Source organism: Bacillus sp. XF8, from assembly GCF_017498755.1.
GTDB lineage: Bacteria > Bacillota > Bacilli > Bacillales > Bacillaceae_G > Bacillus_A > Bacillus_A bingmayongensis.
The window spans coordinates 1-97052 of sequence record NZ_JAGDQK010000001.1 but is presented as its reverse complement, the minus strand read 5'-3'; the positions used below and the strand labels follow the sequence as shown (position 1 = coordinate 97052).

General features: G+C 35.1%; 85 protein-coding genes, 3 pseudogenes and 1 other annotated feature. Of the genes and pseudogenes, 39 read left to right on the top strand and 49 right to left on the bottom strand.

The annotated features are described in order from the left end of the window. Nucleotides 1-250: hypothetical protein (locus J4P91_RS00435; RefSeq protein ID WP_207992531.1), on the bottom strand; the 250-nt coding region annotated here is incomplete at its 3' end. 518 nt (nt 251-768) lie between these two features. Between J4P91_RS00435 and J4P91_RS00430 the strand changes: the two genes are divergently transcribed. Next, nucleotides 769-1410, top strand: a complete 642-nt coding sequence (locus J4P91_RS00430; protein WP_207992530.1) for a hypothetical protein — start codon at nt 769-771, stop codon at nt 1408-1410. A 129-nt stretch (nt 1411-1539) separates the two neighbouring features. On the opposite strand, the gene J4P91_RS00425 is transcribed toward J4P91_RS00430, so the two are convergent. Further along, complete coding sequence (locus J4P91_RS00425; protein ID WP_207992529.1) at nt 1540-2622, bottom strand: CgeB family protein; 1083 nt, start codon at nt 2620-2622, stop codon at nt 1540-1542. A 1407-nt stretch (nt 2623-4029) separates the two neighbouring features. Here J4P91_RS00425 and J4P91_RS00420 point away from each other — a divergent pair. The 3 genes from J4P91_RS00420 to J4P91_RS00410 all read left to right on the top strand — a co-directional run bounded on the left by J4P91_RS00420 (nt 4030) and on the right by J4P91_RS00410 (nt 7039). Further along, a complete protein-coding gene (locus J4P91_RS00420; RefSeq protein ID WP_207992528.1) occupies nt 4030-4803 on the top strand; it encodes an FkbM family methyltransferase in 774 nt (257 codons plus the stop codon). Between the two features lie 341 nt (nt 4804-5144). After that, complete coding sequence (gene gmd, locus J4P91_RS00415; RefSeq protein WP_207992527.1) at nt 5145-6110, top strand: GDP-mannose 4,6-dehydratase; 966 nt, start codon at nt 5145-5147, stop codon at nt 6108-6110. After that, a complete protein-coding gene (locus J4P91_RS00410; RefSeq protein WP_207992526.1) occupies nt 6107-7039 on the top strand; it encodes a GDP-mannose 4,6-dehydratase in 933 nt (310 codons plus the stop codon). The genes gmd and J4P91_RS00410 overlap by 4 nt, the downstream gene beginning before the upstream one ends. A 144-nt stretch (nt 7040-7183) precedes the next feature. Here the strand turns inward: J4P91_RS00410 and J4P91_RS00405 are convergent, their stop codons facing one another. From J4P91_RS00405 to J4P91_RS00390, 4 genes are all read right to left on the bottom strand, one after another. After that, a complete protein-coding gene (locus J4P91_RS00405) occupies nt 7184-8011 on the bottom strand; it encodes a class I SAM-dependent methyltransferase (protein WP_207992525.1) in 828 nt (275 codons plus the stop codon). A 233-nt stretch (nt 8012-8244) separates the two neighbouring features. After that, nucleotides 8245-9330, bottom strand: a complete 1086-nt coding sequence (locus J4P91_RS00400; protein WP_207992524.1) for a glycosyltransferase family 4 protein — start codon at nt 9328-9330, stop codon at nt 8245-8247. Between the two features lie 240 nt (nt 9331-9570). Next, nucleotides 9571-11919 carry a glycosyltransferase gene (locus tag J4P91_RS00395; RefSeq protein ID WP_207992523.1) on the bottom strand — a complete coding sequence of 783 codons (2349 nt, stop codon included), beginning with the start codon at nt 11917-11919 and terminating at the stop codon, nt 9571-9573. Between the two features lie 179 nt (nt 11920-12098). Beyond that, complete coding sequence (locus J4P91_RS00390; protein ID WP_243763655.1) at nt 12099-13721, bottom strand: glycosyltransferase family 4 protein; 1623 nt, start codon at nt 13719-13721, stop codon at nt 12099-12101. Nucleotides 13722-14157: 436 nt separating this feature from the next. Between J4P91_RS00390 and J4P91_RS00385 the strand changes: the two genes are divergently transcribed. Next, nucleotides 14158-14757 carry a class I SAM-dependent methyltransferase gene (locus J4P91_RS00385; RefSeq protein WP_207992522.1) on the top strand — a complete coding sequence of 200 codons (600 nt, stop codon included), beginning with the start codon at nt 14158-14160 and terminating at the stop codon, nt 14755-14757. Nucleotides 14758-14988: 231 nt separating this feature from the next. On the opposite strand, the pseudogene J4P91_RS00380 reads toward J4P91_RS00385, so the two are convergent. After that, nucleotides 14989-15246 (bottom strand): annotated as a pseudogene (locus J4P91_RS00380) (zinc ribbon domain-containing protein); the annotation flags it as partial. Between the two features lie 689 nt (nt 15247-15935). Between J4P91_RS00380 and J4P91_RS00375 the strand changes: the two are divergent. Further along, a complete protein-coding gene (locus tag J4P91_RS00375) occupies nt 15936-17306 on the top strand; it encodes a sugar phosphate nucleotidyltransferase (RefSeq protein ID WP_207992521.1) in 1371 nt (456 codons plus the stop codon). A 32-nt stretch (nt 17307-17338) separates the two neighbouring features. Here the strand turns inward: J4P91_RS00375 and J4P91_RS00370 are convergent, their stop codons facing one another. From J4P91_RS00370 to J4P91_RS00350, 5 genes and pseudogenes are all read right to left on the bottom strand, one after another. After that, nucleotides 17339-18151: an FkbM family methyltransferase gene (locus tag J4P91_RS00370; protein ID WP_207992520.1), complete on the bottom strand. Its 813-nt coding sequence runs from the start codon at nt 18149-18151 to the stop codon at nt 17339-17341. A 289-nt stretch (nt 18152-18440) separates the two neighbouring features. After that, a complete protein-coding gene (gene rfbD / locus J4P91_RS00365; RefSeq protein ID WP_207992519.1) occupies nt 18441-19304 on the bottom strand; it encodes a dTDP-4-dehydrorhamnose reductase in 864 nt (287 codons plus the stop codon). Between the two features lie 15 nt (nt 19305-19319). After that, the gene (gene rfbB / locus J4P91_RS00360) at nt 19320-20297 is read right to left on the bottom strand and encodes a dTDP-glucose 4,6-dehydratase (protein ID WP_207992518.1); all 978 of its coding nucleotides are present in this window, start codon (nt 20295-20297) and stop codon (nt 19320-19322) included. After that, a complete protein-coding gene (gene rfbC / locus J4P91_RS00355) occupies nt 20294-20860 on the bottom strand; it encodes a dTDP-4-dehydrorhamnose 3,5-epimerase (protein ID WP_207992517.1) in 567 nt (188 codons plus the stop codon). The genes rfbB and rfbC overlap by 4 nt, the downstream gene beginning before the upstream one ends. A gap of 155 nt (nt 20861-21015) precedes the next feature. After that, nucleotides 21016-21120: pseudogene (locus J4P91_RS00350) on the bottom strand (sugar phosphate nucleotidyltransferase); the annotation flags it as partial. A gap of 459 nt (nt 21121-21579) precedes the next feature. Between J4P91_RS00350 and J4P91_RS00345 the strand changes: the two are divergent. Together J4P91_RS00345 and J4P91_RS00340 are read left to right on the top strand one after the other, a co-directional pair. Beyond that, the gene (locus J4P91_RS00345) at nt 21580-21819 is read left to right on the top strand and encodes a CGEA protein (protein WP_207992516.1); all 240 of its coding nucleotides are present in this window, start codon (nt 21580-21582) and stop codon (nt 21817-21819) included. Nucleotides 21820-21847: 28 nt separating this feature from the next. Then, on the top strand, nt 21848-22813 hold the full coding sequence (locus J4P91_RS00340; protein ID WP_207992515.1) for a CgeB family protein: 966 nt from the start codon (nt 21848-21850) through the stop codon (nt 22811-22813). Between the two features lie 456 nt (nt 22814-23269). On the opposite strand, the gene J4P91_RS00335 is transcribed toward J4P91_RS00340, so the two are convergent. The 3 genes from J4P91_RS00335 to J4P91_RS00325 form a co-directional block, all read right to left on the bottom strand. Continuing rightward, entirely contained in the window at nt 23270-24010 is a 741-nt protein-coding gene (locus J4P91_RS00335) for a sugar phosphate nucleotidyltransferase (protein WP_207992514.1), read from the bottom strand. 465 nt (nt 24011-24475) lie between these two features. Next, the gene (locus J4P91_RS00330) at nt 24476-25711 is read right to left on the bottom strand and encodes a surface carbohydrate biosynthesis protein (RefSeq protein WP_243763654.1); all 1236 of its coding nucleotides are present in this window, start codon (nt 25709-25711) and stop codon (nt 24476-24478) included. A gap of 149 nt (nt 25712-25860) precedes the next feature. Further along, complete coding sequence (locus J4P91_RS00325; RefSeq protein WP_307802517.1) at nt 25861-28560, bottom strand: glycosyltransferase; 2700 nt, start codon at nt 28558-28560, stop codon at nt 25861-25863. 614 nt (nt 28561-29174) lie between these two features. Between J4P91_RS00325 and pseB the strand changes: the two genes are divergently transcribed. The 6 genes from pseB to pseI are packed head-to-tail and all read left to right on the top strand — an operon-like array spanning nt 29175 to nt 34899. Beyond that, nucleotides 29175-30140 (top strand): UDP-N-acetylglucosamine 4,6-dehydratase (inverting), encoded by a 966-nt coding sequence (gene pseB / locus J4P91_RS00320; protein WP_207992536.1) that lies wholly within the window; start codon nt 29175-29177, stop codon nt 30138-30140. 55 nt (nt 30141-30195) lie between these two features. Continuing rightward, nucleotides 30196-31389: a UDP-4-amino-4,6-dideoxy-N-acetyl-beta-L-altrosamine transaminase gene (gene pseC, locus J4P91_RS00315; protein ID WP_243763653.1), complete on the top strand. Its 1194-nt coding sequence runs from the start codon at nt 30196-30198 to the stop codon at nt 31387-31389. A 20-nt stretch (nt 31390-31409) separates the two neighbouring features. Next, entirely contained in the window at nt 31410-32147 is a 738-nt protein-coding gene (locus J4P91_RS00310) for a cytidylyltransferase domain-containing protein (protein WP_207992511.1), read from the top strand. Nucleotides 32148-32152: 5 nt separating this feature from the next. Continuing rightward, on the top strand, nt 32153-33238 hold the full coding sequence (gene pseG / locus J4P91_RS00305; protein ID WP_207992510.1) for a UDP-2,4-diacetamido-2,4,6-trideoxy-beta-L-altropyranose hydrolase: 1086 nt from the start codon (nt 32153-32155) through the stop codon (nt 33236-33238). Between the two features lie 17 nt (nt 33239-33255). Then, entirely contained in the window at nt 33256-33834 is a 579-nt protein-coding gene (locus J4P91_RS00300) for a formyl transferase (RefSeq protein WP_207992509.1), read from the top strand. A 15-nt stretch (nt 33835-33849) separates the two neighbouring features. Further along, on the top strand, nt 33850-34899 hold the full coding sequence (gene pseI, locus J4P91_RS00295) for a pseudaminic acid synthase (protein WP_207992508.1): 1050 nt from the start codon (nt 33850-33852) through the stop codon (nt 34897-34899). A gap of 337 nt (nt 34900-35236) precedes the next feature. On the opposite strand, the gene J4P91_RS00290 is transcribed toward pseI, so the two are convergent. Beyond that, nucleotides 35237-36376: a glycosyltransferase gene (locus J4P91_RS00290; protein ID WP_243763652.1), complete on the bottom strand. Its 1140-nt coding sequence runs from the start codon at nt 36374-36376 to the stop codon at nt 35237-35239. Between the two features lie 319 nt (nt 36377-36695). On the opposite strand from J4P91_RS00290, the gene J4P91_RS00285 reads away from it, so the two are divergent. After that, nucleotides 36696-36926, top strand: a complete 231-nt coding sequence (locus J4P91_RS00285; protein WP_207992507.1) for a CGEA protein — start codon at nt 36696-36698, stop codon at nt 36924-36926. Nucleotides 36927-37465: 539 nt separating this feature from the next. Here J4P91_RS00285 and fabI read toward each other — a convergent pair. After that, nucleotides 37466-38242, bottom strand: coding sequence for an enoyl-ACP reductase FabI (gene fabI, locus J4P91_RS00280; RefSeq protein ID WP_001050746.1), 777 nt, complete (start codon nt 38240-38242; stop codon nt 37466-37468). A gap of 713 nt (nt 38243-38955) precedes the next feature. On the opposite strand from fabI, the gene J4P91_RS00275 reads away from it, so the two are divergent. The 3 genes and pseudogenes from J4P91_RS00275 to J4P91_RS00265 form a co-directional block, all read left to right on the top strand. Continuing rightward, the gene (locus J4P91_RS00275) at nt 38956-40116 is read left to right on the top strand and encodes an FtsW/RodA/SpoVE family cell cycle protein (RefSeq protein WP_017152820.1); all 1161 of its coding nucleotides are present in this window, start codon (nt 38956-38958) and stop codon (nt 40114-40116) included. A 78-nt stretch (nt 40117-40194) separates the two neighbouring features. Then, nucleotides 40195-40935 carry a bis(5'-nucleosyl)-tetraphosphatase PrpE gene (gene prpE / locus J4P91_RS00270; protein ID WP_207992506.1) on the top strand — a complete coding sequence of 247 codons (741 nt, stop codon included), beginning with the start codon at nt 40195-40197 and terminating at the stop codon, nt 40933-40935. Between the two features lie 74 nt (nt 40936-41009). Next, nucleotides 41010-41216 (top strand): annotated as a pseudogene (locus J4P91_RS00265) (transposase); the annotation flags it as partial. Nucleotides 41217-41352: 136 nt separating this feature from the next. Here the strand turns inward: J4P91_RS00265 and J4P91_RS00260 are convergent. The 5 genes from J4P91_RS00260 to J4P91_RS00240 form a co-directional block, all read right to left on the bottom strand. Further along, nucleotides 41353-44136, bottom strand: coding sequence for a dynamin family protein (locus J4P91_RS00260; RefSeq protein WP_207992505.1), 2784 nt, complete (start codon nt 44134-44136; stop codon nt 41353-41355). Between the two features lie 347 nt (nt 44137-44483). Further along, nucleotides 44484-45377, bottom strand: coding sequence for an RluA family pseudouridine synthase (locus tag J4P91_RS00255; RefSeq protein ID WP_207992504.1), 894 nt, complete (start codon nt 45375-45377; stop codon nt 44484-44486). A gap of 9 nt (nt 45378-45386) precedes the next feature. Beyond that, nucleotides 45387-46184: an NAD kinase gene (locus J4P91_RS00250; RefSeq protein WP_017152825.1), complete on the bottom strand. Its 798-nt coding sequence runs from the start codon at nt 46182-46184 to the stop codon at nt 45387-45389. A gap of 18 nt (nt 46185-46202) precedes the next feature. Beyond that, nucleotides 46203-46841 (bottom strand): GTP diphosphokinase, encoded by a 639-nt coding sequence (gene yjbM, locus J4P91_RS00245; RefSeq protein WP_207992503.1) that lies wholly within the window; start codon nt 46839-46841, stop codon nt 46203-46205. A 30-nt stretch (nt 46842-46871) separates the two neighbouring features. Next, nucleotides 46872-47243 (bottom strand): UPF0738 family protein, encoded by a 372-nt coding sequence (locus J4P91_RS00240; protein WP_207992502.1) that lies wholly within the window; start codon nt 47241-47243, stop codon nt 46872-46874. A gap of 144 nt (nt 47244-47387) precedes the next feature. Here J4P91_RS00240 and J4P91_RS00235 point away from each other — a divergent pair, with 144 nt between their 5' ends. The 4 genes from J4P91_RS00235 (at nt 47388) to J4P91_RS00220 (ending at nt 49987) form a co-directional block, all read left to right on the top strand. After that, entirely contained in the window at nt 47388-47966 is a 579-nt protein-coding gene (locus J4P91_RS00235; RefSeq protein ID WP_207992501.1) for a CYTH domain-containing protein, read from the top strand. Nucleotides 47967-48292: 326 nt separating this feature from the next. After that, nucleotides 48293-48691 carry a globin domain-containing protein gene (locus tag J4P91_RS00230; protein WP_017152829.1) on the top strand — a complete coding sequence of 133 codons (399 nt, stop codon included), beginning with the start codon at nt 48293-48295 and terminating at the stop codon, nt 48689-48691. Beyond that, entirely contained in the window at nt 48691-49584 is an 894-nt protein-coding gene (locus tag J4P91_RS00225; RefSeq protein WP_207992500.1) for a ClpXP adapter SpxH family protein, read from the top strand. Before J4P91_RS00230 ends, J4P91_RS00225 begins: the two co-directional genes overlap by 1 nt. Before the next feature lie 229 nt (nt 49585-49813). Continuing rightward, a complete protein-coding gene (locus tag J4P91_RS00220; RefSeq protein WP_207992499.1) occupies nt 49814-49987 on the top strand; it encodes a hypothetical protein in 174 nt (57 codons plus the stop codon). A gap of 45 nt (nt 49988-50032) precedes the next feature. Here the strand turns inward: J4P91_RS00220 and pepF are convergent, their stop codons facing one another. The 4 genes from pepF to mecA all read right to left on the bottom strand — a co-directional run bounded on the left by pepF (nt 50033) and on the right by mecA (nt 55552). Continuing rightward, nucleotides 50033-51859, bottom strand: a complete 1827-nt coding sequence (gene pepF / locus J4P91_RS00215; RefSeq protein WP_207992498.1) for an oligoendopeptidase F — start codon at nt 51857-51859, stop codon at nt 50033-50035. A gap of 48 nt (nt 51860-51907) precedes the next feature. Beyond that, nucleotides 51908-53149, bottom strand: coding sequence for a competence protein CoiA (locus J4P91_RS00210; protein ID WP_207992497.1), 1242 nt, complete (start codon nt 53147-53149; stop codon nt 51908-51910). A gap of 97 nt (nt 53150-53246) precedes the next feature. Then, nucleotides 53247-54791, bottom strand: a complete 1545-nt coding sequence (cls, locus tag J4P91_RS00205; RefSeq protein ID WP_207992496.1) for a cardiolipin synthase — start codon at nt 54789-54791, stop codon at nt 53247-53249. A gap of 83 nt (nt 54792-54874) precedes the next feature. Beyond that, nucleotides 54875-55552 (bottom strand): adaptor protein MecA, encoded by a 678-nt coding sequence (mecA, locus tag J4P91_RS00200; RefSeq protein WP_017152836.1) that lies wholly within the window; start codon nt 55550-55552, stop codon nt 54875-54877. 447 nt (nt 55553-55999) lie between these two features. On the opposite strand from mecA, the gene J4P91_RS00195 reads away from it, so the two are divergent. Then, nucleotides 56000-56674, top strand: coding sequence for a TerC family protein (locus J4P91_RS00195; protein WP_207992495.1), 675 nt, complete (start codon nt 56000-56002; stop codon nt 56672-56674). Between the two features lie 76 nt (nt 56675-56750). On the opposite strand, the gene spx is transcribed toward J4P91_RS00195, so the two are convergent. Continuing rightward, the gene (gene spx, locus J4P91_RS00190) at nt 56751-57146 is read right to left on the bottom strand and encodes a transcriptional regulator Spx (protein WP_000258267.1); all 396 of its coding nucleotides are present in this window, start codon (nt 57144-57146) and stop codon (nt 56751-56753) included. A 630-nt stretch (nt 57147-57776) separates the two neighbouring features. Here spx and J4P91_RS00185 point away from each other — a divergent pair. Next, on the top strand, nt 57777-57980 hold the full coding sequence (locus tag J4P91_RS00185; protein WP_000225326.1) for a hypothetical protein: 204 nt from the start codon (nt 57777-57779) through the stop codon (nt 57978-57980). Between the two features lie 33 nt (nt 57981-58013). On the opposite strand, the gene J4P91_RS00180 is transcribed toward J4P91_RS00185, so the two are convergent. Beyond that, entirely contained in the window at nt 58014-59660 is a 1647-nt protein-coding gene (locus J4P91_RS00180; RefSeq protein ID WP_207992494.1) for a peptide ABC transporter substrate-binding protein, read from the bottom strand. 873 nt (nt 59661-60533) lie between these two features. Between J4P91_RS00180 and J4P91_RS00175 the strand changes: the two genes are divergently transcribed. Further along, entirely contained in the window at nt 60534-61925 is a 1392-nt protein-coding gene (locus J4P91_RS00175) for an MATE family efflux transporter (protein WP_207992493.1), read from the top strand. Nucleotides 61926-62171: 246 nt separating this feature from the next. Here J4P91_RS00175 and J4P91_RS00170 read toward each other — a convergent pair whose 3' ends face one another. The 5 genes from J4P91_RS00170 to J4P91_RS00150 form a co-directional block, all read right to left on the bottom strand. Beyond that, complete coding sequence (locus J4P91_RS00170; RefSeq protein WP_017152841.1) at nt 62172-63107, bottom strand: ABC transporter ATP-binding protein; 936 nt, start codon at nt 63105-63107, stop codon at nt 62172-62174. Further along, the gene (locus J4P91_RS00165) at nt 63100-64143 is read right to left on the bottom strand and encodes an ABC transporter ATP-binding protein (RefSeq protein ID WP_017152842.1); all 1044 of its coding nucleotides are present in this window, start codon (nt 64141-64143) and stop codon (nt 63100-63102) included. Before J4P91_RS00165 ends, J4P91_RS00170 begins: the two co-directional genes overlap by 8 nt. 20 nt (nt 64144-64163) lie before the next feature. Further along, nucleotides 64164-65180 (bottom strand): oligopeptide ABC transporter permease, encoded by a 1017-nt coding sequence (opp3C, locus tag J4P91_RS00160; protein ID WP_017152843.1) that lies wholly within the window; start codon nt 65178-65180, stop codon nt 64164-64166. Further along, nucleotides 65177-66106, bottom strand: coding sequence for an oligopeptide ABC transporter permease (gene opp3b / locus J4P91_RS00155; protein WP_207992492.1), 930 nt, complete (start codon nt 66104-66106; stop codon nt 65177-65179). Before opp3b ends, opp3C begins: the two co-directional genes overlap by 4 nt. 196 nt (nt 66107-66302) lie before the next feature. Then, on the bottom strand, nt 66303-67946 hold the full coding sequence (locus J4P91_RS00150; RefSeq protein ID WP_207992533.1) for a peptide ABC transporter substrate-binding protein: 1644 nt from the start codon (nt 67944-67946) through the stop codon (nt 66303-66305). Between the two features lie 329 nt (nt 67947-68275). Here J4P91_RS00150 and J4P91_RS00145 point away from each other — a divergent pair, with 329 nt between their 5' ends. The 3 genes from J4P91_RS00145 (at nt 68276) to J4P91_RS00135 (ending at nt 70629) form a co-directional block, all read left to right on the top strand. Next, a complete protein-coding gene (locus J4P91_RS00145) occupies nt 68276-68656 on the top strand; it encodes a DUF3899 domain-containing protein (RefSeq protein ID WP_207992491.1) in 381 nt (126 codons plus the stop codon). A gap of 118 nt (nt 68657-68774) precedes the next feature. Beyond that, nucleotides 68775-68992: a binding site (T-box leader), on the top strand. Nucleotides 68993-69350: 358 nt separating this feature from the next. Beyond that, a complete protein-coding gene (trpS, locus tag J4P91_RS00140) occupies nt 69351-70340 on the top strand; it encodes a tryptophan--tRNA ligase (protein WP_207992490.1) in 990 nt (329 codons plus the stop codon). A 76-nt stretch (nt 70341-70416) separates the two neighbouring features. Next, nucleotides 70417-70629: a hypothetical protein gene (locus J4P91_RS00135; protein ID WP_207992489.1), complete on the top strand. Its 213-nt coding sequence runs from the start codon at nt 70417-70419 to the stop codon at nt 70627-70629. A gap of 139 nt (nt 70630-70768) precedes the next feature. Here J4P91_RS00135 and J4P91_RS00130 read toward each other — a convergent pair whose 3' ends face one another. Beyond that, nucleotides 70769-71515 carry a YjbA family protein gene (locus J4P91_RS00130; protein ID WP_207992488.1) on the bottom strand — a complete coding sequence of 249 codons (747 nt, stop codon included), beginning with the start codon at nt 71513-71515 and terminating at the stop codon, nt 70769-70771. A gap of 359 nt (nt 71516-71874) precedes the next feature. Then, nucleotides 71875-72663, bottom strand: a complete 789-nt coding sequence (locus J4P91_RS00125; RefSeq protein ID WP_207992487.1) for a DUF2268 domain-containing putative Zn-dependent protease — start codon at nt 72661-72663, stop codon at nt 71875-71877. A gap of 142 nt (nt 72664-72805) precedes the next feature. Between J4P91_RS00125 and J4P91_RS29550 the strand changes: the two genes are divergently transcribed. Then, entirely contained in the window at nt 72806-72997 is a 192-nt protein-coding gene (locus tag J4P91_RS29550; protein WP_307802519.1) for a hypothetical protein, read from the top strand. Between the two features lie 196 nt (nt 72998-73193). Here J4P91_RS29550 and fabF read toward each other — a convergent pair whose 3' ends face one another. The 5 genes from fabF to J4P91_RS00100 all read right to left on the bottom strand — a co-directional run bounded on the left by fabF (nt 73194) and on the right by J4P91_RS00100 (nt 77559). Continuing rightward, nucleotides 73194-74432, bottom strand: coding sequence for a beta-ketoacyl-ACP synthase II (gene fabF / locus J4P91_RS00120; protein ID WP_207992486.1), 1239 nt, complete (start codon nt 74430-74432; stop codon nt 73194-73196). Nucleotides 74433-74461: 29 nt separating this feature from the next. Next, nucleotides 74462-75394, bottom strand: coding sequence for a beta-ketoacyl-ACP synthase III (gene fabH, locus J4P91_RS00115; protein WP_207992485.1), 933 nt, complete (start codon nt 75392-75394; stop codon nt 74462-74464). 118 nt (nt 75395-75512) lie between these two features. Next, nucleotides 75513-75686 carry a ComZ family protein gene (locus J4P91_RS00110; RefSeq protein WP_207992484.1) on the bottom strand — a complete coding sequence of 58 codons (174 nt, stop codon included), beginning with the start codon at nt 75684-75686 and terminating at the stop codon, nt 75513-75515. 220 nt (nt 75687-75906) lie between these two features. Beyond that, nucleotides 75907-76767, bottom strand: a complete 861-nt coding sequence (locus tag J4P91_RS00105) for an NAD-dependent epimerase/dehydratase family protein (protein ID WP_207992483.1) — start codon at nt 76765-76767, stop codon at nt 75907-75909. A 57-nt stretch (nt 76768-76824) separates the two neighbouring features. Next, complete coding sequence (locus J4P91_RS00100) at nt 76825-77559, bottom strand: esterase/lipase family protein (protein WP_207992482.1); 735 nt, start codon at nt 77557-77559, stop codon at nt 76825-76827. A 156-nt stretch (nt 77560-77715) separates the two neighbouring features. On the opposite strand from J4P91_RS00100, the gene J4P91_RS00095 reads away from it, so the two are divergent. Further along, nucleotides 77716-77898, top strand: a complete 183-nt coding sequence (locus tag J4P91_RS00095; protein ID WP_017152857.1) for a YjzD family protein — start codon at nt 77716-77718, stop codon at nt 77896-77898. A gap of 36 nt (nt 77899-77934) precedes the next feature. On the opposite strand, the gene clpB is transcribed toward J4P91_RS00095, so the two are convergent. Both clpB and J4P91_RS00085 read right to left on the bottom strand, forming a co-directional pair. Then, on the bottom strand, nt 77935-80535 hold the full coding sequence (clpB, locus tag J4P91_RS00090) for an ATP-dependent chaperone ClpB (RefSeq protein WP_207992481.1): 2601 nt from the start codon (nt 80533-80535) through the stop codon (nt 77935-77937). A 193-nt stretch (nt 80536-80728) separates the two neighbouring features. Next, complete coding sequence (locus J4P91_RS00085) at nt 80729-80908, bottom strand: YjzC family protein (RefSeq protein WP_017152859.1); 180 nt, start codon at nt 80906-80908, stop codon at nt 80729-80731. A gap of 493 nt (nt 80909-81401) precedes the next feature. On the opposite strand from J4P91_RS00085, the gene J4P91_RS00080 reads away from it, so the two are divergent. The 3 genes from J4P91_RS00080 to J4P91_RS00070 all read left to right on the top strand — a co-directional run bounded on the left by J4P91_RS00080 (nt 81402) and on the right by J4P91_RS00070 (nt 82650). Next, nucleotides 81402-82211 carry a Cof-type HAD-IIB family hydrolase gene (locus tag J4P91_RS00080; protein WP_207992480.1) on the top strand — a complete coding sequence of 270 codons (810 nt, stop codon included), beginning with the start codon at nt 81402-81404 and terminating at the stop codon, nt 82209-82211. Nucleotides 82212-82311: 100 nt separating this feature from the next. Then, nucleotides 82312-82452, top strand: a complete 141-nt coding sequence (locus J4P91_RS00075; protein WP_003195901.1) for a hypothetical protein — start codon at nt 82312-82314, stop codon at nt 82450-82452. Continuing rightward, a complete protein-coding gene (locus J4P91_RS00070; protein ID WP_207992479.1) occupies nt 82453-82650 on the top strand; it encodes a DUF3813 domain-containing protein in 198 nt (65 codons plus the stop codon). It begins immediately after the preceding gene. A gap of 25 nt (nt 82651-82675) precedes the next feature. Here the strand turns inward: J4P91_RS00070 and J4P91_RS00065 are convergent, their stop codons facing one another. Next, on the bottom strand, nt 82676-83533 hold the full coding sequence (locus J4P91_RS00065) for a YitT family protein (RefSeq protein ID WP_017152862.1): 858 nt from the start codon (nt 83531-83533) through the stop codon (nt 82676-82678). A gap of 108 nt (nt 83534-83641) precedes the next feature. Here J4P91_RS00065 and J4P91_RS00060 point away from each other — a divergent pair, with 108 nt between their 5' ends. Together J4P91_RS00060 and prsA are read left to right on the top strand one after the other, a co-directional pair. Next, the gene (locus J4P91_RS00060; protein ID WP_207992478.1) at nt 83642-83773 is read left to right on the top strand and encodes a DUF3941 domain-containing protein; all 132 of its coding nucleotides are present in this window, start codon (nt 83642-83644) and stop codon (nt 83771-83773) included. A gap of 275 nt (nt 83774-84048) precedes the next feature. Further along, the gene (gene prsA / locus J4P91_RS00055) at nt 84049-84909 is read left to right on the top strand and encodes a peptidylprolyl isomerase PrsA (RefSeq protein WP_207992477.1); all 861 of its coding nucleotides are present in this window, start codon (nt 84049-84051) and stop codon (nt 84907-84909) included. A gap of 40 nt (nt 84910-84949) precedes the next feature. Here the strand turns inward: prsA and J4P91_RS00050 are convergent, their stop codons facing one another. Then, entirely contained in the window at nt 84950-85816 is an 867-nt protein-coding gene (locus J4P91_RS00050; protein WP_207992476.1) for a CvfB family protein, read from the bottom strand. Between the two features lie 142 nt (nt 85817-85958). Here J4P91_RS00050 and J4P91_RS00045 point away from each other — a divergent pair, with 142 nt between their 5' ends. Continuing rightward, nucleotides 85959-86450, top strand: coding sequence for a YajQ family cyclic di-GMP-binding protein (locus J4P91_RS00045; RefSeq protein WP_017152866.1), 492 nt, complete (start codon nt 85959-85961; stop codon nt 86448-86450). Between the two features lie 295 nt (nt 86451-86745). Here J4P91_RS00045 and J4P91_RS00040 read toward each other — a convergent pair whose 3' ends face one another. Then, nucleotides 86746-88020, bottom strand: coding sequence for an alpha-amylase family glycosyl hydrolase (locus J4P91_RS00040; protein WP_207992532.1), 1275 nt, complete (start codon nt 88018-88020; stop codon nt 86746-86748). Between the two features lie 247 nt (nt 88021-88267). Here J4P91_RS00040 and J4P91_RS00035 point away from each other — a divergent pair, with 247 nt between their 5' ends. Continuing rightward, nucleotides 88268-89530 carry an ammonium transporter gene (locus tag J4P91_RS00035; RefSeq protein WP_207992475.1) on the top strand — a complete coding sequence of 421 codons (1263 nt, stop codon included), beginning with the start codon at nt 88268-88270 and terminating at the stop codon, nt 89528-89530. A gap of 257 nt (nt 89531-89787) precedes the next feature. On the opposite strand, the gene katB is transcribed toward J4P91_RS00035, so the two are convergent. Beyond that, nucleotides 89788-91254 (bottom strand): catalase KatB, encoded by a 1467-nt coding sequence (gene katB, locus J4P91_RS00030; RefSeq protein ID WP_207992474.1) that lies wholly within the window; start codon nt 91252-91254, stop codon nt 89788-89790. 56 nt (nt 91255-91310) lie between these two features. Further along, nucleotides 91311-92270, bottom strand: coding sequence for a ferrochelatase (gene hemH / locus J4P91_RS00025; RefSeq protein ID WP_207992473.1), 960 nt, complete (start codon nt 92268-92270; stop codon nt 91311-91313). Between the two features lie 670 nt (nt 92271-92940). Between hemH and J4P91_RS00020 the strand changes: the two genes are divergently transcribed. After that, on the top strand, nt 92941-93738 hold the full coding sequence (locus tag J4P91_RS00020; RefSeq protein WP_207992472.1) for a LysM peptidoglycan-binding domain-containing protein: 798 nt from the start codon (nt 92941-92943) through the stop codon (nt 93736-93738). Between the two features lie 207 nt (nt 93739-93945). Here the strand turns inward: J4P91_RS00020 and asnB are convergent, their stop codons facing one another. Continuing rightward, nucleotides 93946-95799: an asparagine synthase (glutamine-hydrolyzing) gene (gene asnB / locus J4P91_RS00015; protein WP_207992471.1), complete on the bottom strand. Its 1854-nt coding sequence runs from the start codon at nt 95797-95799 to the stop codon at nt 93946-93948. Nucleotides 95800-95949: 150 nt separating this feature from the next. Between asnB and J4P91_RS00010 the strand changes: the two genes are divergently transcribed. Then, entirely contained in the window at nt 95950-96504 is a 555-nt protein-coding gene (locus J4P91_RS00010) for a DUF2777 domain-containing protein (RefSeq protein ID WP_207992470.1), read from the top strand. Nucleotides 96505-96553: 49 nt separating this feature from the next. Here J4P91_RS00010 and J4P91_RS00005 read toward each other — a convergent pair whose 3' ends face one another. Continuing rightward, complete coding sequence (locus J4P91_RS00005) at nt 96554-96877, bottom strand: MoaF-related domain-containing protein (RefSeq protein WP_207992469.1); 324 nt, start codon at nt 96875-96877, stop codon at nt 96554-96556. Between the last annotated feature and the right edge of the window lie 175 nt (nt 96878-97052).

The following is a 97052-nucleotide window of genomic DNA, read 5'->3' as shown; positions in this document are numbered from 1 at the left end:
CTGCTATTACATCCGCTTCCTTTACTTCTTCAATGACTTCAGCTTCTGCTATTACATCCGCTTCTTTCTTAGTGTTTATTGCCTCTTCCTTGGTATCTGTTTCTGTTTCCTTTTCCGATACAGATTCCACTTTTGTTTCTGGCTTTATAACAAATGTCTTTTGCATACTCAAATTAGCAGCGTCAACTGTAGGTTGAGCAATATATATTATCGATCGCTTATCTTCTCTTTTGCTCTGTTTCCGCTTCAAATCCTTTCCCTCCTGTTCTTACAAACTCCTACTGTTAGATGTATATTCACAGGATGTGGAAATTTGCTTTCTTTTTTGTATGCAGGCATGATACGTGATTTTATACACCTTACCCTCTCATACAATAGGAATTGTTTATCAGCTTATTTCCTCACTTATCATGATTCCAGCGTTATAAACCTTAAGGTATAGCATTGGGCTACACCACTATCATTGAAACAACTACTTTTTAAAGTTTCTATCCTTATCATTCTTTTGTTGTGCCATTACCATTACCCCTATAAAAAACATTTTCACTTTACTTCTCTTCCCATAAAACAAAGAGATAGGAGGATTCCCATCTCTTTGTTGATAGATATACATGACATTTGCCATTCATAATTTAAAGTTCGCATCTCTAATTAAACTAAATTTTCGTATTAAACATCTCTAATATTAAAAATAGTGCTTTGTCCATGGCAAAATGACTCCTACTTGCATTAAATATAATGTACTCTATAAGAAAAGAAGGTGAATATATGTTTAATCATTGTGGATCAAATCATCATGATTTCCGGTGTCCAGACGCTGTTCCATGCCCTACTCCTGGACCTATCTCTGTTCCTTTTCCTGGCCCTGCTGGTGATCAGAGTGCTTTTGCTGTTCAGGATGGCACAGTACCTCAAGTAATTACACTAGCTGCACTACCAGCAATAGGAATTAACAGAGTCGCAATCGCTTTTGACCGATTCTTACCTCCTCTTCCAAATGCAATTTCTGTAGTACCAGCAACTCCTGTCCCACCAGGAACAACTGGATCACTCGTACTACCGCCAGGTGCTTTCACTGGTGTTGGAGTAACTACAACAGGTATATTCGATATCACTGCAGGACTTTCATTGATTGGCCTTGATGTAGCTATACTTGGCGCTCTTACTGCTCAAGTTGTCAGATTCCCAGGAGGAGTTGGCACTGATACTCCACAAATTATTGCTACAATTCCTCTATCCTCGACAGCAAGTATTGCAGCACTCATTGCGCTTCCATTACTAAGAGGAACCATTCGTGTCCCTGATGTACCGTTAAATGCTGGTGATGTAGTTCAAATTCAGCTTGTCCAAACTGCGGCTCTTGGTGCTACAGTAGTAGCTGTAACTTATGCTTTCTTAGAAATTGAATAGCATTTACTTCCTCATAAAAATAGCAATGTATAGAGAATCTTCTATACATTGCTTTCTCTTTTACTCCAAAATATAATATTTAAAATTTACATAAATGTCCTCATCTCTCTATATCAATCCTATATACTATCATTCCCCATTCAGTTCTTTTTCAGGAAAAACTATGCCAAGTAATTCTAAGATTCTATGTGAGAAAGTGTGTTCATTTTGAACTCTGTTGAGAGCTCTTGATGCTATCATTGTTCTTTCTTGTTCATTGTTTAAATAATATTCTATCTTTTCTATAAGTCCCTGAGGTGTACGATATGTTTCAATATCATAACCAGGTTGATAAAATTCACTTAAATCCGGACGAATATCAGTTAGTTGAAAAGCCCCGCAAGCAGATATTTCAAATGTTCTAGGATTAAGAGATAAAGCTTCTATCTTTTCGCTATTTTTATTAATAGTTGGGTCATCGTGTGAACGATGTAAGTTGAGCACAATTTTTGCCCCATTGTAGTAGCTTGCGGTTTCTTCAGGAGATAGCCAATGATTTGCATTGATTCTTTGCTGCAGTAAATGATAATTCTTCAAACTTTTCCAACCAACACCAGAGATTAGTGTCTTTTTAGTTGCCAAATAACCAGCAATTTCATCAAACATTTTCACCCGATTTGAAAATGCAACTCCAATAAACAAAATATCTGTTTTATATTTTTCATCAACATCTTTCGGATGAAATACGTTAGGATCTGCAGCGAGTGGCAAATGATACACATTCTGGCATCCTATTGATTTATAAAAAGATATACAATTTATTTCTTGTGTAAAAACATAATCATAATAAGGAGCGATTTTTTTGCTTTGGTCTATAACATAAGGATCATCTGTCATCCATACAGCTGTTTTTACCCCGTTCCTTTTCAGCATTTCCACTTGATGACAAAGCAATTTGAACCCGCTAAAAACAAGCACAAAATCTGGTTTTATTTTTTGGGAAATTCGTAACAAATCTTGCTGTGGTGATACTACATGCATTTCTCGAACTGTTTTTTTTAGACTATCAATAATTCCCTGTTCTAACGGCCAATATGGTACATCATATTCAGAGGATACGAATATGATGAGGAGATCTTTAAAATTATCCTTCACATAAAAGGCATTCGAAATATGTTGAGGAGCATTTGTAACATTGTCATGAGAATTTTGATATTCATGGTCTTCCTTCATAATATTTTAATACACTCCTTCCTTAGGTTATGGTTATAATCATTACCAAAACAAGCGTTTTTCATATTAAACTAAGGGAGAATGTTTCATTCATTTAATAGTTTAATTACATTTTCAAATCGTATATCTTCCTGTTCTTTACACTATAATTATTTTAAATACATACAGACTTACTAACTATAAAACCGCCATTACATTCAAAGCTCTTTATACTATACATATTAATTAATCATTCTCCTTAAACCCGCTAATCCATGTCAATGTATTCAATAGGATGTTATTGTGAAACAAAATTAAGTATCTTTTATATAGCTCAAAGTTAATATGAATTCAGCTCAGCTATTCTTTAATACCTTAAAAAGAATCAACCCTTTAATTTACATTCTTAACCTTTCCTAACAATAAAGTTACAAGAAAATTTAATTTTTAATCTCCACTTTCATCTTCTTGCACAGTAATTGCTATTAAACTTTTAGTTATTCCTCATCTCACATTCCTTTACTTTTACGTATCTTTTTAAATTATGCAGTACATTTCTTTTAGTTTACAAAAAGGGGGGCAATAATTTCTTTATCTACGAATACAGAGATAAATCATATACACTCCGTACATCAGCAATGGAAAACATCTGATTTATAACTTTTATTAGTAATTTCACTTGAAAATTAACTACAAAGAATATACTGATGCTAATTTAGGTGCGTGTTACCACCTACCTCCTTATCCCATCCACTCATCACCAACTCGGAACTGGAATAAACATAAATCGTTCTTACAAAAATAAATTCCCAAAAACCGCTGTCTTTTCAATTAACTAATACTATAAATCACTTTACTTAACGTACAGGATACACATAGATTCAGTGTTTAATTCAGAATAAGATAGTATGTTTAGGAAACAATCTTCATTCTCTTGAATACGCTATAAATGTAATATTCTGTGCCCTTGCGTAGTTATTTACAGTCAATCTGGTTAAAGAAAAGTAAATTTTATAGAAAACACTTAACTCACTAAATCTAATACATCAACCTAAAATTTATTATTTCAATTTCCCCTACTGACAATCAGAAAGAATTAAACCATGCACTCATATAGTCTAATCAAGCAACTGCTATTATTTTTAGATTACTAGCATCCATTCTAAGATTATTAGAACGAACTTTAAGTTTCTTTACTTACTCATTGAATAACTATCTACAAAAATTACAGCCTACTAATAAATCTTATCGAAACTCTCTTCATGATAAAGTGAATCGATAAGGTATTTAAAAACATGCATTTAATTTAGTCTTGAACATCTACACAATTGTAAAATGAATTGATTATTTTACAGATTATTATATTTTTATCAAACTATATTTTAAGTCAATGAAATCACTTTAAATATTGGATAGGAGCTGATTCATTTGGAAAAAGCTATTTTAAATTTGCCTTTTGATCAAAAATCATTTGTATTTTACGGAAATGAACACGATAAGAGCATATTCCAGGCTGTAAAAGAACATGGATACTACGAAGTTCATATAATGAATCATCTAAAAAATATTATTAAGCCCAATAGCATTTGTCTAGATATTGGTGCAAATATTGGATTAACCTCTCTTGCATTAAGCTATTTAGCAAAAGATGGGCTAATTTACTCCTTTGAACCATCCGACATTAACTTTTCTTATTTGATGCAGACGATAAAAGAAAATCAGATTAAAAACATTTTGCCAATTAATTTAGGAGTATACGATAAAAATACAAATATCGAGTTTTTTAACAACAGCGATGGTGGAGGTTGGTCATTTGTATTTGAAGAACCAGGAATCGCTGTCACGCCAAATCAAGTTATCACTTGTGTTAGATTAGATGATTGGATCCCAGCTGCTGGAATTACAAATGTCGATTTTATAAAAATAGATATTGAAGGTTCTGAAACTAAGGCGTTACAAGGTGCTTTAAATACAATCCATAAATGGAAACCAGATTTAATAATAGAATTTAATCCACTATCTATTTCTTCGATTGGAGGCTTTGATCCATCGGAATTGTATGAGCTGCTAAAGTCAATATATCCTAAAATTTATCATATCAATCACTTTACTACAGCAGTAGTACAAGTAACTGACTATTCTCATCTCCGAGAATTAATAAAACCAACTATTTGGGGTGATTTATATTGCACGTTTAACTAAATACCTTAAAAAACAAAATCCACTTCACAGAAAATTTAAACATTATTGCATTTGTTAAATAAGATATCCGTATGTAATATAAAAAGCTTGTAAACGTGACATTCAGCGAAATACAAGCTTTTTATATTTTTCTTTTAGAAAGTTATAATGTTCTCATACATTATAAGCTAAATATCCCTCAACATACTTATCTTATTTATATTCTTTCGTCACATAGTATTTAATAGTTATTCCCATTTATACACAATATTGAGATGCATGAATACATTATTTTCACTGTCATTTTTTAGTTATTCCGCATACTATAAACAACGAAAAGAAAGCACCTTGGAGTTGATAACATGAAAAAAGCATTAATTACCGGTATTACAGGGCAAGATGGCTCTTATCTCGCCGAGTTATTAATAAATAAAGGTTATCAAGTGTACGGTTTGAAAAGAAGAACAGCAACACCAAACTACAGCAATATTTCAAATATTTTAGATAAAATTGAGCTTATCCCTGGAGACTTATCAGATTTATCTTCATTAATTCATGCAGTAAAAATTGCAGAGCCAGATGAAGTATATAACTTAGCCGCTCAATCGTTTGTAGGAGATTCTTGGACACAATCTATTTATACGAGCAATGTAACAGCAATAGGTGTCATAAACATGCTAGAAGCAGTACGCTTAATAAAACCAGATGCCCGCTTTTATCAAGCTTCAAGCAGTGAAATGTTTGGAAAAGTGGTTGAAACTCCTCAAACGGAGCAAACCCCCTTTTATCCGAGAAGTCCATACGGCGTTGCAAAAGTATATGGTCATTGGATTACCGTAAATTACCGTGAAAGCTATAATATGTTTACTTGTTCAGGAATTTTATTTAATCATGAATCACCAAGACGAGGATTAGAATTTGTAACACGTAAAATAACAGATGGAGTGGCTAAAATAAAGCTAGGCTTACAGAATGAACTACGTTTAGGAAATTTAGATGCGAAGCGTGATTGGGGATTTGCTGGTGATTATGTAGAAGCAATGTGGCTTATGTTACAAAACGAACGTCCTGATGATTATATTGTAGCTACGGGGGAAACACATACCGTACAAGAATTTGTTGAAATAGCATTCCAACATGCAGGGCTAAATTGGAAAGAATATGTCGTTCAAGATGAAAAATTTATGCGTCCGGCTGAGGTTGATCTATTACTGGGTTCTCCAAATAAAGTAAAGGAACAATTAAATTGGAAACCAAAGGTATCCTTTAAACAATTAGTAACAATGATGGTAGATCATGATTTAGAAATAAATCGTGTGATAAGATGAAAGCTTTAATAACAGGGGTTACAGGATTTGTTGGTCACCATCTGCAAAGTACTCTAATAGCTGAAGGAGCTGAAGTATTTGGAACCTCAAGGCAATCACATTTATATAAAAATATTTATCAATTAGATTTACAAAGGCAAGATGAAGTTGTGAGTTTATTGAAAAGAATTTCACCAACTCATATATTTCATTTAGCAGGGATGAGTAATGTAAAAGACTCGTGGGCAAACGTCTCCAAAACAATTGAAGCTAATACAATTGGAACTATTAATCTATTGGAAGCAGTTAAAGAAGTAAATAAAAATATACGAGTAATCACTATTGGTTCTTCAGAAGAGTATGGGAAAGTCATTACTAATAACTATAGTAAAATATCTGAAACTACATTATTAAACCCATTAAGCCCTTATGGAACAAGTAAAGCAGCTATTGGCATGTTGATAAAACAGTATTATAAAGGATTTGGTTTAAATGTTATTCATGTTCGACCCTTTAATCATATTGGTCCTGGTCAAAAACTAGGGTTTGTTACATCTGATTTCGCTCATCAGATTGCCTTAATAAATAACGGTAATACAAACTGTAATAAAATAAAAGTTGGTAATTTGGAATCTTTTCGAGATTTCACAGATGTACGAGATATTGTTCGTGCATATTATATGATTGCTTTAAAAGGATGTGCGGGAGAAATTTATAATGTTTGTTCCGGAACAAGTACATCAATTCAAGAAATATTAAACATTTTACTATCTTTTTCAAATAAAAAGATAGATATAGAAACTAATCCTGATAAAATGAGACCTTCTGATATTCCATATTTTATTGGTGATTATACAAAAATAAAAAATCTAACCGAATGGGAACCTAAAATCTCTATACACCAATCCCTTCAAGATATTTATCAATATTGGTTATCAACATTAATATAATAGGAATTAGAGATTATATTAATGTTCCCCTATTTTACACCTGCCTATAAACAAACATAATCCATACACTTTGTAAAGTGTGTATACCGGAATCCATCTAAAAAACATCCCGTTCCTTATCATGCTGAGGTTCGGGATGTTTTTTTATTTACCTTTTTGAATAATCAATCCAATCGAAGTAGATACATATTGTGCCAATTGTAACCGTAAGTGAGGGTTTTGCTTATACGGTGGAACATCCACATATGATTCAATACTTCCTGTTCCTACGCTATAGTCAATATCAACTAAGTGCCCCTCGGCTCTTAAAGAATCTACCATTTGCTCTATGTCCTTCTTTCGAAAAATGACGGTTATACCAGATTCGATTGTGTCATTATTTGAACTAAGATTGTACTCTGTTGTATGAATGGCCACTCCCCCAGGCTTGAGACATTTCATCTGATTGAGGATAAATTGAAAACCAAGTTCAATTGAACCACAATGTTCAAAGCTACAGGAAGACCATGTAAAATCATATAAGCCAGTTAAATGATCGGGGATACAATTCATATCTACAGTTTCAAAATCCGCTAGATGCATGAGTGTGTTAGGATCGCACAACTCATACTGACAAAGATCGATAATCTGCTGAGAATGTTGATTCGTATCAACCCATCCTTGAACAACAGCTTGGCTATAGTCCAAATCTGTTGCTGTAATATAACATCCATGAGAGGCAAATAAAGAGGCAAGTGGTTCTTTTCCTACTCCAAAGCCTAAACCTTTTTTAAAGGGAATAAGCATATTTCTTTCAAGCAGCGCCTGATATATATAGCACCACTCCCATAATTTCCGATGATAAATCGTATTATTGAAAGGTAATGGCATTTGTTCCATATAAAGAAAGAAAGGCTCCCTTAGTTTTGTTAAAGCTTTAGTAAACCATGACTCGTTATAATCAGACTCACTTACTATTTTAGACTTTAACATATCTCACTTCTCCTTGAAGTTTTATCTTATTCTATTAATTCTAGATGCCTAAATCTAAAGCGCACCTTATTTAACAAATAAGAACAACTTGCACAGCATAATTATATTTTTGACCCATCTCTTAAACTTTGTTTTATGCTTATTGTTTCTTAGTAATGATCTATTGATTCTATACTTTTAACCAAACATGGAAAAAAACTTTATGGATTATTGGAAAAGAACGTAGTAACCTTTTATTTTCGATTCACCTTTTCATACCCTTCTAATGCATGTTGCGCAACATGCGTCCATTGAAATTCAGCTGACTGTAGAAGGCCTTTATCTCTAAGTGAAATACGTAATTCTGAATTCTCTATTAGATCAATTAGACCTTTACTGATTTCATCGATATTGTAAGGATCAACTAGGTAGGCAGCATCCCCAGAAACTTCACTAAGCGAGGACGTTTTAGAAGTAAGAACTGGTGTGCCACAGGCCATTGCCTCTATCACAGGAAAACCAAGTCCCTCATAGAAAGAAGGAAATGCTACTATTTCAGCTCCATTATATAATTTGACTAAATCTTCATCTGAGACATAGCCAGTAAAAATGACATCATCGAAAACAGAGGCTGTCATTCCAGAATTTAAAAGTTGCTGTTTATCCGAATACACGATTACAAGTTGAATTGAATTGTTTAATGCCACCTTAGCTCTGGCAAATCCTTCAACTAAGCCATTAAGATTTTTACGGAAATCTGCACCTCCAATATTCATAATATACGGCTTAGAAATTCCATATTTTGTAGCGAAATAGGATCGATTTACTGTAGGGTCGATTTTAAATTGTTTATCAATTCCTCCCATAATAACTTTAATCTTATTGGGATCAATCTCTAAAAGACGTACAGCATCTGTCTTAGTCGTTTCAGAAATCGCATACAGAAGATCACAAGAATTGATAAAATTTGTTACTTGATTATAGATTGCTTGCATCCCAGGGTCAGAAAGGTAGTAATTAGGATACAACATTGGAATTAAGTCATATATTGTCGCTACCACTTTTATTGTCCCAAACCACTCTCTATGTAGAATACGATGATTTTCAAGAGGATAGTATGGACTGAGGATATGGAAGACGTCTATTTTATTAGCAACAATAAACCGCTGAAGTTCATCTTTTAAATAGGCGTCTTCTTTCGTATAGTCTGGATAAAAATAAAAGAAATTATGACTATCATTTAACATAACAATGTGCTGAATTATATTTTTTGAATAACGTCCAATTCCTCGCTTCATAATTTCCTCTTTGGCAAAAGACATATCAAATGCAATATTCAATTTCAACACCCCCGGTAAAAATGTTATGATAGCCTGCATGCTAAATTTTCATTTACTTCACTCAAAGTTAATCAATTTATTGAATTAAACTAATTGTATGAGAAAATAGCTTACTTCATTCTACCTACATATTAAAACTGAGTGTATAAGCTGTCTTGGCCATTCGAACCTTTTATTAATTTGGATATACTGAGATTATTATTCTATAAAATAAAAACTGGAAAGAGTAAATACTTTAACTTAACCATTATTAACTTTCGATAATGTAATTGTTTTCACTTTCACTCTAGTAACTTGAGGAAGGAAAGTATTATTTATCAGCCGTATCTCAACGTTATATTCAGGATTATTTAGATGTAAGTTATCTGTTAATACTATAGAATTGTTAACTTTATATTCTAATAGTTTTGTAGTTCCTAAATTAGAAGTTATCTCAATTACACAATCACAAGGATGATCTACCTCTAATTCTAAATTAAATACGTAAGAACCCTCTGCAAGGTGAACATAGGGACCATAAAATACTGCCCCAATGCCTTGAACAGGTATCCACCCCTCCAAATCATAATTTGTAGGAATATAAAATGGTTTAGGAGAGTTTAAATATAGGGAATGAATAACATAAGGAGAATGAAATTTTAGTACTGTATTATCAAAAAATATTTCCTTATCACTCTTCTTATTTATTTCTAAAACAGCAATTCCATTTGAACCAGGAAATGGAGATGAAAAAATAGTATTAATCAGCTCCTCTTTTGAGCAATGTGACCATATTTGTCGCGGATTAGTCCAGGTCGTCTCCATATCAACTTTTTTATAATATCTAATAGTAAGTTCATCTTCAGGCATTTTATATTTCTTAGTCAATAATTGCATATAAAGATCATCAAATTGTATTAACCACCCTAAATCCATCAACTTTCCAAAGGGAACTGTTATTAATGCATGCCCATCCTTTTTTAAGAGGTTATAAATCTTGATAATTGCTTTCAGAGGCCCCTCTTTATCTCGACTTATATCTTCTTCTCCATAAGAACCTGTTGGGTCTTTTAATTGTCCAATATGCTCAACAGTTGATACACTTATAATTGCATCATATTTTTCAGTAGGATTATATTCCATTAAATCCACATTTAAAACCCCTGAAGAAACTTCGAATTTATCAACAATATCTCTTGTGATAGGTTCTTGCAAATAAGATTGTAATACGTTTCCAACTTCAAGTACGCGGCTAAATTTATGCTTTATTAGAAAATCAATACCTATTGGCACCTCGATGCACCTTTCTGATATATTATTAATCGGCACTTGATTATACAGAAGTTCCTTTTCACCATACATAAAAGTATCTGAGTATGGAAGATTAGTAAATAGTCCCATAAATCCTCCTCCTTTACTCACTTTGTTTTTAAGGCCAAAAGAGAATATGATATCACGGTATCCCACAGCAAGTGTTTCTACAGTCGCAGAATGACGTGAAGCACTTTGCCCCATTTGAATTCTCAGACTTTTGTTATTCACTAAATGAATTAACGCTTCCTTTAAATCTTGAATTTCATGCTCGTCAGTTCTAACTTTTAAACATGCCTCATCAGGAAGTTCATTAAAAAATCCTATCTTACTTACAATACTTGGTTTCCCTGCAGCCATTGCTCTAATAATTGTAGAAGAAGTCTCACCGACAGATGGATTCCTAAGATTTACAATAATATCACTTAATGTGATTAACTTTGAAAAATCTTCTTCGCTTACTTCACCCATGAACCTAATCCGTTGTGAAAGACCTAATTGTATAATCAAATTATTTATTTCGGTAGTATATGCTGTATCAAATTGAGGTCCAATAATTAACACCATTGTATTCTCGCTAAATGAAGACATTGCTTGTTTATATGCAAGAATGAATTCATATATTCTTTTAGTGGGTGCTACAAAACCCGGAATAGAAATTACTACACCATTTGGTATAAAAAATTTATTTCTTATTGTATTCACATTATCATTAGGGGTTTTATCTAAAGGCATCGCCATGGGAAGCCAAAATACAGATGCTTCAGGGAAATCAGCTAATAATTTATTCTTCGAAAATTGACTATGAACAATTAACCCCTTTGAATTGTCTATTATTCGCTTTAATAACGGTTTGCCGTAAATATCTGGACTTTTTCTCCCGGCAAGAACTTCAATTGCTTCTCGTTCCCCTATCTCTCCGTAATTATATTTCATCTCTTGAATGTAAATGGAATTATCTTCATTCATACCAAGTAAATAATATACAAGATGTTGATTAATATCATGAAGTACTGTTAAACCAGGATATAGGTGTATAAAGGGAAGCATGTAACTATGAAAAAGACTACAACCAAATTGGTAAACAATTTCATCATAAAGTTCATACTGAAATTGAGGGTATGGGATAATATTACAGAAGTGTTGCAACAAAGGATTTTCAGGTAAATAATTACTTCCGATAATGATATCAATATCAAAAAAATCTTTTAAGTGTATCAAAAGCTCTTCACTATAATCTGAAACACCAGATTTTAATGGCCTTAACGGTGTAAAAAAAGCAATTTTTAGTTTGCTCATAATTTTTCCACTTTTCCTCCCGCCAAGAATTATTTCCTTTTTTAGAAATTATTCTATATTCATTACCTCTATTTCCATCAAAACAACATTTTAAAATATCTTAAAACAACACTTTCTCTTTACACTTACTTATGAGAATTTAACTTACTTTTGTTTAAGATCGCTACAAAAAACCCGTATTAAATTAAGTTTAACTTTTCAAGCCGTTCATAAATCATTTTACCTACTACTTGCGCTGAAAAATTTTTATGAATGACTGCTTTCCCTTTTTCTGCAATATTGCTATACCATAATGAATTAGAAACAAGTTTCCGCATATAATACACTGCATGATCAATATCAGGTTCTGCCCAGATTTGATCATGTTTATAAGGACCATAGTCTGCTCCGACTTTAACAAGCTTATAATCAACCACACAAGAATTCTCGCTATTCATAAAATCCGTATTTCCAGACCAATTCGTACCAATTACCGGCTTCCCTAAGTACATTGCCTCTGCTAATACGAGTCCAAAACCTTCTGATCGATGTAGAGATACTATACAATCAACAGCTTGAATCAACGCATTTATCTCTTCTCGGCTCAATGTTTGATTAATAAGATAAATGTTACTATTATCTTGAATTATATTCTGCAGCTGTCTTAATTCTTCTACATTATTTTGTGAACCATTCACTTTCAATACCAATCCCACAGAAGCATCGTCTTTAGAGAACGCCTCTTGAAATGCTTTAATAGCTGAAATTGGATTCTTTCGTTGCGATACACTTCTAGTATCATACATAGCAAGAAACAAAAATCGATCTATTGGTAATCCAAAGTACCCTCGATCTATATCTTTAGGGCATTCGACCTGAATACAATGCGGAATACGAATAACAGAAAGGTTGGTTTTCTTGGATACTGCCTCTAATACAAAAGACGAAGGCACCCAAACTTCATCTAAAATTCTGAAACTACTAATCCATTCTGCTGGAAGTTCTGGTAACTCCCAATGCCAATAGCCAATATTATAACGCCCATAAAAAAAACGATGCCCAAACTTCCTATAAGCTGTCGGAAGCACATCTGGATTCATATGAAAAATATTCACATTATGGATAGGAACCTTTATTTCCTTATCTATCCAAGATAAATCCATTGATGGATATGGAAGTCGGTAATTAATAATACCAAATGGAATATTTGTACTTTGAATAGACCTTGCTGCTAAGCGACAAGATTCTCCTAATCCAGCTTCAAGCCGAGCAAATCCTACTAAATTAATACCTTTTTTTAAATATGGTAATACTCGTGTATTAACTTGCTTTAGTGAATAATCTTCTGATTTTACAATATTAAATCTTGAAAAAAAATCTTCTTCCTCATAATATTCATTAGCAAAGTTATATTGCGCCCATTTCAATAATCCCGTTTGATTCTTTTGCAATGGATCTGGGAAAGATTGTTGTAAATCAGACCTACTTTTATAGATTTCATAAAGTAAATTTGGGATATATGTATTATGACGAACTGGAGCTAACGCCCATTGAAAAAAAGAATCCCATTTTGAAAATAAAGAAGTGTCTTTTATCATTTTAAAATGTTTAGGCAGATCATCACCAATTAAATATTCCTGCGCTAAATAAGTTTGTGCCCATTTCAATAATTCTATTTGATTTGTTCCAAACGGATCCGGAAAAGCTTTTTGTAAATCCGCTCTACTTTTGTAAATTTCATATAGCAAATTAGGAATATGAGTATTTTCATGAACGGGAGAAAGGCACCATTGAAGCGTTTTGTAAGCTATTGAGTCCCCCATATTGCTCCCTCCTATAATAAAACAACAAAAAATATCGTAAAAATGATTTAACAGATCGCCTTATGTAATATATGCTAATAGACTTATCCACATGATACTACAGTAATAAAATACACACAGAGCTTTAAATTATGCAGCTTCCTTAAAGCCCACATATTTGAAACTAGTGAAAAACTTAGACGTTGGAATCATTTTTAAATTTTCATGCATTTTATATTTCACTTGTCCCACTTTTTCATATATTAATATTAAATGGTATACAAAAATTATATCTACTCTCATTTTTCTTCTCTCTAAACTTGAAATAAAAATTTTTAATGATTATATGATCCAATATGTAGAAAGATATATCATAATGCAAGAAACGTACTATATACAGAAAACAATAATGTCAAGTTCCACTTAGTTACTTTTTCACAACAAGGAGGTATATTATATGAGTATAATAAATAGAGAAGTTTTTTTTAAGATTTTTGGAAGCGGCACATTCAATGGCCAACCACCTCTTTTTACAGGGGCTGATGTTGAACCATTAATAGCATTTTCACGAACCTTCCGACCTAAAACAGTAATTGAAATCGGTATTCAGCGTGGAGAAACAGCAAAATGTATCTTAAATAATAGCCCTTGGATTGAAAAATATATAGGTATCGACTTAGCACCTGGCTCTCAAACTTCATTATCCGTCCAGCAACACGAAGTACCTCAAATTGTTGGAGAATATGTTAAAGACGACCCTCGAGTAGAGCTAATTATAAAACCTAATGGTTCAAGAGATATAAAACCATCCGATCTTCCTACAGCAGACTTAATATTCATTGACGGTGATCATTCTTTAGAAGGGGTTATGTTAGACACTCTTTTAGCACGCCAAGTCATACGAAAAGGTGGAATTATATGTTGGCATGACTATGGTAATCCACCTGTAATCGATGTAACAATCGCAATTAATAGTTTGAACATAAGCGAAGGCGATCATATTTGTCTAATTGAGCATGGTATGTTGTGTTTTCAGTTTTCTAGAGTAGGCAGATAATGTCTTCTTACTATATTAAATTCTGTTTACATTAAGGAACAGTCATCCTTTTTGATTCACCAGAAAATATGTAGATTTGAGACTCCCACGACTAAAGTCGCAAGCCCTAACCCTTACGGATTAACGGGTGGAATTCTTGAATGACTAAACGTTCGCAATCCATTTCTGTTTTGAACAGCCTTCAAGATGAGGGCATCTCATTGCCCCTCCTAAGCCAGACCGTATAGGTGCTTAGGCTGACTGACTATTACCATCAATCACAGTTGCGTAGTGAACATTCATCGCCCCAACGATATCACGATGTTTCTTAAACCCACACTTTCATTTGTATTTTCTATCTTGTGCCTTGTTTTTTGGGCAACATTTTGGACATGCTTGACTCGTATAAGCAGGGTTCACATATTCAACTTTGATACCAACTAGCTTTGCTTTATATTCGATAAACTGTGCCAAGCGATAGAATGACCATGTGTGTAGATTTTTTTCGTTATTATATATAAAAAATTCTATAACTCCTCGTTTAAAATTGAATTTTTCTTATGAATTCAATACCTCGCCTTTTAGTATTTCATGTATGTAACATATTGATTCAAATCCCACGATAATACTTCATATGCTGTGACTAAACTCAAGTGCACACATTCGTTAATAAAGATACATTATACGACATGTCCTACAAAAATAGGCTGCTGCCCATAACAATTTTCTCCGCTAGTGCATTAAATAATTGTAGTAACTATATGTAAAAGGTGCTCTTTCTACATTAAGGAATACGAGAGTGTACTCAAAATCTTTCCAAACATAAATCGTTCAACCTATTGCAGAAATTCGAGGCTCTTTAGCTTAAGTAGTAGGAACTCATATACTTTAGTAAATGCACTTGTTGGCAAAATTACAAGAAAAATCAAACGATAATAAGATTGATCTTTAATACTTATTAACTATTATCATTTAAAAAAGCCTCGAGAGCAGAAAACAAAGAAACTAGCAATCCCCCAACAAGCTGAATATTTCTAATAAAGGAGCTATTTGTACAGCTTTAGTTAGCTTATATAGGCTAAAAATATACATTATAAACCAAGTATTAAATACAATACTACATTCTTGACGTATACAAGTAAAACAGAGAGAGGGAGCTCCCTAATATGAGCGTAAGATTACGAGAAAGGCGGTAAAGTATGAAACTTATTTTATTATCTGGCGGCTCAGGAAAACGACTTTGGCCGTTATCAAATGATTCCAGGTCAAAGCAATTTCTGAAAGTTCTTCGGGATGAAGATGGAAATCCAGAATCTATGCTACAACGTATATGGCGGCAAATCCGTTCAGTTGGTTTAGACAATTCCACCTACATTGCAACGAACAAATCTCAAACAGATATCATTCAAAGTCAACTAAGCGACGATATTCACCTAATTATTGAACCAGATCGTCGGGACACATTTCCTGCTATTTCTTTAGCATCTGTTTATCTTCACTCCGTTCTTAATGTTAGTTTAGATGAAACAGTTTGTGTAATGCCTGTTGATGCTTATGTAGAAGACTCTTTCTTTAAAACATTGCTGAATTTCGAAAATGTTTTAAAGAATTCAGAAGCCTCACTTGCCCTAATAGGGGTACAGCCTTCATATCCATCTGAGCAATACGGCTATATTGTTCTTAATAATCCCAAGCCCTCTTTCCCATCCTTATACCTGAAAGTTAATCATTTCATCGAAAAGCCTAATCAGGATACTGCCAGCAATCTCATAAATGAACATGCTCTTTGGAATTGCGGTGTCTTCGCTTTTAAACTAGAATTTTTAATTCAACACTTATCCGATATAAAAATACCTCTACAATATGAACAACTTACTAAGCAGTATTCCACCCTTCCTCAGAAAAGCTTTGACTATGAAATTGTAGAAAAATGCTCTCATATTGTCGCAATACCATATAAAGGGGCGTGGCGTGATTTAGGAACTTGGGATACCTTGTCAGAAATTATAGAAACACCAATTGTCGGAAAAGGTATGATTAGTGAAAATTCTTGTAATACACATCTTATAAATGAACTGAATCTCCCTGTAATTGTGGCAGGTCTTTCTGACAGCATTGTAGTAACGAGCCCTGACGGTATTTTAGTAGCTGATAAATCACAGAGCGGACATATTAAAGAATTTATTGACTGTTACGTTCAAAGACCCATGTATGAAGAGCGACGTTGGGGGTGGTACCGCGTCCTAGACTATAGTAAATTATCCGATGGGAATGAAGTACTTACAAAAAGACTTAAGATACTTGCCGATAAAAATTTGAGTTATCAAATGCATTGTAAGCGGCAAGAGGTTTGGAGCATTATTTCAGGTGAAGGCGTAATCATTATTGATGGGGTATTTAAAACTGTAAAACCTGGAGATGTAATTCAAATATCGGTAGGGACTAAACATGCACTGAAAGCTACTTCTGATTTAGAATTTATAGAAGTTCAAATGGGAAGTGAGCTTATCGAAGAAGATATTGTGCGCATTTATATGACTTGGGAAGAAATTGAAGAAAATTTAAGATAAATTTTGTAATATAATTCCGTGGTATATTCAATCTATTTTTTCCCCCTTAGTATAACCTCATAAAATTTACCTGTTGTAGAAAGAGTGTCAAAATGTTCTAATATTTCATCTTTATTTAAAGCAACAGCCATATCTGGATGATTTGGTATTACAACTCCAAAATATGAAAAATGATCAAGTACATCTCTTATTTGTTCTTTTGAAGTTCCATTTCGAAGTAAATGATAGGGGGAATATTCCATAACAACTGTTGAATGTTCCTTCACAAGTGGTAAACACGATTCAAGAATTTCAAGATCACTTCCTTGAGTATCAATTTTTACTATATCAAAGTAACTTGGTGATTGCTCGTCCAAACATTGCTTTAAAAATTCCATAATATTTACCGAATGAACACGATTTGGCAAAGTGCTAAATTGTCCTATATCCGGCTCTTCATTTAATGGTTGTGAAGTACGATGATCCCCGTAATTCATATTATTTTTATAGAAGGCTATAAATTTTTTTTCTTTACCCAAAGCATAATTAAAAGTATAGATATTTTTTATATCATTTAGCGCAATATTCATATTTAAAAGTGAGTAATTTATCGGATCAGGTTCAAAACAATATATTGTTACTGTAGGTGAAAGCTTTGCTAAGGGAATAGAAATTACACCAATATTTGCACCTGCATCCAGAATGTGATTTCCTGGCTTAATAATAGAGCTTAGATAGTTTAATACGTGAGCCTCAAAAACCATTCCTGCCCTTAAAACATCACTAATCACTTTATCTTCTTGATGGGTGAGAAATTGAAATGAAATACCATTAAACATTACATTTGCCATTACAAAAGGATTCAATATAACTCCATCTCCTTATTAATTTTTAATATACTTATAATATGATTATAAAAATTAATATGTGCTGAATAAAAAGAAAACTCGTGATCCATAAGCTACCCGATTCTTATTATTAAGATACTACGTTGTTTCCGTTTCACCTCTTATCCTATGCTAAGCTATCATAATATTATTATGATAGCTTTTTATCATAGTACGTACAAGAAGTATAATAATATTCACAAATCAATATTCGTAATACAAAACTAACTCCTTTCTCACTTAACAGTTATCCCTCTTATACTATGCATTATTTTTCTCTAGAGTTTTTCTTCTCTTCAAGATATTCCCTCAATCCTTCTTGCCAAGGTTTCATTAAATCGAATCCATTTAATCGTAGCGCACAAGGATTCAAAACCGAATAAGCAGGACGTAAAGCCCCTGCCCCAAACCCCTTCGTAGAAATAGGTGTCGTATTGACATTTATATTACATAAAGCAAATATCTCTTTCGCAAATTCATACCATGTACAAGCCCCAGTATTAGATACATGATATGTTCCATATAGTTCTGTTTCCATCAATTCCTTCACACATTGCACTAAATCCTTTACATGGGTTGGAGATCCTGTTTGATCATTCACCACTTTAATCCCCAGCTGAGATTTTGCAAGCTTCAACATCGTTTCAACGAAATTGTTTCCATACTTGCCATACAACCAAGAGGTACGAACAATAAAATAATGTGAATGAAAACTCTTAACAAAATTCTCTCCTGCATATTTGGAGGCTCCATATACATTTATCGGGTTAGGAGTATCGAACTCGTCATATCCAGTTTCTTTTGTTCCATCGAATACATAATCCGTGCTAATATAAACAAGCTTAGTCGAAATCTTCTCGGCTACAACAGCGACATTTCTTGTTCCAAGAGCATTTACAAGAAACGCTTTATCTCTTTCAGTTTCAGCTAAATCTACCTTTTTGTATGCAGCGCAATGAATAATAATGTTAGGGTTTATTTTTCTTAAAATAAGATCGACTCTTGAAAAATCCGTTATGTCCATATCCTCTCGGCTTAAAGCACAAACCCGATAACCTAAATCATGTAAATCCTCGGCAAACTGTCTACCTAATTGTCCATTCGCCCCGGTAATCGCTATTACTTTCTTCATAACCCTCTCCCTCTACTAAGATGTACCGTATTTTAGAGGCTTCCACCAGGTTTCATTATGGATATACCATTGAATGGTTTCCTGAAGGCCCTTGTCAAACGTATATACCGGCTTCCATCCAAGCTCTTTTTCTATCTTGTCAGCATTAATAGCGTAGCGCCAATCATGTCCTAGACGATCCTTTACAAATGTAATTTGCTCTTTAGATTTACCTAGCTGTCCAGTAATGCTCTCTACGATCTCAATATTACGCTTCTCATTATTTCCACCGATATTATATATTTCTCCTTTTCTTCCTTTATGCAATACTAAATCAATAGCAGTACAATGATCATATACGTGAAGCCAATCTCGAACATTTCTGCCTGTTCCGTATACAGGTAAGGGTTTGTTCTCCAAAGCGTTTGTAATCATAAGAGGAATCAATTTTTCTGGATATTGATAAGGACCATAATTATTTGAACAGCGCGTAATATTTACATGTAAACCATATGTTTTACAGTAAGCCAATGCGATCAAATCAGCACTAGCTTTACTAGAAGAATAAGGACTGTTAGGATTCAAAGGCGTATCCTCAACAAAATATCCAGTTTCCTCTAACGAACCATACACTTCATCAGTAGAAATCTGAATAAATTTTCCAATCTGATTTTCCTTTGCAACTTCTAATAACGTTGTTGTTCCTAATATATTTGTAGAATAAAAAATTTGTGGTTTTTCAATACTGCGGTCAACATGAGATTCTGCGGCAAAGTTAACAATACTGTTAATTTCGTATTGATTTATTACGTAACGAAGCAATTCTTTATTTTGAATATCTCCTTGAATAAACCGGTAATTCTTTCTATCTTTTATCTCTTCTACATTCAATAAATTCCCAGAATAAGTCAACAAATCATAATTAATAATATTATCGTTCGGGTACTTCTTAACTAAAAATCTTATGAAATTACTACCAATAAAACCTGCTCCGCCTGTTACTAAAATGTTCATGTGCTTTTCTCCCTAAAATGAAAATTATGATTACCATCTTGTAAAGATGGTAATGACTGATCTTTCTCGGATAAAATCGGGTATTGAACCGGCCAATCAATTTGCAGCTCTTCATCATTCCAACGTATTCCACTATCATATTGAACATCGTAATGTTCATCGACCTTATACATGACAATTGTGTTCGGAACTAACGTACAAAATCCATGTGCATATCCTTTTGGCACAAGTAGCTGCCGATGATTATATTCACTTAATATAAATCCTTGCCATTTCTTGTATGTGGGAGATTCTTTTCGTAAGTCTACGATAACATCAAATATAACTCCTTGTATCACTTGTACAAGTTTCGTTTGAGCTTTAGGATTTGTTTGAAAATGCAAGCCCCTTATTGTACCTGCTTCCACCGATTTTGATATATTGTCCTGAATAAATTGATACGATACTTGTAATTGTTCAAAGACTTTTTTGTTATAGCTTTCTTTAAAGAACCCTCTATGATCCTTATATACGTCTGGCTCTACAATATTTACCTTATCGAATAAAGTTTCAATTACTTTCATTTCCGTCAGCACCTCCATTCTTCAGGACTCTCATCAAATTCCTTCCTGAATCGGATGTCTTTTGCAAGTACATTGCTACAACAAAGAGGATCATGAACCTCTCCTCCACTCCATCACCCCCATTAATATATAGGTCAATATTCCTCGTTATTTTAATATGTTATTTCTAATTCACCGCCAGAAAGTAAATGATTACTTGTTACCTTTGTAATGGGATATAGACGTGATCCTGTACCATCAGTAAGAATAGCCCCTCTCATCTAATCCCTCCTCTTCTTGTAAAATGCAACTTTAATCAGTGGATTACTACCCATGAATAGCAGCATAAACATATCTCTTTATTCATTTTACTTTTTAAACATGATATATATGCCGCTTATAACCATACGGTACTAGCTAAATCTTGTACAATTTATATGATTATAGCGTAGAAAATTAATTTCTTTTGTTCATTTCATTGCTGATTCTAAAACGACATAAAACATCCAATACTAAGTTCTAGCTTAGCTTGGCACGCACATAAAAAAGCAGCCAGCTGTTTCTAGGCGATTTCTTGATTTTTAAATATATGGAATTTATTATCCCAAAATAGATATTTAAATTATTATAAAAGGGTGTATTTACTAAGATATCCTTCGCACAAAAATCTATCTATTTGCATATAGTATAAGTGTTATCAAATATCAACTTAATTAATGAAAAGGAAGGAGCATTTGTCTATGGTTCTATCAATATGCAAAAGTAGCATCTGTCGCCAGTTCTCCAACATACCACTTGGAACTATAATAACAGTCGTAGGTAAATCCGGTTTTGTCTATGGACCAGCCAAACTTATAGACTTTAATAACTGGACTGGCATAATCACATTAGAAGAAGAAGATTTACCATCTCCAAGTGTGACGAATATTATAAAAATTAGTTGTAATAATGTTGAAAGCATCATAACAACAGAAGAATAAAAATAATTGCTACAATTGGTGATATATAATGAAGTTACTGTATATTTCTTCTGGTTATCACGGTATTTACGATTATTTAGATCACAGTATGAAAGCTGGGCTAAACGATAATGGTTATGAATGGATCTCCTTTCATCCATTAGAACCTATAGAAAAGCTGCAATCTATTGTTGCCACGTTTCAACCACAGGTGGTTCTAACTATATTAGGAGACTATCTTTCTGTACAAGCTATTCAATATTTTAAAGAAAACGGTATCAAGCTAGCATGTTGGATGACTGAGGACCCTTATTATTTTGATAAGACTTATCAAATTATTAATAGATTTGATTATATCTTTACCATCGATACAGGATCTTTAAAACACTATCAATTAGTTCATCCAAATGCCTATCATTTACCATTAGGAACAGATTCTACAATTTTTAGACCCCTACTAGTGGAACACGCATACAAAAGCGATTTACTCCTTGTAGGATATCCATATCCCACAAGGATAAATCTCATCCATTTTCTATTAAAAAATACAAATTATCACATCCGCCTAGTTGGGAAAGGATGGCGTAATAGACTACAACAACTCTGGAGAAACAACCCCAGAGTTATGATTAAAGATACATGGATGAATCCAGAATTGGTTTCTTATTTTTACAACGGGGCCAGCATTGTATTAAACCCTCATCGAAGCCACAATTTCTTGCATAATCAAAACACATCTGGAATTATTAGCGAAAGTATTAATAACCGAACGTTTGATATTGCGGCATGTGGAGCTTTTCAACTAATAGAGGAAAAACCTAATCTGCGTTCTTTCTTTACTGAAGAAGAAATGGTATCTTACCGGGATTATGAAGATTGTCTATGTAAAGTGGTTACCTATATGAATAATAAAGAAAAGAGACAGGTTATTGCTCAAAAGGCTCAAAAACGAGTGATAGAACAGCACACATTTCGTCAAAGAATTAAAGAAATGATGAATATTATTCAATCATAAAAATCATATTCTTTCGCAAACATAATTTATCGAAAAAATAAAATCTTAATATTCATTCATTATGCTCCAAACAACTTATGTTTGAACTCAATCTTATTTGAAGCAAACTTTACTTTTCAAATTTGAACAAGAAAAATCATCGGTTATAATATCGATGATTTTTCTTGTTATAAAGTATTTCCTCACCCCGTCTTTCCAGGGATATATATATGAAAAATTTTTCAAAAACAAAAAGATGTTCCACAACCAAACTCACCCGTAGAAATCGAAAAAAAGGTGAATGTTATGTTGTTTCACTGAAAAATTTCTTTTGCAACTCCATATCTTGTTCGTTTCCACCAAGTCTATCTTTGTATAAACAACACAATGGATAACAATATCAGGATCCATTTCCTATGAAATAGATATCACTTCCGCGATAGTTTCAATATGCATTTCTTTTTTATATCCAACCTCTTAAAGTGTGCTGTCAAACCCATTCCCAAAATATAAATCTTTTGCCAGCGTATTTGCTCTATAAAGGGAGTCATGGGTTCCAGCATCAGTCCACCAGCCCTTTAATACGTCATAAGTTAAAGTACCTCTTTTAATATATTCATTGTTCAAGTCCGTTATTTCCAACTCGCCGCGGCTAGACGGACTTAGCTTTTTGACCATCTCAAATACATCTGCATCATACATATAAATTCCTGTTACTGCATAAGGACTTTTTGGATTCTTTGGCTTTTCCTCTATTTTTACAATATGATCGTCCTTTATTTCAGGAACTCCAAATCTTTTCGGATCATCAACTTCCTTCAAAAGAATTCTCGCCCCTTCTTTTTGCCTCTGAAACCCTTTTACATAATGAAGTAATGTATCAGAAAATATATTATCACCTAAAATTACAATCATTCTATCATTACCAACGAATGTCTCACATAGCCCTAAAGCCTGCGCAATCCCTCCTGCTTCTTCTTGTACTCTATAAGTGAATGAAACACCAAAATCAGTCCCACTTCCTAAAAAATTCACTACATTTCCCATATGTTCTTTTCCTGTTACGATAATAATATCTGTAATCCCGCATTCTTTTAACTTATAAACCGAGTGATAAATCATTGGATAACGTCCGACAGGCAGCAAATGTTTATTGGTCACTCTAGTGATAGGATATAATCTCGATCCTGTACCTCCAGCTAAAATAATCCCTTTCATAAGATTGCTCCTTTCTTCTATAAAAATCTAAAATGTAGCTTGATGTTTTAGTAAGAGCAGAAAAATATCCATATTCCCAAAGCTACTAAAGATATCCTTCTGTATCCATCCGTAAATCCCACAATGTACCAATGAAATTTCTTTGCAGTATTAATACAATTCTTTAGGGCTCATTTTTCTTCATCTTTTAATAAATGCTTTTCTTGCTACGCACGTGACACCTAATGAATAAAATCTTTTTATCCTTTTCTTGGATACCTCTATCTACTGAGATGCCTTTGAAGAGAACACAGTGAAGTAACAATAGTTTCAAAACAAAAATGCTGTATAAGTTGATTTATTATAAAAAACATACACGCTCTATAAACTTTGATTTTTCATTCTATAAAACAATAAAAACCCTTGCTAAAAAGGGTTTTTTATCTAACTAAGGAAGTTACGTTAAGCCTCACAGAAAGCAAGGGCTCAACTTTTATTAGATGTTATTTCAAATAAATCAGGAGCTAATGTTCGAACACTCACTTCATTTTCATTCATTTCTATTAAATCCAACTTTTTAAAGAAACTCTTTATTTCTTCTTCTGAGGTCAACGTATGATTCCCTTTTATTGTAGAGAGCGCTCTTACAGACGATTCCTCGATGGAACTTTCACCCGTTACACTGATTTTATCTAATAAACTGATAATATTCTTATAAGCATAGTTTTCTTCATCCATGGCCCCATAATAATTTTTTGATAGAATTTTTTTCCCTTCACCTACTTCCCCTTTAGATAAACAGAAGTCGATTAAGTTAAATACTTCACTACTATTTACTGATTTATGGGTAACTGCATTAGGTAAATATTTTCTCTCTTTTTCATAATCAACCGGCATATAAGCAATGACTGGTTTATCAAGTAACAAAGCTTCAATGCCTGTCGTACAACGATTGTGTATAATTACTTTTGAGGCTAAGATCCACATAACCACATTACCATCATGGGCAACAAACACATTTTTATAATCCGACAATTCTTTTCGATAACTCTCCACATTTTCATGAATATGAGGACGAACAACAATATTAAGATTCGGATATTTCCCACTTAATTCTTTAATTAATTGGATAAAATGCTCATATACCTTCTTTATATAACGTTCATTAGGATTAAATCCTCTTAGAAAGTGATTATATTGAGTAAATCTTGTATTCACTAAAATAAAATCTCCAAACCTCTGTTCAATCATTTTAACTTCATCACTATATAACCCCCGGAACTTTTTCTTGAGTAGATCGAACCGCGGATGACCAGTTAAATGAAATTTCTGCTTAAATTCAGGAAAAGTATTTGTAACTATTTCTTTATGAGCATCTCCCCAGCAATATACATGCTCGAGTATTTTAACATACTTATCATCTTTTCCAAGACGGCTATAATTATTGCTATTAAGGAATAATCCTTCTTCTTCATCTAATTCGACGATAGAATAGCCTAGTTTGTATGCGTGATCCATATATTCTTTCCTTGCATCACCATAAGGAGTTCCCTTTGAACAAATAATCCCCTTAGGTAATAACTCCAAATGAGCGAGAATAGGCGTATGTGTTCCCAGAATAATTCGATAATTTTCTTTGATAGCATAATAGGTTAAGAGTAATTTTGCGTCTAATTCCCTTGTTTTTGATTCGATTGGTAAGTAGAGAAACTTTTGTGACATAAACATCACCCCTTCTTATTTTTTCAATCGAAAATAACCTTGTCTTCAGTATCATTTATTATATTCTTTCTTATAAAAGACAGTAATGGAATTTATTACATGAAAAATCCTATTTTAACTACAAATCTATTAGATATGTGAACCTTATCCTAAAATTGATTCTCTTCCCGCAAATCTTTTAATTTCTTTGCTTTCTCGTGAATTTCTTCTCTATTTCTTAATAAGGATTTTAATAAATTTAATATTTCATTACTAGTCATATTATCAAGAATCCATCCACACTGATGTTTCTTTACTCGTTGAGCAGGGGCACCTAGATTAAATGTAATAATGGGGTATCCCGATAACATTGCTTCACTTGTTGTATAGGAATATGTTTCAGGACAAATAGAGGGATTAATAACCAATGCTATTTCATTTTTAGCTAACATATCTGATAAATTATCCACTTGATACCTTCCTGTAACTTCAAATTTACCTTCAGCACTTTTGTGTGGATTAAAATGAATATTTGTTATCCCAATCACCTTTATGTTTATTGGTAAATTTTCTTTAACAATTAAATCCTTTAGCTCATATATAATACTTGATCCTTTTGGATAATCAATAGCTCCTACAAAAGCAATATTTAAAGCCTCTTTATTTAAAAACTCCTCCTTAAAAGAGTGCGTTATTTTTGAATCAATAACATGTTCTCTTACTTCTATCTCAATATCTTTATAGTATTTTAGAATAATGTCTTTCGTATTATGACTAGGCGTAATTACCTTTTTTGCGCCCATTAAAAGAGAATGAAATGTTTTTCTCCATTCTTCAATATGAATAGCTTGGTTTGAAAATATTTTCGCAATACATCCCTGACAGGTTTCTACGTTTGTTTCAGCATTACAATATTTCTTTTGATGATTTATTAAATTATAGCTTGGGCAAACACAATAAAAATCATGAATATAAAAATAATAATCCACAAGTGAGTGTTTTATTAAACGAAACATTTTTTCAATGGGATACTTAAATAAATGATTAATAAAAATCAAATCAATGTTTAAAGCACTTAATAATTTTTTAAAATTCGTTTCATTTAGTTTGCTTATGTTAAGATTATATTCTATTGGTTCAGGATGATTATGATCCGTTAAAATTACATAATCAGTCCCAGGTGTTAACGTGTATATCCTCTCGTCATCTTCTAATGTTTTTATATAGTTAGTTTGATAGATTGAGGCACCGCCACCTAAGCCATGGTCAATAAACAATCTACCCTTTTTATAAGAATATTTATCGGCGACCATTACACTTTTCATGAATTCTCTTATATTTTTTATTGGATCCAACCTTATGAATTCTTGTATGATTTTATTATAATTTGGGTATCGATTAAGTAATTTTTTTAAATTACTTGACATTAGCTTTTGTTTGCTGCCATCTATTTGATTAAAACTTACACCATGTTTATGATAAACAAACACATTTGGAATCAGTATATTTTGATATCCTTTATGCTGTGCTCTCATACACCAATCGTTTTCCTCGCCATACCCTTTACCAAAAACCTCATCATCAAAGATTCCGATATCGTGAATAACATTTCTATTTAATGCCATACAGAAGCCTACACCTGTTGGGATTACTATCCCTTTGTTAATAACATATTTTGAAAAATATGAATCGACTTCATTTGTATTCATATCGTATGGTAATTCATTATCTTGAAGAAAATTTGGATAAGAACAAATCGTAGCACTATTTGAGAAAGGGGTAACGGATGAAATTTTATCATTTACTAAAATAGGGTTGATTAAGCGTCGAAAACAATGAGGGGGAATTTCTGTATCGCTATTTAATAAAATGGGATGATTTGTTGTTAAAAGTAAGCCTTTATTAATACTTTTTACATATCCCAGGTTTTTATCATTGTGTATAATCACTAATTTTTTTAAGCTTTGAGGTGATTTTTTAGATTTCAAGTTCTCCAAAAAATCACCTATCCGTTCATCTGTACTCGCATCATTAATCAAAAATAAATTAAAACGAATGTCTACGTTATTGTATATACTTTCTATACATCTCTTTGTAAATTCGTAGCCATTATATATTGGTATAATCACATCCACTTCAGTATCTTCAAGCAAGTCATTATTATATTCAACATAATTTAATTCATTCAATGTTTCTAAACTAAATTGATTAAGAATAGAATCATTTAAAAAAGATGGTTCATCAGCTTCTTCGTTTGTATTCGAAATAGATTGGATATCCGTTGGCTTTTCATAGTTCAAATTTAAAATCAATCCTTGTTCGTCACCATTTAAATATTTATCTGTATGGAATTTAATCTCTTTTTCGCTTTTTGAATAATCCCAAATCCTCAAATGATTTACTTGTCCTTCAAAGTATCCGTATACTTCACATCCTCCAATATTTCCTGATGCAAAGATATTATTCTTAGTACTTTTTAATCCTTTTTTCACAAAATTTCCATTCACATATAAGTTTGGCGTTTTATTTTCATAAACAATAGCTATATGAGTCCAATCGTCTATTTTTATCTCATATGTGAGTAGAGTAAGTACATCATTGTAGCTATGTTCATATACCGTTATACCATTCGTTCCAAGTGATACTCCAGCGCTCGATTCATCTTTTTGTTCAATTTCAGGATTCCCTGAACCAATAATAAACCCTTGACCGAAAATCCCATGCTTTCCTTCATCCGATTCCCATTTTAAGTTAAGTTCCTTTTGAGGTTTTATCCAAAACTCATAGGTGAAATTATTTTTAACATTTCTAAACAAATCCTTTGTCATTATCATTTCTTGCCCTTTGAAATTTAAAAATCCTTCAAACACATTGTTCACCCTCGCTTATATAATTCATTCTATAATTCAAAAACAAAAATATTTAACTATTAAAATCAAAAGATATATATACTTTTTATTATTATTTGAGTTTTATAGTCGACTAATTATACACGATCGATGTTTTTATTCATTACTAATTATTGATATAAACTATGCGATCGAACAATAGAAATCGGACTTAGGCTTTACTTTTATCATGCTATGTTTTGTTTGGCTTTTTGTATAGTTACATAGTCTAGCTTGAAAAAAGATGGTGCATTATCTCTATATTAAATACATAATCTCTCTCTGAGCTTGACCCGCTTATGAACATGTAACACTTTTTGATTAGAAAACCTGAAGATACTTCTTATATCTAAAAACGAATATTTTGATTTCTAACCTTTCAATAATATAAAAGAAACTATTTAACAAATTTATCATTTCCTGAACCAAGAAATAAAAACGGTCAAACACAGTTAAAAGTAAATTTCAATCTAGGCTTATTCACTATTTCGGGAAAATTATAAAGAAATGTAGCGATGATACCCAAACGTTTTCCCGAAATATTCATAGTAATAGATAGAGAAAATGGATTTAATAAAAAAAAGGCTGTGAATAAAATGGATTTAACAGGAAAAACAATTTTAGTTACAGGTGGAACAGGCTCTTTCGGTAAGAGATTTATAAAAAAAGCTCTGGAACTTGGTGTAAGCAAGATCATTGTCTTTAGTCGTGATGAGTTGAAACAATATGAAATGGCTCAAGAGTATACCGATTCGCGTATTCGTTTTTTTATTGGGGATGTACGTGATAAAGCTCGTTTATACCGAGCATTTGCTGGGGTCGATATTGTAGTTCATGCAGCTGCTCTGAAGCATGTAGGTGCATGTGAGTACAATCCATTTGAAGCCATTAAAACAAATATCTATGGTGCTCAGAATATAATTGAAGCTGCTATAGATTGTGGCGTGCAACGCGTCATTGCTTTAAGTACAGATAAAGCTGCCTCTCCAATTAACTTATACGGTGCAACAAAATTAGCATCAGATAAACTTTTTGTTGCAGCAAATGCTTATGTAGGGAGCAAGAATACAAGATTTTCAGTAGTACGTTACGGAAATGTAGTAGGCAGCAGAGGCAGTGTAGTACCATTTTTTAAAAGCATAAAAAAAACTGGGAAAATCCCTATAACAGATGAACGCATGACCCGATTTTGGATAACACTTGATCAGGGAGTGCAATTTGTTCTTAATAACCTTCAACGAATGAAGGGCGGAGAAATTTTCATTCCTAAAATCCCTAGCATGAAAGTAACAGACTTGGCAAAAGTAATTGCACCTGAATGTAAAATTGAGTTTATAGGCATCCGTCCAGGAGAGAAACTTCATGAGGCTATGATCACTGAAGATGATGCCCGTCATACTTTGGAGTTTGAAGATTATTATATCATTCACCCTGAATTCAATTGGTGGGATAAAGCAAATACAAGTGAAGGCAAGCCACTTCCAGAAGGTTTTAGTTATACAAGCGATAAAAATGAACATTGGTTAACAAAGGACGAGTTAAAAAGATTAATTAATGAATAAGATAACAGAATAACTAAAATGAATTAAAACAATATATAAGGGAGTATTAATGATCATGAAACATCTTTTAGCGCTTCATGGAGGAAAACCTGTACGGGATCATTATTTGCCATACGGCAAGCAATCCATTGATGAAGATGATATCCAAGCAGTAATAAACATTTTAAATAGTGATTTTATTACAACCGGTCCAACAATAAAACAATTTGAAGACCAAGTGGCAGCATATGTAGGCGCAAAATATGCCGTAGCATTTTCAAGTGGAACAGCCGCCTTGCATGGGGCTTGCTTTGCAGCGGGGATCTCCACTGATGATGAAGTCATCACGACATCGATGACGTTCGCTGCCAGTTCTAACTGTGTCCTTTATCAAGGTGGAGTACCAGTATTTACAGATATTAAATCCGATACTTACAATATTGATCCTGCGCTAATAAAAGATAAGATTACAGATAAGACAAAGGCAATTATACCTGTACATTTCACAGGACAACCAGTTGAACTTGAAGAAATTTCAAAAATTGCCCGAGAATATAACCTAACAGTAATCGAAGATGCAGCTCATGCATTAGGAGCTACTTACAAAAAGAAAAAAATTGGTTCAATTAGCGATATGACCATGTTCAGCTTCCACCCCGTCAAACATATTACAACAGGCGAGGGTGGAATCATTACAACAAATAATGAAGACTACTATCAAAAACTTCTTCAGTTTCGAACACATGGAATCACCCGTCATCCTAATAACCTAACTGAGAATCATGGTCCTTGGTACTATGAAATGCAATTTCTTGGCTATAACTATCGGATGACAGATATCCAAGCCGCTCTTGGATTATCACAACTGCAAAAATTAGATTCTTTTATCGCTAAAAGAAAACAATATGTAGCAATGTATGATGCGGAACTAAAAGATTTACCTGAGGTTATTCTTCCAAAACAATTAGACCATGTTGATTCAAGTTGGCATTTGTATATCATTCAGTTAAATTTATCAATGCTGAAAGTTGACCGAAAAGAAATCTTTCAAGCATTACAACAAGAAAATATCGGTGTCAATGTTCACTACATTCCGGTTCATTTACAACCCTACTATCAAAAATTAGGTTATCAAAAAGGAATTTGCCCCCATGCCGAAAAATTATATGAAAGTATCATTACTCTACCATTATTTTCAGAAATGAGTGAACAAGACGCTAATGATGTCATTCATGCAGTTAAAAAAGTAATAAATTTTTATAAAAAATAAATGAATAAAAAGGTGATGAAATGAAAGTTGCCGCTATTATTCAAGCTCGAATGGGCTCAACTAGACTTCCGGGGAAAATTATGAAGAAAGTGCTTAATAAAACTCTATTAGAATATCAAATTGAACGAGTAAAAAAAGCAAAAACAATTGACCAAATTATTGTAGCAACTACTACAAAGCTCAATGATAATCCAATCATTGAGCTTTGTGAGCAACTTTCTGTTCCTTATTATCGTGGATCAGAAGATGATGTATTATCACGTTATTATGAAGCTGCAACGCAATTTTCTGTGGATGTTGTAGTTCGATTAACTTCAGATTGTCCCATTATCGATCCCGATATTATTGATAAGATAGTTAGTTGCTATTTAAAACATCAAAATAAATATGATTATGTATCTAATACACTAACCCGTACTTATCCGAGAGGACTAGATACAGAGGTTATGCCCTATCGAATTTTAAAACGAACATATGAAGAAGCCACTGAGCCATCATATCGTGAGCATGTGACTGCTTATATATATAACAACCCTGGGAAATTTAAACTGTTAAATGTCCAACATGACTTAGATGAAAGTAAACATCGCTGGACTGTTGACACGAAAGAAGACTTTATTCTTATTAAAAACATTATTACAAGATTATATCCAGTTAATAACCAATTTTCTTTCAGCGATATTTTAAATTTATTAAAACAAGAACCAGATTTGTTTTATATGAATAGTCATATAGAACAAAAGAAGATGGGTATATAAATCAAATGAACATATTCATTCGTGTAGATGCTTCTATAGAAATTGGAACAGGTCATGTTATGCGATGTTTAACTTTAGCAGAGGAATTAAAAAATCTGGGACATCAGGTAGCTTTTATATCTAGGAAATTAAATGGCCACATGTGTAACTTTATAAAATCTAAAGGATACACAGTATATATGTTACCCAAAATGAAGCTAGTGAACAATAATTGTAATACCGCTCATGCTCACTGGCTTCAAACTAGCTGGGAAATAGACGCACAACAAACAATAAATATTATACGTCAGAACGTTTCCCCTGTTGATTGGCTTATTGTAGACCATTACGCTTTAGATAAGAAGTGGGAAGAAAAATTGAAGGAATTCACCCAATATATAATGGTTATAGATGATTTAGCAGATAGATTACATACGTGTGATGTACTGCTCGATCAAAATTATTATACAAATATAGATCAAAGGTATACAAAATTACTTCCTAAAAATTGTATAAGATTATTAGGTCCCAAATATGCACTGCTAAGGACAGAATTTTTAAAGGTACGGAAAAATATAAGAAAAAGAACTGGTAATCTTAAAAGAGTACTCATATTTTTTGGTGGAAGTGATCCCACTAATGAAACATCCAAAGTAATCAAAGCTCTAGAAGAAATAGACTGTAAGCAGCTTCTTATTGATGTAATTATCGGACGATCAAATCCTCAAAAAGATTTCATCCAAAATTTATGCAAAAAACAGCCAAATATGGCCTTCCATTATAATATTAATTATATGTCTAGATTAATGAATAACGCAGATCTAGCAATATGTGCTGGAGGTTCAACGACTTGGGAAAGATATTGTTTAGGGTTACCTGCACTATTAATCTCAGTGGCATATAATCAAATTGAAATATGTAAAGCAGTAGGAAATTTAGGTATTGATTTTTATATTGGAAAATCAGAAGAAATTTACGAGCGAGATATTTGTAATGCGATTGAGATTGTTAAGAGCGGAAACTTTGATTTAGAGAAATCCTCTAGAAAAGCATTAAAAATTGTGGACGGTTTTGGGAAAACACGTGTAGTATCAGCGATTTTACAAAATTAAATGTTAAGGAAGATATTATGAATATTCTATTATTAGGATCTAAGTGTAATAATGTATACAGTTTTCTTAAATCATCTGGAAATTGTGTTGTTTTGTATGAGAATAAACTAGACATTCAGTCACCTATTCTTATTAATATTGACTTTATTATCAGCTATGGCTACAGATATATGATTCCTCCTTCCATTATTGAGAAATTTAATAACAAAATTATAAATTTGCATATATCTTATCTTCCTTGGAATAAGGGTGCTGATCCAAATTTATGGAGTTTCCTTGAAGATACACTTAAAGGGGTTACAATTCATTATATAAATAACGGCTTAGATACGGGAGATATTATCGCTCAATTGGAAGTTCCCTACAAGGAAAATGATACATTAAAAACTTCTTATGATAGACTATGCCAAGAAATAGAACGCCTTTTTATTGAGAATTGGGAGTTAATTCGTTCTGGAAAAGTTATAAGAAAACCACAACCTCCTGGCGGCAGTTATCATAGATTAAAAGATAAAAAAAAATATTTGCCTTTACTTACTGATGGGTGGAATACATCAGTAAAAAATATAATAGGTAAAGCAAAATCGAATGGTTAGAAAGGAGAAGATCGAATGAAAGAAGTTGAAATTAATGGAAGGAAAATAGGACGTAATCAACAACCATTTATCATTGCTGAAATGTCTGGAAACCATAATCAGTCATTAGAACGCGCATTACAAATAGTCGAAGCCGCTGCAAAAGCTGGCGCACATGCTCTAAAAATTCAAACTTATACAGCCGATACGATGACACTCGATATAGATAACAAAGATTTTAAAATAGAAGATGCAAACAGCTTATGGAAAGGAAACACACTTTATAAACTATACCAGCAGGCTTACACACCTTGGGAATGGCATAAACCGCTTTTTAATAGATGTAAAGAACTAGGTATAACCCCATTTAGCACCCCATTCGATGAAACAGCGGTGGATTTTCTAGAATCCCTAAATGTTCCTTGTTATAAAATTGCTTCTTTTGAAAATACTGATATTCCTCTAATCTGCAAAGCTGCCTCTACTGGAAAACCGCTTATTATATCCACAGGTATGGCTACAATTTCAGAATTAGATGAAACTGTCAAAGCCGCCAGAGCAGCCGGCTGTAAAGACCTTATTTTGTTGAAATGTACAAGTACTTATCCTGCTTCTCCGGAAAACACCAATATTTATACAATCCCCCATATGAGGGAATTATTCCAATGTGAAGTAGGTTTATCAGATCATACATTAGGAGTAGGAACTGCAGTCGCAAGTGTTGCACTGGGAGCGACTGTAATTGAAAAACATTTCACTTTATCTAGAGCTGATGGAGGAGTAGACTCCGCTTTTTCAATGGAAGCAGATGAATTAAACTCTCTTGTTATTGAAACAGAAAGAGCATGGAAGTCACTAGGGAAGATTCATTATGGACCGACTGATATGGAAAAAAGCTCATTAAAGTTTCGACGTTCTCTATATGTGGCACAAGATATGAAAGCTGGCGATCTTTTAACAACCGAAAATATTAAAGCCATTCGACCTGGGTATGGTTTGGCACCCAAATACCTTCCCATTTTGCTAGGAAAAAAAGTGAAAAAAGATGTTGTTAAGGGGACACCTGTAAATTGGGATTTGATTTAACGAAAAACTCCTTAAATAGAAAAGCAAGCTTCCTGTCTCTGTAAATTAAATTTCCCACATGAATTTCCCCATTTTTTCACCTATGAAACATCTCCTATTAGGGGCTATTGTCGCGTTCCGTCAAATAGCCCCCTCTTCACTTACTATGATTTAAAAAAAGCCTCTAAAAATTCTTTATCAACAGCTGTTCTATTGGTCGTTAAGGGTCAATAATTCATCCCATTATAGAACGATTTAATGTGCCTCTTTTATATACATAATTATCATTTTTGAATTTGAATTACAAAACACGATAATATCTTAATACATCTTTTCCTCCTTTTCATTGATGAAAAGATTAGAAAATCCCTTTATTTTGACAAGCTACCGATAGATTACTCGCTTTCTCCAATATTTCACTGCGATTTACGAAGAGCTTTTGTAATACTTGTAAGACACTCCTACTACTAATTTCTTTTAAAATCCATCCCCCTCTATATTTTCTTATTTGCTCCGCTGGTGCTCCCATATCAAATGCAATGACCGGATACCCTGAAAACATAGCCTCATTGGTTGTATAAGAAAATGTCTCTGGACATATAGAAGAAGTTATAACGATAGCTATTTTATGTGTTGCCAAAAGATTAGAAATTTCCCTGTTATCATATGGTCCTGTTACAACAAAATGTCCGCTTGGGCTGACAAATCTTCTTTTATGCCTGTCTGTTAACCCAATTACTTTTATACAAAAAGGTAGCTTCCCCCTTTCAATTTCCATTTTAAGTTTATATAAAATTTGCGATCCTTTATTTTTGTGTATATTTCCTACGAAGGCGACATTAAGCTTTTTTTCACTTGCAAATTCAGGGGTATATGTATAGTAGATATTAGGAGATAAAGGATGTTCCTGTACATCTATATCAATGTCAGGGAAATGTTTTTTTACAATTTCTTTTGTACTGTTACTTGGAGCGATTACCTTCTGAGCATTTGATAAAAAAGATTCAAATGTTTTTCTCCAAGTTTGAATATCTGTCTCCCTTCTCCCACTCAAACACGCCTTACATATATTCACATCTGTTTCATTATTGCAGTAAGGACCATTCCTTTTAACCAAATTAACGAGAGGACATATACAAAAAAAATCATGTATAAAATAAATATAATCAATTCCAGAATGTTGAATGAATTTTATAAAATCAAATATAGGAAATTTAATGAGATGATTTATATAAATTAATTCAATATCCATTGACTTGAGTAGTAATCGGAAGCTATTTTTATCATAATTATGAAACTCTAATTCATCGTACAGAGGGACTTCCTGATTTATATCTTCTATACGAAAAATTCCAGTTCGAAACGTCATCTTATAAATTCTATACTTATGTTTATTTTGCTGAATATACGTATTTTGGTAGTATTCTACGCCCCCGCCTATAGGATTCATCACAAATAAAATACCTTTCTTTTTTGGAGTGCCGACTTTTTCCAACAACACTCCTCCCTCCTTCAGTTAAACTTTTTAATTTACCATCTCAACTCGTCTTCTTCAATAATTTATAAATATATATTTTCATAAACAAAAATATTACACCATTTATTTTCACATGAAATAATAAGGCGAAATTGTGTCCTCGTCATCAAGTAGCCACTACCATAAGACGAATGGTTACTAAAGTCCACTTCCTTTAATCACCAAAAAATGGATGCATGTTTACTTTACCCAAACATTTTATATTCCTCTACATATATTAAATATATCTTTATTTAGAAAATATGTATTCAAATAACAAATTTAAGGTTAGGTGAAAAATATGGCAAATTGCAAAGGTATAGCTTGTTTTTTATTTGATATTTGGCCACCAGGAACTATTGTTACAATTACAACTCGATCTGGACAAATTATTGGGCCTGCTTCTCTTGTTGCGTTTTATTCTGATCTTTGCCTAGTTATATTAGAAGAAGAAAGTTCAATAACACCACCATCTACTAATTTTATATTCATAAGTTGTGAGGATATAGAGAGTGTCACTGTCTCCGCTTAACTTCATAAACTGTACAAATTACTTTGTAATTTCAGTGGGAAGAAATAATTACAAAACGTTCTAAAAATAAGTCCAATCTAAAAAAACATTTTTTCTAACTCTAGCAGGTTTGATTTTTACAATTAAATGATTGTTACACCAGGCATAGCATGCTTTTAGACAACAACTGGTATGTATAAGTTTTTTCCTAATAAAGCTGAAATTTCCTTCTTTTTTCTAACAAATGACACTTGTAAAAAAGAACCTTTATGTATTGTTGGGTATTTCCTTGTACCATTTATAACTTTGCATTCCATTAGTTCTTGCAATTTTCCCTCAATGCTAGCTCGAAGCATAATAGAAAAAATAAGAACTGTAATTCATCTTTAATTAAACGATTCAAAAAAACGCTATTCTTTTTGCAAAAAGAATAGCGTTTTCTCTTTATATTATATGGAAACGAACTCCTCTTAGCTTAAGGAACATGTTTGGTGCTTTTGTGCCTGAAAAACATCACACCTAATTTTAACACCCGCCCTACAGCTTAATAAAACTCTCCACTACCCTAAAATATGATACCCAGAATCCACATGAATGTTCTCACCAGTAACACCACTTGCTAGATCACTGAATAAGAATAACGCTGTGTTACCAACTTCTTCTTGTGTTACGTTACGACGAAGTGGTGCACGTTCTTCGATTTGTTTTAGGATGCTGTTGAAGTCGCCAACACCTTTTGCTGATAGCGTACGGATTGGTCCTGCTGATACAGAGTTTACGCGAATGTTGTGTTGTCCTAAGTCGTTTGCTAAGTATCTTACGCTTGCGTCTAGTGATGCTTTTGCAACACCCATTACGTTGTAGTTCGACACAACGCGCTCTCCACCAAGGTATGTTAATGTAACGATACTTCCGCCTTCTGTCATTAATGGCTTCGCCGCTCTTGCTACAGCTGTTAATGAGAATGAGCTAATGTTTTGTGCTAGTAAGAATCCATCGCGAGATGTATCAACGAATTCACCTTTTAAGTCATCACGGTTTGCGAATGCGATGCAGTGTGCTAATCCGTGAACAACTCCAACTTCTTCTTTAATGGATTGGAAGCAACGAGCGATATCTTCATCGTTTGTTACATCACATGGTAATACAAGTGATTGTTGCCCTTCTAATGATTCAGCTAAATCACGTACGTTTTTTTCTAAACGTTCACCTGCATAAGTGAAGATTAAGTTTGCTCCTGCCTCATGTAATGAACGAGCAATTCCCCAAGCGATGCTTCGTTGGTTTGCAACGCCCATGACAATAATGTTTTTTCCTTTTAAGTTGAGAAGATTCATTTATTTATCCCCCTAAATTTATTAAATAACATCAGTTATTAGTACCTGGTAATATATTTATATCATATCACAAATTTCAAAGAAGGCAAAATAAAATTATTATTATGGCTGGTTCTTTATTTCTCTCTTGCTCTTCCCTTTTCCTGCTATTTATGAAAGCCCAATATTTATTTCCTATATTATTAAAGGTACTTGCTGGATAAATAGGGGCTATGAAGAATAAAGGAGAACCGCTCTCGTTTTCTCCCTTTGTTTTCACTTGGTATGGGGCTAAAAAAGGAGCTGACCGCTTTTATGGATGGATGGATCCTCTCTCACATCTAAAAAGAATGGTTTTTTATTAGTTTTTTAATTTGTATTTATGTAAAGTCATACTTCCATCACCAATCATACTTTTCCGGGATAACTCCCTTTTTGGGTTCCACATCTAAATTACTGCTATGAAAAATTCAAAGTGACCTACTCTCACTTCCTCCCTTTGTTTTAACATAGTACGAGGCTAAAATAGGCCCTGACCGCTTCTGCGCATAGCCGTAATCCTCTCTCCCATCCAAAAAGAATGGTTTTTATCGGTTTTTCAGTTTATATTTATATAATCTAACATCCCACATCTAAATTCAAAACAACATATTTGCAAACAGCCCAAAATCCGCTAATATGGTAATAGCGTCTTTTTTTCATTTCATAAAGAGTAATAGAAAGGACTACGTACGGTGAAAGATAAGAATTCCCAATATCGAATAGATTACATATTAATCCTGATTGTACTCGCAATTGCAACTGTTAGTTGTTTTGCCATTGCAAGTGCGCAGCCATCTTTACCACCAGCTCTGCAAAAAGTAAACTTTGTAGCAAAACAAATTCAATGGTATGTCATTGGGACCGTCGCAATTGTTGCGATTATGGTTATTGATTTTGACCGATATAAGCAAATCGCTTGGTATTTGTACGGATTTGCGATGATTTTACTCATTGGACTTGAATTAAAAATCCCTGGAGCTGTAACAATTAAAGGGGCTACTGCTTGGTATAGTGTGCCAGGCCTTGGTAACTTCCAGCCTTCCGAGATTATGAAATTATTTTTAATCATTGTTATTGGTCGCATTATCGTCAATCATAATGAAAAATATCCGTTTCGCTCTCCACGCGAGGATTTAATTTTACTCGGTAAAATATTCGCTGCGAGTTTACCACCGCTGCTTTTAATTGCGAAAGAACCTGATTTAGGAAATACAATGGTTATTTCAGCAATGATTGCAGCAATGATTTTAGTTTCAGGTGTACGCTGGCGCTTTATTTTCGGTTTAGCTACGATTGTTATCGCGGCTGCTTCCACCTTAACTTACATTTACTTTGAGCATACAGCATTCTTTAAGGAACATATTTTAAAAGAATATCAATTAGATCGTTTCTATGGCTGGCTAGCGCCTTATGAATACGAAACGCAAGGATATCAGTTAAGGCAAGCTGTTTTAGCAACCGGCTCAGGTGAACTACACGGAAAAGGCTGGGAGAATGGCCAAGTATACTTCCCAGAACCGCATACCGATTTTATTTTTACAAACATTGCCGAGCAATTCGGATTTTTAGGAGCAAGTGTTGTCATTTCACTTTTCTTCCTTCTTATTTATCGAATGATTCATATTGCTTTAGAAAGTAATGATCCATTCGGTAGCTATTTATGTGCAGGAACGATTGGAATGTTTACATTCCAAGTATTCCAAAATATCGGGATGACGATTGGATTACTTCCGATTACAGGGATTACACTTCCACTCATGAGTTATGGTGGTAGTTCCTTGCTGACATATATGATCGCAATTGGCTTTATACTGAATGTACGATCGCGAACGAAAACATTTATGTTTGACTAAACCATATCCGCTTGGGTATGGTTTTTTCTATATCCACTTTTGGTATACTAAGAAAAAACTCGAGATGGGGGTTATAGAATGAAATACGACATTATCGGGGATATTCACGGCTGTTTAGAAGAGTTTCAAACGTTAACAGAGCAGCTCGGCTATCATTGGGAAAGTGGACTTCCAATTCATCCAGAGGGACGACAGCTCGCTTTCGTCGGTGACATTACAGATCGCGGTCCAGCCTCCCTTCGAATGATTGAAATTGTGTGGGAGCTTGTTATGAACAAAAAAGAAGCTTATTATGCTCCCGGCAATCATTGTAATAAGTTGTATCGTTTTTTCATCGGACGTAATGTAACAATCGCGCATGGATTAGAAACAACCGTCGCTGAATATGAAGCATTGCAAACTCGTGAACAGAAAATAATACAGAAAAAATTTATTGATCTTTACGAACAGTCACCGCTCTATCACGTACTTGATAATAAAAAGCTCATCGTTTGTCACGCTGGTATTCGTCAAGATTATATCGGAAGGAGTGATAAGAAAGTCCAAACTTTCGTATTATATGGTGATATTACAGGTGAAAAGCATCCTGACGGCTCTCCTGTTCGCCGTGATTGGGCGAAGCATTATGAAGGAAAGGCTTGGATTGTATACGGGCACACCCCTGTGGCAGAACCTCGTTTTGTCAATCATACGGTAAATATTGATACAGGAGCTGTGTTTGGCGGGAAACTAACAGGACTGCGCTATCCAGAGATGGAAACTGTTTCAGTTCCTTCTTCAATGCCGTTTGTGCCTGAGAAATTTCGTGCAATTACATAAGAAATAAGCTGCCCTCATATGAACTGCACCCCAATTGTTCGACACAGTCTAACAATTGGAGGTGCAGTTTTTTTATAGCTACATTTTCTTCAAAAGAAAAAACACAAGCAGTGAGACGATATTTAGAGGGAGCTGAAGGTGGGAAAACAATTGCTAAATCGATAGGTGTTGCTTCCTGTGTATTCTCCGAGTGGATTAGGCGATATAAGTCTTATGGTGAAAAAGCTTTTGAAAAACGCTATACATCCTACCCAACAGATTATAAACTAGATGTACTTCATTAAAGAAAAAATTGATAAAGTCTTGCCGTGGTCAACGGGTTTACCGTCTAGATGCAGAGTACCGAAAAAGAAGTGAAGTAAACAAAAAATAACTCCAAAATCAACTTTTATTGTAGATTTTGGAGTTACTTTACGTTTACTCTATGTTTGTTTCTAAAGTTAAATCTGTATAGGAATTATCCTCACCTATATTTAAGATTACTTCACATTGACGTAATCTCAATTCAAATAGCGTTATAGAATCATGATAAACTTCAGGATTTGATTTCATTTTATGCAGTGTATCTTGTTTTTCTTGTATTTCTAAATGAGTGTTTTCTACAGCTTGTTTCAACGCGCCAAATGGATTTCTAAAGAATATATTAATATCCCGCTCTAGTGCGTTTTCAAATAGCTCAAATTGCAAGAAAAATTTGTTCATAATAGAAGCCGTTACATCGGTATAATCTTCATTTTCTAAATACTGTTTGTATTTGTTATATAGCATAGCTTTATTTTTAGGAAGAACTCCAAATAATTTACCGGCACTTTTCAGTAAAAATTGTGCTGGTGTAAATCGGCGTAAGATATTTACTTCTTCCATTTGTATTCTTGTTGTCATTCTATCAGTATCTCTGCGCCAGTCATCCAGCACTTTAAAGTCACATTCTAACTGTATTCGATTTTCTCCACATAAAGAATTAAGTCCTTCACTGATTTCTTCTAAGTACGATTGACTTTGAAGGAACTCGTTATTAGAAGTTGCAATCCAATTTTGCATAGAGCGAGCAAGATTAGGTAACACAGTTTGTTCTAGATATTTTTGAACTCTTTCGTTCATCGCTGTATTTAGTTCAATATCAATGTGCCCAAAATCGCTTTCTTCACTAATTAAATCAGAAGAACTCTGCAATAGTTTCGGAATATGTTCTGTAAGATCATTAGTAATTTCGTTTTTCATTGTACGATATGATTCTGTAATTAAATGAATTTTTTCCTTCTCAAAAGCAGTAAGGTTATTAATACAACCATTTAGTTTAACTAACATATCTTCATTCCAATTAATAGAATCCACTAGGTTGTTTTCCATCTTAACGCGTTTATCCAAAAGATATGTAATTGTTTTTCGAATGAAAAACAATAGCTTTTCAGTACGTTCTGCGTCGATATTTTTATGATTAAAGTTAAAATGAATAAACTCAGTTAAATCGTTTAGTTGTTGACTATTTGTATATAACGAAGAGTAAGGGAAAATTCTTGCATGCGGGAAATATGCGTTTATTCTCGCTTGTGTATCATGTATAACTCTTTTTGCTTCTGCTTCACTGTAAATGTTATCGACTTTATTTAATAAGAAATGAATTTGTAGATTTGGTGTATGTTCTTGAATACTTAATAGAATGTCACGTTCTTTGTCAGTAAAAGGTGAATCCGCATTCAATACAAATAATAATTCGTCTACAGAATTTAAATATTCGAATGTCTCATCTCTAGTGTCGTTGTTCCTATTAAAGCTAGGTGTAACAACGAATGTAAGTTTATTTTTACTTAAAAATCTGCATGGTAATTTAAATTCAAAGCATGCTCTATCTCTATATGTTTGGCGTTGCAAGGACATCATGTTATGGAAATCAGAGAAATTCTCAGTTGTTGTAATTGCTGAATCTGTTATAGCCTTAATTTCTGTATGAGCGTCATTTTTAAAGACAACTACATTTGAGATTGAGTTTTCTAATATATTTTCTCCTAGTATAGAGTTAATAAATGAAGCTTTTCCGTTTCCTGAAGTTCCAGTTACTAAAAGGCGATTTGTTCTTAAATCTGCAAGCTCGCCAAATAACCATTTAAATCGCTGACCAATTTCTAAATCATGTTGTTGTGCCCACTGTGTAATAGATTCAAAAAGATGTAAACTATACTCTAAGCCATTCACATGATTAACAGAATATGACAGTAGGTTTTCCGCATGTTTTATATTTGCTGAATCTATTTTGGAAGGGAAAATCTCATCCCATGCCAATACTGCTGCAGATGGAATTACAGAATGAGACGGATTTGCTACCTTTAACCAATTTGTTAAAAAATTTGGAATGATATCGTGTAATTGTCTTAGCATATATTGACCTTGAATTAATTCAAAGTACGTTTCTTCGTAAAGAGAAGAAATTTTGTCCCATATATCGGACGAATGTATTTCGATATGTAAGAAAAATTCATTTATTGTTTTAAGCCATAATAAGTAATTTTGTTCATTTTTATAGCTATGCCAAAGTGATGAAACAATTTGCGTAAATTGTACTTGATCTACATTATTTAATGTAACTAATACTTTATAAAAATAGTCTGGTGCAATATTTTTAGTAAATCCTTTATCGATATATTCTTTTAGAACCTCAAACCATAGAAAAGATTCTGTTCGAATTAACTCATTCACAGCAAGCTCTACTGCACTGTCAAAATCTTGCTGTTCTTCATAAAAGGAACGTGCAATTGTTGTGACGTTTGGATAATCGGGATTTAAAGAAACCGCTTCTTTAATAGCAGCGAAAGCTGAATCAAGATTATTTTGCTCGATGTAAAGAGACAGTAATTGCAGTACAATTTCGATCATAAGTATTTTGTTATCAGTAGTAATCGAGGTATAAACATTTTCAGCAACTGATAATTGGTTAAGTTCGAAGTAAGCATCCGCAATATTTTTTTGTGCCCATGGTGCTAATTCATTACTGACTTTCTCCCATTTAAAAATAGCTGTTTCAAAATCTTGATGGTGATAATAAAATTCACCTTGTGCAAAACGAATATAAGATCCATCGGAAATCTCATTTTTTTGTTCGTTTAAATATGCTTCTCCAAGTACTTGAAGAGGTGGATGTGTTTCATTCTCCATTAGGAATGTTTCATAATATATCTTTTTTATTAATTGTTTTTCTAATATCATTTTTTCCCCCACTATATCTTGAAAAAGTACATTTTTCTCCATGTGTCAACACTTTTTTTGTATTTATACTTTTTTATTTTAACAAAGAATTTCTTTTGGAAAATTTCACTTTTCTTTCATTTTTTAAGTAAGATTGAATTTTAATGAGAAAAGTTTCAGTTTTTTTTCAATTTCCTTTCAGTTATGAAACAACATTATATGTTCCTAATAACTTAATGCGAACATAAAAGAATTAGGGCAAAACTAAAGGGCATGGGCCCGGTACAATACCGGGCCCATGCCCAAGAAACTGTCTAATGAAATAACCTGTCTAACTTTTTTGGGTCACTTCACATACTGAAGGCAGCTTATTTCAATATTTCTTTCATATCTTCTGGCACATCCGCATGAAAGGTCATCTGTTTTTCTAAAATAGGATGATAAAACGTTAAACTCGTACTATGAAGCGCTTGCCTTCTCATCTGCGACGTACTACCTCCATACAAGTCATCTCCTAACAGCGGATGTCCTAAATATGCCATATGTACACGAATTTGATGCGTTCTTCCTGTTTCTAATTGCAGTAAAACTCGCGTCTTATCAGGAAATCTCTCGATCACTTGAAAATGCGTAACTGCTTTTTGACCGTCTTCACATACAATTCGTTCAATAATGCTACCGTCTTTTCTTCCAATCGGCGCATCAATCGTTCCGGACTCTTCTATCAATTCTCCATGAACAATTGCTTCATATGTTCGTTTCACTTGCTTTTCTTGATGCTGTTTTGATAAAAGGTGGTGAATGAAACGGTTTTTCGCAATAAGCATAAGCCCCGACGTATCACGGTCCAGTCTCGTTACAATATGCACTGTACTCGCAAGATTCTGTCTATCATAATGATAAAGAAGCGCATTCGCAACACTTCCGGCCGGATGTTCCCTTGATGGAATAGTTGACATGTGTGGTTCTTTATTGATTACCAGTACAGATTCGTCCTCATACAGGACAGTTAGCGGAATATTTTCAGCCAGCATTCCTTCACTTCTCTCCTCAACCGGAAAGAATACTTGTAATTCTTCCCCAGCCTGTAATACGTGCCGTACCGTCGCAAGCTTACCGTTAACTTCAATTGCTCCGCCATGAAACTTTATATCTGTCAAAGCAGCTTTAGAAATCCCTTTCGTTTTTAGAAACTCCCGAATGAGCATTCCCTTCTCTGCTTCTGTCATACACCATTTTAATGTAAATCTTCTCAAATGCATAAACCCTTTCTATTCATCCGCAACAAACGAATCTCGAACACGTTTCCAAAATGGGAACGGACGAAAACGAACGAATCTCACCTTCTCGTTTGCGACGCGGTATTGAATTGACTTTACATCTTGATGAACCATCGTTAAATGATCGATCGTAATTTGTAAATTCATTCGTTTCGCCGGCTTTAAAACACATGTATGATGCTTTGGTAAAACGAGCGGTGAACCGACTGTACGGAATACGCGGTTATTAATCGAAGCCATTTCCGCAATTTGAATCGCTTCAATAGAAGGGTGAATAATCGCTCCGCCTAGTGCCTTATTATAAGCTGTACTTCCAGAAGGAGTAGAAATACATAGACCATCTCCGCGAAATGTTTCAAAATATTCTCCGCGAATTTCTACCTCCGTTACTAATGTACCTTCTGCACTTTTTACTGTTGCTTCATTCATCGCTAAATACTGTGATTCTTTGCTACCATTCACATAACGAATAATAACTTCTAAAAGTGGGTATTCCACTACTTGAAACGGCGTTTTAGCAATCGCAATAACCAGTTTTTCTACCTCATTTGGTAACCAATCTGCATAAAAACCTAAATGCCCCGTATGTACACCAACAAAAGCTGTCTCATCTAATCGATTATAGTAACGATGAAACGCGTATAAGAGCGTCCCATCTCCCCCAACAGAAATTACAATATCGGGTTCCGTTTCATCCATTATAAATCCAAAGTCCTGCAAGTAATCTGTCATTGTACTTGCAAGTGCGTCTGATGATTGATCTCCCTTTGACATAATTGCAAATTTCATCGCCCAACACCCTTTAGTTTATGATTCGGATTCTTTCGCTTCTTGTTTGCGCGAAAAAACCTTTTGTGCTTCTTGAATTTCAAGACGAATCGAAGACATTTCTTCATCTAATAAAAATGCTGCTTCTGCCGCACGCTGAAGGCGCACTTTAATATCCTCTGGAAAACGCCCACTATATTTGTAATTTAAAGAATGCTCAATTGTTGCCCAAAAATTCATTGCTAACGTTCGAATTTGAATTTCAACTAATACTTTTTTCTCTCCACAAATCGTTTGAACAGGATAACTAATTACAACGTGGTACGAACGATAACCACTTTCTTTCTTTTGCGTCACATAATCTCGTTCTTCCACAATTTCAAAGTCATTCCGTTTTCGAAGATATTCGACAACAGGCTTAATCTCATCCACAAATTGACACATCATCCGAAGACCAGCGATATCTTGCATTTCTTCTCCGAGCCGATTAAGCGGTACATTTCGCTTTTCCGCCTTATCAATAATACTCGCAACCGACTTTACTCGTCCTGTTACAAATTCAATCGGAGAGTGTTCAGTTAACATTGTAAACTGAGCACGCATTCCTTTTAATTTCACTTTTAGCTCTGCCACCGCTTGGTGGTACGGCGCTAAAAATTCTTCCCAATTACGATTCACTTCAACCACCACCAAAATCAATCCATTTGCTTATAGAAATACCTTTTCTACAGCCGTTACAAGTTCTTCTCCGTAATTTGCATTACCTTCAATATTTTCAATTAAATATTCCACTTCTTCTTTCAATTGTTCTAACTCAATTTCAGTATTATTTACGCGAACGAACATTGCTTTATCATTCTTCATTGCACTGTGCATTGCTTCCCAGCATGTATGCGGAATACTTACATAAATAAAAGCTGATTCGTTTTCTAAAATATATAAAAAGGATAAATGATCTGAGTCTACAAGTACGTGATTACGTGCTGTTAACTCCTCCACTTGTATTTCAGTATTTTCCGCACAAAAAATAAGAGCATTTTCTCTTTCTTCTACGCTCTTAACTTGGATTTTATTTTGCATGCTCTAACTCCTCCATATCGACTTCCTGTCTTACTTAACACTATTATTGTATCATAACATAGACGCAAACAAATAAAACATTGAACCAAATTTGTGAAAAAGCGATAATGTCTACAGAATTACTTTTAAGAAGGAGCCTATACAATGACACAAGAAATTGAAATTGAATTTAAAAATATGGTTACACAAGAAGAATTCCAAACATTATGTAATGCGTTTTCCATTCAATCATTTACAAAACAGGTGAATCATTATTTTGAAACGCCTCATTTTTCTTTAAAAGCAGCAGGCTCTGCTCTTCGTATTCGTCATAAAGACGGAGCTTATACATTAACTTTAAAACAACCGGCTGAAATTGGGTTACTAGAAACGCATCAACCTTTAACAGAAGAAGAAGCACAGCTAATGATGGAAACAAATCAGCTCATTACAGGTCCCGTAGCAGATCAACTACATACGCTGCAAATCCCTGTTTCTACTTTAGCTTATATGGGAAGCTTAACAACAGAGCGAGCAGAAACTACATTTGAAGGCGGCACACTTGTATTTGATCATAGTTTCTATTACAATCACGATGATTATGAACTTGAATATGAAGTGCAAGATGAAATAGCAGGCAAAGCTGCTTTCCTCAATTTATTGAACAAATATCATATACCTGTTCGCCATACAAAAAATAAAGTACAACGTTTTTTTCTTGCAAAACAAAACAAAGCACGCTAAAGTGAAACTTCCATCAGTAGGTGCTTTTCCTACTGATGGTTAGCCCTCACCAATCGAGATCTTACGGTCAGTCCTTCCTTACTTCTTTGTTTTTTCTTCTTTGAAGAGGAAGGTTACTGACCGTTAGTAGCGGGGTAAGGTGAAACTTCCATTAGTAGAAGTTTTTTCTCACTGGTGGTTAGCCCTCATCAATCGGGCACTTATACTTAGCTTTATCTTAAGGTAAAAAATGAGCAAAAGATTGCACGAGAGCTGTTTAGTTGCTCTTCGTGACAATCCATTGCTACAATAGATATACATTTGATGGAAAAAGGAGTTTATACAGGATGAACAAGCAACCGATGACACCATTTGAAGCAATTGGCGGTGAACAAGTCATTGCAACATTAGTCGATACGTTTTATTCCTATGTCAGTAAACACCCTGACTTATCTCCCATCTTCCCAGACGATTTGACAGAAACAGCCAGGAAACAGAAGCAATTTCTAACACAGTATTTAGGTGGACCAAACTTGTATACAGAGGAACATGGTCACCCTATGCTAAGAGCACGCCATCTCCCTTTTGAGATTACACCAAAGCGAGCAAAAGCCTGGTTAGCATGTATGGAGCAAGCAATGGAAGATACGGGAGTACACGGGCAAATTAGGGAATTTGTTTTTGAACGTTTAAGATTAACTGCGCAGCATATGGTCAACACTCCAAACGAAACAGGTGAAGCGTAATGGATAAACAGGAAGCAAAGCATATGCGCATTCCTTCTCTTTCCAAGTGCGAACATAAATCTGTAGAAGCCTATTTGTTTATTGATCCGCTTTGCACGGATTGCTGGGAAATCGAACCAGTTATGATTAAATTATGGCTCGAATATGGAAAATATTTTTCGATTCGACACATATTAACCGGCAAAGTGGATGGAGCAATCGCCTCCCCACACAAATGGAATAAACCTGCTAATATTCGATTTGTGTGGGAAAAAACAACAAGTTTGCACGGCTTTTCATGCGATGGAAAAGTGCATATGCAAGATGCCTCATCTACACCGTATTTAGTTTCTATTGCAATTAAAGCAGCTGAGTTACAAGGCCGAAAAGCAGGTTCGAAATTTTTGCGGAAACTCCAAGAATACATTTTTCTTGAAAATGTATCAAAACCAGATTTGGAATTACTACTTGCATGCGCAAAGCAAAGTGGCATTGATGTAGAAGAGTTTAAAAAAGATTTGCATTCGATTAGTGCAAAAAAAGCATTCCAATGCGATTTAAAGTTCACAAATGAAATGCACATTACCGAAATTCCTTCCCTTGTATTCTTTCATGCAAATTCAGATGAAGAAGGCATTAAGATTGCAGGAATTTATTCGTATGAAGTGTACGTACAACTCTTAAAAGAAATTGTAAAATGTGACATTGAGCCAGCACCTTTACCACCGCTCGAGCTCCTACTAGAAACAGTCCAGTTTATGTCATCAAGAGAAATTGCATTTATCTATGACTGCTCGGGGCAAGAAATAGAACGAGAGCTCAAAAAATTGTTATTAAAAAGAAAAGTACGAATGGTTGAAGTGAAATGTGAGCGCTATTGGAAATGGATTGCAAAGGAAAAAGACCTGGTGTAAACACCAGGTCTTTTTCTTTACGGCTTATAAAAATATTAAAGGGGATGGGAGAAATTTTCACGTTCAAACAAAGGGGTATATGTTTGTATGTGAATTCGTTCACGTCTATTATATTACAAGATTCGACGTCAGATGACAACCCTTTTTGTCGAATTTCACATTTTCGTCACATTCTAAACGTTTTCATTAATGAATAAGCTATAAAAAGAAGCTTTTTAGGAGGGATTTTATGAAAAAAGCACATATCTTCTTTCTATTTTTTGGTATCTGCGTTTCTTTTTTCCTATACATTCTTTCACTATTACAAGCATTTCCAAAGATTATTGCTTTGCCGCTTTTATTCGCAATCATTGTAATTAGCCTCTCGTATTTCAATCATAGAAAGCGGTTTAAAGGTTTTTAAAACAAAAAAGGCGAGAGTTTTCACTCTCGCCTTTCCTCTTCCCTATTATTTACCTTCAAATAATAGTTCCTCTAATTCGTTTAACTTTTCTTCAAATACTTGTAGTGCCTCTTTAACAGGCTCTGGTGATGCCATATCTACTCCTGCTTTTTTCAGTACTTCAATTGGATAATCAGAGCTTCCAGCTTTTAAGAATTCGTTAATATAACGCTCTACAGCTGGTTTTCCTTCTTCTAAAATTTGTTTTGATAAGGCTGTTGCCGCACTAAATCCTGTTGCATATTGATATACATAATAGTTGTAATAGAAGTGCGGAATACGAGACCACTCTAAACCAATCTCTTTATCGATGACTAAAGCATCGCCAAAGTATTTTTTATTTAAATCATAGTAAATTTCTGTTAACATATCCGGCGTAACTGCATGACCTTCTTGTACTTTTTTATGAATGATATGCTCAAATTCCGCAAACATCGTTTGACGGAATACAGTTCCGCGGAATCCTTCTAAATAATGATTTAATAAATATAAACGTTCTTTCTTATCTTCTGTCGTTTTTAATAAGTAATCATTTAAAATTGCTTCGTTACAAGTTGAGGCAACTTCCGCAACGAATATGGAATAGTCACCATATACATGCGGTTGTGTTTTTCTTGTATAGTAGCTATGCACAGAATGACCGAACTCATGTGCAAGTGTAAATAAATTGTTTACATTATCATGCCAGTTCATTAAAATATACGGATTTGTTCCATACGCACCAGATGAATATGCACCGCTCCGTTTTCCTTTGTTTTCATACACGTCTACCCAGCGGTTTTCATATGCTTCTTTCAAAATTCCAACGTATTCATCACCAAGGACATGTAATGATTTTAATAAAATTTCTTGTGCTTCTTCATATTTCACATTCATTTTCACTTCTGGCACAAGCGGTGTATATAAGTCGTACATATGCAGCTCATCAAGTCCTAATGCACGTTTACGAATATCAATATAACGGTGTAATAAATGTAAGTTATCATTTACTGTCTCAACAAGTTGATCATATACTGTTTCAGGAATGTTATTATTACTTAACGCAGCTTGGCGTGCAGAATCATATTTACGAACACGCGCGTTGAAATTATTACGTTTCACCGCACCACTAAGTGTGCTTGCAAATGTATTTTTATATTTTCCATACGTTTCGAAAACAGCATGGAACGCATCATGACGAACACGACGATCATCGCTTTCTAGAAACTGAATATAACGACCGTGTGTTACTTCTACTTCTTCACCATTCTCATCTTTAATAGATGGGAATTTTAAGTCCGCATTATTAAGCATACCAAATGTACTACTTGATGCACTCATTACTTCAGACGCCTCTGCTAATAATGCTTCTTCAGCTTCTGATAGTACGTGTGGACGCTGGCGTGTAATTTCTTCTAACGCATGTTCATATACGCTTAATTCTTTATTTTCTTGTAAGAATGATTGTAACTTTTCTTCTGAAATTGTTAAAATTTCAGGAACGATATAAGCCATGCTACTGGACGCTTGAGAATATAAGTTTGTTGCCCGATCATTCAGCGCTTGATAAACAGAATTTGTTGTATCTTGATCATAACGCATATGAGCATATGTATATAATTTTCCTAATCGCATTGAGACTTCATCTTCATATTGTAAAGCTTCTAATAATGAATCAGCAGAATTACCAAGTTTCCCTTTAAATTCAGCTAACTTTGGTAGTAACTCTTTCACTGCTTGAAATTCTTTTTCCCATTCTTCATCCGTTTGGAAAATGTCTTCCAATCTCCATGTGTTAATTTCTTCAATCTCACTGCGGTCTGGCAATGTTTTTGCTGTTTTTGGATCAGACATAAAATAAACCCTCCTTATTAATCTCTACATAGTACAATTCGATTATTCTTATGTAATTCCTTCAGGATACCCTTTTATTATATCCGCTTTTCCTTTTCCCATGTTGTACTTTGTTTCAAACAAAGATAGTGCATGTGACAAACAAATCGCATCGTATTCTTTTATTTCTCCTTCTGTTTTTAGCATCGTAAACTGCCTCATTTTCCGGTACTTATACATACCCACTTTTTCAATCATCCCTACTTTACATAAAAACGTTACATATTCTACGATTGCTAATTTCCATACATTTTGCGAAAAATACGGTAACGTACGCCTCTGAATACTACGCCTTTTATTTACATAGTAAAAAACAGCATGTAATGAAAAATAATCGCCAATTTGAAATTTGCCAATGAAGTCTATACAAAGAAAAGCCTGCCATACAAATGGATGTGTTTGAAATGCAAATGCATTTGGAAGAGGAACACCAATTTCAGATGGAAAACAAGAAGGAGAAAGATGATATTGATATAAGAGGTGTAAAAGTGATTTATGACTATAATTCCATAGCGTGAGGACATTCGTTCGAAAGTGGTTCTTTTTATTTTGCCATTCTCGCTCCAACCGTTCCTTCGTAAAAGATACTGGTAAAAAGAGTTTTTCAAGGGTAGTCGTACGCATTTTGAAATGAATAGTATGTGAAAAATAAACATTCGAAGAAAATGGGGTAAGAAGCTCACATTTCATAAATGATTTTTCATTTGGACAAAAAAAGAGAAGTGAAGGCTGAGGATAAGATTGTATGCAGAGAAAGTGAAAAGAGGATAATGAGATCCAATAAGCAGAGTGCCTTTTCATTTGATTTCCACCTAATATCCAGATGATTTGTATCCCTATTTTCCAATATGAACGAGTTCGTTTTAATAACTGTTCAGTGGATAAAGAGGCACATTGATATTCAATTGCCATCTGTCTCCCGTTCATTTCAATAAAGAGGTCGGGCCTTTGCCGAATCGCCGGGAGGTAATGTTCCACTTCTACATGGAATCCTTGCGACCTGAACCATCTATACAGTTGTTCCTTTCCATGCATATGGTAAGCTGATTCATGTTCGGATGAAACAGGGCACTGATTTGTTTTTCTATGGGCAAAGTGCCATCTCTTTTGCTTTCCTAACTTGAGCTGCACCTCTTGCCTACAGATTGGACAAAAAAATCGTTCTTTCTTTCGCATTGCAAGCAGCTTCTTTTCATCTCGGCTTTCAAGAAGGTGAATTTTCTCACCGTTTTCTTTCCTTGCGACAAACATAATACCACATCCTTTCTATACTGCTTTGTATTCTACAATTTACTACAAATTCCTTTCTCAACAAAAAGAGGACGTCCTTGTAAGAACATCCCCTTCCTCATAATAAAGGTGATAATAAACGATATGCCGATTCCACAATCCGCTTATGAAGACGACGCTTATGAAAGCGTTCCACATGAATTTCACTTGATACCTCTAAATCCTCTTTAAAATCCTTAACAAGCTTTCGAATACTATTTGTATCATATAAAAAGGCATTTACCTCAAAATTCAAATGAAAGCTTCTCATATCCATATTCGCTGTCCCAATCGATGCTAAATCAGAATCAACAATTACAATCTTACTGTGCAAGAAACCTTTTTCATATTCGTATACTTTTACCCCTGCATCTAATAACTCCGGGAAATAAGACCTTGATGCATAAAAGACAGTTCGTTTATCCGGTTTACTTGGCATCAATAATCGGACATCAATGCCAGCAAGAGCTGCCACTTTTAACGCCGATAAAATATCATCGTCCGGAATAAAATAAGGTGTGGCAATCCAAATGGACTTCCTTGCTGAAGCAATCATTGCAAAATAAAGATGCTTAATTGTCTCCCATTTATTATCCGGTCCGCCGGCAACAAGTTGTACACCGCCCCAATGATCTCCATCTACCGCTTTTGCCTGTAAATATTCAGGTGCTAGTACAGCTTCACCCGTCATATAAAACCAATCTTGCAAAAATATGAGCTGCAGACTTTGAACCGCCTCACCGCGTAAATATAAGTGAGTATCTCGCCAAAATCCAAAATATTTATTTTTCCCTAAATATTCATCACCAATATTTAGTCCGCCTACAAAGCCTTCATTTCCATCGATGACAACAATTTTTCGGTGATTTCGATAGTTAATTTTATCGTTCAAAATCGGAAAACGTACTGGAAAGAAAGGAATCATCTCTACACCAGCATCATTTAGTTCATCAATATATGCGTTTGACAATTTAAAACTTCCAACAGCATCATATAAAAAACGGACGGTAACGCCTTCCTGCGCCTTCTGAATTAAAATCTCTTTAATTTTTGTGCCAAGCTTATCATCACGTACAATATAATATTCCATATGAATATGATGCTTCGCTTTTTGCAATCCTTCTAAAATCGCTTGAAACGTTTCATCACCATTCGTTAACACCTTTGTTTCTGTCTGAAATGAAATATTTAAAGCACCAAGCCGATCTGCTAGACGAAATAGAAGTTCTTGATGTTTATGATTCTGTAAAATGCGTTCTTGATAATCTTCATGTCCTTTGTACTGTAAGAAAGCTTGTTCATCCAAAAGAGCCTTCTTTTGAAACATTCGTTTTCTGCGAAAGTTTTGTCCAAACAATAAATACGCAAAAAAACCAAATACAGGAAAAATACCGAGCACAATTAACCATGTCAACGTTTTAGATGGATGCCTGTTTTCCAAGAAAATAACACAGCCGATTAAAAATGCAGAAACAGTAAATAGAATACTTATAATTCCTAAAAACGAAATATTTTTTATGCCTATAACATCCGAATAAAATGCTACATCAATAAACATTCGTAACGAAACAAACACTGCGAATAAACCTAGAAAAAAGAAAAGTAACTTTAACGTGTTTTTCATTTCTTCCCCCCTTACTTACAAAATATTTTTATTATTAGCATACCCAGCATATAAAAAGCCGATTTCATAATATTGAAATCGGCCTACGTCTTAGAAGGAAAATGACTGCGAATTGTCTCAAGTGCATGTTCTTTAACAACTTGTTTGCCGTACTCACTCACACGGTGAACCGTTAAAGTAGATTCTTCCCCATATTCTAAAATAATACTTAAAATACGATCAATTTCTTCTTCATCGTGTAGCACTTCATCGAATTCAACATATACATAATAGCGGTCTTCAAACGAATATAATTCATCTTTTATATCTTCAAATATAAGACGATGACTTAACGAAATGACGTCTTCAAAATCATCAAATTTAATTAAAAAGCCAAATGTTCCATCTTCGTTAAAGTTTGTTCCCGCCTCTATCTCTTCCTCTAACTCTTGTTGAAATAGCGATTCAATCCGCTCATCTAGAGGAATATCAATGATTTTATCTAGACCTATTGGTAATTCTAATTTTTGTCCATCTTTTGAAAGCTGTGCTTTCGTTACAAGTACTTCAATGCCTTTATCAAGCGCCTGTACTTGAATCCATAGCGGTCCGTCAATAAAGAAATCATCATGATCACGAGCTTCATCCATCATTTCCCAAAATAATTGTTCGCTTCGTTCACGATTATACCAAATTTCTTCGCGATTAAACCCTCTATCTTCTATATCAACGTACGTAATAAAAAATTTCATCGTATGATCGTTAATTCTTTCAATGTCCAAAATCCAACTCTCCCTTCCTATTTGGAATTGTTATGAAGGGATTCCCCACTCATATGACAAATCAATAGATCCTTGTACTTTCATTTTATGATAAGATTCTCCAGAATGGAAATAAAATCGTTTTATTTTATAAAAACAGTCATTCACCTAGATGATTCTACACTATTGAACTACCCCACCTACCTCTAGGCGAGCTTGAGGTGGGGGATTCTACTGTTTCTGCCCTAACAAAAACACTTCCTCTCGATAAACCATAATTCCTTACCCTTATTTATTCCATTATGTACACTTACTATATGAACTTCATCCTTCCTCATTCATAAAAAATTGGACATACAATTACACCTATCGCCGTACACTGGTAATAAAGCCGGTCAAGCTTTTTCGTTGCATACATATATCTACACCTGTACTGCTTATTAAAACAGAATAAATGGAGGCAGAATAATGGAGTTAGATTTTTTGACATCTATACTAATGATTATCGGTATCGATGTTGTATTAGGCGGTGACAACGCAATTGTAATCGCACTTGCAAGCCGAAACTTACCCGAGTCTAAACGGAATAAAGCTATTTTTATTGGTACTGGCCTAGCAATTGTACTACGAATCCTTCTCACAGTACTCGCCGTCTACTTACTCGATATTCCTTTCTTGCAGCTTATTGGCGGCATCTTACTCACACTTATTGCCGTAAATTTACTTACCGATAATAGCAATGACCTTTCTTCTATACAAGGGAAAACGACATTATTTCAAGCAATTCGTACAATTGTATTTGCCGATCTCGTTATGGGTTTTGACAATGTCCTTGCGATTGCTGGCGCAGCTCATGGAAATTTCACACTCGTAATTATCGGATTATTAATTTCCATTCCCATTATCATTTGGGGAAGCAAGCTCATCTTACTATTTATGGAGCGGTTTCCTTTTCTCATTTATTGCGGAGGAGCAGTTCTTGCTTACACAGCTGGAAGAATGATCACCCATGAAACAAGGCTTGCACACTTTTTCCAGCATAACCCTACCTTTACAACAAGTATACCCTTCCTCTTTATTTTCACAGTATTAACTATCGGATTTATTGTTCAACATATAAAATTACGGAATATAAACAATTGATATATGTAAAACAAATGAAATTATGCGAAAACCTCCTACTGTAAGGTAGAAGGTTTTCGCATACAAAATTTTATAATTAATTTACAAGACGCTGTGCCTCACGTAACTGAAATGTTCTTACTGTGCGTGGTAAGAAACGACGAATTTCATCTTCGTTATAACCTACTTGAAGACGTTTTTCATCAATCATAATAGGACGGCGTAAAATGCCTGGGTAGTCACGAATCATCTTATATAAATCTTGAAGTGGTAAAGATTCTAAGTTAACGTTTAACTCTTGGAAAACTTTCGAACGAGTTGAAATAATCTCATCCGTTCCGCTTTCTGTCATGCGTAAAATTTCTTTAATTTCCTCAATCGTTAATGGATCTGAGAAAATATTACGTTCTGTATAAGGAATATGATTTTCCTCTAGCCATAATTTCGCCTTTCTACAAGACGTACAACTTGGAGAACTATATAGTGTTACCATACAAGACTCACTCTCCTTAAAGAGTACAAATTCTGTACTAATTACAGTTTAAATTTCTATTTCCCAGCAATTCTTCACTATGACTTGTCTTACAGCCAAATAAAAAATTGTCTTACATGTAAACAACAACTTATGAGCAAGTAACTCTTATTAAACAACAATTACTTTAAATAAGTAACTTCTATAATCATTATACAATAGATTCAGAAAGAAATATACAGTAAATTTCCTTACTAATGGGAAAAAAACTCATCTTTAACTACACTTAAAACAAGTAAAACTATCATGAATGTTTCATAACACAAGTCCTTCTATTCCATTAATATATAGACCTTTAGCGCCACTTCTTAATATGCTTATAGAAGATTTTCCCTTTCATATAATCCAATCAATCACGTGCTAAAGATAACGTTTTCTTACTCTTTTTTGAATAAAACAGTGGTGAAATGTAAGACATATGAATAGTCTGAGCATCTCATACAACCAGAACGTTTGTTCTTTTTGATTCTATCAAATCTTCTAGCTACTGTCTAGCTTGTTTTAAGTAAAATGATTATTTTCTAACTTTTCTTTCTTTTTTACTTTTTTTCTCATACAATAAAGATACAGACAGGCAAAGGGGGATTCCATATGGTTGCTTTTTTTATTGATTTTGCAATTGTCGCTGCCCTCGTCATTGGAATCACAGCATTGATTGGCGTCATTACAAATGGCATTGGTGAAAAGTTATTTGGTGGGAAAGAAAAAATGAAATTCGTTGATAAAAGTGCAGAAGTACAATCCGGTTGGAAACAAGTTGGTGGCAAAGGGATTTATAAAAAACGTACGTATTAAAAAGAAGCAGGAATTCTCCTGCTTCTTTTTTTATTATTTTCCTACAGAAGCCCATTTGAAGCTTAATTCTCCGCCATAATTGTGCTTATAAATATTTTTAACTGTTTCTCTTTCTAAATAAGCCATGCTACGTTGATATACAGGAGCAATTGCCGCATCATCCATAAGCATTTTTTCTGCTTCGAGTAAACTATTCCAGCGAGCCTTTACATCACTGCCATCCGTTTTTGCCTTCATAATAATTTCATCATACTTCGGATTAGAATATTTCATTTTATTTTGTGCACCATCTGTGATGAAAAGATCAAGATAAGTAACTGGATCTGGGAAGTCTGGGCTCCATCCAGCAAACGTCATTTCGTAATCTCCATTTTCTTCTAATTTAAGCTTTTGTGCAAATGGCTGTTGCTTAATTTTTAACGTAAACCCTGGTAAATTCTTTTCTAACTCCCCTTTTAAATATTCTCCTGTTTTCTTAGATAAATCTACATCTTCATTTAATAACTCAATTTCAATCTTATCTTTACCTAATTCTTTTTTGCCTGCTTTCCAATATTTCTGCGCTTCTGTTACTTTTGCTTTAACTAAATCTCCATTTTCAGCCCGAAAATCTTTTTTATTTGGTCCTGTAATAAATTTACTTGGAATCAATCCTGTTGCTTCAGTAGAACCATTATTTAAAATCGTCTCCACAAACGGTTTACGCTCAAAGGCAAGAGAAATTGCTTTACGTATATTCTTATTTGCTAAAGCTTCGTTTTTCTGATTGAAACGAAGGAAGAATACAGTAGCTTCATTTTCAGTCTTAAAATCTGAATTCCCTTTATATTTATCAACAAACTCAGATCTCAAATTAACACGGTCTATCGCTTTTGTATCATATAAATTAATTGCTGTTGCCAAGTCTTTTACAATATTAAAATTCACTTCTTCTAGTTTAACTTCTTTATTATCCCAATATGATGGATTTTTCTTCATTTGGAAACTTCTTTCATGCTTCCATTCACTTAATACAAATGGTCCGTTATACAGCGTTGTGTTTGCCTCTAGACCAAACTTATCCCCTTGCTCTTTTGCATACTTTTCATTTACAGGATAAAATAGTGGATAAATCATTAAATTTTCAAAATAAGGAACTGGATGCTCTAATTCTACTTCTAATGTATAATCATCAACGGCTTTTACACCTAATTGATCTGGTGTCATTTCTTTCTTATTAATTTTTTGTGCATTTTTAACATCAAACATAATATATGCTGATACTGCTGCTTTATCTGGATTAATCGCTTGTTGCCAAGCGTATACAAAGTCCTTCGCTGTCACAGGATCTCCATTTGACCACTTTGCATCTTCACGTAATTTAAATGTATACTTTTTCCCATCTGCTGATTTTTCACTTGATTTTGCTACACCTGGAACGAGTTTGTCCCCTTTACCAAGGCGGTATAATCCTTCCATTGTATTATTCATTACTTTTGAGGAAACAGCATCAGCTGATAGCGCTGGATCCATTGTTGGAATTTCCTGTGTTTCCGTTAAATTTATCACTTGCTTCCCGTTACTCTTGCCACTTTCCCCTTTTGCGTTCGCTTGCGGCTCATCCTTTTGATAACTACATGCTCCTAAAATCATGCTCACTGCTAATGTCGATGCTACGAAAACTGGTGTTTTTTTCTTCATTCTGCTACCCCTCCTAAAAATGTTAGCCCTTTCATTTTCGAACAGAAAGGAATATATGTATATTCTAATAATTAATATTATACACATAAATATATTCTTTGTATATTTATTTTTCTATCTTATTAAAATTTTCTGTCAACATTTTATGTTGCTTATTTATCTATCCAAATACCAATTGTAACTATTTTTATAATTATATAAATTATCAGAATATAATTAACTTTATATCTGATAATATCTTTTGTATAATTATCCTCCTTTGCTATACATCATTCTTTCGATAGAATCTGCAGAATTCCTATCATTTTTTTGCATGAATCCCATATAAAGTGAAACTTTAATCAGTGGAGGTTTTCTCCATCCCCCACTGATTATTAGCCCTCACCAATCGGACTTTTATGGGCAGTTTATCTCTCACCTAACTTCTTTAGAAAAGCGGAAGCGGCTCGCTCAAAATCGCAGGACGTTGGAGCACCCGACAGAGAAGCGCTTTTTGCCTCGTCCGAGGGAGCGAAACGACCGGAGATTCTAGCCGCTAGAGCTGGACAATACTTTCGCCGAATTTTGAAGCGGGAGTCTTACTGCCCACAAATAGCGGGATAAATCGCTGCCCCGAAGAACAAAAGGTGACCTGCTCTCGTTTTCTCTCTTTGTTTTAACTTTGCATGGGGCAGAAAAAGGATCTGACCGCTTCTATGCATGGCCGGATGCTCTCTCCCACCTTAAAAGAAAGGTTATATTTCGTTTTTTTCAATTTGTACTTACGTATGAAAATATATATTTGTTAACCAAGTTCCAAAATGAATGCAAGTGTTACTAAAGTGTGTTAAGATACATTTTGTTTAAAAAGGATATCGTAAAGTGGGGGATGATATGACAGAGATTACGTCCAAAAAAGGGCAGGGAGAAAAATTAAATTTATTCTTCTTAACGTGGCCCATCTTTTTAGAAGTTTTTCTTTTTATGTTAATGGGAATTGCTGATACTTTTATGTTAAGTGCACTATCAGATGATGCGGTGTCAGGTGTTGGAGCTGCGAATCAATATCTCCACATTGCAATATTAGTACTAGAGGTAATCGGAAATGGTGCTGCAATTGTTGTATCCCAGTACCTCGGTTCTAAACGATATATGGAAGCATCCAAAATATCAGCACTGGCAGTCACTTTAAACTTAGGAGTCGGGCTCGTTATAAGCGCCGGTTTTCTTTTATTCTCAAAACATATGATGACTGCCATGAATTTACAAGGTGATGTATTAGCTTACGCACAAAATTATTTATCGATTGTTGGAGGAGCGATCTTTCTTCAAGCGATTATCAATTCACTCGCTGCAATTATTCGTGTACACGGATTTACGAAACAAGCAATGTTTATTTCATTAGGAATGAATCTTTTTCATATTGCTGGAAACTATGTACTTATTTTCGGGAAATTCGGTTTTCCAGAAATGGGCGTTCAAGGTGCGGCCATTTCATCAGCTTTCAGCCGTTTTATCGCATTGATTGTCTTCTTCTGGTTACTGTACCGCGTCATGGAATATCGCGTGAAACTGAACTACTACATTACTTTATCAAAAGAATATATCGGCAAAATCTTAAAAATTGGTATTCCATCGGCTTTTGAGCAAGTTATGTATCAAGCATGTCAAATTGTCTTTTTATATTACGCGACCTACTTAGGAGCAGAATCATTAGCTGCAAGACAATACGCAACAAATATTTCAATGTTCACTTACCTATTCGCTATTGCCATTGGAATGGGAACAGCAATCATTGTTGGGCGTTTAGTCGGTGGGAATGAGAAAGACGAAGCATATGTACGTGTGTGGAAAAGCGTAAAGTGGGCCATTGGTGTTACGTTATGTATGGTCATTCTCGTCATAACATTTCGCATTCAATTAATGGAATTATTTACAGATAATCCTCATGTCATCGCTCTAGGAGCAACCGTACTTTTATTAAGCATTATGTTAGAAACCGGTCGTACGATGAATATTGTCATCATTAATTCACTACGCGCAGCAGGTGATGCAAAATATCCGGTTTTAATTGGAGCATTCTCAATGGTATTAATGAGTTTACCACTCGGATACTTTTTTGTGTTTTATTTAGACATGGGGCTGCCCGGCATTTGGTTGGCCATCGCGATTGATGAATGGACGCGTGCCATCATTATGTTCTTCCGCTGGAGAAGTAGAGCTTGGGAAAATTATGCGCTTGTTAAGCCAGAATCTACAGAGGAGCCGGCGTCTATTCAAGCCTAATGTGAATCATATATGCTACTTTTGTAACACTATAATAATATATATCTATTTTGTTTTTTCAATATACAAGTTGCTGCTATGAAAGATTCTCTCCTTTTGTTTTCACTCGGCATGGGGCGAAAAAAGCTCTGACCGCTTCTATGCATGGACGGATTCACTCTTCCACCTAAAAGAAAAGGTTTTCTATCAGTTTTTCAATTTGTATATAATAGAAAAGAAGCGGCCATAAAGGCCGCTTCTTTTCTATTATTGATAGATTTCTTTATATTTCTTGTATTCTGCTTCAGAACAAAGAACAAAATGTCCCGGACGAATTTCTCGCATAGTAGGTGTTTCATTTCCATATTGATGCTGAGATGGATCATATACAATACGCTTACGATTGCGTTCATAATCTGGATCCGGAAGTGGAATTGCTGATAATAGTGATTTTGTATACGGATGAATTGGATTCTCGTATAACTCATCACTACTTGTTAATTCAACAATTTGCCCACGGTACATAACACCAATACGATCGCTAATGTATTTTACCATCGATAAATCATGGGCAATGAATAGATATGTTAAACCTTTTTCTCTTTGCAGTTGTTTCAATAAGTTAACAACCTGCGCTTGAATGGATACGTCAAGTGCTGAAATTGGTTCATCGGCAATAATAAATTCTGGTTCTACCGCAAGTGCACGGGCAATTCCGATACGTTGACGTTGTCCACCAGAGAACTCATGCGGGAAACGGTTAGCATGCTCTTTATTTAACCCAACTGTGTTTAATAATTCATGCACACGATCCATACGCTCTTTTTTACTTTTTGCTAAACCGTGAATATCAATACCTTCTGCAATAATATCTCCAACTGTCATACGAGGATTTAATGACGCGTATGGATCTTGGAAAATCATTTGCATTTTACGGTTAAATTTCTTTAATTCTGCACGTGATTTTTTACCATGTACGTTTTCACCATCGAACAACACTTCCCCAGCAGTCGCATCGTATAACCTGATAATCGTTCTTCCAGTTGTTGATTTTCCGCAACCAGATTCTCCTACAAGCCCAAATGTCTCACCGCGGTAAATATCAAATGAAATATCGTTGACCGCTTTTACAACACCACCACTCACGTTAAAGTGTTGCTTCACATTTTTTACTTCAATTAATTTTTCACGTTGATTAGTCATGTTGTTCACCTGCCTTCATTTGAAGAATTCGTTTTTGAACGACTTCTGGCGGTTGTACTTCTGGCGCTTGCTCGTGAAGTAACCATGTTGCCGCATAATGTGTATCACTGACTTTAAATAATGGTGGTTCCATTTCAAAGTCAATTTTTAGCGCCTGTGGGTTCCGTGGTGCGAACGCATCCCCTTTTGGCGGTTTTAATAAATCTGGAGGCGTTCCAGGAATTGCATATAACTCTTCTTCTGAACCATCTAAACTTGGCATAGATGCGATTAATCCCCATGTATATGGATGTTTTGGATTGTAGAAAATTTCATCAACCGTACCAATCTCAACAACTTTACCAGCATACATAACAGCAACTCTGTCGGCAACGTTTGCCACTACACCTAAATCATGCGTAATGAAAATGATTGCCGCTTCTGTTTTTTGCTGAATGTCCTTCATAAGCTCTAAAATTTGTGCTTGAATTGTAACATCAAGTGCTGTTGTCGGCTCATCGGCAATCAATAACTTCGGATTACAAGCTAGCGCCATCGCAATAACAACACGTTGTCTCATACCACCAGAGAATTGGTGCGGGTATTGTTTTAACCGTGCTTCTGGATTTGGAATTCCAACAAGGTCAAGAAGCTCTAAAGCAACTTTACGAGCATCCGCTTTGCTCATTCCTTGGTGTTTAATAAGACCTTCCATAATTTGATTACCGATTGTCATCGTTGGGTTTAATGATGTCATCGGATCTTGGAAAATCATTGCAATCTCTTTCCCGCGTACTTGCTGCATTTCTTTTTCCGTTAATTTTGTTAAATCACGACCATCAAATACAATTTCTCCATTTTTAATACGTCCTGGAGGATTAGGGATTAATCCCATTAGCGCTTTTGAAGTAACCGATTTCCCAGAACCAGATTCTCCTACAATCGCTAATGTTTCTCCCTTTTTCAAATCAAATGTAACGCCGCGAACAGCTTGTACTTCACCAGCATGTGTATCAAAGGAGACTTGTAAATCTTTTACCTCTAACAATGTTTTCATTTTCACTTCTCCTTCCTTGTTTACTTACGCATTTTTGGATCTAACGCATCGCGTAATCCATCTGCCATTAAGTTAAATGCTAGAATTAACATACTGATGACAACCGCAGGGATGAACATCATATGTGGATATGTTTGAATTGATTTGTATCCATCATTTACAAGAGAACCAAGAGACGCTAATGGCGGCTGAATACCAAGTCCGATAAAGCTTAAGAACGCTTCGCCGAACACCGCTGAAGGGATTGTGAACATTGTCATAACGATAATTGGTCCCATTACGTTCGGAATTAAATGCTTCACAATTAATTGCGTGTTCGTTGCACCTAATGTACGAGATGCTAATACATATTCTTGGTTTTTCAATTTTAATACTTGTCCACGTACAATCCGTGACATTCCAATCCAACCTGTAATTGCCATCGCAAGTGTAATTGACCAAATACCTGAACCCATAATAATTACCATCAAAATAACGATAATTAAATACGGAATACCATTAATAATTTCCATAATACGCTGCATGATGTTATCCACTCGTCCGCCATAGAACGCTGAAATACCCCCGTATGCAACCCCAATTACTAGGTCAATTGCCGCTGCTAAAAGAGCGATATATAATGATACACGCGTTCCTTCCCATGTTCTTGTCCAAAGGTCACGACCAAGATCATCTGTACCAAACCAGAAGTACTCTTTAATATCACGTTTTTCATATTGATCAACGCCGTATTGATCCGTACCATCAAATGGTAGCCAATGAATGTTTTCTAATACTGGAATTTTCGGCGGCATTTTTGCACGTCCTAAATCTTGATCTTTATAAGAATATTTACTTACCATCGGTCCAAAGATTGCTAAAAGCGTAATAAGGATAAGTAATACAAGACCAAACATTGCTCCTTTATGTTGAAACAAACGTCTTCTTACATCTTGCCAAAACGTTAAGCTCGGACGGGCAATGACTTCATTATCAACATTGCTTCGATTGGCTGGTTGAAATAAATCTGGAGATAATTTTTGTACGTCTTTCATCATTTTTTCCCTCCCGCTAAACGAATACGAGGATCAATAATTCCGTATAAAATATCAACAATGAAAATTACTAAAATAAAGATTGCACTATAGAAAATTGTTGTTCCCATAATAACTGTATAATCATTCAATTGAATCGATTTAACGAATTGCTCCCCAAGTCCAGGTACAGCATAAATTTGCTCAATAACAAGCGTTCCTGTAATTAAGGCTGCGACCATTGGTCCTAAAATTGTAACAACTGGAATCAACGCGTTACGAAGTGCGTGTTTTACAATGATGACACCTTGACTAATCCCTTTTGCTTTTGCTGTTAAAATGTAATCAGCTTGCATAACTTCGATTAACTCTGCACGAGCAAAACGAGCAATCGTTGCGATAACTGCCATCGATAATGCGACGGTAGGCATGACTGTAAATTCAGGGCCTTTCCAGAATGCTACTGGGAACCATCCAAGTTTTACACCTACAAAATATTGTAATAATGCTGCGAATACAAATGATGGTACCGACATCCCGAGTACAGAAATAACGGTTGCTCCGTAATCCACCCATGTATTATTACGAAGTGCTGCGATAATCCCTAAGATTAAACCTATAAATGTTCCTAAAAGAATCGCTTGTAAACCAAGCTGCGCTGATGGTCCAATACGATCAATAATCATGTCTGATACTGGACGGTTATCGTACTGGAATGATACTCCTAAATCACCTTTTGCTAAGTTTCCTAAATAGCGTGCATACTGAACTGGTACTGGATCATTCAAACCATATTTTTCTAAAATGATTTCTTTTTGTGCCGGAGATAATTTCTCCTGGTTTTTAAGTGGAGAACCCGGCAGTAATTTCATTAAAAAGAATGTCAGCGTAGTAATTAAAAATAATGTCAAAGCCATGTACACGAAACGCTTTAATGCATAACGTCCCATCGTCAAGCACCTCCCCATTTTTCTCAAAAGCAATAAGATAGTTTGAAATATTCTTACTTTTATTTTTTTTAAAATAAGAGCACATGCCCATCATAAGCATATACCCTTGTAAACGATGGAATAAAGTGAAACTTTAATCAGCGGTGGTTTTCTTCATCCCCCTCTGATTATTAGCCCGCAAATAGCGGGATAATAATTAGTTTTGCTCAACAGATGCCCATTTAAAGGAGAATCTACCACCATAATTATGTTTGACAATATCTTTTACGGCACCTTTTTGCAAATACGATGTTCCTTTTTGGAAAATTGGTGCAATCACCGTATCTTCTTTAATTAATATTTTTTCAACTTGTAAAAGATTGTCCCAACGAGCTTGTAAATCTTTCGTATCTGTTTTTGCTTTTAAAATTAATTCATCATATTTTGGATTTGAATATCCTGTTTTATTTTGTGTACCATTGGTAACAAACATATCTAAGTATGAAACTGGATCTGGATAGTCTGGATTCCAAATACCAAAGGAAATATCATATTGTTGTGTATCCTCTAATTTATTTTTTTGAGCGAATGGTTGATGCTTAATCTTGATTGTCACTCCTGGTAAATTCTTTTCGATATCGCCTTTTAAGAATTCACCAATTTTCTTAGAATCTTCGTTATCGAAATTCAATAACTCTAATTCAACCTTATCTGTACCAAGCTCTTTTTTGGCTGTTTCCCACAATTTTTTTGCTTCTTTTGCGTTTGTTTCAACAAGCTTTCCACTTTCAGCACGGAAGTCTTTCTTATTAGGTCCTTCAGCAAAATCCTTTCCAACAAATCCATAGGCCGGTATAGCTCCATTATTTAAGATAACTTTAGCAATATTTTCACGATCAAAGGACATCGAAATGGCCTTACGTAAATTTTTATTTGCTAAAAATTTATTTCCTTGATTGAAACGTAGATATGCGACTCCAGCTTCTTTCGTTGCTTTAAATTCTGAACTTGATTTGTACTTGTCTACAAATTCAGATGTTAAACCAACACGGTCAATTGCATTTGTATCATATAAGTTTATAGATGTTGCTGTGTCCTTAACGATATTAAAGTTGACCTCTTCCAGTTTAACTGTTTTGTTACCCCAATATGATGGATTTTTCTTAAATTGGAAGCTGCTTTCATGTTTCCATTCACTCAGTACAAATGGTCCATTATAAAGTGTTGTATTTGCCTCTAAACCAAATTTATTCCCTTGTGATTGTATGTACTTTTCATTTAATGGATAGAAAACAGGATAAACTGTTAAATCAACAAAGTAAGGAACAGGATTGTCTAATTCTACTTCTAATGTATAATCATCAATTGCTTTTACACCTAATTCCGTAGCTGGTAATTCTTTTTTATGAATTTTTTCTGCATTTTTAATATCAAACATGATATAAGAATATGTAGCACCTGTATCTGGATTCACTGCACGTTTCCAAGAATAAACAAAATCATGTGCTGTTACAGGATCTCCATTTGACCATTTCGCATCTTTTCGTAATTTAAAGATATATTTCTTGCCATCTTCAAGTTTCTCATAAGATTCCGCTACGCCTGGTGTTGCCTTTTGGTCTTTTCCAACACGGTATAATCCTTCCATTGTGTTGTTTAATACCATTGAAGACGAGGAATCAGATGTCATAGATGCATCCATTGTCGGAATTTCAGACACTTCCGTCAAATTAATAATTTGTTTTCCATTACTACTGCTGTTCTCTTTTTCTTTTCCTTTTGCTTTGGTATCCTCTTTTTGATATCCACAAGCCCCAAGTAACATACTTGCAGTCAATGTCGATGCAAGTAATAGCGACATTTTTTCTTCATGTTGTACAGCCTCCCCTAATGCACTTCCTGTACCCTCACTTGTCAAAAAGCAGAATTGCAAGAATAATCTCCAAGTTTCTACAATTTTCATTATACATATAATACGACGATTGTGAATATAGTTTTTTGTTTTTTTGTTAAAATTTTTAATAAAATATTTATTTTTTATATTTTCTGTAAAGGGATACCTTAACATTGCTCCTATCATATTGAAATAAAATGCAGAATTGCGTATAATTTTCAAATAATTATTTCTAGTACTCATTATAACTTTTATAGTATAATAATTCTAGTAATATTTTGAAGGAGGGGAAGATTTTGAATAAACTTTATTTCCGCACTTGCATATTAATATTATTGGCATTAATCGCTTCTAGTATTGGCGCATTCCTATTTCCAGCGCAATATTTGCTGAATTTTGTCAATATTATGTTTTATATTGCGTTATTTTTTATTATTTTAGGTGGTTTTTTATTTCTATTTCAATGTGGATTTTTCAATATAACGATGTACGCTTTCCAAAAAGTATTTGGAACAAATAAAAAAGTAGAATCTTTAATTGAAGAGGAAGAATCCGAAATAGATAAAAAAGAAAGAATATATAAAACGTATTCTTTCGCATGGACATACCCCTTCTGCATTACAGGTGTTCTTTTAGGCCTCATCTCTACAGTCATTAGCTTTACTATTTTGCTGTAGTTTGCAAACGATTTTCCATATGATATAATAATTTGCAAAACATTTTATTATAAAAAGCGCAAATGGCTCTCTTAACTGTTAAAAGTTAAGAATTAGAGCTAGGTTATAATAAATTCATATGTATGCGATGAGAAAGAAGAGTACATATTGCAGCAATTTCAGAGAGCTTGTGGTCGGTGTGAACAAGTAATTGTACAGTATGGAATGGGCTTTTGAGCACCAAACCGAACCGAAAGAAGTAGGCTTTGGCGTTACATCCAGGCGTTATAATGGATAAAAGAGATTTCACTATTTGTGAAATAATTAGGGTGGTACCGCGGTCCATTCGTCCCTATATACATTTGGGATGAATGGGCTTTTTTGTATATATCAAAAAGCGGAAGCGGCTCGCTTAGAATGCGAGGGGGATGGAGCTCCTGACGTAGAGGCGCCTTTTGCCTCGCAGGAGGGCGCGAAGCCACCGAGCATTCTTGCCGCTGGAGCTGGATTACTCAAAAGGCGGAGGCGACTGCTTAGCCCTGGGTGGCTAAGGTTCTTTCACACAGAAGGTGCTTTTTATCTTCTCGTGTGGAAGGTTCTTAGACACGAAGGGCTAGGAGCCGGAGCTGGATTACAACAAAAAGCGGAAGCGGCTCGTATTAACCTACTTCCCCACTCTTCAACAATACATACAAATTTCAAGGAGGAGTTATTTATGTCAGTTATTTTTTCTGGTATTCAACCAAGCGGAACAATTACGCTTGGAAACTATTTAGGAGCAATGAAACAATTTACAGAATTACAAAACGAACATGATTGTTATTTCTGCATTGTAAACCAACATGCAATTACAGTCCCTCAAGATTCTGTACAGCTTCGTAAAAACATCCGTAGCCTCGCTGCACTATATGTCGCTTGTGGCATTGACCCTGAAAAATCAACTTTATTTGTGCAATCAGAAGTGCCAGCGCACGCTCAACTAGGATGGATTATGCAATCTATCGCATATGTCGGAGAATTAGAACGTATGACGCAATATAAAGATAAATCATCTGGCAAAGAATCTGTTCCAGCTGGATTACTTACGTATCCACCATTAATGGCAGCTGACATCTTACTTTACAATACTGAGATTGTGCCAGTTGGCGACGATCAAAAACAACATATGGAATTAACTCGTGATTTAGCAGAGCGTTTCAATAAACGTTTCCGTGAAATTTTCACAATTCCAGAGATTCGCATTCCAAAAGTAGGCGCACGTGTTATGTCATTAACAGAACCTACGAAAAAAATGAGTAAATCTGATCCAAATCCAAAATCAATGATTAGTATGCTTGACGATCCAAAAACAATTGAAAAGAAAATTAAAAGTGCCGTAACTGATTCCGATGGCATTGTAAAATACGACAAAGAAAACAAACCTGGTATTTCCAACTTATTAACAATCTACTCTTCATTCTCAGGCAAAACAATTGAAGAACTAGAAGCTCACTATGAAGGAAAAGGATACGGCGACTTTAAAGGCGACTTAGCTCAAGTAGTCGTAGAAGCAATTCGTCCAATTCAAGAAAAATATAATGAACTCATTAACTCTCCTGAATTAGATGAAATCCTTGACAAAGGTGCTGAAAAAGCAAACCGCGTTGCATTCAAACAACTACGAAAAGTAGAAAACGCAATGGGATTAAGCAGAAAGCGTAGGTAATAACAAAAAGCGGAGGCGACTGCTTAGCCCTGGGTGGCTAAGGTTCTTTCCCACAGAAGGTTCTTTTTACTTTCTTGTGGGGAAGGTTCTTAGACGCGAAGGGCTAGGAGCCGGAGCTGGATTACTACAAAAAGCGGAAGCGGCTCGTTTAGAATGTGAGGGGGATGGAGCTCCTGACGTAGAGGCGCTTTTTGCCTCGCAGGAAGGCGCGAAGCCACCGAGCATTCTTGCCGTTGAAGCTAGATTATATCAAAAAGCGGAAGCGGCTCGTTCAGCTCTGACTGGCTAAGGTTCTTTTGCATAGAAGGCGTTTTTTGCCTTCTTATGCAGAAGGTTCTTAGACACGAAGAGCTTGCCGCTGGAGCTGGATTATATCAAAAAGCTAAAAATAAACTAAATAAAAAAATCCGCCAAATTTGGCGGATTTTTTAATTTACCTTTTGTTCATTTTCCATTTCCCATAGCTTTTCAAAGAATGGTTGCCCTTTTACAAGGCGTTCACATAGCTGTTCATGCTTCTCTGACCAGCCATATTTCGCTTCCTCATAGAGGCGCTCCCATACATCTTCAAATTTCATATGTTGAACAGTCCCATATGCAGATGGATCCCATTCTGTATACCAATAGCGGATTTCAGCTGGATTTTTCGTTGTATGTAGTTGATCTAACGCCATAAAAAGCAATTGTTTTAATTGTCGTTCTTTACGAGTTAAGCCATTCATAATATATGGCGATGGCGATAAAATATGATGTTCTTTTTGTGATTCTTCGATTTGAAACTCATACTTTTCTGCTTTAACATTTTCCACCATCTCATATACCATCTGTTCTTGACGAGGAATAAGCCTACTTTTTCGAATCGGTATATTGTACCCAATTGAATCTACTGCAATAATTCCTTTTCCATCTGTAACAACAAAACAATACTCTTGTTGCAAACGCTCGTGATTTTTACGAATATATGCCTTATGATGTACGTCTTCCAATAGTTTTTGCGGAAGTTCCAATAATTCGTTCTCGATGTAATGATATAATGTGGAATCTACTTTTAATAATGGCACTTGATCTAATAATTCGATCGTATCATCCTTCCGCCATTCGTAAAAATGACAAACGTTATACCCATTTTCTTCACCTTCAAACCAATTTACCCATACATCATGTAGATATAACATTTTCTACCCCTCACTTCACTACTGTTTGTACATCTCATTATGTTCATTTTTTGTAGATTTTATTCCATTAAAGGAAATATATTCTACACATATATCCATTTTGATTTTCCGACATATAAGTCGCGGCTATGAAAACAATAACAGACTTCCACTCATTTCCTCCTTCTGTCTTCACACGGCACGGCGAAAAAAGCACTGACCGCTCCTACGCTCGGACGGACGCTCTCTTCCACCTGAAAATTAGGTTTTCTCTCGTTATATATTATTTCTTCACTACTTCTTACTTTCATTTTCATCATGCAAAAAAACTTGGCAGCGCCAAGTTTTTTCTATTCATCACCTATTTCTAATTAAGGATCTTAAGCAGTAAACGCATTCGCTTTATTTAATATACGTATGGCATCCATAGATAATAAAGAAAGCGTATTGTCTTTTTCAAACTCCACACAATCTTTTACAATATGAAATCCGACGCCATATCCAAGCATCTTTGGGTACATTTGCATTCCATTTAGTAAACAATCATGCTCCCTTGTTCCTCTCTTAATATCCTTTTTCTTTTTTACAACCTTCTCCCAATAATGAACCGCTTCCTTTTTTGTATAGTATGATGTCCACGGTGCATAATTCACTTCTGAGTGTCTTTCGTACACCGCTTGCTCTGCTAATCCCTCCATAATAATCGTATCAAGTAATGTATAGTCCTTTTCTTTCTTTTCAATTTGGTGTAACCGACATATGTGATGATATTCATGCGTAAGTAATGCTTTTAATTCTTTCGCTGTATTTCGTCCGCATACAAACAAAAAAATCACATGACGCATTGTTAAGCCAGCTTTCCCGTTATATTCCGCTTGTACAGTACGATTATATGGATCTGATAATAAAATAAAGACAGGAACATCCGGGCCTTGTAACCAATCCTTAAGTTCTTCATACTCCTTGGCAAGCTCTTTCCAAATCTGCCTTTCCTCTAACTGTCCAATTTCTTTTTCTCCATCTAATACCGGACGGTACATACCTTTAGAAATTAAAAAACGGTACAATCTTTCTTTTGGCAATGGAATGTATTTTGTAAACTTCTCGCAAAGTTTTTCTGGACGTCCATAGTAAAGATGTAACCAATCTGCCGTTTGAATAATCCCCATCTTCACTCCCCCCTTCCTTCTATATGTATGCAACAAAAAGAACGAAAGCGAAGTGATAATGTGGAAATTTATGTTAAATGAAATGGTTTTTATGATATGCTTGGAGTGTATCCTACAATTTTATGTAAGGGGTTGATTTTATATTAATATATTAGAAAACATAAATGAAATTTCTCAATTATTACTAGTGTTATCTACATTTTGTTTTTACTTGTATTTAAGGAAAATGAAACTAAAAAGAAAACTTTCCGGTTTTGAATTTTCAATGTACATCGTAACGCAACTTGCATACATACTTTGGGGGATTAGCTTCATTTCTAAAATATGGGACTAAAATAAAGTCATGCTGTTTTACACTTTTTTCAAAAGCAGATCCCCCACTCATTCCCTCCTTCTGTCTTCATACGGCATGGGGCTCAAAAAGGCTCTGACCGCTCGCACGGACGGACGCTCTCTCCCCCCCAAAAAAAAGAAAGGGTGTTTTAAGAAATAGCCCCTTTGCTACTTCTCAAAACACCCTCTTACTACAATTATTTATATGCTTTAAATACTAATACTGCGTTATGACCACCGAATCCTAATGAGTTACTTAAAACAGTGCGTACTTCTTGATGTCTCGCTTTGTTTGGTACGTAATCTAAATCACATTCTGGATCTGGTGTTTCATAGTTGATTGTTGGCGGAATCACTCCATCTGTAATAGATTTAACAGAGAAAATCGCCTCAACAGCACCAGCTGCGCCTAATAAGTGTCCAGTCATTGATTTTGTAGAGCTAATCGCCACTTTATATGCATGTTCACCAAATGTTTCTTTAATCGCCATTGTTTCGTATTTCTCATTTGCATCTGTACTTGTACCATGTGCATTAATATAATCAATATCCTCAGGCTGAAGACCTGCATCTGCTAATGCTTGACGCATCGCACGAACGCCGCCTTCACCGCCAGGAGCAGGCATTGTAATATGGAACGCATCACCTGTTGCACCATATCCAACAATTTCAGCATAAATACGCGCACCACGTGCTAATGCATGTTCTAACTCTTCAAGTATAAGAATACCTGCGCCCTCTCCCATTACAAATCCACTACGATTTTTATCGAATGGACGACAAGCAGTTGCTGGATCTTCATTAAATGTTAACGCCTTAGCTGAACTGAATCCTGCAAAAGCCATATGTGTTAACGGTGCTTCTGCTCCGCCTGTAATCATCGCATCTGCGTCACCACGCTGAATGACTTTAAAAGCATCACCGATTGAGTTTGCTCCTGATGCACAAGCTGTTACAGAGCAAGTATTAATTCCTCTTGCACCTGTTGCAATCGACACTTGGCCAGCAGCCATATCAGGAATCATCATTGGTACGAAAAACGGACTAACGCGGCGCGGTCCTTTTTCTGTAAAGATTTTAAATTGTTCCTCGTATGTTTCCATACCACCAATACCAGATCCTACCCATACACCAATGCGCGGACCATTTTCTTCTGTAATTTCTAATTTCGCATCTTCAACGGCCATTTTCGCTGCTGCTACAGCATATTGCGTAAAACGGTCCATACGACGCGCTTCTTTTTTCTCAATATATTTCTCGACTTCAAAGTCGTTAATTTCTGCTGCTACTTTTGCAGGAAATAATTCTGGATCTATGCGTGTAATACGTCCGATTCCAGATACACCATTTTTAATGTTATTCCAAGCTGTTTCAACATCCGTTCCAATCGGCGTGACAGCTCCTAATCCTGTAATTACGACACGCTTCTTTCCCATACAAAATACACTCCTTTTTCTCTCAGTCCTTATTTACCCCAACGAAGAGCAACTGCTCCCCAGGTTAATCCGCCGCCAAAACCAATTAATATGATTACATCACCATCTTGGATACGTCCATTTTGTAATTCCTCTACCATAGCAATCGGAATCGAAGAAGCTGACGTATTTCCAAACTTCTCTATTGTTGTACTCATTTTTTCTTGCGGTAAACCTAATCTTTCTCTCGCCGATTCCATAATACGAATATTTGCTTGATGAGGAACTAAAAAATCCACATCTTCTTTCGTAAGACCTGCTTTTTCTACAACACGAAGACAAGAATCACCAAGTTGACGAACAGCGAATTTAAAGACTTCTCTTCCATTCATCATAACATATTCATCTTGATAAAGGTGTTTAGCACCACTTCCATCCGCTCCTAATTCAAATGAAAGAATGCCTTTTCCTTCTGAAACGGCTCCCATTACAATAGCACCTGCTCCATCTCCAAATAGCACTGCTGTATTGCGATCGTTCCAATCTACAATTTTAGATAATTTATCACTACCAACTACTAGTATGTTTTTATAAGTTCCAGTTTGAATAAATTGCTGCGCTGTAATCATTCCGTACATAAACCCAGCACATGCCGCACTTAAATCCATCGCCGCTGCATGCTTCGCACCAATTTGTTCTTGAATAACGCAAGCAACCGCTGGAAAAGAACGATCTGGCGTTACCGTCGCAACTAAAATAAGATCAATTTGTTCTCCGCTAATCCCTGCATCTTCAAGTGCTTTCTTAGCAGCTTCTACTGCCATATATGAAGTATTTATTGTATCATCGGCAATGCGTCTCTCTGCAATTCCCGTTCTTGTACGAATCCATTCATCGGATGTATCCATGATTTTCTCTAAGTCGTGATTTGTGACTACTTTTTCTGGCACATATCTCCCGATTCCTAAAATGCCTACGTTCACACCGCAGCCCTCCGTTTTATATCAATTATTATGACTTGGTACTAATTCTAAAACATAAATGTTTATTTGTCTAGAATATATTTCTAAGTAAAAAAATAAAGCCGACATATTGTCGACCTTATCTTTCCGCTTTTCCAAGCTCATATGCTTCATTCATTACTTTTATTAATAACTCTAGTACTGGTTGCGCTTTTTCCATATCAAGCGCAATCCCATTATCATCCAAAATAGCCTTTGCTTCCGGCAGATGTTTCATAGCGATTTGTAAAAACTGCATATTTTTTTCGTTCATATTTCTTCATCCTTTCCATCAAAGGAGCACTAATCTCCTTACTTCTACACTATATAAATTCCTTTTGATTTTTCAACATATAAGTCGGTGCTACAAAACAAAAGGTGACTTGCACTCGTGTTCTCTCTTTGTTTTTAACTTGGTATGGGGTATGGCTTCTATGCATCTCTCCCACCTAAAAAAAGTTTTATATCGGTTTTTCAATTTATATTTGTATAGTTTAACATATGTTGTGTTCTTCGTATAACTCTTTATATCGTTTTAAATGTCTCAGTTGTTTATTTAAACCATATTCTAACGGTGTATTTTTCACAATACAGATACTCTTTATCTCTTCTCTTTTCACTTCTTTAACAGTTTTTTCTACTTTATCCTCGGCATTTAAAAGGGTAATTCCTTTTTCCCATAGATTTTTTTTACCACTGACCATATTATATACACCTAAATTTTCTATTGTTTTGCCTTTTTCCCATAAATATTCACACACATCCTCTACATAAAGAAGGTCCGCTCCATTTTCATTTTGAACAAGCGGACATTCCTTCTCCATAATTTCAGAAAGAATAAGCCTGTGATATGTCATAAAGGAAGGCTGCCACGGTCCGTATAAAGTTGGAACACGAAGTATACTATAATGAATATTCGCCTTCTCCACTTCTTCCTCTACTTTCATAAATAATCGTTTATTTTCAGATTGATCTTGCACATTCGCTACTTCAATAGAAGAAAGTACATTTAGCTTTACTTGTTTTCTTTCGCACATATGAATAACACGCTTCAAATATTGTAAAATGATTCGTTCATTCCGAAATCCGCTTTGCCTGTTCGGTTCACATAAACAAAAGTAAACCACATCAAAATTATCAATTTCAATCGTCTTCCATCCGTCTTCATCTCTTATAGACGAATAAGTAAACAAATCATTCCGTCCAATTAAAAATAACTTTTCTTCACTTACTTTTGACATACTTTCCAGATCAGCAAAATCAAGGCCATATACTTCTACTTCTTCTGCAAGCATTTTATTTACAAGATGATAACCTACAAATGAAAGTGCCCCTATAATAAATACGCGCTTCATGTCACCAACCCTTTCTTTCTCTAAACAAACAGCTCCTCATCTATGTATATTGGAGCTTCATAAATCTTCTTCATATTTTTTAAAGAAACGACATGTATGTTGAACCATTTTATATTTCACATGCTGTAAATGAAACGATAGTGATGTCTCACAATTCTCATTTATTCGCTTTTTTTCATATTCACGTAACAATTGCTTACGCGCTTTTTGTTCTTGTGTAGATACAAATATTTTCACAGGCACACAAGAAGGTAAATAAGAAAATGACTTCTTAGCAATTTTCGCTTCTAGCTGCGCTTCCTTCACATCATACGCAAGCACTAACTCTCTCACTAACCTTTTATAGAAAAATTTATGCTCTTTTTCAAATTCCACATGCGCAGGCAAATCTAGGCACGGAGCCAGCATCACTACAGATCGAACACATTCTGGGTACTGATTCATCATTTCAAGAGCCACAAGCGCGCCCATTCCATCTGCAATGATATGAATTTTCTCATTTAATGTTTCTTTTCTCATAACAACATGATATAAGCGCTTTGCTAAACGAACCGCTTGATCATTCCCCCAGTGTCTCCCATATAAATTAGATGAAAAAACCGTATACCCACTCTCTATCAGCCCATTTAGAAAGTGAGCGCGCCCCGCATGCTGCGTCCACAAACTTGTACTATTCTCAATAAAATAATTGTAATCACCAAGAAGCATGACACCAAATCCATTGGGCTTCTCTGGTAAATAAATAACACATGGTTCTTGTTCTAAGTAAAAAAAACGTTCCGTAACACTCATCATTCTCCCGCCTTATTTTCTAAACATAAAACTACTCCTTTATAATGTATGAGCAGAATACAAATTTGCGTTGAAAAATCTACAAATATTTTTTCTATATTCTTTTTTCAATTGTGTTACAATAAGGACAGATTGAACGAATAGGGGTGTGAAAAGATGCGTGTAATTTGGGCATTTATTTGGTCGTTTATGCTTGTGCATATGATGAGCTATGTAATTAGCTCTATGACTGGCGGTACATACGATTTCCAACAAGCGTCTATTTTCTCAGTTGTTCTTGCTGTACTTGTAATGGCAATTGCAGCAGCAATTCCAAACGAACCAGTAGAACAACACTAATAAAAAAAGAGTTCGGATGTAATCCGAACTCTTTTTTTACTCTACATGAACAACTAGTTCATTATTTTGTACATCAACAACTACGTGACTATTATCAGTAATTGTCCCTGCAATTAATTCCCTTGCTAATTTCGTTTCAATTTGACGCTGCACATATCTTTTTAATGGACGCGCTCCATACATCGGATCAAACCCAGATTCCACAACAAATTCTTTTGCTGCTTCTGTTAATTCCACTGATATATGACGATCTACTAGACGTCCTTGCAATTCTTTTACAATTTTATCAACAATTCCTTTAATTTCATTTGTTGTAAGTGGTTTAAATAAAATAATTTCATCCACACGGTTTAAAAATTCTGGGCGGAAATGTCCTCTAAGCTGCCCCATAACAAGATCTCTTGATTCTTCTTTAATTGTACCATCTTCTTGTAAACCTTCTAATAAATACCCTGAACCAATATTTGATGTCATAATAATAACTGTATTTTTGAAATCTACTGTCCGTCCTTGTGAATCTGTAATACGTCCATCATCTAACATTTGTAATAAAATGTTAAATACTTCTGGATGTGCTTTTTCAATTTCATCTAATAAAATAACGGAATACGGTTTACGGCGTACCGCCTCTGTTAATTGTCCACCTTCCTCATAACCTACATATCCAGGAGGAGCTCCAATTAAACGAGACACAGCATGTTTCTCCATATACTCAGACATATCAATACGAATGATTTGTTCTTCACTATCGAATAAAGATTGCGCTAAGGTTTTTGCAAGCTCTGTTTTCCCGACACCTGTAGGTCCTAAGAAAATGAACGAACCGATTGGGCGATTTGGATCTTTAATACCCGCGCGTGCCCGAAGAACGGCATCTGCCACAAGACTAACTGCCTCATCTTGCCCAATCACACGCTCTGATAAAATTTGCTCTAGGCGTAGTAATTTTTCACGCTCTCCTTCAACAAGTTTCGCAACTGGAATTCCTGTCCAGCGTGAAACAATATTGGCAATCTCTTCTTCACTGACTTCCTCACGCAATAGACGATTTTCCTGTCCATTATGCGTTCCCGCTTCTTCAGCTTCTCTTAACTCTTTTTCCATTGCTGGAATTTTACCGTGACGAAGCTCAGCTGCTTTATTTAAATCATAATTTCCTTCTGCTTCTTCTAATTCACGACGCAGACGTTCCAGATGTTCACGTAAATCACGAACTTTATGAATTTCTTCTTTTTCTTTTTGCCACTGCGCTCGCATTCCATTTGCAACTTCTTTTAAATCAGATAATTCACGTTGCAATGTTTTTAGTCGTTCTTGACTACCACGATCCGTTTCTTTTCCTAAAGCAGCTTCTTCAATTTCCAGCTGCATAATACGGCGCGTTACTTCATCTAATTCCGTTGGCATAGAATCGATTTCTGTTCGAATTGTTGCGCACGCTTCATCGACAAGGTCAATTGCTTTATCTGGCAAGAAACGATCAGATATATATCGATCAGACAATACAGACGCCGCTACAATCGCACGGTCATGAATATTTACACCATGATAAATTTCAAAGCGCTCTTTTAAACCACGTAAAATAGAAATCGTATCTTCTACAGTCGGTTCTTCTGCTAACACTTGTTGGAAACGACGTTCTAGCGCTGGATCTTTCTCAATATATTTTCGATACTCATCTAAGGTAGTTGCTCCAATACAGTGAAGTTCCCCACGCGCAAGCATTGGTTTTAACATATTCCCAGCATCCATTGCTCCTTCTGTTTTACCAGCACCCACAATAGTATGAAGTTCATCAATAAATAATAAAATACGCCCTTCACTTTTTTTAATTTCATTTAAAACAGCTTGCAAACGTTCCTCAAATTCACCACGGAACTTTGCACCTGCGACAAGCGCACTCATATCTAATGCAAAGATTGTTCGATCTTTTAATCCTTCTGGCACATCTTTTCGCACGATTCGTTGTGCTAATCCTTCAACAATTGCAGTTTTCCCAACGCCTGGTTCTCCAATTAAAACAGGATTATTTTTTGTTTTACGAGAAAGAATGCGAATAACTCGGCGAATCTCGCTATCCCGCCCAATGACCGGATCAATTTTCCCTTGTCTTACTTCCGCCACTAAATCACGACCATATTTTTCTAACGCTTCATATGTTACTTCTGGATTTTGACTAGTCACTCTCTGATTCCCCCGAACTTCCATTAAAGACTGTAATAATGTATCCTTTGTAATACGAAAGTTTGTAAATATATAATTTACATCACCTTTTTCCTCACAAAATGCGAGCAATACATGTTCCACTGAAATATATTCATCTTGCAGTTTTTTTGCCTCCGCCTCGGCCTTTACAAGTAGTTGCCCTAAAGCATTTGTCACATACACTTTGCCAGCTTCTACACCACTTCCTGTAACAGACGGCTTTTTTTGAAGCAATCTTTCTACTTCTTTCGTTAATTGTTCTATATTGACATTCATTTTTTGAAAAATACGTACTGCTAATCCATCTTGTTGCTGCAGCAATGCAAGTAATAGATGAACAGTATCTACTTCTTGATGATGATGAGATACCGCTAAAGATTGAGCACTCATAATCGCTTCTTGTGTTTTCGTCGTCATTTGATTTAAGTCCATCTTTACAGTCCCTCCAAAAGTTTGACTTTCTTTGACCTTTAATTTGATTATACGTCAATTGTCTTTTTTATACAATGAATTTGATTATGAATTTCAAATTAGCTTCCAAAAAATTATGTATATCATACATCAGATTCTCCTCTTATCCCCTGCTCTCCAATCACAAAAGCCGCAATATAAATTGCGGCTTCTCTTACGGTTTTCTTTTATATGTCCACTGACGATTATGATTCGTATTTTCAGGAAACCTTTCACCGGCAGTTAGTTTCACCATTTGTGGATCTTTAACCATACTCCCTGTTTCACCAATTTCTACATATATTCCATCATTCGGTGCTTTCTGTCCAGAACGAAACCTGTGATTTTGTCCCATCTTCATTCTCCTTCCATGACATCTTTACACCGTTAGTATGTCCATTTTTGAAAAAGCCTTTCTGTTATGTTTAGGAAACAAGTCATATTTTTTATTGCCGTTCACATGTATGAATTTACATGATAAAGCAGGAGAAAAAGTAGCTTTTGTTGAAAAAAAAGAAACCGACCTATTCTAGGCCAGTTCCAAAGGAGAGTCAAACATATACGAGAAGATTACGTTTTCATTATACGTCTTGCTGCGCGCGCAATGTAACCCTTTTCACAAATTGTACAAAATGAAAGAAACATTATTTGAACTTTCGAAAAAATCATTGACTTTTCTGATTTTTAGTAGGAAATAGTGGACACTAACACGTTTCTCGACGTAAGATGAATATATAATGAAACTTCCATTCATGGTTGTTTCTCTATACACTTTCCAACCTCTTATTTCTGCATATTACAACGGAAATACAGATAGAAACAAAAAAATTTTCATAAGAGGTGAAAACATGAAAAAACAACATTTAATCGCATTGGATTTAGACGGAACTTTACTTACTGACAATAAAATTATTTCCACTCGAACAAAGAACACAATTGAAAAAGCAAAAGAACAAGGGCATGTTGTTGTCATCTCAACAGGGCGTCCATTTCGTGCCAGTCACGCTTATTATAAAGAACTTGGTTTGAACACACCTATCGTTAACTTTAACGGTGCTTATGTTCATCACCCGCTTGATGCGAATTGGGGAACACACCATTCTCCTCTTGAACTTTCCACTGCACAAGAAATTGTTCGCGCTTGCTTTGATTTTGGCGTAAAAAACATTTACGCCGAAGTAATTGACGATGTATATGTTCGCGAAATTGATGAGGATAAAAAGCATATATTTGAATTTGGCTCTCCAAATATCTTCACAGGAGATTTACTAAACATTTTACAAGATCATCCAACATGCTTATTAATTGATGCACTGGATGAACAATCAACCGCTATTCGTCAGCATTTAACAGATATGCATGCCGAAGTGATTGATCACCGTAAATGGGGTGCTCCTTGGCCGATTATTGAAATTGTAAAAAGCGGTCTTAATAAAGCAATCGGACTTCAAAAAGTTTCTAGCTATTATAACATTCCACAAGAACGAATCATCGCTTTCGGTGACGAAGATAATGATTTTGAGATGATTGAATACGCAGGCCACGGCATTGCCATGGGAAATGCTATCCCTGAATTAAAATCATTAGCAAACCACACGACATTAACAAACGAAGAAGACGGCATCGCTCTTTATTTAGAAGAGGTTCTTGGATTGTAATCTAAAAATTCCCTACTTATAGTTTGGCGCAAAACGTTCATACTATAACCAGACACAGCGATGTGTCAGTTGTTTTCTGCTAAAAAAGGGGGAATTACGAATGGGTAAAAAGAACAAATCAAAACGTTTCACCCAACAAGGGGCCGATGCTGTTATGAAGCATGCTGAAAGATTCCCGTACCGCGGTACATTAGCTGATGCAGAAAAAGAACGAAACAACTCTTCTCTCGGAGGGGTTTAAATGGGTAACTTATTATTTAGGCAAGCGCGAGATGCTGTTTCTGACGCCGTTTCTTGTTCAAGCGGCACCCAGCAACAGGAACTCGTTTATAGAGCAAAAAATGCTTTGCAATCCGCTTATGCCAATTCTTCAACTGCTGAAAAGGTCCAATTACGCGAAATGCAACAGCAACTACAAAACATTACTAGCACACATTAAAACAAGAGGACCAAATTGGTCCTCTTTAATCTTTTCGAAACAATCCAAAAACACCGACTGTTTGAACCACATTTGTAAATGCACCAGGGTCTACTTGTTTAATAATTCTTTCTAGTTCATATAGCTCATAACGGGTAATGACAATCATGAGCATTTCTTTATTTTCATTTGTATATGCCCCTGTAGCTGGTACAGTGGTAATCCCCCTTACTAAACGAGATTGTATCGCCTTCCTTACATCGACACCATTTTTCGTAACGATAAACGCTGTAATTTTCACATGACGTGTATGAATCGCATCGATAATCCGTGTTGACACATACAACGTTACTAATGTATATAACGCTTTTTCCCAACCGTACATATAACCAGCTGCAATGATGATAATTGCATTAAAGAAAAAGAAATACGTTCCAACCGGCTTATCTTTCACTTTTGATAAAATCATTGCGATGATATCTAAACCACCTGTGGACGCCCCCCATTTCAAAGCAATTCCGACTCCTATTGCTGAAATAAGCCCTCCAAAAATGGCGTTTAATATAATATCATTTGAAACAGCTTTCACTGGTACAATTTCTAAAAATAGCGTCATAAATACAACACATAAAAAACTAAATAACGTAAACGCTTTTCCGACCTTTTTCCATGCTAAAATAACAACCGGAATATTAAATAAAGCAAAAAGTACCCCTGTCGATATATGAATGGATGCAAAATCACCTAATACTTGCGAAAGCAATTGAGATAATCCCGCGAAACCACTCGCATATACTTTTGCTGGCGTTAAAAATAAATTCATTCCAATTGCATTTAATAATCCCGCAATGATAACAACAATCAGTTTTTTCGTTAATTCAGCATAATTTAATTTTAAGTCCATATCCCATCCACCTTTATAGATAATGCATTTACGATTACATTGTATACATAGTCTTTACGAAAATGGAAATGATAAACGTACAACTGTTTAGAAATGGAGTTGAGACGTATGCCACATACGAGCGATAACGACAAAAAAGCACGCGATAATAACGCAAAGCGTACAGTGAAAAATGAACAAGAACAAAAAAATATCCAGCAAGGCAAACGTGCATATTCTAAAAAAACAGATCACCTTTAATTATTTCGTACATCAACAATCTTGTTGATGTACTTTTTTATCCCGCATTAACGGGCAGTAAGATCCTCACCTCAAAGTTCAGCGAAAGCAAGGAATTTAGGCGGAGGATCAACTGCCCGTAAAAGCCCGATTCGTTCAACTAATAATCAGTGGGGGATGAAGAAAACCCTCACTGATTAAAGTTTCACTTTATTTCACAAAAAACATATCAAATTCACTTCATGTTCACTTCACTATTTTACAATAATATCAACATAATTAGATGAGGTGTTAATATGAAAAGAAAACAATTATGGATAGCAACAGCTGCACTCGGAACGTTAATGCTATCTGCTTGCGGTCCAAAAGATAGCTCGGAGACACTTGCAACATCAAAAGTCTCAACCATTACAAAAGGTGATTTTGACAAGCAATTAAAAGAACGGTACGGAAAAGATATGTTATATGAAATGATGGCGCAAGATATCATGACAAAAAAATATAAAGTATCTGATGATGAAGTCGATAAAGAGTTAAAAAAGGCAAAAGAGCAGTTCGGTGATCAATTCAAAACGGTATTAGAAAGCAATCGTTTAAAAGATGAAGACGACTTTAAAAATCAAATTAGATTCAAATTAGCAATGGACAAAGCCATTAAGAAAACTGTTACAGAGAAAGATGTAAAAGCTAACTATAAACCTGAAATTAAAGCCAGTCACATTTTAGTAAATGATGAAAAAACAGCAAATGACATTAAGAAGCAACTAGATGAGGGTGCTTCATTTGAAGAATTAGCAAAACAACACTCTGAGGACCCAGGTTCAAAAGAAAATGGCGGAGACCTTGGATACTTTGGTCCAGGTAAGATGGTATCTGAATTTGAAGAGGCTGCTTACAAATTAAATGTCGGTGAAATTAGTAAACCTATCAAATCATCACACGGCTATCACATTATTAAACTTACTGATAAAAAAGAATTAAAACCATATGATGAAGTGAAAGATTCCATTCGTAAAAATCTAGAAGAAGAGCGGTTAGCAGATCAAACTACTGGTCAACAAATATTGTTAGACGAATTCAAAAAAGCTGATATTAAAGTAAAAGATAATGATTTGAAAGATACGTTCTCTCGTCTTTCGGAACAACAGGCACAATAATAAAAAATCCGAACAAGCTCATGCCTGTTCGGATTTTTTATTATTTCTTGAAGTACGTCCAACCTTCTTCTTGATAAACCTTCTCTTCTTTCATCAACTTACCAAGTGCACGTTTAAACGCTGCTTTACTCATATTAAAACGCTCTTTAATATCTTCTGGATGACTCTTATCCCAAAACGGCATTGCTCCTCCGCGGCTCTCCATATACTCATAAATCACCGCAGCGTCATCTTCCATTCCCTCTTCTTTACGTGGAAGAAGTGAAATATTAATCGTACCATCATCTTTCACATCAATAATACGGCCTGTTACACGCTCACCAATGCGAACTTGTTCTTTTCTTTCTGTATGATGTAAAAAGGCACGGAAATGTTCATCCGTTAATACAAACGAACCAACTTGAAGCGAGCGATACACGCGTCCATTCACATTTTTATTACGCATAGATGGCGTTGCATCAACGATAATTTCCTGCATATCTGAATCTCTTGCTGGAAGAGCAATTAAACGACCTCGATTTGTTAATTTTAATGTACAGTACAATTCGTCGCCCTCTTCTGGCCAAACCGGTGTATAAATCGGAAATTCATCAGCTGGGATTAAGATATCTTTAGAAACACCGATATCAACGAACACACCTAGATCAGGTTTTACTTCTACAACTTTTACCCAGTTCCAGTCATGTACTGTAATTACCGGCGTCTTCATTGTAGCAGAAATTCGTTCTTTATGATCAAGGTATAAAAATACATCAATCTCATCGCCTTCTTCGATTTCTCCCGCTACTTCATTTTTATGTAGAAATACTTCTTCATAACCATCCTCGTCGTCAAATCCGACCATATATCCAATTTCCGTTTCACGTAAAACAGTTACCTGCTCAATCGATCCTGGCTGTAAATACATATATTTTAATTCCCTTCTATATATAAAGTATATTTTTATCATTCCAAAGAAAGCTTCATTATAACACGAATTTTCCTTTATTTGTCCAACTCTCCAAAATTCACTATAATAGAAGATGGAATTTAATTTGGAGGTGCTTACTATGGCAAAAGACAGTTCTTTTGACATCGTTTCAAAAGTAGAATTACCAGAAGTAACAAATGCTATTAACATCGCATTAAAAGAAATTCAAAATCGATATGACTTTAAAGGAAGTAAAAGTGATATTAAATTAGAAAAAGAAGTAATCGTTTTAACTTCTGATGATGAATTTAAATTAGAGCAAGTAAAAGACGTTCTTATTTCAAAACTAGTTAAACGCGAAGTACCAATTAAAAACTTAGACTACGGAAAAGTAGAAAGTGCTGCTGGTAACACAGTGCGTCAACGCGCAACACTGCAACAAGGTATCGATAAAGATAACGCTAAGAAAATTAACAACATTATTAAAGACTTAAAATTAAAAGTAAAAACACAAGTACAAGATGATCAAGTACGTGTAACTGGAAAAAGCCGTGACGACTTACAAGCAGTCATTTCAGCAATTCGCGGCGCTGATTTACCAATTGACGTACAATTTATCAACTATCGCTAAAAAGAAAAAAATCCTCTACTCGGAGGATTTTTTCTTTTTAGCGATGTTTTCAATATATTAACCATTCAACAGTAACTATCGATTAAAAAACTGATAGAAAACCTTTCTTTTTAGGAGGGAGAGAGCGTCCGGCCATGCATAGAAGCGAGCAGGACCTTTTTTATCCCCATGCCAAGTAAAAACAAAAGGAGAAAATGAGTGCAGATCACCTTTTTTCTTCGTAGCAGCGACTTATACGCCGAAAAATCAAAATGGAGTTATATCCAATATGCAGCGCACTAAAAAAATACCATTCTCATGATTTCTTCCGTTTCTTTACAGCAATTAAAAATGCAATAAACAAAACATTTACTAAGACTAATAAAGATACAAACACCCAGTTAATCTCCGTTTTTTCTCTAGCTTGATATACATTCGCTTCTTCCCGTTTTAATACGAGATAATAATTCCCATCTTCTTCTCTGATGATTTCATCTTCCAATAATCCCTTTAATTCTTGATTTTCCTTCATCTCACTTGCCGAAAGCGAAACTTTTTGCGTCTCTTTCGTGTTGTTAATCGCAACAAGTGTCACTTCATCTTGATATGTTCTTTTTAGTACACTCATCCCAGCCTTATCATATAACAACTCAAATGTTCCGCGGCGGAGAGATGGGAATTTCTGACGAATCTCTCCTAATTTCGTTACATATTGTAAAAACTTTTCATCAGTTTTAAAATCCATTAACCGGCGATTATCCGGTACATCCCCGCCATCAAGCGCAATTTCCGTTCCATAGTAAATAATTGGCACTCCTGGTGATGTATATAAATACGCGAGCGCGAGTTTTAAACGTGCTGGTGGATACTGTTCATTCTCTTTCGCAATTCGGACAAATCGCTTTGTGTCTTGATTGTCTAAAAAAGCACTTATTACTTTATCATCATCTATTAAACTAGCTTCATACAAAGGTTTAATAGAGGTATCTGGTTTTGAAAATACATCTGTTATGTGCTTATGGTACTCATTATGTATATCCTCATCCCCATCAGTCATAACGAGGAAATCTTTTTTAATTCCTTGAACACTTTGTTTTACTTCATTTAAATAAGTACGAGATATTTCTTTACTGTGGAAAAGATAACTTCCATCTATATCCGCTTCTTTCATCCACCACTTGATCGAATCAATAAGCTGTTCTTGCTCTTTATCTATAACAAATTGCAACACGACTTTCATATCCCGTTTATGCGCTTCTTGCACGAGCTGTTTTACATCTTGTAACGTGCCAAAATGTTCATTCACCTTTCGAAAATCAACAGCACCTTCTCCATCATACGTGTCACTTTTAAAAATTGGTGAAAGCATAATCGTGGTAAATCCCATGTCCTTTATGTAATCCACCCGCTTTATAATTCCTTGTATATCTCCTCCTTGATAGCCCTCTAAATTCCCCACATCAAGCTGTTTATCATTTTTCGCATCTCCATTATTAAAACGATCAACCATTATAGAATAAATCACTTCGTCTTGCCATTCTCTTTTTTCTTCCGCTAATGTATGAACAGGCTCTAATAAGCAAAATATCATACAAAAACAAATCAACACTCCTCTTCTCCACATCTTCTTCACAGAATATCCCCCAACTTCTTTCGAATTATAAGAATAGTATATCAATTTTCTCAACAAACCGCACTTACACAAACAACATGTTAGATTTCCTTACATGTTGTTTTAAATTTTCTGAAAAATGTGTTGATTTTTTATTAATTATTGAATATGATATGAAACATAACATTAAATGTAATATTTTATAACATTATAGGAGGGGAAAAGAATGAATATGGGAGATACTGTGTTTTTATTTTTAGCGACAGTAATGGTCATGATTATGACGCCAGGTTTGGCACTTTTTTACGGCGGGATGGTTCGTAGCAAAAACGTACTGAGTACAACCATGCATAGCTATAGCGCGATGGCGATTGTTTCTATCCAATGGATTTTTATCGGCTATTCTTTATCATTCGGCCCAGATTGGAACGGCATCATTGGTACATTAGATTGGTTCGGCTTACAAAATGTAACTTTTACACCAAATCCAGACTACTCCGCTACTATTCCACACAATTTATTTATGATGTTTCAACTCATGTTTGCAATCTTAACTCCAGCATTAATTTCAGGAGCTTTCGCTGAACGAATGCGATTTTCTGCTTTTCTTATTTTCATTCTTCTTTGGACGACAATCGTTTATAACCCTGTTGCTCACTGGGTATGGGGCGTTGGCGGATGGCTTCGCGAACTCGGTGCATTAGATTTCGCTGGTGGTAACGTTGTCCATATCACTTCAGGAGTTGCTGGGCTTGTATTGGCCATCTTCCTAGGTAAACGAAAAGACTTAAACGGATCTTCCCCTCATCATTTACCATTTACCATTTTAGGCGCAGGCTTATTATGGTTTGGATGGTTCGGCTTTAACGTCGGCAGTGCCCTTACACTAAACGACGTAGCACTGACTGCCTTCATTAATACAAATACCGCTGCAGCCGCTTCTGCTTTAACATGGATCCTAGCAGAGTGGTTCTTCCAATCAAAACCGACTGTAATGGGAGCAGCTTGCGGTGCCGTATCAGGCCTAGTCGCGATTACACCAGCTTGCGGATTCGTCACTCCTTTCTCCGCTCTTTTAATCGGAGCAATCGGAGGCGTTCTTTGCTTCGGAGCTGTCTTCTTTTTAAAACATAAACTTGGATATGATGATGCACTTGATGCATTCGGATGTCACGGCATCGGTGGTACATGGGGCGGTATTGCAACCGGACTATTTGCAACAACTTCTGTAAATAGCGGTGGCGCTGACGGATTATTTTACGGAAATGCCGCTCTCCTTTGGAAACAACTGATCGCAATTGGAGCGACATACGCTTTTACAATTGTCATGACGTACGCCATTATTAAAGCGATTAACTTCTTCCTTCCTGTTCGCGTACATGAGCATGAGGAGCAAATGGGACTGGATATTTCGATGCATGGGGAGAAGGCTTATGAGTATAGTGAAAAGTCAATAGAGGGGATGGCAATCCAAAAAGAGGCACGGTAACACTTACACTTAAAGTTTTTACTAACAATAAGAAGGTGCATAACTATTATTACTTCAAATGCCATTGCTATAAAGTCAAACTTCCATCAGTAGGGTTTTCTTCATCCCCCACCTATCTTCCTCGTTTCTCTCTGAATATTGAGGTGGAGGGCTTACCGTCCGTTAATGCGGGATAAAACCAACAAATAATAGGATATAACTAGAACAAAACCATCAAGCTTTTAGCTTGATGGTTTTGTGGTGCTATCCCATTGTTATTACTTCGCAGGTTTCCCTACATACGCCGAAATATCAACGTTCAACGCTTTCGCTAAGCGCATACCGTAATCACGATCTGCACGGAAGAAGTTGCAAATCGCAAGTAATTTCGTTTGCTCATGCACATCTTTTAAATCATTTGTTAAGTTTGCGATTAAGTTATCTTGTTCTTCTTTAGAGAATGAACGATAACGCTCACCCGCTTGCTTGAAGTCGTTTGGTTTGTCGATTTTTTCGCGAGATACATAGCCTTCAAGCTTCATAGTTGAATCACGATATGCTGGATCTTCAACTGGATTTTCTGTATGACGACTTGGCTCGTAGTTAATTGTTGATGGTTGTTGATTCATTTGCATTGCACCATCACGTTGTTGGTTACGAACAGCTGCATATGGGCAGTTTACTGGAATTTGTAAGTAATTCGCACCAAGACGATAACGTTGTGTATCTGGATAAGAGAATAAACGCCCTTGTAATAATTTATCTTCAGATGGTTCAATACCAGGTACAGTTGCACTTGGCGTAAACGCAGCCTGTTCTACTTCTGCAAAGAAATTTTGCGGGTTACGATTTAACGTCATTGTCCCTACTTCCATTAATGGGAAGCGATCTTCTGGCCAAACTTTTGTTGGATCTAACGGATCGAAATCTAAAGAATCCATTTCATCAAGTTGCATTACTTGTACGTGAAGATCCCATTTTGGATAATTACCTTTTTCAATCGCATCAAATAAATCACGAGTTGCATGGTTGAAGTCTTTCCCTTGTACTTCTACCACTTCTTTTGCACTTAAATTACGCACATCTTGCTGCGGCTTCCAATGATATTTAATATAAACAATTTTACCTTCTGCATTAATCCATTTAAACGCATGCACACCGAAACCTTCCATTTGACGATAGTTGGCAGGAGTTCCGTAATCAGAGAATACCCATGTCATCATGTGTGTAGACTCTGGAGACAATGTCATGAAATCCCAGTAACGATCTGGCGTTTGAATATTTGTATCCGGTGCTGGTTTTAAAGAATGCACCATGTCAGGGAATTTAATTGCATCACGAATGAAGAAAACAGGTAAATGGTTACCAACGATATCATAGTTTCCTTCTTCTGTATAAAACTTCACAGCAAAACCACGTGGGTCACGAGCTGTTTCTGGAGAACCTTGCCCATGAATAACCGTTGAGAAACGAACGAATACAGGTGTTTCCGTTCCTTCATTTTGTAAAAATGCTGCTTTTGTATATTCTTTCATGCTATTTTTCGTTACGAAAACACCATGAGCACCCGCACCACGCGCATGTACCACACGCTCTGGAATACGTTCACGATCAAAATGAGCAAGCTTTTCTACTAAATGATAGTCTTCTAATAATACCGGTCCACGGCGACCAGCTGTACGAGAATTTTGGTTGTCTCCTACTGGAGCACCTTGGTTTGTTGTTAAGCGATTATTTGGATTCATCAAGGGGAACCTCCTGTTTTTTGTAATAATAATTACTTATTTAAAATTATTATAAATTAATTATTATTCAAAATTACTTTTTTGTCAATTATTTCATTCGCTTTTTTGGAAACAATTTCTACTAAACAATCAATAAATGATTCCTGTGCATTTGGCATAGCCGGTCTGAAATAGGACGCACCTAACTCATCAGTCACAACTTTGCATTCATAATCGTTGTCATACAGCACTTCTAAATGCTCAGCCACAAATCCAACTGGACAATACACGAAAGAGTTATAACCATACTTTTCATATAAATCTTTTGTTAAATCTTGTACATCTGGTCCAATCCATGGATCTGGTGTATTACCTGCACTTTGCCAGCCAATTGTATAATTTTGAATCTCTGCTGCTTCAGCAATTAAATCTGCTGTATGCTGTAGTTGCTTCACATAAGGATCGCCAGCAGCAATAATTTTCTCTGGTAAACTATGCGCCGAGAAAATGACAACAGCTTTCTCCCAGTCTGTAATTCTAGTAAATGTTTCTTTTATTTGGTTTGCCCAATACGCAATAAATTTCGGTTCTTCGTACCACTGTTCAATCGAATTTATAACGGGACCATTTATTTTGTTAGACACACTTATTGCACGATCATTGTATGATTTAATACTAAAGGTTGAATAATGAGGTGCTAATACAATACTGATCGCTTCCTCAATGCCATCCTGCTTCATCTCTTCCACCGCATCTTCAATAAAAGGCGCGATATGTTTTAGTCCCAAATAGCATACAAATTCATATTCTGAAAAACACTTATTTAACTCAGTTGTTAGCTTTCTAGCTTGTTCTTTTGTAATTTTCGCAAGTGGCGAAATACCACCTATTGCTTTATAGCGACCAATTAGATCATCAAGCGCTTCTTGAGACGGCTTGCGACCGTGACGTATATGCGTATAATATGCCTCTACATCCTCTAATGACTCTGGCGTCCCATACGCCATCACAAGTAAACCTATTTTCTTCTTATTCATTTATATTCACCTCAATATCGGAAATGAGAATCTTTTTCAAGAACATTTGTTTCCAGTATACCAACTGATAATAAATACGTCAAAATAATAATTCTAAATAAGTATTATTTATAATATGATTTTGAATTTCATTTGACAATTTATCTAATGAAATTTGTCATATTCTCGTTTTATCACTTCTTCAATAAGGGAGATCATCACATTGCCATCAAATTAAGACATTCGTTGTTTCCCACCCAACCTGTATCTTTCTATAAAGTGAAACTTTAATCAGTGGGGGTTTTCTTCATCTCTCACTGATTATTAGCCCTCACCAATCGGACTTTTACGGGCAGTTTATCTCCCACCTAACTTCTTTGTTTTCGCTGAATTTTGAGGTGGGAGTATTACTGCCCGCGAATAGCTGGATAAATAAAAATGTATCAATTAATATCCTAAAATTACAATAAAATGAATAACAGATGAATAAAACAGATTAGTAAAACATGAGATAATTACAATATTCGACTTCATAAAGTTCGTTAAAATGTTGATATACAATTAATGACGATACTCACTCAATTTGTTAGTATATAAATGACTTAACCATGAATAAATAATAAACATTCTTTTTTACGCATTTATATTCATAACTAAGTATATCTCAACTATTTTCAGGAGGTTTTTTCGGATGAAGTTACATAAAATGAAAAATTTACTGCCTATATCTGCTGCAACAATTACACTAGTATCTAATCAAGGAACGGCCGATGCCGCAACGGTTCATACTGTTAAAAAAAATGACACTCTCTGGGATATTAGCAGCCACTATGGAGTTTCAGTTCAAGCAATTAAACAAACGAATCATAAGACGAATGATCAAATTTATATCGGTGAACATTTAACCATCCCAGTCTCAGCCCCATCAAGCGAGCCTACACCTCAAAAAAATGTAGCAGCTTCAAATCATTCAGCTCAAGTTGTTTATCAAGTTCAACGGGGAGATACATTAGAAACTATCGCAAAACAATATAATGTATCTATCCAATCAATTAGACAAGCTAACAATACAAATGGTGACCGAATTTATGCAGGTCAACACTTAATCATTACGACAGGCATTTCAGAAGAAGAATTCGACTTAATGGCTCGTTTGGTGACAGCGGAAGCAGGAAGCGAACCGTACGCTGGAAAAGTAGCAGTAGCAAAAGTTGTATTAAATCGCGTTGATTCAACAGAATTTCCGAATACAATTACAGATGTTATTAATCAACCTATTAAGTATGGCTATGCATTTACACCAGTTACAGATGGAAGAATTAATCAACCATCAACTCCCGAAGCAAGAATGGCGGTAGAAGAAGCGATTTCTACGAAAGGAGTTAATTCTGATTGGCTTTATTTTTATAATCCAAAAACCTCTACTGACAAATGGATTACTACACGTCAAACTGTTGCAGCAATTGGTAATCATGTGTTTGCTAAGTAAAGAAGTACAGTCGTATCATAAAGGGAAGAAATTTGTTTTTCTCGCCGATTAAGTTAAAAATTAATGATACAACTTATGTGAAAGGTTTAAAACCTGGACGTGTTGTTTTAACTACCATCGACAGAGGATAGAAAATATAATAAATACGTTTATATTCAAGTGAAATAGCGAAAAAAGCGGCTCACAATTCTTGTAAGCCGCTTTTTACTATTCTTTAATATTTACTCCATACTCCTTAAACCACACATGAATTTGTGCCAAATGCGCCAATAGCTGTGGTCCAGTCATCAACTGGCCAAACCAGGGCGTTTGAAATGCACTCCCTCCTGATTGGATTAACCCTTGTAATGGTTCTTTATCAAACAACTCATGCAAAATGGAGTTTTTATCTGTTAACAGATCCTGTAACCACACTGTTACCGCTTCTGTGTAGTACGGATTGTGCGTTTTCGGATACGGACTTTTCTTTCTATACAAGATATCGTTTGGCAATACACCTTCTAAAGCCTTACGTAATAGACCTTTTTCGCGATTTTTATACATTTTCATTTCCCAAGGAATATTCCATGCATATTCGACAAGACGATGATCCGCAAATGGAACACGTACTTCTAGGCTCGCTCCCATACTCATCCGATCTTTTCTATCTAATAATGTCGTCATAAACCAAACCATGTTTAAATAAAATAATTGTCGCCTTTTTGCTTCAATCATACTTTCTCCCTCTAAAACTGGAACCTCTTGTATCGATTCTTCATATCTCTGTTGTACATAGTCCCGCAGTTTTAATTTATTTCGCCATTCCGTTTTAAGAAGTTGCTCACGTGCCTCTGTGGACCTCATCCATGGAAATGCACTCGATTGTAAATCATCCTCCCGATAAAACCAAGGATAACCACCAAAGATTTCATCGGCACATTCTCCCGACAAACCAACGACAAAATCTTGTTTAATTTCTCGGCAGAACCATAATAATGAAGAGTCGATATCTGCCATACCAGGTAAGTCACGAACGAGTACCGCTTCCGTTAAATACTCGGCTAACTGTTCATTAGAAATAACACAGCGGTGATGAATTGTACCAAATGTTTCTGTCATCAAATCAATAAATGGCGCATCCGAATTCGGCTGAAAAGCGTTCGCTTTAAAATATTTCTCATTATCTTCGTAATCAATCGAATACGTGTGTAACTTCCCTTTCCCTTCTCTCTCATATGCCTTTGCTGCAAATGCGGTAATTGCGCTTGAATCTACTCCGCCCGACAAAAATGTACATAACGGTACATCAGAAACCAATTGTCTTGTAATCGCATCTTGTAGTAAAAAGCGCGTGCGCTCTACAGTCTCTTCAAATGAATGTTCATGCTTTTTACTCTCAACATTCCAATATCTCCATATACATAAACCATCTTTTGAAAATGTAAGAGCATGCCCCGGACGAAGCTCTTGAATTCCTGCATAAATACCATGTCCAGGTGTTCGAGACGGCCCTAATCCAAATACTTCTGATAGTCCTTCTGTCGTAACTTCTGTCTTAACATTTGGATGAACTAAAATAGCTTTTAACTCCGAAGCAAATAATAATCTCCCATTATCATATTTGTAAAATAATGGTTTTACCCCTAGTCGATCCCGTGCAATAAATACTTGTTCTTTTTTCTCATCCCAAACCGCAAATGCATATATCCCATTTAAATGATCAACACATTCTTCTTTCCACTCTATATAAGACGCTAATAACACTTCTGTATCAGAGTGACCTTTAAATGTATAACCTCTTTGCAACAATTCTTTACGAATATCTTCTGTATTATAAAGTTCACCGTTATAGCAAATTGTATAATACTCTTCTTCTTTCATACACCTACATGTCATCGGCTGTTTCCCGCCCTCAGGGTCAACTACAATTAACCGTTTATGCCCGAAAGCAACGTGCCTTTTTATCCAGACATTCGTATCATCTGGCCCCCTCTTCGCAAGTGTTTCTGCCATCTTCGTAACCGTTTCTCTTTCATTTTCTAACGACCGCTTATAATCAATCCATCCTGTAATCCCGCACATATAAATCATCCTTCCTATCTTATATCCGTATAACTTTATGAAGCGTGTTCTTATTCTATGCCCAACTTTCTTTAGGTGTTCCATAGTTATAAAGAACGACTGAACTGTCCATAACAAGAATAACTACTTCGATAAAAGGAGAAATCACGAATGAAACAACGCAAACATATTTTGTATAATCAACCACGTGCCCATACAATTGGGAATGTGGAATATATAAACAATGAATGGATATTCTTTGATGATGAAAATGATGAAGCATTTTTATTAGAGGATATTATTGAAGATGGATTTGAAGTTTTATATAACAACAATTGGCTACCGGCAAGATTCTACGAACAGGATATATTGCAAATCGCAAATGAACATCATCCATTGCAAAATGGTGAGATGATACGAATTCGTAAAAAATTGCTACTCAGTTATCATGAATGGTTAGAAGAGCTACCCGATTCCGCATTCTCTTTATTAACAGACGCCCTACAATCGCTTAATTATTCTTTATACGATTGTATGTATTGCCATAACTTCTTATCATTCCAACCAAAAGCAGAACCTTGTGAAGGTGTAAATATTCTTCTGTTTGATAACGAAGATATGATTTGCTCGCTGCACCATCATTATGTCCGGTTTTCTGCATGTAACAAAAATATTTTTCAATTTACAAAAACAGATGGTGAGCAACTACATATCGATACAAAATAAACATCCAATAAGAAAAACCGCTCGTTTATTAATAAACGAGCGGTTTTTCTTATTTTGCTGAAAGATCTTCCACAATAGCTGTTTCAAATAAACTTTGTCTACCTTCACCTTGATCAAACGTCATAAATGTATTCAATTTCATTTCATGTAAGTTCAAAATTTGACTAATCGTTAAACCATCTTCTTCAACCCAGTTTAAAAAATAAATACCAGGTGCAACCTCCATAGAAGTGATCGTTTCTTCACCAAATTCTCCTTTTTTAGGTCCTTCTAAAGCTTCCCATCTTAACTTCGTTTCACTTAAATAAGTAACTTGAAAAACAAGTCCATTTTCATAACTCACTTTAACTTTTCGACCAATAAAAGTTTGCATACCTGACTCTCCTATACATCATTTTATATATGTAATCATTTTAGTTACAACTATATTTATTTGTCAAGAGAACAAAAGAAAAACCACCTTATTCTCTTTGAAGTGAACCCAAAAAGTTAGACAAATATTCTAAGCAGCTAATAAGGATTGGATTCTGTATTCCACAGGGCTCAAT

What these genes read in the sequence shown, in the direction of transcription:
- J4P91_RS00300 (WP_207992509.1), top strand. Translation starts at nt 33,256, where the DNA reads ATGAATATTCTATTATTAGGATCTAAGTGTAATAATGTATACAGTTTT.
- pepF (WP_207992498.1), bottom strand. Translation starts at nt 51,859, where the DNA reads ATGTCTGATCCAAAAACAGCAAAAACATTGCCAGACCGCAGTGAGATT.
- J4P91_RS00130 (WP_207992488.1), bottom strand. Translation starts at nt 71,515, where the DNA reads ATGTTATATCTACATGATGTATGGGTAAATTGGTTTGAAGGTGAAGAA.
- J4P91_RS00255 (WP_207992504.1), bottom strand. Translation starts at nt 45,377, where the DNA reads ATGCATTTGAGAAGATTTACATTAAAATGGTGTATGACAGAAGCAGAG.
- J4P91_RS00285 (WP_207992507.1), top strand. Translation starts at nt 36,696, where the DNA reads ATGGCAAATTGCAAAGGTATAGCTTGTTTTTTATTTGATATTTGGCCA.
- J4P91_RS00105 (WP_207992483.1), bottom strand. Translation starts at nt 76,767, where the DNA reads ATGAAGCGCGTATTTATTATAGGGGCACTTTCATTTGTAGGTTATCAT.
- J4P91_RS00185 (WP_000225326.1), top strand. Translation starts at nt 57,777, where the DNA reads ATGGTTGCTTTTTTTATTGATTTTGCAATTGTCGCTGCCCTCGTCATT.
- J4P91_RS00345 (WP_207992516.1), top strand. Translation starts at nt 21,580, where the DNA reads ATGGTTCTATCAATATGCAAAAGTAGCATCTGTCGCCAGTTCTCCAAC.
- pseG (WP_207992510.1), top strand. Translation starts at nt 32,153, where the DNA reads ATGAACATATTCATTCGTGTAGATGCTTCTATAGAAATTGGAACAGGT.
- J4P91_RS00375 (WP_207992521.1), top strand. Translation starts at nt 15,936, where the DNA reads ATGAAACTTATTTTATTATCTGGCGGCTCAGGAAAACGACTTTGGCCG.
- rfbD (WP_207992519.1), bottom strand. Translation starts at nt 19,304, where the DNA reads ATGAAGAAAGTAATAGCGATTACCGGGGCGAATGGACAATTAGGTAGA.
- J4P91_RS00175 (WP_207992493.1), top strand. Translation starts at nt 60,534, where the DNA reads ATGACAGAGATTACGTCCAAAAAAGGGCAGGGAGAAAAATTAAATTTA.
- J4P91_RS00390 (WP_243763655.1), bottom strand. Translation starts at nt 13,721, where the DNA reads ATGGGGGACTCAATAGCTTACAAAACGCTTCAATGGTGCCTTTCTCCC.
- hemH (WP_207992473.1), bottom strand. Translation starts at nt 92,270, where the DNA reads ATGAATAAGAAGAAAATAGGTTTACTTGTGATGGCGTATGGGACGCCA.
- J4P91_RS00110 (WP_207992484.1), bottom strand. Translation starts at nt 75,686, where the DNA reads ATGAACGAAAAAAATATGCAGTTTTTACAAATCGCTATGAAACATCTG.
- pseI (WP_207992508.1), top strand. Translation starts at nt 33,850, where the DNA reads ATGAAAGAAGTTGAAATTAATGGAAGGAAAATAGGACGTAATCAACAA.
- spx (WP_000258267.1), bottom strand. Translation starts at nt 57,146, where the DNA reads ATGGTAACACTATATAGTTCTCCAAGTTGTACGTCTTGTAGAAAGGCG.
- fabI (WP_001050746.1), bottom strand. Translation starts at nt 38,242, where the DNA reads ATGAATCTTCTCAACTTAAAAGGAAAAAACATTATTGTCATGGGCGTT.
- pseC (WP_243763653.1), top strand. Translation starts at nt 30,196, where the DNA reads ATGAAACATCTTTTAGCGCTTCATGGAGGAAAACCTGTACGGGATCAT.
- asnB (WP_207992471.1), bottom strand. Translation starts at nt 95,799, where the DNA reads ATGTGCGGGATTACAGGATGGATTGATTATAAGCGGTCGTTAGAAAAT.
- J4P91_RS00210 (WP_207992497.1), bottom strand. Translation starts at nt 53,149, where the DNA reads ATGTTTGTCGCAAGGAAAGAAAACGGTGAGAAAATTCACCTTCTTGAA.
- J4P91_RS00125 (WP_207992487.1), bottom strand. Translation starts at nt 72,663, where the DNA reads ATGGGGATTATTCAAACGGCAGATTGGTTACATCTTTACTATGGACGT.
- J4P91_RS00250 (WP_017152825.1), bottom strand. Translation starts at nt 46,184, where the DNA reads ATGAAATTTGCAATTATGTCAAAGGGAGATCAATCATCAGACGCACTT.
- J4P91_RS00045 (WP_017152866.1), top strand. Translation starts at nt 85,959, where the DNA reads ATGGCAAAAGACAGTTCTTTTGACATCGTTTCAAAAGTAGAATTACCA.
- J4P91_RS00430 (WP_207992530.1), top strand. Translation starts at nt 769, where the DNA reads ATGTTTAATCATTGTGGATCAAATCATCATGATTTCCGGTGTCCAGAC.
- J4P91_RS00020 (WP_207992472.1), top strand. Translation starts at nt 92,941, where the DNA reads ATGAAGTTACATAAAATGAAAAATTTACTGCCTATATCTGCTGCAACA.
- pseB (WP_207992536.1), top strand. Translation starts at nt 29,175, where the DNA reads ATGGATTTAACAGGAAAAACAATTTTAGTTACAGGTGGAACAGGCTCT.
- J4P91_RS00335 (WP_207992514.1), bottom strand. Translation starts at nt 24,010, where the DNA reads ATGAAAGGGATTATTTTAGCTGGAGGTACAGGATCGAGATTATATCCT.
- J4P91_RS00330 (WP_243763654.1), bottom strand. Translation starts at nt 25,711, where the DNA reads ATGTCACAAAAGTTTCTCTACTTACCAATCGAATCAAAAACAAGGGAA.
- J4P91_RS00225 (WP_207992500.1), top strand. Translation starts at nt 48,691, where the DNA reads ATGGATAAACAGGAAGCAAAGCATATGCGCATTCCTTCTCTTTCCAAG.
- clpB (WP_207992481.1), bottom strand. Translation starts at nt 80,535, where the DNA reads ATGGACTTAAATCAAATGACGACGAAAACACAAGAAGCGATTATGAGT.
- J4P91_RS00080 (WP_207992480.1), top strand. Translation starts at nt 81,402, where the DNA reads ATGAAAAAACAACATTTAATCGCATTGGATTTAGACGGAACTTTACTT.
- J4P91_RS00340 (WP_207992515.1), top strand. Translation starts at nt 21,848, where the DNA reads ATGAAGTTACTGTATATTTCTTCTGGTTATCACGGTATTTACGATTAT.
- J4P91_RS00195 (WP_207992495.1), top strand. Translation starts at nt 56,000, where the DNA reads ATGGAGTTAGATTTTTTGACATCTATACTAATGATTATCGGTATCGAT.
- opp3C (WP_017152843.1), bottom strand. Translation starts at nt 65,180, where the DNA reads ATGATGAAAGACGTACAAAAATTATCTCCAGATTTATTTCAACCAGCC.
- J4P91_RS00085 (WP_017152859.1), bottom strand. Translation starts at nt 80,908, where the DNA reads ATGGGACAAAATCACAGGTTTCGTTCTGGACAGAAAGCACCGAATGAT.
- J4P91_RS00010 (WP_207992470.1), top strand. Translation starts at nt 95,950, where the DNA reads ATGAAACAACGCAAACATATTTTGTATAATCAACCACGTGCCCATACA.
- gmd (WP_207992527.1), top strand. Translation starts at nt 5,145, where the DNA reads ATGAAAAAAGCATTAATTACCGGTATTACAGGGCAAGATGGCTCTTAT.
- J4P91_RS00230 (WP_017152829.1), top strand. Translation starts at nt 48,293, where the DNA reads ATGAACAAGCAACCGATGACACCATTTGAAGCAATTGGCGGTGAACAA.
- katB (WP_207992474.1), bottom strand. Translation starts at nt 91,254, where the DNA reads ATGAATCCAAATAATCGCTTAACAACAAACCAAGGTGCTCCAGTAGGA.
- J4P91_RS00005 (WP_207992469.1), bottom strand. Translation starts at nt 96,877, where the DNA reads ATGCAAACTTTTATTGGTCGAAAAGTTAAAGTGAGTTATGAAAATGGA.
- prpE (WP_207992506.1), top strand. Translation starts at nt 40,195, where the DNA reads ATGAAATACGACATTATCGGGGATATTCACGGCTGTTTAGAAGAGTTT.
- J4P91_RS00410 (WP_207992526.1), top strand. Translation starts at nt 6,107, where the DNA reads ATGAAAGCTTTAATAACAGGGGTTACAGGATTTGTTGGTCACCATCTG.
- J4P91_RS00220 (WP_207992499.1), top strand. Translation starts at nt 49,814, where the DNA reads ATGAAAAAAGCACATATCTTCTTTCTATTTTTTGGTATCTGCGTTTCT.
- J4P91_RS00065 (WP_017152862.1), bottom strand. Translation starts at nt 83,533, where the DNA reads ATGGACTTAAAATTAAATTATGCTGAATTAACGAAAAAACTGATTGTT.
- trpS (WP_207992490.1), top strand. Translation starts at nt 69,351, where the DNA reads ATGTCAGTTATTTTTTCTGGTATTCAACCAAGCGGAACAATTACGCTT.
- J4P91_RS00040 (WP_207992532.1), bottom strand. Translation starts at nt 88,020, where the DNA reads ATGATATTTTGCTTATTAGAGCCTGTTCATACATTAGCGGAAGAAAAA.
- J4P91_RS00150 (WP_207992533.1), bottom strand. Translation starts at nt 67,946, where the DNA reads ATGTCGCTATTACTTGCATCGACATTGACTGCAAGTATGTTACTTGGG.
- J4P91_RS00425 (WP_207992529.1), bottom strand. Translation starts at nt 2,622, where the DNA reads ATGAAGGAAGACCATGAATATCAAAATTCTCATGACAATGTTACAAAT.
- J4P91_RS00035 (WP_207992475.1), top strand. Translation starts at nt 88,268, where the DNA reads ATGAATATGGGAGATACTGTGTTTTTATTTTTAGCGACAGTAATGGTC.
- J4P91_RS00405 (WP_207992525.1), bottom strand. Translation starts at nt 8,011, where the DNA reads ATGTTAAAGTCTAAAATAGTAAGTGAGTCTGATTATAACGAGTCATGG.
- J4P91_RS00100 (WP_207992482.1), bottom strand. Translation starts at nt 77,559, where the DNA reads ATGAGTGTTACGGAACGTTTTTTTTACTTAGAACAAGAACCATGTGTT.
- rfbC (WP_207992517.1), bottom strand. Translation starts at nt 20,860, where the DNA reads ATGAAAGTAATTGAAACTTTATTCGATAAGGTAAATATTGTAGAGCCA.
- cls (WP_207992496.1), bottom strand. Translation starts at nt 54,791, where the DNA reads ATGAAAAACACGTTAAAGTTACTTTTCTTTTTTCTAGGTTTATTCGCA.
- rfbB (WP_207992518.1), bottom strand. Translation starts at nt 20,297, where the DNA reads ATGAACATTTTAGTAACAGGCGGAGCAGGTTTTATTGGTAGTAATTTC.
- J4P91_RS00170 (WP_017152841.1), bottom strand. Translation starts at nt 63,107, where the DNA reads ATGACTAATCAACGTGAAAAATTAATTGAAGTAAAAAATGTGAAGCAA.
- J4P91_RS00095 (WP_017152857.1), top strand. Translation starts at nt 77,716, where the DNA reads ATGCGTGTAATTTGGGCATTTATTTGGTCGTTTATGCTTGTGCATATG.
- J4P91_RS00070 (WP_207992479.1), top strand. Translation starts at nt 82,453, where the DNA reads ATGGGTAACTTATTATTTAGGCAAGCGCGAGATGCTGTTTCTGACGCC.
- J4P91_RS00050 (WP_207992476.1), bottom strand. Translation starts at nt 85,816, where the DNA reads ATGTATTTACAGCCAGGATCGATTGAGCAGGTAACTGTTTTACGTGAA.
- J4P91_RS00180 (WP_207992494.1), bottom strand. Translation starts at nt 59,660, where the DNA reads ATGAAGAAAAAAACACCAGTTTTCGTAGCATCGACATTAGCAGTGAGC.
- opp3b (WP_207992492.1), bottom strand. Translation starts at nt 66,106, where the DNA reads ATGGGACGTTATGCATTAAAGCGTTTCGTGTACATGGCTTTGACATTA.
- J4P91_RS00310 (WP_207992511.1), top strand. Translation starts at nt 31,410, where the DNA reads ATGAAAGTTGCCGCTATTATTCAAGCTCGAATGGGCTCAACTAGACTT.
- J4P91_RS00165 (WP_017152842.1), bottom strand. Translation starts at nt 64,143, where the DNA reads ATGAAAACATTGTTAGAGGTAAAAGATTTACAAGTCTCCTTTGATACA.
- J4P91_RS00260 (WP_207992505.1), bottom strand. Translation starts at nt 44,136, where the DNA reads ATGATATTAGAAAAACAATTAATAAAAAAGATATATTATGAAACATTC.
- J4P91_RS00395 (WP_207992523.1), bottom strand. Translation starts at nt 11,919, where the DNA reads ATGAGCAAACTAAAAATTGCTTTTTTTACACCGTTAAGGCCATTAAAA.
- J4P91_RS00235 (WP_207992501.1), top strand. Translation starts at nt 47,388, where the DNA reads ATGACACAAGAAATTGAAATTGAATTTAAAAATATGGTTACACAAGAA.
- J4P91_RS00075 (WP_003195901.1), top strand. Translation starts at nt 82,312, where the DNA reads ATGGGTAAAAAGAACAAATCAAAACGTTTCACCCAACAAGGGGCCGAT.
- prsA (WP_207992477.1), top strand. Translation starts at nt 84,049, where the DNA reads ATGAAAAGAAAACAATTATGGATAGCAACAGCTGCACTCGGAACGTTA.
- J4P91_RS00060 (WP_207992478.1), top strand. Translation starts at nt 83,642, where the DNA reads ATGCCACATACGAGCGATAACGACAAAAAAGCACGCGATAATAACGCA.
- J4P91_RS00240 (WP_207992502.1), bottom strand. Translation starts at nt 47,243, where the DNA reads ATGCAAAATAAAATCCAAGTTAAGAGCGTAGAAGAAAGAGAAAATGCT.
- fabF (WP_207992486.1), bottom strand. Translation starts at nt 74,432, where the DNA reads ATGGGAAAGAAGCGTGTCGTAATTACAGGATTAGGAGCTGTCACGCCG.
- J4P91_RS00385 (WP_207992522.1), top strand. Translation starts at nt 14,158, where the DNA reads ATGAGTATAATAAATAGAGAAGTTTTTTTTAAGATTTTTGGAAGCGGC.